This window comes from Bradyrhizobium sp. HKCCYLRH1034, from assembly GCF_051168375.1.
Lineage (GTDB): Bacteria > Pseudomonadota > Alphaproteobacteria > Rhizobiales > Xanthobacteraceae > Bradyrhizobium.
Genome location: NZ_JBNPUW010000007.1, coordinates 285686 through 400605 on the forward strand (window position 1 = coordinate 285686; position 114920 = coordinate 400605).

At 65.5% G+C, this 114920-nt stretch carries 99 protein-coding genes (2 of these 99 running past the window's edge); 25 read left to right on the forward strand and 74 right to left on the reverse strand.

The annotated features are described in order from the left end of the window. The 16 genes from ACQR0W_RS19045 to pdhA form a co-directional block, all read right to left on the reverse strand. Positions 1-411, reverse strand: the 5' portion of a protein-coding gene (locus tag ACQR0W_RS19045; RefSeq protein ID WP_315711676.1) for an ATP-binding cassette domain-containing protein. Its footprint begins 318 nt before the window's first position; the window shows 411 of its 729 coding nt (coding positions 1-411); its start codon is at positions 409-411; its stop codon lies beyond the left edge, outside the window. 1 nt (position 412) lies between these two features. Beyond that, positions 413-1468, reverse strand: coding sequence for a branched-chain amino acid ABC transporter permease (locus tag ACQR0W_RS19050; RefSeq protein WP_316170156.1), 1056 nt, complete (start codon positions 1466-1468; stop codon positions 413-415). After that, positions 1468-2334 carry a branched-chain amino acid ABC transporter permease gene (locus ACQR0W_RS19055; protein WP_315711674.1) on the reverse strand — a complete coding sequence of 289 codons (867 nt, stop codon included), beginning with the start codon at positions 2332-2334 and terminating at the stop codon, positions 1468-1470. The genes ACQR0W_RS19050 and ACQR0W_RS19055 overlap by 1 nt, the downstream gene beginning before the upstream one ends. A gap of 66 nt (positions 2335-2400) precedes the next feature. Beyond that, on the reverse strand, positions 2401-3639 hold the full coding sequence (locus ACQR0W_RS19060; protein ID WP_434840723.1) for an urea ABC transporter substrate-binding protein: 1239 nt from the start codon (positions 3637-3639) through the stop codon (positions 2401-2403). A 97-nt stretch (positions 3640-3736) separates the two neighbouring features. Beyond that, positions 3737-4789 carry a substrate-binding domain-containing protein gene (locus tag ACQR0W_RS19065; RefSeq protein WP_316172811.1) on the reverse strand — a complete coding sequence of 351 codons (1053 nt, stop codon included), beginning with the start codon at positions 4787-4789 and terminating at the stop codon, positions 3737-3739. A gap of 199 nt (positions 4790-4988) precedes the next feature. Beyond that, complete coding sequence (locus ACQR0W_RS19070; RefSeq protein ID WP_316175310.1) at positions 4989-5465, reverse strand: GNAT family N-acetyltransferase; 477 nt, start codon at positions 5463-5465, stop codon at positions 4989-4991. 47 nt (positions 5466-5512) lie between these two features. Continuing rightward, entirely contained in the window at positions 5513-6229 is a 717-nt protein-coding gene (locus tag ACQR0W_RS19075) for a tetratricopeptide repeat protein (RefSeq protein WP_409977886.1), read from the reverse strand. A gap of 103 nt (positions 6230-6332) precedes the next feature. After that, positions 6333-8057 carry a dihydroxy-acid dehydratase gene (ilvD, locus tag ACQR0W_RS19080; RefSeq protein WP_316203334.1) on the reverse strand — a complete coding sequence of 575 codons (1725 nt, stop codon included), beginning with the start codon at positions 8055-8057 and terminating at the stop codon, positions 6333-6335. Positions 8058-8293: 236 nt separating this feature from the next. Further along, a complete protein-coding gene (locus tag ACQR0W_RS19085; protein WP_315711666.1) occupies positions 8294-9265 on the reverse strand; it encodes a tripartite tricarboxylate transporter substrate binding protein BugD in 972 nt (323 codons plus the stop codon). A gap of 90 nt (positions 9266-9355) precedes the next feature. After that, positions 9356-10597: a threonine synthase gene (locus ACQR0W_RS19090; RefSeq protein WP_434840754.1), complete on the reverse strand. Its 1242-nt coding sequence runs from the start codon at positions 10595-10597 to the stop codon at positions 9356-9358. 127 nt (positions 10598-10724) lie between these two features. Continuing rightward, on the reverse strand, positions 10725-12146 hold the full coding sequence (gene lpdA, locus ACQR0W_RS19095; RefSeq protein ID WP_434840722.1) for a dihydrolipoyl dehydrogenase: 1422 nt from the start codon (positions 12144-12146) through the stop codon (positions 10725-10727). A 32-nt stretch (positions 12147-12178) separates the two neighbouring features. Next, entirely contained in the window at positions 12179-12415 is a 237-nt protein-coding gene (locus ACQR0W_RS19100) for a hypothetical protein (RefSeq protein WP_315827498.1), read from the reverse strand. Between the two features lie 39 nt (positions 12416-12454). Then, a complete protein-coding gene (locus ACQR0W_RS19105) occupies positions 12455-13810 on the reverse strand; it encodes a pyruvate dehydrogenase complex dihydrolipoamide acetyltransferase (protein WP_316170151.1) in 1356 nt (451 codons plus the stop codon). Between the two features lie 2 nt (positions 13811-13812). Next, the gene (locus ACQR0W_RS19110) at positions 13813-14118 is read right to left on the reverse strand and encodes a DUF5076 domain-containing protein (protein ID WP_015666657.1); all 306 of its coding nucleotides are present in this window, start codon (positions 14116-14118) and stop codon (positions 13813-13815) included. An 18-nt stretch (positions 14119-14136) separates the two neighbouring features. After that, on the reverse strand, positions 14137-15531 hold the full coding sequence (locus ACQR0W_RS19115; protein ID WP_315827496.1) for a pyruvate dehydrogenase complex E1 component subunit beta: 1395 nt from the start codon (positions 15529-15531) through the stop codon (positions 14137-14139). A 30-nt stretch (positions 15532-15561) separates the two neighbouring features. Then, entirely contained in the window at positions 15562-16584 is a 1023-nt protein-coding gene (gene pdhA / locus ACQR0W_RS19120; RefSeq protein ID WP_315711659.1) for a pyruvate dehydrogenase (acetyl-transferring) E1 component subunit alpha, read from the reverse strand. 480 nt (positions 16585-17064) lie between these two features. On the opposite strand from pdhA, the gene ACQR0W_RS19125 reads away from it, so the two are divergent. Further along, positions 17065-18744, forward strand: coding sequence for a methyl-accepting chemotaxis protein (locus tag ACQR0W_RS19125; RefSeq protein ID WP_315711658.1), 1680 nt, complete (start codon positions 17065-17067; stop codon positions 18742-18744). Positions 18745-18878: 134 nt separating this feature from the next. Here the strand turns inward: ACQR0W_RS19125 and ACQR0W_RS19130 are convergent, their stop codons facing one another. The 8 genes from ACQR0W_RS19130 to eno form a co-directional block, all read right to left on the reverse strand. Then, positions 18879-19196 carry an FtsB family cell division protein gene (locus tag ACQR0W_RS19130; protein ID WP_315711657.1) on the reverse strand — a complete coding sequence of 106 codons (318 nt, stop codon included), beginning with the start codon at positions 19194-19196 and terminating at the stop codon, positions 18879-18881. 80 nt (positions 19197-19276) lie between these two features. Beyond that, positions 19277-19987, reverse strand: coding sequence for a GNAT family N-acetyltransferase (locus tag ACQR0W_RS19135; protein WP_316187138.1), 711 nt, complete (start codon positions 19985-19987; stop codon positions 19277-19279). A 26-nt stretch (positions 19988-20013) separates the two neighbouring features. Next, a complete protein-coding gene (locus ACQR0W_RS19140) occupies positions 20014-20805 on the reverse strand; it encodes an aldolase (RefSeq protein WP_316187139.1) in 792 nt (263 codons plus the stop codon). A gap of 140 nt (positions 20806-20945) precedes the next feature. Then, positions 20946-21503, reverse strand: a complete 558-nt coding sequence (locus tag ACQR0W_RS19145; protein WP_316165286.1) for an NADPH-dependent FMN reductase — start codon at positions 21501-21503, stop codon at positions 20946-20948. Between the two features lie 147 nt (positions 21504-21650). Beyond that, positions 21651-22820: a serine hydrolase domain-containing protein gene (locus tag ACQR0W_RS19150; protein WP_315750946.1), complete on the reverse strand. Its 1170-nt coding sequence runs from the start codon at positions 22818-22820 to the stop codon at positions 21651-21653. A 247-nt stretch (positions 22821-23067) separates the two neighbouring features. Beyond that, positions 23068-24063: an MBL fold metallo-hydrolase gene (locus ACQR0W_RS19155; RefSeq protein WP_315750944.1), complete on the reverse strand. Its 996-nt coding sequence runs from the start codon at positions 24061-24063 to the stop codon at positions 23068-23070. 119 nt (positions 24064-24182) lie between these two features. Continuing rightward, positions 24183-25325: a zinc-binding dehydrogenase gene (locus tag ACQR0W_RS19160; protein WP_316187140.1), complete on the reverse strand. Its 1143-nt coding sequence runs from the start codon at positions 25323-25325 to the stop codon at positions 24183-24185. A 39-nt stretch (positions 25326-25364) separates the two neighbouring features. Further along, positions 25365-26648, reverse strand: a complete 1284-nt coding sequence (gene eno, locus ACQR0W_RS19165) for a phosphopyruvate hydratase (protein WP_315738192.1) — start codon at positions 26646-26648, stop codon at positions 25365-25367. A 167-nt stretch (positions 26649-26815) separates the two neighbouring features. Between eno and queF the strand changes: the two genes are divergently transcribed. Continuing rightward, the gene (queF, locus tag ACQR0W_RS19170) at positions 26816-27292 is read left to right on the forward strand and encodes a preQ(1) synthase (protein ID WP_316187141.1); all 477 of its coding nucleotides are present in this window, start codon (positions 26816-26818) and stop codon (positions 27290-27292) included. A gap of 90 nt (positions 27293-27382) precedes the next feature. Here queF and ACQR0W_RS19175 read toward each other — a convergent pair whose 3' ends face one another. The 6 genes from ACQR0W_RS19175 to secG all read right to left on the reverse strand — a co-directional run bounded on the left by ACQR0W_RS19175 (position 27383) and on the right by secG (position 37508). Then, positions 27383-31186 carry a hypothetical protein gene (locus ACQR0W_RS19175; protein WP_316187142.1) on the reverse strand — a complete coding sequence of 1268 codons (3804 nt, stop codon included), beginning with the start codon at positions 31184-31186 and terminating at the stop codon, positions 27383-27385. A gap of 1422 nt (positions 31187-32608) precedes the next feature. Further along, the gene (locus ACQR0W_RS19180; protein ID WP_316187143.1) at positions 32609-33820 is read right to left on the reverse strand and encodes an MFS transporter; all 1212 of its coding nucleotides are present in this window, start codon (positions 33818-33820) and stop codon (positions 32609-32611) included. Beyond that, a complete protein-coding gene (gene kdsA, locus ACQR0W_RS19185; protein ID WP_316187144.1) occupies positions 33820-34683 on the reverse strand; it encodes a 3-deoxy-8-phosphooctulonate synthase in 864 nt (287 codons plus the stop codon). Before kdsA ends, ACQR0W_RS19180 begins: the two co-directional genes overlap by 1 nt. A 117-nt stretch (positions 34684-34800) precedes the next feature. After that, positions 34801-35127: an NIPSNAP family protein gene (locus tag ACQR0W_RS19190; RefSeq protein WP_316187145.1), complete on the reverse strand. Its 327-nt coding sequence runs from the start codon at positions 35125-35127 to the stop codon at positions 34801-34803. A 198-nt stretch (positions 35128-35325) separates the two neighbouring features. Then, on the reverse strand, positions 35326-36957 hold the full coding sequence (locus tag ACQR0W_RS19195) for a CTP synthase (RefSeq protein WP_315711639.1): 1632 nt from the start codon (positions 36955-36957) through the stop codon (positions 35326-35328). A 167-nt stretch (positions 36958-37124) separates the two neighbouring features. After that, positions 37125-37508 (reverse strand): preprotein translocase subunit SecG, encoded by a 384-nt coding sequence (gene secG, locus ACQR0W_RS19200; RefSeq protein WP_315711638.1) that lies wholly within the window; start codon positions 37506-37508, stop codon positions 37125-37127. A gap of 210 nt (positions 37509-37718) precedes the next feature. Between secG and ACQR0W_RS19205 the strand changes: the two genes are divergently transcribed. Together ACQR0W_RS19205 and ACQR0W_RS19210 are read left to right on the forward strand one after the other, a co-directional pair. Continuing rightward, positions 37719-38285, forward strand: a complete 567-nt coding sequence (locus ACQR0W_RS19205) for a helix-turn-helix domain-containing protein (protein WP_315711636.1) — start codon at positions 37719-37721, stop codon at positions 38283-38285. Positions 38286-38287: 2 nt separating this feature from the next. Next, positions 38288-38815 (forward strand): GNAT family N-acetyltransferase, encoded by a 528-nt coding sequence (locus ACQR0W_RS19210; RefSeq protein WP_315711635.1) that lies wholly within the window; start codon positions 38288-38290, stop codon positions 38813-38815. A 27-nt stretch (positions 38816-38842) separates the two neighbouring features. Here the strand turns inward: ACQR0W_RS19210 and tpiA are convergent, their stop codons facing one another. Next, entirely contained in the window at positions 38843-39598 is a 756-nt protein-coding gene (gene tpiA / locus ACQR0W_RS19215; protein ID WP_315750930.1) for a triose-phosphate isomerase, read from the reverse strand. Between the two features lie 222 nt (positions 39599-39820). Here tpiA and ACQR0W_RS19220 point away from each other — a divergent pair, with 222 nt between their 5' ends. The 5 genes from ACQR0W_RS19220 to ACQR0W_RS19240 all read left to right on the forward strand — a co-directional run bounded on the left by ACQR0W_RS19220 (position 39821) and on the right by ACQR0W_RS19240 (position 46962). After that, the gene (locus tag ACQR0W_RS19220; RefSeq protein WP_316170138.1) at positions 39821-41728 is read left to right on the forward strand and encodes a peptidylprolyl isomerase; all 1908 of its coding nucleotides are present in this window, start codon (positions 39821-39823) and stop codon (positions 41726-41728) included. Positions 41729-41750: 22 nt separating this feature from the next. Next, positions 41751-42764, forward strand: coding sequence for an anthranilate phosphoribosyltransferase (gene trpD / locus ACQR0W_RS19225; protein ID WP_315711632.1), 1014 nt, complete (start codon positions 41751-41753; stop codon positions 42762-42764). A 16-nt stretch (positions 42765-42780) separates the two neighbouring features. Continuing rightward, positions 42781-43599 carry an indole-3-glycerol phosphate synthase TrpC gene (gene trpC, locus ACQR0W_RS19230; protein ID WP_315827486.1) on the forward strand — a complete coding sequence of 273 codons (819 nt, stop codon included), beginning with the start codon at positions 42781-42783 and terminating at the stop codon, positions 43597-43599. Between the two features lie 2 nt (positions 43600-43601). After that, positions 43602-44096 carry a cyclic pyranopterin monophosphate synthase MoaC gene (moaC, locus tag ACQR0W_RS19235; RefSeq protein WP_316165272.1) on the forward strand — a complete coding sequence of 165 codons (495 nt, stop codon included), beginning with the start codon at positions 43602-43604 and terminating at the stop codon, positions 44094-44096. Positions 44097-44247: 151 nt separating this feature from the next. After that, entirely contained in the window at positions 44248-46962 is a 2715-nt protein-coding gene (locus ACQR0W_RS19240; protein WP_315750924.1) for a bifunctional diguanylate cyclase/phosphodiesterase, read from the forward strand. A gap of 234 nt (positions 46963-47196) precedes the next feature. On the opposite strand, the gene ACQR0W_RS19245 is transcribed toward ACQR0W_RS19240, so the two are convergent. Then, the gene (locus ACQR0W_RS19245; RefSeq protein WP_315750922.1) at positions 47197-48531 is read right to left on the reverse strand and encodes a S41 family peptidase; all 1335 of its coding nucleotides are present in this window, start codon (positions 48529-48531) and stop codon (positions 47197-47199) included. Positions 48532-48951: 420 nt separating this feature from the next. Between ACQR0W_RS19245 and ACQR0W_RS19250 the strand changes: the two genes are divergently transcribed. The 3 genes from ACQR0W_RS19250 (at position 48952) to ACQR0W_RS19260 (ending at position 51590) form a co-directional block, all read left to right on the forward strand. Next, positions 48952-50088: an alpha-hydroxy acid oxidase gene (locus ACQR0W_RS19250; protein ID WP_315750921.1), complete on the forward strand. Its 1137-nt coding sequence runs from the start codon at positions 48952-48954 to the stop codon at positions 50086-50088. A 45-nt stretch (positions 50089-50133) separates the two neighbouring features. Then, the gene (locus tag ACQR0W_RS19255) at positions 50134-50763 is read left to right on the forward strand and encodes an HAD family hydrolase (RefSeq protein WP_315750920.1); all 630 of its coding nucleotides are present in this window, start codon (positions 50134-50136) and stop codon (positions 50761-50763) included. Between the two features lie 458 nt (positions 50764-51221). Continuing rightward, positions 51222-51590 (forward strand): hypothetical protein, encoded by a 369-nt coding sequence (locus ACQR0W_RS19260; RefSeq protein ID WP_434840721.1) that lies wholly within the window; start codon positions 51222-51224, stop codon positions 51588-51590. 26 nt (positions 51591-51616) lie between these two features. Here the strand turns inward: ACQR0W_RS19260 and ACQR0W_RS19265 are convergent, their stop codons facing one another. Further along, entirely contained in the window at positions 51617-51880 is a 264-nt protein-coding gene (locus ACQR0W_RS19265; protein ID WP_316170133.1) for an alpha/beta hydrolase, read from the reverse strand. On the opposite strand from ACQR0W_RS19265, the gene ACQR0W_RS19270 reads away from it, so the two are divergent. From ACQR0W_RS19270 to ACQR0W_RS19285, 4 genes are all read left to right on the forward strand, one after another. Next, complete coding sequence (locus ACQR0W_RS19270) at positions 51879-52580, forward strand: alpha/beta fold hydrolase (RefSeq protein ID WP_434840720.1); 702 nt, start codon at positions 51879-51881, stop codon at positions 52578-52580. The two genes, ACQR0W_RS19265 and ACQR0W_RS19270, sit on opposite strands and share 2 nt — an antisense overlap. Positions 52581-52711: 131 nt before the next feature. Further along, positions 52712-53923, forward strand: coding sequence for a molybdopterin molybdotransferase MoeA (locus ACQR0W_RS19275; protein ID WP_315750916.1), 1212 nt, complete (start codon positions 52712-52714; stop codon positions 53921-53923). 205 nt (positions 53924-54128) lie between these two features. Then, positions 54129-54827: a transcriptional repressor LexA gene (lexA, locus tag ACQR0W_RS19280; protein WP_172109545.1), complete on the forward strand. Its 699-nt coding sequence runs from the start codon at positions 54129-54131 to the stop codon at positions 54825-54827. A gap of 274 nt (positions 54828-55101) precedes the next feature. Next, positions 55102-55542, forward strand: coding sequence for a hypothetical protein (locus ACQR0W_RS19285; RefSeq protein WP_315711618.1), 441 nt, complete (start codon positions 55102-55104; stop codon positions 55540-55542). A gap of 393 nt (positions 55543-55935) precedes the next feature. On the opposite strand, the gene ACQR0W_RS19290 is transcribed toward ACQR0W_RS19285, so the two are convergent. Then, the gene (locus ACQR0W_RS19290) at positions 55936-58227 is read right to left on the reverse strand and encodes a ComEC/Rec2 family competence protein (protein WP_434840719.1); all 2292 of its coding nucleotides are present in this window, start codon (positions 58225-58227) and stop codon (positions 55936-55938) included. Between the two features lie 142 nt (positions 58228-58369). On the opposite strand from ACQR0W_RS19290, the gene ACQR0W_RS19295 reads away from it, so the two are divergent. Beyond that, a complete protein-coding gene (locus tag ACQR0W_RS19295; protein ID WP_315711615.1) occupies positions 58370-58582 on the forward strand; it encodes a hypothetical protein in 213 nt (70 codons plus the stop codon). 30 nt (positions 58583-58612) lie between these two features. Here ACQR0W_RS19295 and ACQR0W_RS19300 read toward each other — a convergent pair whose 3' ends face one another. Beyond that, positions 58613-60301, reverse strand: coding sequence for a glutamine--tRNA ligase/YqeY domain fusion protein (locus ACQR0W_RS19300; RefSeq protein WP_315750914.1), 1689 nt, complete (start codon positions 60299-60301; stop codon positions 58613-58615). Positions 60302-60437: 136 nt separating this feature from the next. On the opposite strand from ACQR0W_RS19300, the gene gltX reads away from it, so the two are divergent. Continuing rightward, positions 60438-61862, forward strand: a complete 1425-nt coding sequence (gltX, locus tag ACQR0W_RS19305; protein ID WP_315750913.1) for a glutamate--tRNA ligase — start codon at positions 60438-60440, stop codon at positions 61860-61862. Positions 61863-62165: 303 nt separating this feature from the next. After that, on the forward strand, positions 62166-63470 hold the full coding sequence (gene gltA / locus ACQR0W_RS19310; protein WP_315711611.1) for a citrate synthase: 1305 nt from the start codon (positions 62166-62168) through the stop codon (positions 63468-63470). 102 nt (positions 63471-63572) lie between these two features. Here the strand turns inward: gltA and ACQR0W_RS19315 are convergent, their stop codons facing one another. Further along, positions 63573-63938 (reverse strand): response regulator, encoded by a 366-nt coding sequence (locus tag ACQR0W_RS19315; RefSeq protein WP_316170129.1) that lies wholly within the window; start codon positions 63936-63938, stop codon positions 63573-63575. A gap of 136 nt (positions 63939-64074) precedes the next feature. Here ACQR0W_RS19315 and ACQR0W_RS19320 point away from each other — a divergent pair, with 136 nt between their 5' ends. Beyond that, positions 64075-65313, forward strand: a complete 1239-nt coding sequence (locus ACQR0W_RS19320) for a GAF domain-containing sensor histidine kinase (protein ID WP_316170128.1) — start codon at positions 64075-64077, stop codon at positions 65311-65313. On the opposite strand, the gene lpxB is transcribed toward ACQR0W_RS19320, so the two are convergent. The 20 genes from lpxB to ACQR0W_RS19420 all read right to left on the reverse strand — a co-directional run bounded on the left by lpxB (position 65314) and on the right by ACQR0W_RS19420 (position 90616). Beyond that, complete coding sequence (gene lpxB, locus ACQR0W_RS19325; protein WP_316170127.1) at positions 65314-66471, reverse strand: lipid-A-disaccharide synthase; 1158 nt, start codon at positions 66469-66471, stop codon at positions 65314-65316. Positions 66472-66497: 26 nt separating this feature from the next. Next, complete coding sequence (locus ACQR0W_RS19330; RefSeq protein WP_315750910.1) at positions 66498-67355, reverse strand: LpxI family protein; 858 nt, start codon at positions 67353-67355, stop codon at positions 66498-66500. A gap of 4 nt (positions 67356-67359) precedes the next feature. Next, a complete protein-coding gene (lpxA, locus tag ACQR0W_RS19335) occupies positions 67360-68169 on the reverse strand; it encodes an acyl-ACP--UDP-N-acetylglucosamine O-acyltransferase (RefSeq protein ID WP_315711606.1) in 810 nt (269 codons plus the stop codon). Between the two features lie 29 nt (positions 68170-68198). Further along, positions 68199-68657: a 3-hydroxyacyl-ACP dehydratase FabZ gene (fabZ, locus tag ACQR0W_RS19340; protein ID WP_284418776.1), complete on the reverse strand. Its 459-nt coding sequence runs from the start codon at positions 68655-68657 to the stop codon at positions 68199-68201. Continuing rightward, positions 68657-69724 (reverse strand): UDP-3-O-(3-hydroxymyristoyl)glucosamine N-acyltransferase, encoded by a 1068-nt coding sequence (gene lpxD, locus ACQR0W_RS19345; RefSeq protein ID WP_315711605.1) that lies wholly within the window; start codon positions 69722-69724, stop codon positions 68657-68659. The genes fabZ and lpxD overlap by 1 nt, the downstream gene beginning before the upstream one ends. A 117-nt stretch (positions 69725-69841) precedes the next feature. Continuing rightward, positions 69842-72382, reverse strand: coding sequence for an outer membrane protein assembly factor BamA (bamA, locus tag ACQR0W_RS19350; RefSeq protein WP_315711604.1), 2541 nt, complete (start codon positions 72380-72382; stop codon positions 69842-69844). A gap of 174 nt (positions 72383-72556) precedes the next feature. Next, on the reverse strand, positions 72557-73708 hold the full coding sequence (rseP, locus tag ACQR0W_RS19355; protein ID WP_315750909.1) for an RIP metalloprotease RseP: 1152 nt from the start codon (positions 73706-73708) through the stop codon (positions 72557-72559). Between the two features lie 39 nt (positions 73709-73747). Next, positions 73748-74971 (reverse strand): 1-deoxy-D-xylulose-5-phosphate reductoisomerase, encoded by a 1224-nt coding sequence (gene dxr, locus ACQR0W_RS19360; protein ID WP_315711602.1) that lies wholly within the window; start codon positions 74969-74971, stop codon positions 73748-73750. Positions 74972-75012: 41 nt separating this feature from the next. Further along, positions 75013-75900 (reverse strand): phosphatidate cytidylyltransferase, encoded by an 888-nt coding sequence (locus ACQR0W_RS19365; RefSeq protein ID WP_316170126.1) that lies wholly within the window; start codon positions 75898-75900, stop codon positions 75013-75015. After that, a complete protein-coding gene (locus ACQR0W_RS19370) occupies positions 75897-76655 on the reverse strand; it encodes an isoprenyl transferase (RefSeq protein ID WP_315827149.1) in 759 nt (252 codons plus the stop codon). The genes ACQR0W_RS19365 and ACQR0W_RS19370 overlap by 4 nt, the downstream gene beginning before the upstream one ends. Positions 76656-76667: 12 nt before the next feature. Next, positions 76668-77231 (reverse strand): ribosome recycling factor, encoded by a 564-nt coding sequence (gene frr, locus ACQR0W_RS19375; protein WP_315711599.1) that lies wholly within the window; start codon positions 77229-77231, stop codon positions 76668-76670. A gap of 162 nt (positions 77232-77393) precedes the next feature. Then, on the reverse strand, positions 77394-78110 hold the full coding sequence (gene pyrH, locus ACQR0W_RS19380) for a UMP kinase (protein ID WP_316170125.1): 717 nt from the start codon (positions 78108-78110) through the stop codon (positions 77394-77396). Positions 78111-78184: 74 nt separating this feature from the next. Beyond that, positions 78185-79108, reverse strand: coding sequence for a translation elongation factor Ts (gene tsf, locus ACQR0W_RS19385; protein WP_315711597.1), 924 nt, complete (start codon positions 79106-79108; stop codon positions 78185-78187). Between the two features lie 129 nt (positions 79109-79237). After that, positions 79238-80227, reverse strand: coding sequence for a 30S ribosomal protein S2 (locus ACQR0W_RS19390; protein ID WP_315711596.1), 990 nt, complete (start codon positions 80225-80227; stop codon positions 79238-79240). 154 nt (positions 80228-80381) lie between these two features. Further along, positions 80382-80903: a hypothetical protein gene (locus ACQR0W_RS19395; protein ID WP_315711595.1), complete on the reverse strand. Its 522-nt coding sequence runs from the start codon at positions 80901-80903 to the stop codon at positions 80382-80384. 90 nt (positions 80904-80993) lie between these two features. Then, entirely contained in the window at positions 80994-81956 is a 963-nt protein-coding gene (locus ACQR0W_RS19400; RefSeq protein ID WP_315827150.1) for an FHA domain-containing protein, read from the reverse strand. After that, the gene (locus ACQR0W_RS19405) at positions 81953-83245 is read right to left on the reverse strand and encodes a S1C family serine protease (protein WP_315827151.1); all 1293 of its coding nucleotides are present in this window, start codon (positions 83243-83245) and stop codon (positions 81953-81955) included. The genes ACQR0W_RS19400 and ACQR0W_RS19405 overlap by 4 nt, the downstream gene beginning before the upstream one ends. 182 nt (positions 83246-83427) lie before the next feature. Beyond that, a complete protein-coding gene (locus ACQR0W_RS19410; RefSeq protein WP_316187147.1) occupies positions 83428-85737 on the reverse strand; it encodes a caspase family protein in 2310 nt (769 codons plus the stop codon). 170 nt (positions 85738-85907) lie between these two features. Next, positions 85908-89438 (reverse strand): DNA polymerase III subunit alpha, encoded by a 3531-nt coding sequence (dnaE, locus tag ACQR0W_RS19415; RefSeq protein WP_316170123.1) that lies wholly within the window; start codon positions 89436-89438, stop codon positions 85908-85910. 464 nt (positions 89439-89902) lie between these two features. Continuing rightward, on the reverse strand, positions 89903-90616 hold the full coding sequence (locus ACQR0W_RS19420; RefSeq protein ID WP_315750905.1) for an outer membrane protein: 714 nt from the start codon (positions 90614-90616) through the stop codon (positions 89903-89905). A gap of 269 nt (positions 90617-90885) precedes the next feature. Here ACQR0W_RS19420 and ACQR0W_RS19425 point away from each other — a divergent pair, with 269 nt between their 5' ends. After that, positions 90886-91221 (forward strand): DUF3551 domain-containing protein, encoded by a 336-nt coding sequence (locus ACQR0W_RS19425; RefSeq protein WP_315711587.1) that lies wholly within the window; start codon positions 90886-90888, stop codon positions 91219-91221. 106 nt (positions 91222-91327) lie between these two features. On the opposite strand, the gene ACQR0W_RS19430 is transcribed toward ACQR0W_RS19425, so the two are convergent. Both ACQR0W_RS19430 and ACQR0W_RS19435 read right to left on the reverse strand, forming a co-directional pair. Beyond that, positions 91328-92101 (reverse strand): outer membrane protein, encoded by a 774-nt coding sequence (locus ACQR0W_RS19430; protein WP_315711586.1) that lies wholly within the window; start codon positions 92099-92101, stop codon positions 91328-91330. Positions 92102-92546: 445 nt separating this feature from the next. Next, positions 92547-93317, reverse strand: coding sequence for a helix-turn-helix transcriptional regulator (locus ACQR0W_RS19435; RefSeq protein WP_315827155.1), 771 nt, complete (start codon positions 93315-93317; stop codon positions 92547-92549). Between the two features lie 140 nt (positions 93318-93457). Between ACQR0W_RS19435 and ACQR0W_RS19440 the strand changes: the two genes are divergently transcribed. Further along, on the forward strand, positions 93458-94537 hold the full coding sequence (locus ACQR0W_RS19440) for an alcohol dehydrogenase catalytic domain-containing protein (RefSeq protein ID WP_315827156.1): 1080 nt from the start codon (positions 93458-93460) through the stop codon (positions 94535-94537). Positions 94538-94549: 12 nt separating this feature from the next. On the opposite strand, the gene ACQR0W_RS19445 is transcribed toward ACQR0W_RS19440, so the two are convergent. From ACQR0W_RS19445 to ACQR0W_RS19490, 10 genes are all read right to left on the reverse strand, one after another. Next, complete coding sequence (locus ACQR0W_RS19445; protein ID WP_231324716.1) at positions 94550-95251, reverse strand: ABC transporter ATP-binding protein; 702 nt, start codon at positions 95249-95251, stop codon at positions 94550-94552. A gap of 7 nt (positions 95252-95258) precedes the next feature. Further along, on the reverse strand, positions 95259-96542 hold the full coding sequence (locus ACQR0W_RS19450) for a lipoprotein-releasing ABC transporter permease subunit (RefSeq protein WP_315711581.1): 1284 nt from the start codon (positions 96540-96542) through the stop codon (positions 95259-95261). Positions 96543-96637: 95 nt separating this feature from the next. Continuing rightward, entirely contained in the window at positions 96638-97972 is a 1335-nt protein-coding gene (gene proS, locus ACQR0W_RS19455) for a proline--tRNA ligase (RefSeq protein ID WP_316170122.1), read from the reverse strand. Positions 97973-98179: 207 nt separating this feature from the next. Then, positions 98180-98677 (reverse strand): TlpA family protein disulfide reductase, encoded by a 498-nt coding sequence (locus ACQR0W_RS19460; protein ID WP_316170121.1) that lies wholly within the window; start codon positions 98675-98677, stop codon positions 98180-98182. Continuing rightward, positions 98674-99900 carry a sialidase family protein gene (locus ACQR0W_RS19465; RefSeq protein ID WP_316170120.1) on the reverse strand — a complete coding sequence of 409 codons (1227 nt, stop codon included), beginning with the start codon at positions 99898-99900 and terminating at the stop codon, positions 98674-98676. Before ACQR0W_RS19465 ends, ACQR0W_RS19460 begins: the two co-directional genes overlap by 4 nt. Positions 99901-99908: 8 nt before the next feature. Beyond that, positions 99909-102296 carry a TonB-dependent receptor family protein gene (locus ACQR0W_RS19470; protein WP_316170119.1) on the reverse strand — a complete coding sequence of 796 codons (2388 nt, stop codon included), beginning with the start codon at positions 102294-102296 and terminating at the stop codon, positions 99909-99911. 91 nt (positions 102297-102387) lie between these two features. After that, a complete protein-coding gene (locus tag ACQR0W_RS19475; RefSeq protein ID WP_315729327.1) occupies positions 102388-102828 on the reverse strand; it encodes a DUF2946 family protein in 441 nt (146 codons plus the stop codon). A 65-nt stretch (positions 102829-102893) separates the two neighbouring features. Beyond that, a complete protein-coding gene (locus ACQR0W_RS19480) occupies positions 102894-103412 on the reverse strand; it encodes a copper chaperone PCu(A)C (RefSeq protein ID WP_316170117.1) in 519 nt (172 codons plus the stop codon). A 135-nt stretch (positions 103413-103547) separates the two neighbouring features. Beyond that, positions 103548-103913 (reverse strand): DUF2946 family protein, encoded by a 366-nt coding sequence (locus ACQR0W_RS19485; protein ID WP_315711572.1) that lies wholly within the window; start codon positions 103911-103913, stop codon positions 103548-103550. Between the two features lie 544 nt (positions 103914-104457). Next, positions 104458-105303 (reverse strand): metallophosphoesterase family protein, encoded by an 846-nt coding sequence (locus tag ACQR0W_RS19490; RefSeq protein ID WP_315750897.1) that lies wholly within the window; start codon positions 105301-105303, stop codon positions 104458-104460. 197 nt (positions 105304-105500) lie between these two features. Here ACQR0W_RS19490 and ACQR0W_RS19495 point away from each other — a divergent pair, with 197 nt between their 5' ends. Genes ACQR0W_RS19495 through ACQR0W_RS19505 form a run of 3 tightly spaced genes read left to right on the forward strand, consistent with a single transcriptional unit; the run spans position 105501 to position 109087 of the window. Beyond that, on the forward strand, positions 105501-106523 hold the full coding sequence (locus ACQR0W_RS19495) for a sugar ABC transporter substrate-binding protein (protein ID WP_315711569.1): 1023 nt from the start codon (positions 105501-105503) through the stop codon (positions 106521-106523). 10 nt (positions 106524-106533) lie between these two features. Next, positions 106534-108039: a sugar ABC transporter ATP-binding protein gene (locus ACQR0W_RS19500; protein ID WP_315750895.1), complete on the forward strand. Its 1506-nt coding sequence runs from the start codon at positions 106534-106536 to the stop codon at positions 108037-108039. A gap of 10 nt (positions 108040-108049) precedes the next feature. Beyond that, positions 108050-109087, forward strand: a complete 1038-nt coding sequence (locus tag ACQR0W_RS19505) for an ABC transporter permease (protein ID WP_315711566.1) — start codon at positions 108050-108052, stop codon at positions 109085-109087. Between the two features lie 166 nt (positions 109088-109253). Here ACQR0W_RS19505 and mtnK read toward each other — a convergent pair whose 3' ends face one another. The 6 genes from mtnK to nuoN all read right to left on the reverse strand — a co-directional run. Next, positions 109254-110555, reverse strand: coding sequence for an S-methyl-5-thioribose kinase (gene mtnK, locus ACQR0W_RS19510; RefSeq protein ID WP_410051242.1), 1302 nt, complete (start codon positions 110553-110555; stop codon positions 109254-109256). A gap of 101 nt (positions 110556-110656) precedes the next feature. Then, on the reverse strand, positions 110657-110932 hold the full coding sequence (locus ACQR0W_RS19515; protein ID WP_315711565.1) for a DUF1467 family protein: 276 nt from the start codon (positions 110930-110932) through the stop codon (positions 110657-110659). A gap of 15 nt (positions 110933-110947) precedes the next feature. Next, positions 110948-111352: a methylmalonyl-CoA epimerase gene (gene mce, locus ACQR0W_RS19520; protein ID WP_316170116.1), complete on the reverse strand. Its 405-nt coding sequence runs from the start codon at positions 111350-111352 to the stop codon at positions 110948-110950. A gap of 47 nt (positions 111353-111399) precedes the next feature. Continuing rightward, positions 111400-113070: a ribonuclease J gene (locus tag ACQR0W_RS19525; RefSeq protein WP_316170115.1), complete on the reverse strand. Its 1671-nt coding sequence runs from the start codon at positions 113068-113070 to the stop codon at positions 111400-111402. Continuing rightward, positions 113071-113874 carry a biotin--[acetyl-CoA-carboxylase] ligase gene (locus tag ACQR0W_RS19530; protein WP_315711562.1) on the reverse strand — a complete coding sequence of 268 codons (804 nt, stop codon included), beginning with the start codon at positions 113872-113874 and terminating at the stop codon, positions 113071-113073. Further along, positions 113875-114920: the 3' portion of an NADH-quinone oxidoreductase subunit NuoN gene (nuoN, locus tag ACQR0W_RS19535; protein ID WP_316170114.1), read on the reverse strand. Its footprint extends 382 nt past the window's final position; the window shows 1046 of its 1428 coding nt (coding positions 383-1428); its start codon lies off the right edge, out of view — the gene reads right to left on this strand; its stop codon occupies positions 113875-113877. It lies immediately after the preceding gene.

Here is a 114920-nt window from a genome sequence, read left to right on the forward strand (position 1 = left end):
GACGATGCTGTCGGCGTAGTCGGTCAGCCGGATCATCTCGAGCACGGCATTGACCGCCGGACCCTGCTGGCGCGGGGTCGCCTTGCGGCGCACCGCCATCCAGATGTTCTCGCGCACCGAGAGGCCGTTGAATACGTTCGGGACCTGGGTCTTGATGCCGATGCCCATGCGCGCGATCTCGTGCGACAGCTTGCCGGCGATCGGCATGCCGCGGAACGCGATGCTGCCCGACGTTGGCACCAGTTGTCCGGTCAGCGTCTTGAAGAACGTGCTCTTGCCGGCGCCGTTCGGGCCGATCAGGCAGCGCAGCTCCATCTCCTGCAGGGTGAAGGTGATGTCGTCATTGGCGACGACGCCGCCGAAGCGCATCGTCAGGTGCTCGGCCTTGAGCAGAGGAACCAGGTCTGCCATGTCATTCGGCTCCTGCAGGATGCGGCGCCGCAGCGGATTGCACCGGTGGACCATTGGCTTTCGGCTTGGAGTCCGGCATCAGCCGCATCACGAGATCGCGGGCGGTCGGCACCATGCCCTTCGGCAGCAGCAGCACGAAGATCACCAGCACGCCGCCGAGCACGAGGTTGGAGTTCAACAGCTGCTGCGAGCCGATATAGGCGACGATGTATTCGATGACGACGCAGCCGATGATCGGCCCCAACAAGGTGCCGAGCCCGCCGACCGTGATCCAGATGATGATCTCCGCCGACAGCGACAGGCTGAAGATGGTCGGACTGACGAAGGCGCCCCAGTTGACGTAGAGCGCGCCGGCAAGCCCAGCGATCGCACCGCCGAGAATGAAGGTCAGGCACTTCACCAGCCGCGGGTCGTAGCCGAGCAGCGAGGCCCGCACCTCGTTCTCGCGCACCGCGACGATGATGCGCCCGGCCGGCAACGCCAGCAGCAGACGCAGCAGCAGGAACACGCCGAGCAGCACATAGGCCGTGGTCCACCACGACTGCTCGGGCGACAGCACGGTCGAGGGATCGAACGGCATGTTGAAGGTCGGCACCGCCGGCATGCCGTTGAAGCCGCCGAGCAGCGCCTTGCCGATCTTGTACGCATCGCCCGAGGTCGAGTTGACCGAGTTGAACAGGATCAGGGTCACCGTGAGCGTGATGACGCCGAGATAGACGTCGGAGATGCGGCCGAAGAAGATGAAGTAGCCGAGGATCGCCGCGAACGTCGCCGGGACCGCGATGGCCACCAGGATCGCAGGCGTCGAGTCCTGGAAATTGATGGCCGCGATCGCATAGGCATAGCCGCCGAGCCCGAAGAACGCGGTCTGCCCGAACGACAGGATGCCGCCGAAGCCCCAGATGAAGGCGAGGCTGAGCGCCAGCACCGCCATTGCAGCGAACAGCGTCAGCTGCATCAGCGCGAACAGCTCGATCACGCTCGGCACGATCGCAATCGCTACGATGGCAAGGACGATCGCGCCCACCTGGCCGGAAAGACGGAGGTGCTTGTCCATCACAGGTTTCCCTTGAAGAAGCGCCCGGAGATGCCCTGCGGCAGCAAGCGGATCAGCACGATCGCGGTGGTGAAGACGATCACCTCGCCATAGACCGGCGTGGTGAAATAGGCGCCGATCTGGTTGACCGAGCCGAACAGGCTCGCGGCCGAGAGCGTGCCGGAGAGGATCGCGGCGCCGCCGCCGACCACGGTCATGAACGCCTTGGCGACATAGGCGCCGCCCATCACGGGGGTGATGCCGGAGACCGGCGCCAGCAGGCCGCCGGCGAGGCCGGTCACCGCCGCACCGAGCGCGAACGTGCTCATGTAGACCCGAGCCGGGTTGACGCCGAGCGTCGCCGCCATCGCCGGATTCTGCATCGTGGCGCGCGCGACCAGGCCGAAGCGGGTGTAGCGCATCACGCCATAGATGATCGCCATCATGACCGCCGCCATCAATGCGAGGAACAACGTGTAATAGCTCGACTGATACGAGCCGATCGAGAAGCCGCCGAGCGGCGTCGGCACGCCCTGCTGGGTGTTGCCATAGATCGTCGTGATGATCCCGATGATCAGGAGGCTGAGGCCCCAGGTCGCAAGCATCGAATCGACGAGACGGCCATAGAGGAAGCGGATCAGGCAGCGCTCGATGACAAGGCCCACGATGCCGACGAACAAGGGCGCAATGATCAACATCGCGATCCAGATGTTCACACCGGCATTGGCGGAAATGACGGTCGCATAGGCGCCGAGCATGATGAACTCGCCATGGGCGAGATTGATGATCTTCATCATGCCGAAGATGATCGCCAGTCCCAGGCACAGCAGGAACAGCGACGAGATTCCATTGAGGACGTCGAGCGCGAGGATGACGTAGATCGCCATGCGGGGTCTTTCCAGGCAGTCCAGGAGACAACGGGTCCCGCCGATGCGGCGGGACCCGAAAGCGCGTCAGAGATTGATGATGTACTGCTTGGTATCGTTCGGGTTCTTGACGAGGTCGCAGACACTCGCGGTGTCCGCCGGCTTGGCATCGGTGTAGGTTTCCAGCACCGACCATTTGCGATCCTTGACTTCGGCCAGGAACGCGTTGCGGACGGTGTGATGGGTCGGCTTGTCCAGCGAGACCTTGCCGCTGGGGCCGTCGAAGACGAGGCCGCTTTCGAGCGCCTCGATCACCTTCATGCGGTCGATGCTGCCGGCCTTCTTGACGCCCTCGGCCCACAGCATCACGCCTTCATAGGTGCACGAGGCGAGCTCGCTGATGTAAGGCGAATCCGGATGCGCCTTCTTGATCTTCTCGACGAAGCTCTTCGAGGCCGGCGTGGTCAGCTCCTCGAAATAGCCGTAGGCGCCAATGACCCCATCGCTTTCCGCCGCGTCCAGCGTCGAGGGCTCGTTGACGAGGCCAAAGGTGGTCGAGGCGATCGGGATCTTCGATTTCATGCCGGCGGCGGTCCACTGCCGGTAGAACGCGGTGTGGTTGCCGCCGACCAGCGCCGACAGGATGAGGTCGGGCTTGGCCGCCTGGATCTTCGAGATGGTCGAGCCGAAATTGGTCACGTCGAGCGGGAAGAAGTCGGTCGAGAGAATCTCGCCGCCATTGTCCTTGCAGTACTTGGTCATCCACTTCGCGGTGATCTGACCGTAATTGTAGTCGGCCGCGATGATGTAGGCCTTCTTGCCCGCCTTCTTCATCGCGCTCGGCACCAGCTTCTCGACCGTCTGCGCCGGCGTGGTGCCGGTGCAGAAGGTGTTGCGGTCGCAGACGCCGCCTTCGTACAGCGTGTTGTAGAAGTACAGCACCTTGAAGCGGTCGAAGGTCGGCCGGATCGCCTCGCGCGAGGCCGAGGTGATGCCGCCGTGCACGACGTCGACCTTGTCCTTCACCGCCAGCTGCTGGGCATATTGCGAGTACAGCTGGATGTTGGACTGGGTGTCGTAGTGGATGACCTTCAAGGGACGTCCGAGCAGGCCGCCGGCGGCATTGATCTCATCGACGGCGAGCTGCAGCGCGTAGACCATCGGCGTGCCGGAGGTGCCGATCGGGCCCGACTGGTCGTGCAGGCTGCCGACCGTGATCGGGTTCTCGGCCGCGAGCGCGCCTGAACGGAACACCGCAGGTGTCGCGATCAAGGTCGACGTCGCGATGGCCGAGCGTTGCAGAAAACGACGGCGGGAAAAAGTCATCAGGGGTCCCCATCGGTTGGTGATGCTGTTGCACAAGTCGCGCAAAGTTTAAAATTACAATATTTGAAAATGCAAGTTCTTTTTGGCGCGGCAGCGCTCAGTGTGACGATGCGACAACCGAGAAATCGTAGCCGTCCAGCTCGGCGAGGTGGATCGGGTGCCGGCCGCCAACCACCGGCTGCGCCTCCGTGCCGCGCGCCGTGCGCCGCTGCAGCGTGCGCCCGAAGAAGCGCCTGAGAACGCGCGCATCGAAGCTCTCTGCGCGCTCGATCAGCGCGGCGAGCGCGTGAATGCCCTCGTAGCAGGACTCGCCATAGCCGTTCGCGGGCGGCGGGTTGTCGCCGAACGCCGTGTAGTAACGCTCCAGGAAGGCGCCGTTGTTGCGCGAGCGCAGCGATGCAAAGTAGCTGGAGGCGACGAAGACGTTCTCGGTCTCGCTGCTGTCGAGTCCATAGACGATGGTCTCGTCGAAGGCCGAGGAGAAGCGCAGAACGTGGCGGCTGAGCCCGGCGGCGCAGAAGGCGCGGCTGAAGGCGATGCAGTCGAAGCCGAGAAAGACCGGGAGAACGACGTCGCTGCGCGTGGTCTTGATACGATCGAGCATCTCGTCGAAATCATGCACGCCGACCGGCACGTAGTGCTCTCCGGTGACGACGCCGCCGTATCGCGCGATCAGGCGCTTGGCGATGTCGAGCGAGGAACGCGGCCAGATGTAGTCGTTGCCGCACAGGAAGAAGCGCCGGGCGTGCTTGCACTCCGAGAGCCATTGGATCGCGGGTGCCAGCAATTCGCCGGCGGTCTCGCCCGTGGTCATCACATCGCTGTTCGCCGGCAGGCCCTCGAACTGGGGCGTGTAGACGAACGGCACGCGGCCGCGCGCGGCCTGCGCGACAGGATCGCGCGCGTAGCTCGGCAGCATGCCGACGAGGCCGTCGACGGCGAACTCGTCGACCGCTTCGACCGCGGCCCGACCCGCGCTGGCGGCGGTTGCGCCGGCGTCGATGACGATCAGCTCGACCTGTCGGCGGCGGATGCCGGCGGCCTGGTTCAGCTCGGTCACGGCCAGCCGCCCACAGGCTTCCGCGGAGGGGGCCCACAACCCCGCCGAGCCGCGCTGAGGAATGATCAGGCCGATCCGAACGCTGTGCAAACGTGCCGCCTCTGCTGTTGCAGAGGATTTGCACTCACGAATCGTGCCAAGCGCGTTTTGGCGTCATCGCGGTCGTTCGTGTACCAAAGTTCGCCGATTTTGGTTCTGGAACCTGACGCTGGTCAGAACATCGGCGCGCCGACGCCTATTCGTTAGGCATCCGCTGCCATGGCCTCGATGTGTCGTCGCGACCCGCGACTCACCGCGCGGGACCGAGGGTTTTGCGCATCGGATAGGAGGCCGCGGTGCCGAACTTGCCGGCGGGCACGCCGACATCGGCGTAGCCGCGGGCGAGATAGAATCGATGCGCGGTCTCGGTGCTCAACAAGGCGATCTCCCTTGCACCAAGCGCGAGCGCCCGCCGCTCCAGCTCGGCCACCAGCGCCGAGCTGATGCCGCGAAACCGGGCTTGCGGCGACACGTAGTTGACCGTGATCTCGCCGGGATGGGCGAGCCCGCCGACCGCGAGAATCGCACCATCCTCGACCGCGACCAGCAGTGAGCGCCCCTGCCCGTCCGCCCACTGCGCCACGTTCTGGGGTGTCTTGTTGGCCAGCCAGCGCGCCAGGATCTGCGGGTCGCCGCGGTGGTCGTCCCTGCACAATTCGGAAATCGAGGCCCGCAACACGGCGCAGGCCGCCTCGGCATCGTCAGCCGTCGCATCGCGGATGATCATCGCAGCCCCTCTCTGGAACGGAGGGAACGCGATGCATTCCGCTCCTGCTACTCGCGCTTGCCCTGCACCCAGCTCTCGAGCATCTGCAGCGCCGAGGCGCGGTCATCGTCCGAGGCCTTGGCGAAGGCGCGGTTGTAGCTCTCCTTGATCCAGGCTTCGTCCGGACCGGCGCTGTCGCGCGCCAGCGTGAGCCACATCAGTCCGCGCGCCGGCTGGCGCGGCAACCGGTCGCCGTTGAACAGCATCTGACCAAGCAGCGCCTGGGCCTGGTGCTGGCCCTTCTGCGCGGCGAGGCCGAGCCAGCGCGCACCATAACGGAAGTCGTCGCGCGAGGCATCCGCGGTCTTCAGGTACATCCGCGCCAGGTCGTACTGGGCGTCCGCATTGCCGAAGTAGGACGCCGCATAGGAGAACATCTCCCGCGCGCGATCCGGATCGGCCTTGACCTTCGTGTTGGGGATGCCGCTCAGGTAATAGCGGCCGAGCGCGACGAAGGCATTGGCGACGATCTGCGCCTGCGGCGCCGACGGGCTGTCCTCCGCATGCGCATTGGCGATGCGGCTGAAATAGTCGAAGGCGCGCATGTCGTCGCGCGCAACGCCATCGCCCGCCGCATACATGCGGCCGAGCTTGAACTGCGCAATCGGGTGACCTTCCTCCGCCGCGTATTGCAGCGCCGTCAGGGACTGCGTGGGTGAGGTCGAGGACGTCGTCGCGGGCAGCGCCTTGCGCAGCGCGCCGGCGCCAGCCTGCTGTCCAGCCACGGGGATCGCCGGCTCCTGGTTGACCGGAGCGCCATCGAACGCGAACGATGGCGTCGGCAACGCGAGCGGGGCAACCCCCAGCATCAATGCGAAAAGGATCCGATCAGATGTCCGCATAGCAATACTTCTCTTGCGCACCACCTGGATGGGTCACGGCGCCCGCCACGGCCGGCCCCACCTGCTGGGCATATTTCCAAAGTGCACCTGACGTGTGATGCGTCTCACGCGGCGTCCACCTGGTCTTGCGTGTCGCCAGCTCGGCATCGCTCAACTTCACGTTAAGGATGCCCGCCTCGGCGTCGATCTCGATGATGTCGCCATCCTCGACCAGCGCGATCGGTCCGCCGACCGCCGCCTCCGGTCCGATATGGCCGATGCAGAAGCCCCGGGTCGCGCCCGAGAACCGGCCGTCGGTGATCAGCGCAATCTTGCCGCCCATGCCCTGCCCGGTCAGCGCCGCCGTGGTCTGCAGCATTTCCCGCATGCCCGGACCGCCGCGCGGCCCCTCGTAGCGAATGACGATCACGTCGCCTTCGCGATAGGTGCGCTTCTGGACGGCGTCAAAGGCGTCCTCTTCCCGATCGAAGCAGCGGGCCGGCCCAGAGAATTTCAAGTTCGACATGCCCGCGACTTTCACGATCGCGCCCTCTGGCGCGAGATTGCCTTTCAGACCGACGACACCCCCGGTTGCAGTGATCGGCTTGTCAGCCGGCATCACCACGTCCTGGTGCGGATTCCACTTCACGCCTTTGAGGTTTTCGGCGATCGTCCGGCCGGTGACTGTGAGGCAGTCGCCGTTCAAATAGCCATGGTCGAGCAACGTCTTCATCAAGAGCGGAATGCCACCAGCCTCGAACATGTCTTTGGCGACATAGCGGCCACCCGGCTTCAAATCCGCGATATAAGGTGTCTTTTTGAAGATTTCGGCGACGTCGAATAAGTCGAACTTGATGCCGGCCTCGTGTGCAATCGCAGGTAGATGCAGCGCAGCATTGGTCGACCCGCCGGACGCCGCCACAACCGCAGCGGCATTCTCCAGGGATTTTCGCGTGACGATGTCGCGCGGGCGGATATTGGCGGCGATCAGCTCCATGACCTGTTCGCCGGCGGTCATGCAGAAGGCATCGCGGATTTCGTAAGGCGCCGGGGCCCCGGCCGAATAAGGCAGCGCCAGCCCGATCGCCTCGGACACCGTCGCCATCGTGTTGGCCGTGAACTGGGCGCCGCAGGCGCCAGCCGACGGACAGGCGACGCGCTCGAGCTCGTCGAGGTCGTCGTCCGACATGGCGCCCACCGAATGCTTGCCGACAGCCTCGAACATGTCCTGCACGGTGACCTGCTGGCCGCGGAAATTGCCGGGCAGGATCGAGCCGCCATAGATGAAGATCGAGGGCACGTTGAGCCGGACCATCGCCATCATCATGCCCGGCAGCGATTTGTCGCAGCCGGCGAGGCCGACGAGCGCATCGTAGGAATGGCCGCGAATCGTCAGCTCCACGGAATCGGCGATCGCCTCGCGCGACGGCAGCGACGAGCGCATGCCGTCATGGCCCATCGCGATGCCGTCGGTCACGGTGATGGTGCAGAATTCGCGCGGCGTGCCGCCGGCGTGCGCCACGCCCTTCTTCACCGCCTGAGCCTGCCGCATCAGCGCGATGTTGCAGGGCGCAGCCTCGTTCCAGCACGAGGCGACGCCGACGAAGGGCTGATGGATCTGCGCCGTGGTGAGGCCCATGGCGTAGAGGTAGGACCGATGCGGCGCACGCTCGGGCCCTTCCGTCACATGACGGCTGGGCAGCCTGCGCTTGATGTCGGTCTTCGCGTCCATCGCTGTTTTGGCCTCCCGGTGCTGCGGAGAACGCTCAAAATCCGGCAAGTGGATTTTCGGCAGCCTCACACGCACTGGTTATGTTCTGATCAAAGTATTTCACGACCAGGTGTGGCTAAAAAGCGGCGCGTTTGCGGAGCGCCGGAGATTGTTACCAAAACTTCGTAAACTGTGGCGACGTCGCAACATTCGTGGCCGATGCGCAACCATGTGCGGTTGGGCGTGGCAGGGCGAGCCTACTCCGGCACCACTCCAGCGGCGCGGATCATCGGCCACCATTTGCGGATCTCGGCGCGCTGCAGGGTTCCAAGCGCGGCGGGGCTGCGCTGATCGGCCGCCGGCATCTGCAACCCCAGGTTTTTCAACTGATTTTTCACATCCGGCTCGTCCAGCGCGGCCACCGCCGCCGCATTGAGGGTGTCGACGATCTCCTTGCTGGCGCCCTTCGGCAGCCAGAGGCCCGACCACAGGGTCATGTGGAAGCCCGGCAGGCCGGCCTCGTCGGTGGTCGGAATCTCCGGCGCGGACTCGAGCCGCTTGGCGTCGGTGACGGCGTAGGCGCGGATCGTCCCGGCACGAACCTGGTTGATGGCGTTGGAGGTCTGGTCGACGATCAGATCGATCTGGCCGGCGACCAGATCGTTCATCGCCGGTCCCGTGCCGCGATACGGCACATATTGCAGCTTGAGGCCGGTGACCTGCTCGAAATAGAGCCCCGCGATATGGCTGCCGGAGCCATTGCCCGCGGTGCCGGCCGACACGGGATTCGGCTGCGACTTCACCCAGGCGAGAAACTCCGGCAGCGACTTCGCCGGGATATTGTTCCTGCTGACGATGATCATCGGATTGCTCGGCAGCAGCACCACCGGCTCGAGATCGGCTTCGAGGTCATAGCCGAGCCGGTAGACGGCGCCGTTGGCGACATGGGTGCCGAGATGGCCGAAGCTCACGGTGTAGCCGTCGGGCTTCGAGCGGACGGCACGGCCCACGCCGATCGAACCGCCCGCCCCTGTTACGTTCTCGATCAGAACGGGCTGGCCGAGCGTCTGTCTCATGTGCTCGGCGAGGATGCGCATCATCGCATCCGATGGGCCGCCGGCAGCGAATGGCACGATCACGGTGATCGCGCGCGAGGGATAATTGTCGGCGCGCGCCGGCTGCATCAGCGCAAGACACACCAACAGCACGGCGCAAAGAGCTCGTCGCATCACGTCCTCCCTTGTGTCGCACGCACCGGCGGCAGACGCGAATGCGTCTGCGCCGGAGCATGTGCCCGAGGCCGCGGTGCTGGTTGTTAGTTAGAACTGCCCGAAGTCGATCGGCTGGTGACGATCGAGCGTGCGGGTGACCGGCGGCAGCGGATATTTAAGTCCTGTCGCGCAATTGAACAGCATGACGCGATCGTTTTTCGTTACGCGCCCGTCGGCCAGGCTCTGCTTGTAGGCGGCATAGGTCGCCGCGCCTTCCGGGCACAACAGCAGCCCCTCCTCGCGCGCGACTTCGCTGAGCGCAGATGAAATCTTCTCATCATCGACCGCAATGGCGAAACCTTTGCTCTCGCGCACCGCGCGCAGGATGAGAAAATCACCCACCGCCTGAGGCACGCGGATGCCGGACGCGATGGTGTGGGCGTCTTCCCACCGGGTCGCATGCTCGACGCCCTGCTCGAAGGCCCGCACCATCGGCGCGCAGCCCGAGGCCTGCACCGCGACCATGCGCGGACGCTTTGCGCCGATGAAGCCGATCTTCTCCAGTTCGTCGAACGCCTTCCACATGCCGATCAGGCCAGTGCCGCCGCCGGTCGGATAGAAGATCACGTCGGGCACGTCCCAGCCGAGCTGCTCGGCAAGCTCCAGGCCCATCGTCTTCTTGCCCTCGATGCGATACGGCTCCTTCAGGGTCGAGGTATCGAACCAGCCGACCTTGGCCTTGCCCTCGCCGACGATCTTGCCGCAATCGTCGATCAGTCCGTTGACGCGGTAGACGGTCGCGCCCTGCAGCTCGATCTCGCTGACATTCACCTCCGGCGTATCGGCCGGACAGAAGATCGTGGTCTTGATGCCGCAGGAGGTCGCATAGGCCGCGAGCGCAGCACCGGCATTGCCGTTGGTCGGCATCGCCATGTGCTTGATGCCGAGCGCCTTGCCCATCGACACCGCCATCACGAGGCCGCGCGCCTTGAACGAGCCGGTCGGCAGCCGGCCCTCATCCTTGACGATGATCTCGCCGCCGCCGAGCTTCTTCGACAGCTTGGGCAGGCTGATCAGCGGTGTCATGACTTCGCCGAGGCTGACGATGTCCTGGCATTTGCGCACCGGCAGCAGTTCGCGATAGCGCCATATGTCGGCCGGACGCTGCGCCAGCGCGTCCTTCGTGAGCGCCCGCTTCACGCCTGCGAGATCGTAGCGCACCAAGAGCGGCTTGCCGGCCTTGGAGAGGTTGTGGACCTGATCCGCCGGATAGTGATCGCCTTCCATCGCGCATTCGAGATGGGTGACGAAGGTCGGACGTTCGATGGTGAGATTGTCGCTGGATTTCACGGCAGTGACTTTCTGGCTGCTGTCGTCATTGCCGGGCTTGACCCGGCAATCCATCCCCTTCGCAAGAGTCTTCCCGAAGCGTGATGGATGCGCGGGTCAAGCCCGCGCATGACGAGCGGGGACGGAGCTACATGTTCAGCACGCGGCCGTAGGCGTCGAGCACGGCTTCCTTCATCATCTCCGACAGGGTCGGATGCGGGAATACCGTGTGCATCAGCTCTTCCTCTGTCGTCTCGAGGTTCATCGCCACGACATAGCCCTGGATCAGCTCGGTGACCTCGGCGCCGACCATGTGGGCCCCGATCAGTTGTCCGGTCTTCTTGTCGAAGATCACCTTGACCAGGCCCTGGTCCTCGCCGAGCGCAATTGCCTTGCCGTTGCCGACGAAGGGGAAGCGGCCGACTCTGACGTCGCGGCCCTGCTCCTTGGCCTTGGCCTCGGTGAGGCCGACCGAGGCGACTTGCGGATGGCAATAGGTGCAGCCCGGAATGAGGTTCTTGTCCATCGGGTGCGGATGCAGGCCCTTGATGGCCTCGACGCAGACCACGCCCTCATGCTCGGCCTTGTGCGCGAGCATCGGGGGACCCGCGACGTCGCCGATCGCGTAGACGCCGGGGACGTTGGTCTTGCCGTAGCCGTCGATGACGATGCAGCCGCGATCGGTCTTCACCCCGAGCTTCTCGAGGCCAAGATTCTCGATGTTGCCGACAACGCCGACCGCCGAGATCACGCGATCGAACTCGACCGACTCGGTCTTGCCCTTGCCGTCGTCGATCGTCGCCACCACGCTGTCGCTCTTCTTGTCGAGCTTGGTGACCTTGGCGCCGGTCATGATCTTGAGGCCCTGCTTCTCCAGCTGCTTGCGCGCGAGGCCGGCGATCTCGGCGTCCTCGACGGGCAGGATCTGCGGCAGCACCTCGACCACGGTGACGTCAGAGCCCATCGTGCGGAAGAACGAGGCGAATTCGATGCCGATCGCGCCAGAGCCGACCACCAACAGCGACTTCGGCATCTTGTCAGGCACCATCGCCTCGAAATAGGTCCAGACCAGCTTCTTGTCCGGCTCGAGGCCCGGCAGCACGCGCGGCCGCGCGCCGGTGGCAACGATGATGTGCTTCGCCTGATAGGTCCCCTCGCCCAGCGCGCCCTTGGGCGCCTCGACGTCGGATTTGGTCACCGTGATCTTGCCGGGCGCGTCGATCGCAGCCTTGCCCCAGATCACCTGGACCTTGTTCTTCTTCATCAGGAAGCCGACGCCGTCATTGAGGCGCTTCGAGACGCCGCGCGAGCGCTGCACAACCGCCTTCGGATCGTAGGAGATGTTCTCCGCCGACAGGCCATAGTCCTTGGCGTGCTGCATGTAATGATAGATCTCGGCCGAGCGCAGCAGCGCCTTGGTCGGGATGCAGCCCCAGTTCAGGCAGATGCCGCCGAGATAGGATTTCTCGATGATCGCGGTCTTGAAGCCGAGCTGGGCGGCGCGGATCGCGGCGACGTAGCCGCCCGGGCCGGACCCGATGATGATGATGTCGAAGGATGTGTCGGCCATGACGGCTCCCATTCAACTTAAGCAGTCGGAAATCAGACGGTGGGGCTGCGGACGGAGCGTCGCCAGATCATGGCTCGCATGACGGCTTCCAGGAGCATCAGCAGGGTGCAGATAGCGAATCCGGCGAGCGCGATCGGCGCCCAGATGCCGCGCGACAGCGCCTCGCCGGAGAAGAAGGCAGAATAGATGACGTCGATCCCGAGCGGATTGGCAAACAGCGCGGCGCTCACCAGCGCCGTGATCCAGGGCCACCGCGTTCTGATGCGCATGCGTCGGCCCCGTTTGCCATCCCGCTCCGGAAAGCAAGATCACACCATCATCATCACGGGATTCTCGATCAGTTGCTTGAAGGCGCCGATCAGCTCGGCGCCGAGCGCGCCGTCGATCGCGCGGTGATCGCACGACAGCGTCACGCTCATCATGCTCGCGATCTCGATCTTGCCGTTGCGCACGACGGGGCGTTCTTCCGAGGTGCCAACCGCGAGGATCGTGGCATGCGGCGGATTGATCACGGCGGTGAAGTGGTTGATGCCGTACATGCCGAGGTTGGAGACGGCCGTGGTGCCGCCCTGATATTCCTCCGGCTTCAGCTTGCGCGAGCGGGCGCGCGCGGCAAAGTCCTTCATCTCGCTGGAGATCGCCGACAGCGTCTTGGTCTCGGCCTTGCGGATGATCGGCGTGATCAGTCCGCCGGGCATTGCGACGGCGACACCGACATCGGAATGCTTGTGCTTGACCATGCCGCCTTCGGTCCAGCTGACGTTGCAGTTCGGGATCTTCTGCAGCGCCACCGCCATCGCCTTGATGACGAAATCGTTCACCGAGAGCTTGTAGAGCGGCTTCTTCTCCTTGTCCTTTGGAGCTGCCGCATTGATCTCCTCGCGCGCGGCGAGCAGCTTGCCGATGTCGCAGTCGATCGTGAGATAGAAGTGCGGGACGTTCTGCACCGACGCCGTGAGGCGCTGCGCGATGGTGCGGCGCATGCCGTCGTGCGGGATGACCTCGTAGGAGCCGGGCTCGAACAGCGCCAGGATCTGCTTGTCCGACATCGACGGCGCCAGCGCGGGCGCGCCTGTCGCGGCAGGTGCCGCCGACGGCGCGGCCTTCAGGCCCTTGCCGGACTTGGCGTCCTCGACGTCGCGCGCAACGACGCGGCCGTGCGGGCCGGTGCCGGTGATGCGGCCGAGATCGATGCCGGCATCCTTGGCGAGACGTCGCGCCAATGGCGACGAGAAGATGCGCGCATGACCGTTGACCTGAGGGGCCGCCGCAGGCGCGGCTGGAGCAGGAGCCGTAGCCGGCTTCGGCGCGGGCGCTGCGGCCGGTGCAGCCGTCGCAGCGGGAGCCGCCGAGGCGATGGGCTTGGCCTCGGGCTTGGGAGCTGCCGCAGCCGGTGCGCTGCCGGCGGCCTTGACGTCCTCGCCCTCGCCGGCGAGCACCGCGATCACGTCGTTCACGGGCACGTCCTGCGTGCCTTCCGGCACCAGGATCTTGGCGAGGGTGCCTTCGTCGACCGCCTCGACTTCCATCGTGGCCTTGTCGGTCTCGATCTCGGCGATGACCTCGCCTGACTTGACCTGGTCGCCTTCCTTCTTGAGCCAACGGGCGAGGTTGCCCTTCTCCATCGTCGGCGACAGCGCGGGCATGAGAATGTTGATCGGCATGATCAGTGACCTTGTTTCGACCTGGGGCTGGTGGTGCCCGTATCGGTCGGCCGAGCCAGCTCGGCTTCGAACATCTCGACGATGCGCTGCAGCGCCTCGTCTTCGGAATAATCGCTCTCGCGCGCATAGGCGCGCGCAGCATGACGGGCGACGTCGACCAGGAGCAGCCCCCACACGTCGGGCTCCTCGAACGCGCGCTGGAAGGCGATCGAGAGCCCGCCATCGAGCACGAAGGCGCGCAACACTTCGGTGGCGTCCTCGCGGCCGATTACATCGGGCGGCAGCGGCTGCTCCTTGGGTCCGGCCATATGGGCGTCCTCGACGGCTTACCGGTAGCAGACGGATTTGGCGGCCTGAACGACCTCCGCGGCCGAGGGCAGCGCGAGCTTCTCGAGATTCGCCGCATACGGCATCGGCACGTCCTTGCCGGACACGCGCGCGACTGGGGCATCGAGATAGTCGAAGGCGTGCTCCATGATGCGCGCGGCGATCTCGGCGCCGACGCCGCTCTGCTGCCAGCCCTCCTCCACCGTCACCGCGCGGCCGGTCTTCTTGACCGAGGCGACGATGGTCTCGGTGTCCATCGGACGCAGCGTGCGCAGGTCGATCACCTCGGCCTCGATGCCCTCCTTGGCAAGCTCATCGGCGGCCTTCAGCGCGTAGGTCATGCCGTTCGACCACGAGATGATGGTGACGTCCTTGCCGCTGCGGGCGATGCGCGCCTTGCCGATCGGGATCACATAGTCGTCGAGCTTCGGCACTTCGCCGGAGTGGCCGTAGAGCACCTCGTTCTCGAGAAAGATCACCGGGTTCGGATCGCGGATCGCGGCCTTCAGCAGGCCCTTGGCGTCCGCCGCGGAGTACGGCGCGATCACCTTGAGGCCGGGAACGTGAGAGTACCAGGACGCGTAGTCCTGGCTATGCTGCGCGGCAACGCGGGCGGCGGCGCCGTTCGGACCACGGAACACGATCGAGCAGCCCATCTGGCCACCGGACATATAGAGTGTCTTCGCCGCGGAGTTGATGATCTGGTCCATCGCCTGCATGGCGAAGTTGAAGGTCATGAACTCGACGATCGGCTTCAGGCCGGCCATCGCCGCACCGACGCCGATGCCGGCGAAGCCGTGCTCGGTGATCGGCGTGTCCATCACGCGGCGGGCGCCGAACTCCTGCAGCAGGCCCTGGGTGACCTTGTAGGCGCCCTGATATTCGGCGACCTCCTCGCCCATGATGAAGACGTCGCCGTCTCGGCGCATCTCCTCGGCCATGGCGTCGCGCAGCGCCTCGCGGATGGTTTGCGTCACCATCTCGGTGCCCGCTGGCACCTCGGGATCGGGCTCGGCCACGCTCTGCGGCGCAGCCACGCCGGTCGGCGCAGGCGATGCCGACACCGAAGCAGCCGGCTCGGCCGGCGGCGCCGACTGCGCGGCTTTCATCTCGGCAGCGGGTGCCGCCTTGCCGAGATCGGCCACGCTCTCGCCATCCGCGAGGATGGTCGCAATCGGCGTATTGACCGCGACGTCGGCGGTGCCTTCGGGGATCAGGATCTTGCCGAGCGTGCCCTCGTCGGTCGCCTCGACCTCCATCGTGGCCTTGTCGGTCTCGATCTCGGCGATCACGTCACCCGACTTGATCGCCTCACCTTCCTTCTTCAGCCATTTGGCGAGATTGCCCTTTTCCATCGTGGGCGACAGCGCAGGCATCAAAACTTGAATAGGCATATCAGCTCCAGAGAAACAGCTTGCGCGCGCTCAGCGGTAAACGTCGGTGTAGAGCTCGGCGACATCGGGCTCGGGATCGGCCTGCGCGAAATCGGCGGCCTCGTTGACGATCTTGCGCACGTCGGCATCGATCGTCTTGAGATCCTGCTCGCTGACCTTGGCCGCCAGCAGGCGGTTGCGCACCTGCTCGATCGGATCCTGGTCGTGACGGACCTTCTCCACCTCCTCGCGGGTGCGATACTTCGCCGGGTCCGACATCGAGTGGCCGCGATAGCGGTAGGTCTGCATTTCCAGAATGTACGGGCCCTTGCCCTCGCGGCACCAGGCAACGGCCTTCTCGCCCGCAGCCTTCACGGCGCGGACGTCCATGCCGTCGACCTGCTCGCCCGGGATGTTGAAGGAGATGCCGCGCTTGGAGAAGTCGGTCTGCGCCGAGGCGCGCGACACCGCCGTGCCCATCGCATAGCGGTTGTTCTCGATGACGTAGATCACCGGCAGCTTCCAGAGCTCCGCCATGTTGAAGCTCTCATAGACCTGCCCCTGGTTGGCCGCGCCATCGCCGAAATAGGCGACGCTGACCGAGTCGTTGCCGCGGTAGCGGTTGGCGAGCGCAAGGCCGGTGCCGAGCGAGACCTGGGCGCCGACGATGCCGTGGCCGCCGAAGAAGTTCTTCTCCATGCTGAACATGTGCATGGAGCCGCCCTTGCCCTTGGAGTATCCACCGCGGCGCCCGGTGAGCTCGGCCATCACGCCCTTGGCGTCCATGCCGGTGGCCAGCATGTGGCCATGATCACGATAGCCGGTGATGACCTGATCGCCCGGCTTCAGCGCCATCTGCATGCCGACCACGACGGCTTCCTGGCCGATGTAAAGATGGCAGAAGCCGCCGATCGCACCCATGCCATAAAGCTGACCGGCCTTTTCCTCAAAGCGGCGGATCAGCAGCATGTCGCGAAGCGCAGCCAATTCCTGTTCTCTGGTGAATTCCGGCGGCGGGCCGTTGTCTCTGTCCTGCCCTTGTTCCTTTGCGGCGGTCTTCTTCGGTGCGGCCATGGCAATTCCGGATGAGAGAAAAAGTAGCTCTCTCTAGCTCAACTCCAGGAGACGTAAAAGGACCGCGTGGCGCGTCCGAAGGCTTTGGCGTGCCGCGCTGCAATGCACACGAAATATTGCAAATACAATTCCACCATTTTTGGAATCCGACCGCAGGCCGCTACAAAAAAGAGCAGCCATCTCAGCGGATGGGACGCGTGAGGCCAAGCCGGCGACGCCCTCGACGACACCCTCATCGTTGGGATCTCGACGACGCCGACAGCGACCAAAAAACCCGACATATCGAACATCGGCATAACGGATATTCCGACCGAGCAGCGGCAGGGGGTCTCCGTGTTCCTACGGGCCTTCGAATCAATCAATTCTAAACCCTCCGCAGCGCACAATTTTTCCGAATTCATCAACGAAATCAAACAACTCAACGAAAATCCCTGGCTGCCTGGACTGTCCGGCTGCCTGGGCCCTCTGACAGGAACGAACATGGTTCTCACCATCCCTCGCCGCTTTGCGGTTCTGGTCGCGTTATCCATCGGCGTCTGTATCGTCGCCGTGGTCAGCCAGCTGCTGGCCACCCGAACAGCCCTGGTCGAAGAGCGTAAGGCCGCAGTCGTCGGACAGGTGCAATCTGCCGTGTCGATCGTGAAGGGCTTTGCCGATGCGGCGGCGAAGGGGGCCCTGACCGCGGACGAGGCGCAGAACCGCGCCAAGGCCGTGCTCCGCGGCATTCGGTTCGGCAAGAACGACTACATCTTCGTCTACCAGCCGGACGGCGTGAACCTCGTGCTTGGCCCGAAGCCGGATTGGGAGGGCAAGGGTCTGCTCAACGAAAAGGACGCCAATGGTCTGCCCTTCGTACGCGAGTTGATCGCGGCTTCGACCCAGCCTGGTGGCGGCTTCGTCAGCTATATGTTCGCGCGCGCCGGCAGCAGCGTCCCGGTGGCGAAGCTCGGCTACACCATGAAGGCCGATCCGTGGAACTGGGTTGTGGGCACAGGCGTGTATGTCGACGATCTCGACGAGGCGTTCTACGCCTCCGTCAAGGTGACGCTGATCTGGGCCGTCGGACTGATCGCCCTGCTGTGCGTTGCGACCCTGATGATCGCGCGCGGCCTGGTCCGGCCGCTGCAAGCGATCACCCGGACGATGACCGAGCTTGCGAACGGGAATCTCGCTGTGCAGATCCCGAACTCGGAACGGCGCGACGAGGTCGGCGAGATGGCCCGTGCCGTCGAGGTGTTCAAGGTCAATGCCGTCGCCCGCCAGCGGCTCGAGGCCGAGCAGAACGAGCTGGAGGCACGCCAGGCCGAGCAGCGCAAGATCGATACGATGCGCCTTGCGAACGATTTCGAGACAGCGGTCGGCCAGATCATCGAGACGGTGTCGTCGGCAGCGACCGATCTGGAGTCATCGGCCCAGTCGCTCAGCGCAACGGCCGAGCGCTCGAAGGGTCTTGCCACCGTCGTAGCCGGCGCCTCAGGCGCCGCCTCCAACAACGTCCAGTCGGTCGCCGCCGCCACCGAGGAAATGTCCTCCTCCGTGAACGAGATCAGCCGGCAGGTGCAGCAGTCTTCGGCGATCGCCAGTGAAGCCGTTGAGCAGGCCCGCAAGACCAATGAACGCGTGGGCGAATTGTCGCAAGCGGCGGCTCGCATCGGCGACGTGGTGGAGCTCATCAACACCATCGCCGGCCAGACCAACCTGCTGGCCTTGAACGCCACCATCGAGGCGGCGCGGGCGGGTGAAGCCGGCCGCGGCTTCGCCGTTGTCGCCTCGGAGGTCAAGGCGCTCGCCGAGCAGACTGCCAAGGCGACGGGAGAGATCAGCCAGCAGATTGGCGCCATCCAGACCGCCACTCAGCATTCGGTGACCGCCATCAAGGAAATCGGCGACACGATCGGCCGGATGTCGGAAATCGCCGCCACCATCGCAGCCGCTGTCGAAGAACAGGGCGCCGCAACCCAGGAAATCTCGCGCAACATCCAGCAAGCCGCCAGCGGTACGAAAGAGGTCTCCGCGAATGTTGCCGACGTCCAGCGCGAAGCAACCGAGACGGGGACGGCTTCGTCCCAGGTGCTCAACGCTGTGCAGTCACTGTCCCAGGACAGCAACCGCCTGAAGGCCGAGGTCCACAAGTTCCTCGCCACCGTGCGGGCCGCATAAGGGGCAGCCCATCAGCGATCGTCGAAGGCCCGCGCGCAGCGCGGGTCTTCCTCGTCATGGGCTTGTGGTGCCTGCGTTCGTTACGCAGACGCGAGGCGAGTCTCACAACGGATGCATCGCGGAGACCGGCTCGCTCAGTTCGGCCGATTGATCCGGATCAGATCACGCGGGTTAGCGTAGCCGAGCTGGAAGCGGGCGCGCTCATCGAGCATGTCGGGATCGACCCGGTCGGAGCGCAGCAGCGACACGCGCTTCTCACCCTCCGCCCGCTCCTGCTTCAGCCGGGCGAGCTCGGAGGTGAGCGCAATGATCTCCTGGTCGAGCTCCTGACGCGCGGTCAGGCCGTAGCGGCCGGTATAGGCGTTGATGCCGAAATAGCCGATGATGGCGGCCGCCATCGTGTAGAGGGCGAGCCCGGTCAGGAACGATTTGAGCCGCGCGCGGGAGACCATGGGCCGGAAGATGGGGCGCCTTGGTTAAGGATCTGCTAATCTACGCCGCGGCGGCTTCGTTCCGAAGGTCCCATCACGCGTCACTGGCTGACGGATTGCCGAAGCACCGTGAAACACAAGGTGGCTCGCGACACGAAGCCGAGACGCTCATACAGCGCGATCGCGGCATGATTGTCGTCTATGACGTGGAGAAACGGCGTCTCGCCCCTGCCCCTGATGGCCGTCATCAGGACCGTGACGAGCCTCTGGGCATAGCCAAGGCCGCGATAGTCCGGATGGACACAGACCGCGCTGATTTCCGTGAACCCGTCGAGGCGCATGCGCTCCCCGGCCATGGCGGCCAGGCGCTCCCCGTCACGAATACCGATGTAGCGGCCCAGCTCGCGGGTCCTGGCCAGGAACGGACCGGGCTTGGTCAGCGCAGTCAGTTCCAGCATCGCCGGGATGTCGCGCTGGTCCAGCACCTCGACCGCGGCATCCCCCACGGGATCGACCGCCGCCACGGCAACCATCTGGCGGACGCTGGCTCTGAGCCGGGCGTCAAGGCCACGCACATCGCCCGGGGGTACGGGGGTCACGATCGCAACGACATCCTCGTTGGCAAGGTCGGCGAGTTCAGACCACGCAGCATCGCTGTCGTCCGACATGGCGGCAAATGGCGCAATCGCCGCCGGATAGCGACGAGCATGCGCGGCGCCCTCCGCAAGCGCTCGGTGCCCGGTGGTCAGGGCTGACCAGACGGGGCGATCCAGCGCTGCGTGCTGCTCGGCAGAAAGCTCCAATTTGGACATCGAACCAGCCTCCAGACGATCCGTCCTCAGCTCCGGTAGACCGGCTCTTCGAGGTCGAGCATGCGCTTGACGGCCTCGAGGTGCAACCGAGCCGATTCCGCATCTCCTTCGCGCATCTGGCGATAGGCGGCCTCGGCGATCTCGGGCGCGACCGGCACCACCTTGCGGCCGGTCGACAGCGCCAGGCACTGCACCTGGCAGGCACGCTCGAGGTAGTAGAGATCGTCCCAGGCTTCGGCGATGGTCGGCGCCAGAACCATGACGCCATGATGCTTCATGAAGACGATGTCGGCATCACCGACAGCCCCGGCGATGCGATCCCCCTCCCGCGCGTCGAGCGCCAGCCCGTTGTAATTCTCGTCGACCGCGGTTCGCCCATAGAATTTCAGCGCCGTCTGCCCGGCGAAGATCAGCGGGTCGCCTTCGGTCATCGACAGCGCGGTGGCGTAGGGCATGTGGGTGTGGAACGCGACCTTGGCGCGCGGCAGCGCCTTGTGGATGCGGGCGTGGATGTAGAAGGCGGTCGCCTCCGGGCGGCCGTCGCCGGCAACGACGTTGCCGTCGAAGTCGCACACCAGGAGCTTCGAGGCCGTCAGTTCGCGGAACGCATAGCCGTAGGGATTGACGATGAAGAGGTCGTCATAGCCGGGGACCAGCGCCGAGAAGTGGTTGCAGATGCCCTCTTCGAACCCGTGCCGCGCCGCCATCCGGAAACAGGCCGCGAGGTCGATCCGCGCCTGCCAGACGGCCTCCGAGTCCAGATCCGGCTGGTTCGGGCCGGGCCTCGACGACGACGCGGGTGTGAACGAATGGGCCATCATCTGTCCTTGGCAACGCGCATCCTTGCGCAAGTCCGGCATCGCCTTGAAACGGATCGGGCAAGGCGCGTCAACGCCCGCATCATACCCGTCATGCAGTTGCCGACCGCCGCAGGTGGACGCGGCGGCGGCGAACGCGATCAGCCGTTCTGCTTGGCCACGAATGCGGCGAATGCATCCAGATATTGCTGCAACACCGTCTTGAGCGAATCCTTGACCAGCTCGCCCTGGGCGTCGAAGGCGTCGCCGACGCCATTCAGGTAGATTTCCGGCTGCCCCATGACCGGGCCCGAGATGCCAGGCATGATGTTCTGCAGATGCTTGGCCGCCGCCACGCCACCGAGCGGGCCAGGCGAATTGGAGATGAGGCCGACCGGCTTGCCCAGGAACGAACTCTGCCCATAGGGACGCGAGGCGACGTCGATCGCATTCTTGAGCACGCCGGGAATCGAGCGGTTGTATTCCGGCGTCAGGATCAGCACGCCGTTCGAGGCCTTCAGCTTCTCCCGCAGGGCGAGCCAGTCGGCCGGCGGATTGGCTTCGAGATCCTGGTTGAAGAACGACAGGCCGTTGAGCGTGGTCACGTCGATCTTCAGGCTGGCCGGCGCCAGCTTGGCGAGCGCATTGGCGATCTTCAGGGTGAAGCTCTCCTTGCGGAGACTGCCGACGAGGGCGACGATCGAATAAGGTGCGGGCATGGGGAATCCTTTGAGGAGCGGGGTGTGGAGCGCACTTAAGGCGCGCGAGCAGGAACATGCAAGTGCATGGACCATCCTCACGCGAAACACTGCGTTTCATCGCAAGCAACGCCCGAGTGTTCCCGACCCTTGCCCGCGTCGTGGAGCTCAGCCGGTCCCCTTGAGACAGCGCGTGAATTCCGCCACCGCCTGATGTGTGAGCCAGATCGCCTGCCCGTCGACCGGCTGCGCCCATGACGAGACCTTGGCGATCACGATGCCGTTGGCGGCATCGACGAACAGGTTCTGGCCGTGAATGCCCATCGCGAACATCAGCTGCGGCGCGTCGTTTGTGACGTACCAGCCGCTGCGATAGTGCATGTTGCGGCTGATCGCGGCAAAACTGTCGCGCCATTGGCCGTCGCGCCAGGCCTGCACATCGCCATTGTGCCTGATGTCGTCGATCCAACCTTCGGGAATGATCGTGTGAGAGCCCCGCCGCCCGCCTGACAGCACGAGCTGGCCGAGCCGGGCGACGTCGCGCAAGGTGGCGCAGAAGCCGCCGGTGCAGCGCGGCGCGCCGTTGCGGTCGAGGGTGATGAAGGCCTCGCCGCTCGCCCCCATCGGCTTCCACAGCAGGCTGCCGGCGAGGCTCGCGAAGCTGCGGCCGGTGGCGCGCTCGATCGCCCATCCCAGCAGATCGGTGTTGGACGAGACGTAGCTGAAGGCGCCGCCATGCGGCGCCGCCTGAGCGCGCATCGTCGCAAAGAAATCGTGCAGGTTCGGCGTCGTGCCCGGCGCGACCGGCTCCCAGCCCGCGGCGTCGGCATAGGCCTGCAGGCCGGCACCATCGAACACGACGCCCGCACGCATGTCGAGCAGCTGCCGGATCGTAGCGCCGCGATAGGCCGTGGCGGCCACTTCCGGCACATAGCGCGTGACCTCGGCGTCGACATCGAGCTCGCCGCGGCCGGTCAGGATGCCGGCCATGAGGCCGGTGATCGACTTGGTCGCCGACATCAGGATGTGCGGCGTGTCGCGGTCGGTGCCGCCGTCATACATTTCGAAGACGATGCGGCCGTCCTGCAGAATCAGGAGCCCGTCGGTCGCCGTCGCCTTCAGGAAACCGTCGAGATCGAGCGTGCCGCCCTTGGGCAGCCGCACGCTGAAATCGTCGAACGACACGAGGCTCGACGGCAGCGTCCAGGCGCTGCCCGGCGCGCTCTCGATGTCGGCGACCGGCAGGATCGCGCGGATGTTGTGAAAGGCCCAGCGGCTGAACGGCGCAGTGCGCCAGTTGGAGAGATCGGCGTTGGAGGGAGAGGGATCGGTCGACATACGAATCCTGCGGGATTTCCGAGGTGCTCGACATAGGGGTTCGCAACAGGCCCGGAAAGCCCGGCATTTCGCATATGCAAAAACGCTCAGGCCGCCCGAAGGCGGCCCCCTCTCTCCTCCGTCATTGCGAGCGAAGCGAAGCAATCCAGGGCTCGGTTGGGACTCTGGATTGCTTCGTCGCGGAGCCTGTCCTCGGGCTCGCCGGAGGCGAGACCCGGGGGCTCCTCGCAATGACGCTAACCGATATTCAGATCACCGGATTCCACGGCGCCGGAATCAGCCGGTACTTGGCGCCGTCCTTCTCGACATAGCCCACTGAAGGGAACGAGAAGTGGAAGCCGATCACCTTGGCCTTCTCGGCGGCGGCCATGTCGTAGAACCTGTGCCGCGTGGCCTGCGCCATCTCGGCATCGGTGTCGAACATCACGTGCCAGTCGGGGTTGCGCAGGAACAGCTCGGGAACGTTGGTGACGTCGGCCTGGATCAGGACCCTGGCGTTGCCGGACGCGACCGCGAACGAGGTGTGTCCCGGCGTGTGACCGGGCGTGCCGAGCGCGGTGATGCCGGGCGCGACCTCCTTGTCCCACTCGTACTGAGTGATATTGCTCTCGAGCCCGCCGAACACCTTCTTGAAGTTGGCGAAGTTGCCCTTCATCAAGTCGGTCTGCGCCTTGGCGGCGTTCTCGTCGCTATTCCAGAACGCCCACTCCTTAGCCGGCACCTTCAGCTCGGCGTTCGGGAACGCCAGCGAGCCGTCCGCGAGCTTGAGGCCGTTGATGTGGTCCCCATGCATGTGGGAGAGCACGACGACGTCGATGCTCTTCGGATCGACGCCGGCGGCAGCGAGGTTCTGCAGCGTGCGGCCAACCGCGCCCTTGCTGGCCTCGAAGGCGCCAGCGCCGTTGCCGGTGTCGATCAGGACCAGCTTGGAGCCGGTGTTGATCAGCTGCGGATTGAAGGGGATCGTGATCATGCCCTTCGGCATGTAGGCGCTTTCGGCAGCCGCGAGCGCGTCGTCCTTCGCCGTGTTGACGACGAACGTGTCGGGCATCGGGAAGGTGCGCGCGCCGTCATTGACGGAGGTGCATTCATAGTCGCCGACCTTGTAGCGATAGAAGCCGGGCGCCTGCGCGCCGGCGGGTGCAACCGCTGCGCGTGCCCGTCCGGCCAGCGGCGGCAAAGCGGTTGCAGCCCCGGCGAGGGCCGCACCGGCCAGAAATCGACGGCGATCCAATCGGGTCATGACAAATCTCTCCTCAGTGCTCCATGCGGCTGACACCGCCCCCAGACAAACGGGGCGGATTGTCTCCGCATGCGGGCCAAACGCAAGCCCGTCAGCAACGTCCGAGGAGCGACGTTAGGTCACTTCTCTTTGTTGGGGTCGATGAGGAATTTTTCGCCGGTGGCCCGTTTGGCGTACACGGCAAGGTTGGCCGGATCGAGCGCCTCGGACAAGGAAACGACCTTGGTGTAGTGGCTCGCAAAGGTCGTCTTCAGCTCGTCGACGACGCGCTGGCGCAGCCGCTCGGTATCCGCCTTGCCGATCTTCATCAGGAAGGGAAACAGCAGCCAGCCGCCGACGCTCCAGGTCATGCCGAAGCCGCGCGTGATCTCGGTCGGGCGCGTGTCCAGGCTGCCGTAGATGTAGACCTGCTTGTGCACGTTCGAGCCGTAGCGGCTGTAGGGATGCTTGCCGGACTTGTTGATCGCAGCTTCCATCGCGTTGAGGATCTGGCCGGCGAGCTTGCCGCCGCCGATCGCATCGAAGGCGATGGTCGCGCCGGTCTCGACCAGCGCCGCGATCAGGTCGTCCATGAAAGTCGGCGCCGTCGAATCCACGATGTATTTCGCGCCGATGCCGCGCAGGATCTCCGCCTGTGCTGCACTGCGCACGATGTTGACGAGCGGGATGCCGTCCTTGAGGCAGATCTTGTTGAGCATCTGCCCGAGGTTGGACGCGGCCGCGGTATGCACCAGCGCGGTATGGCCCTCGCGCCGCATCGTCTCGGTCATGCCGAGCGAGGTCAGCGGATTGACGAAGCAGGATGCGCCCTCGGCCGGCGTGGTGCCGGCCGGCAGCGGCAGGCATTCGGAGAGCTTCAGGCAGCGATACTGGCTGTACATCGCGCCGCCGATGGCCGCGACCGTGCGGCCCATCAGCGCCTTGGCGGCATCCGACGACCCGGTCTTGACCACGACGCCGGCACCCTCGTTGCCGACGGCCAAGGACTCGTCGAGCCGGCCGGCCATCGCCCGCATCCCCGCCTCCGGCACCTTGGCGGTGATCACGGGCCGGTCCTTGGTGCCGGACGCCTGCAGGGTCGACAGATCGGCCGCGCCGACGAGGAGGCCGAGATCGGACGGATTGATCGGCGCCGCCTCGATCCGCACCACCACCTCGTCCGGCCCCGGCTCGGGGGTCGGCACGTCGACCAGCGAGAGCTCGAGCTCGCCGCTGCGCCTGATCAACGTCCGCAGTTGCAGGCCCTGTGTCTCGACACCCATGCGTGCCTCCCTTTTTTCTTTGGTTAGCCTGGTCCAGACTCAGGCCAGCGCCTTCAGCGCCGCCCTGCCCGCATATTTGGCCTGCGCGTCCAGCTCCTGCTCGATGCGCAGCAGCTGGTTGTACTTGGCGGTGCGGTCGGCGCGCGCCAGCGAGCCGGTCTTGATCTGCCCGCAATTGGTGGCGACCGCGAGATCGGCGATCGTGGAATCCTCGGTCTCGCCGGAGCGGTGCGACATGACAGCGGTGTAGCCGGCCTTGTAGGCCATCTCGACCGCGGCCAAGGTCTCGGTCAGCGTGCCGATCTGGTTGACCTTGATCAGGATCGAGTTGGCGCGGCCGTTGCGGATGCCGTCGGCGAGACGGTTGACGTTGGTGACGAACAGGTCGTCGCCGACGAGCTGGCACTTGTGGCCGATCAGGTCGGTCAGCTCCTTCCAGCCGTCCATGTCGTCCTCGGACATGCCGTCCTCGATCGAGGCGATCGGGTAGCGGGCGACCAGATCCGCAAGATACTTGGCCTGCTCGGAGCGCGAGCGCGACTTGTTCTCGCCCTCGTAGACGTACTTGCCGTCCTTGAAGAACTCGGTCGCCGCGCAGTCGAGCGCCAGCATGACGTCCTCGCCGGCGGTGTAGCCGGCCTTGCCGATCGCGCTCATGACGAAGTCGAGGGCTGCGTCCGCCGACGGCAGGTTCGGCGCGAAGCCGCCCTCGTCGCCGACATTGGTGTTGTGGCCGGCCTTCTTCAGCTCGGCCTTGAGCGTGTGGAAGATCTCCGAGCCGCAGCGCAGCGCCTCCGCGAAGCTCGGCGCGCCCACCGGCATGATCATGAACTCCTGGAAATCGATCGGATTGTCGGCGTGGACGCCGCCATTGACGATGTTCATCATCGGCACCGGCAGGGTGCGCGCCGAGGTGCCGCCGACATAGCGATACAGCGGCATGTCGTAGGAGATCGCCGCCGCCTTGGCGCAGGCGAGCGAGACGCCGAGAATGGCGTTGGCACCGATCCGGCTCTTGTTCTCGGTGCCGTCGAGCTCGATCAGGATCTGGTCGATCTGGACCTGGTCCTGCACCGACATGTCGCTGAGCGCCTCATAGACCTCGTCGTTGATGGCTTCGACGGCCTTCAGCACGCCCTTGCCGAGATAGCGGTGCTTGTCGCCGTCGCGCAGCTCGACCGCCTCATGGGCGCCGGTGGAGGCGCCGGACGGCACGGCGGCGCGGCCGACCGAGCCGTCCTCCAGCACGACGTCGACCTCGACCGTGGGATTGCCGCGGCTGTCCAGGATTTCGCGGCCGATGATGTCGACGATGGCGGTCATGGGGTCCTCTTACGGGCTTCTGGTGGGCGTTGCTGCGCCGCTTCTACCGCAAGGTCACGGGGGCGAAAAGGCCAAGAGCGGCAGAACTGGCGTCGAAATCACGAACCGGATGACGCATGGCCGGAGATTGGCTAAAGCGGCGCCAATTGCGACGGATGACACAAAACATGGCGAAGAAATCCACCCCAGCCCTGACATCGGCCGGCCTTCAGCTCGGCCGCGAAGTGGCGGCCCCGGACAGTCCGGAGGCGGCCCGGCTCGACCGCGTCCCCAACCCGCAGAAGGACACCGATTACCTGGCCCGTTTCACGGTGCCGGAGTTCACCTCGCTCTGCCCGGTAACCGGCCAGCCGGACTTCGCCCACCTCGTGATCGATTACGCCCCCGGCCCCTGGCTGGTGGAATCCAAATCGCTCAAGCTGTACCTCGCGAGCTTCCGCAACCACGGCGCCTTCCACGAGGACTGCACCGTCGCCATCGGCAAGCGCCTCGCCGCCGAGATCAAGCCCAAATGGCTGCGCATCGGCGGCTACTGGTACCCCCGCGGCGGCATCCCGATCGACGTGTTCTGGCAGATCGGCAAGCTGCCGAAGGGCCTGTGGGTGCCGGACCAAGGCGTCGCGCCGTATCGCGGGCGGGGGTGATCGGCACGTTGATCTGAGGCCGGAAAACTGGACCATTTTTGGCTAGAGACATGGGGTATGCGCGGCAATATCCATCTATCTAAGGCGCGTTTAGTCCTCGAACCGGCGATTGCGAGACCTGCTCTCTGCTGCCTCGTGCCGGCGCTCGGCAGCGATCCTCTCCTGCAGTACAGCTTTGGCGGCGCCGAGCGCATCGATAAGCACGGGTGTCTGATCAATAGGAAGCTGCTCAAGGAGCCTGAGCCGTCCTTCTAGCTTGGTCGCAAGCGAACCGCTCCAGCTCGTGGGATGAAGGCGCCGCACAATCTCCTTAAGCACAGCCTGGGGATCAGGCGCCTTGGCAAGGAGCTTTGCCGCCAAGGGAAGCCATTCATGCGGCTCTTTGTTTGCAGAGCACTTATACAAGCTAGCAGATGCGCTCATAATCGGATAGCGGATAGCTGGGGCCGCATCGCACCAGGCAAGGATAACATCGTCGGAGACAACTCCCATCGGGTTCTTGTCGAACCGGCGAAAGTCGGCAAAGGCCTGCACCGCCGTATCCCTGGCCTTGGCGTCGCCGGAAAACGCTTCGTCCAGCACGACGGTCGGATGAACCTGAAGGAGTCCCGTCATCAGATCGTCTTGGTCATGCGCGTGTATGTCATAACGGCGGACGGCAACCATCATCTTTTGGACCAAGCGCCGCACGACGGGAATTCCCTCGTCGCCGACCAGCGACACCTGAGCGATCCGCCCAAGTTCTCGATCCTCTCGATCGGTACGCCGGTCTTTCTTATGAAACTCGAACACATCCAATAGTACCCGGCCGACCTCGGCCACTTCGGGCGCAGGCAAACGCTTGTCTGCCGCATCAGCAAATAAACGCATCGAGAGAATTTCCAGCGAAACCATCAGTCCGCCGGTCTTGCTTGCAATAGCACGCAACAGATCGCGGAATTGAGGCCCCGGAATTCCATCGCTCACGCGGCCATAGGCCAGTACGTAAAACTGGGTGATATCGGCTTTGCCAAGTTCAAGCGCGTCGTGCAGTCGCTTGAGCCCGCGGTCGTCGATGGGAACACTTGCCTGCAACTGAGGAAAGTATGGTCCGAGCGATGGGTGCTGCAGCGCTTCGTCCAACATCTTATCGGTCAGCTTGGAGTCCCGTTTTTGCAAGCCGGCCAAGAAACCGCCAATTACTCCCGTCGCGGGCTTCTCTGTGGTCCCAAATTCGGTGACAAACGCCTGCCAAATCTCATACGGCTTTTCGGTGCTGCCCGCGAGGCCTTCGCCGAAGAGCGGAACGCGCGAGCCACCCTTCACTAAGCCCGGCAGCAGGGTCTTGAACGCCTCGTCGTCTTTCGCGACATCCCTGCCCAGATTTTCAACCGTTCGGTTCATGCGCGCGTTGGCACCTGCGTAGTCATCGTTCTCGACCTCATCGAGATCATCAAGATCGACGCTTCCGCCGCCGGCTCCGAGAACCACCCCCTTCACCTGATTGACTAAGTCCTTTGGCCGAAGCGCTTCTTCCAAAGCGGATAGTCGCTCGCAGATCTCAGGCGGCATGTGCTCGCCGTCATAAATTCGAGTCTGGCGTACGGCTACCCAACCTTCGCGCCAAAATCCTTTCTTGGCGATCTCTTTCATGAGATTCTCAAGAGCATCGATTTGCCCGGCGTTTGACCAGAGCCCTCGGAACTCACGGGCGATCGAGGTCCGAACACCGGCTGCGGCAGGATCATCGGACCAAGCCACGGGCGAGACGAGCTGCAGGACCGCGCCGAACCAATCCTGCACATCCTTCCCGGTCGGTGGGAAATAGCCATAGTCACGGGAACGCGCACCAAAGTCAAAATTGTGGGACGACGAGAAGTGATCAGTCTTCAGGACGGCATCGAGCGACTGAAATCCAAGCGCGCGCAGAGCAGGATCATCTGACCGGAGCAAGCCTTCCAGCACCTTAAGGCGCATGGTAATCGGCGCATGAGTTCCGGAAAGGACAATATGAAAGAGCGTCGGCACGATACCTGCTGCGCCGTTGTCATCCTCGGATTCCACCGCTTGCGCAAACTTGATCAGGAGCGCGATGGCCCGCTCGAATTGCGCTGGTTCGTAAGCCAGTGACCGCAGAAGCCGCACGACATGCGCGCTCTTGGCTAGTGTCGCGCGGTCCGCGTCCTTCAACGCACGTTCGATAGCGGCCAAGGTTTCGTCCGGCATGACCGGAGCGACGTTCGCCAGCATCGTGCGCTCGTCTCCGCCCAGATTAGGTATGTCCGCGAGCATGCCGCCGGGCGCGAACCATCCTTCCACGATAGCTCGGGCCTCCTTGCTGCCATCGAGGTAACCCAGCCGCCGCGAGAAGGAACGCCGCAGGCGCACGGGAGCGCTCGTTACGAGCACATTCAGAATCGTTGCGGCAGGAATGTTCTGCAACGCGAGGGTCGCAAGGCGGTTGGCGATGGCATGCGGCAACACGGCGCGCCATTCCGCGCGTTCCTGCAGCAAGTCGCGCCGCTTCAGTTCTGCAATGGCCGCATAGACCTCCGATATGGGCTTACCGATAAGCCCAGAGAGAATGGGTAGCTCTGCGCCGTTACCCTCTGTTTTGACCCCCTCGAAGGAATACACCAGCGAACAAGCCTGTGCGATCAGGAGCAAATCAGGGTCATGCTCATGACGTTGTTGGAATAGCCGTTTGAACAAATCGGAATCGCTAAGGCCGCTGACGGATTCGTTCTTTCCAACTGTCGCGGCGAGCGCGAGCGCGACACGCGCATTGCCGCCTGAGAATTCCGCGATCGTGCCGGCATCAGTCTGCGAGATTTCTGGGTAGCGGCGAGCCACCAACTTTTCGATTAGGGGCAGTGACGACGACTCCAGCGCGAATACATCGGTGCCCTCCGGCTGGTCATCGCGGATATCGTATTCAACCGTAATAACGCTGATCGTTGAGTTCGCCGTGCGCGCTAGCTTCGCCAACTCGCCGTGGAGCTCGGAAGGGCAATTGTCGATGACAAGGATTCCCCGCCTGCCTGCGGCGATGAGGTCGGATGCAAGGCCAATCGGCGGCGGGCTTGGGTCCTCCGCAACGTTCGTGTAGTACGCAAGCGATGGATCGAGGCTGTCCTGTCCAATCTTGCCGTCGAATAGCGCCTCGCAAAGCCGCGTCTTTCCGACCCCTGATAATCCAACCAGCCGCGCCACCTGCCGCGGTTGGCCGAGAATCTTACGTATGCGGTTGATGCCATCGATCGCGCTGAGCCCGTCTGCCTCGTCCTTGTCTCCGGTCTTGATCCGCGCTTCGCCATCGAACAGGTAGTCATCGTCGACACCGCCTGGAGCGCGGGACCAGGAGGCGAAGGATTGCCAGCCCGGAATCGATTTGCCGATCAAAGACCGGACCCATGGGATAAGACCCGGATGATCGCGGAGCCAGGTCGCCACACGGTTGCGGTCATAGAAATCGAGTGCGATTTTCGATGCGTCAGCGATGCCCTCTACCGCATCCGCCATCGCTTTCTTGCGGTTCTTCAGTGCGGAGTGAGCCGTGGACCCTGTTGCACTTACAATGATGTAAGCGCCCGATGCCTTAGCGAGATCGAGAAGGATAGGGCGCACCACGCCACCAGGCTTCATCTCATCGAGAATTTCCTGTCGGGGCATATCGGGCTTTTTGACTTGAAACCCCGTCTCGGGACGCGGGATGAAGCCACCGATCCTGGCGCCTGAGGGCAGCCCCACGTGCACGTCAAGGCCACCATCTTTAGCCGTCTGGCTGCCGCCCCAGGTTACGTGCGAAACCGAGTGATCCTGCCGGCGGAGCTCGGCCTCGGAGAGCCTCCCAATCAGCGCGCGCAGATCCGTGTCATTCAGATGGGAAATATCGTCCCCGGTGATCTCGAACATGGTTCGAGGCTAGGTAAGACGTTCAGTATCGTCAATCAAAGATAGAAGTCAGAAGCCGGATATCCCCCAGGGACATCTGGTGGTGCATCGTAATCCTCATTCCGCGGCCGCGAAATCGGGGTCTCGCCCGCGTGTGCCGAAGTGAACGTAGGAGTCGATATAAGCTAGCCGATAGGCGTTCGCCGTACCGCGGTCATTGATCCGGCTCTCGGTACGCTCGACATGGATGAGGCGCTGATGGCGGGCTTGATCCGATGATCGATTGCGGCGTATTGCTCGATCTTGTCATCGCTTAGGTGTGCCATGTTGGTCTCGCTCGATCGGCGGCGCGCGAAGAGATAGATTACGGTGACCGTTTAATTAGTTCGTGATCCGCCCGGACACACTGAGCGCACTGTCACCTTGATCCCCTGTCACAGAAATTTCCGTGTCTCACTTGAGGGGTGCAGTCCAGCACAGTCACCGTAATCTCCCAGCGTCGATCCATGACCCCTGAGTCGCCCGACGGGTGCGCTCCCACTCGGCTTTCCCATCCTTCGCGACCAACAAACCGCTGCTCCCGAGAGCCGTTTTTTAGCGCGCTTTCAAGCCGATCCTTCTGTCCATACCTCCCGCTAAAAATATTCCACTTTCGCTTTATCGGAATTTGTGATTGACTATCGTCGTCCCGTCTCGATCAGAGGGGCGCTTCGCGGTCGTCACGGACGTTGAGGCGGGATGCGGTGGGCGTGTCGGGTCGCAGCGTGATCAGTCATGCGGACGAACGAGCCTGATGCGCCGGCGAAATCGTATGGTCCTGGCCTCCCGACGCTGAGGCTACGCTGGTGGTGATGATCCGCCGGTCACGGGGGCAAGACAGCCCGGTCCCCGGGGAGAGTACGTATAAGCCGCCCAACCATCGCGCGGGGAATGCCGGGATGTCTCGGCTGAACCTGTGGTTCCTGCCGCCAGCATTTTTTTCTGCTGGCGGGCCATGGGGGCGGCCAGCTCCCGGCATTCCCCGCGCCCTCTTCTCAGAAAGAGGGCATGTCCCAAGGCAAAGCTCGGACGCAGACGCGCCGCGAGATGGCGGCGGTGCGTCCCGCGGCCAACGAAAGCGCCGATATGTCTCAGCCGCGCATCTTCAGCATCGAGAGCGAGAAACGCCCTCGCCGCACTTTCCCAGGACCATCGCAGCTAACGATGGGCATTTTGCCCTCGCCCGTCTCCACGTCGTCATGGCCGGCCTTGTCCCGCCTGCGCGGCCGAAGCCGCTTCGGCGCGGCGAAGGCCCGGGCATCCACGTCCTTCTCAGCGCGCCGAACGACGTGGATGGCCGGGACAAGCCCGGCCATGACAGAGCAACAAATTAGCAGGCGTTGCTGCCGCGACGGGACCATGTCTTCAGATGCAATGGGCCCGCGCCCGTGTCCGACATGGCCGTCAGCTGACCGCCGCATCTGCCGGCGGCCGCTGCCGCAGCAGCGCGGCGCAGGCGAAGCCGAGCGCGACCATCATGATGGCGGCGATCAGCAAGGTCGGCTGCTTGCCACCGTGGACCAGGCCGAAGCCGTAGGCGATCGGGCCGACCGTCTGGCCCATGAAGAAGAAGAACGAGTGCAGCGACATCGCGGTCGCGCGCGCCCCGATCGACAGCTCGCTGGCGAACACCTGCAGGCAGCCATGGATCATGTAGAAGCCCCAGCCCATCAGCATCATGCAGCCGAACTGCAGCTTCCAGCCCGGGCCGAAGGCGAGCGCGGCGAGCTGCAACCCGACCAGGGCAGCGCCCGTGATCATCATGCCCTTGACGCCGAGCCGCGGCAGGAAGTTCGACACCGTGAACGTGTAGAACAGGCCGCCGACCGCGAAGCCCGCGATGACGATGCCCGCGATCGACAGCGAGGTCTCGCCGAGATCGAACAGGAACGAGGCGATGAACGGAAACAGCCCGAACACGCAGCAGCCTTCGACGAACACGGCCGAGAAGCAGAAGCGCGAATTGGGATTGGTGAAGATGGTGCGGTAGCCCTTCCTCAGCGCGGCGAGATCGGTGGTCGGCGCATGTGTGACCTTGGCGCCGCGAAAGCCTGCCGCCACCGCGAAGGAGGCGATCAGCCCGAGCGCGCCGAGGATCGCAAGCACGCCACGCCAGCCGATGAAATCGCCGATGATGCCGGATGCCGTCGCGCCGAGCAGGTTGCCCGCCATCGAGCCCGCGAGCGTGCGGCCGATCGCGACCTGCCGCTTGTCGGGCGCGACGAGATCGCTGGTCAGCCCAAGCGCCACCGGAAACACGCCGCCCGAGGCGATGCCCGCGAGGATGCGCGTCGCGAACAGCAGCGGAAACGAGGTGGCGAGCGCGCCGAGCAGGCTCGCGACGCCGAGCAGCGCCAGGCACAACGTCATCAGCCGCGCCTTGCCGAACAGATCGGCGGCAGCGCCGATCGCCGGCTGGATCAATGCGTAGATCAGCGCATAGCCGGCGGCGATGCTCGCCGCCGTGGTGATGCTGATCGAAAAGTCTTCGGCGACATGCGGCAGCACCGGATCGAGCGCCCGCGTCGACAGCGCCGCCGAGAAGCCCGCGAGGGCGATGATGTTCACCGCCGGCGGAAACTTCTGCCCCGCGGGCTTGGCGGCGGTCTGGTGCATCAGCGCCCGGCGTCCGCCGCCGGCGCCTTGGCGAGTGCATCGAACGCCATCAGCGTTCGTAGCAGACCCTCGAACTGTGCGAGCGGAACCATGTTCGGCCCGTCGGAGGGCGCATGATCGGGATCCGGATGCGTCTCGATGAAGACGCCGGCGACGCCGACGGCGACGGCCGCGCGTGCGAGCACCGGCACGAATTCGCGCTCGCCGCCCGAGGACGTGCCCTTGCCGCCCGGCTGCTGCACGGAGTGGGTCGCATCGAAGATGACCGGCGCGCCGGTCGTGCGCGCCATGATCGGCAGCGACCGCATGTCGGAGACCAGCGTGTTGTAGCCGAACGAGACGCCGCGCTCGGTGACCAGCACGTTGCGATTGCCGGAGCCCGTGATCTTGGCGACCACGTTGGCCATGTCCCAGGGCGCCAGGAACTGGCCCTTCTTGACGTTGACGACCTTGCCCGTCGCCGCGGCCGCCAGCAGCAGGTCGGTCTGCCGGCACAGGAACGCGGGGATCTGCAGCACGTCGACGGCCTGCGCCACCTCGGCGCACTGGCTGGCGTCATGCACGTCGGTCAGCACGGGCAGGCCGAGAGAGGAGCGGATCTCGGCGAAGATCGGCAGCGACTGCGCCAGGCCAAGCCCACGCGCAGCGGAGGCGCTGGTGCGGTTGGCCTTGTCGAACGAGGTCTTGTAGACGAGCCCGATGTTCAGCCGCGTCGCGATCTCCTTCAGCGCCGAGGCGACCTCGAGCGCATGCGCGCGGCTCTCGAGCTGGCATGGGCCGGCGATCACGGCGAGCGGCAGGTGGTTGCCAAACTTGACGGAGCCGAGGCTGACGACCGGCGCGGCAGAGATCGGAGCGTTCACGACATCATCCTCATGTGGGCGCGCGACCATGGCCCAGCGCTGGCGTCCCGATCAACCCGGCGTGTGCCGGCGAATAGCAGGGTTGCGGGATCGGTCATCCCCGCCCCTCCCCAGCCTCTATTTCAGCGCCGAAAACGCCGTCGGCACCAGGAACTGGCTGGTGATGTTGGCGACGATCTGGCCGTCCTCCTCGCTCTTGGCGCGCGCCGCGATCCAATCGGGATCGGTCATGAACTTGGTCCACTTGGTCTCGCGCTCGGCGAGCGATTCCCAGGCCAGGAAATAGGTCAGGTCCTGGTTGGATTCGCCGATCAGAGTCGTGAAGAAACCGACCGGGCGGATGCCGTGCTTCTCCCACAGCTTCAGCGTCGTGTTTTCGAAGCGCTTCAGCAGCGCCGGCAGCCGGCCCGGAATGCAGCGATAGATGCGGCTCTCGTAGATCATCTGATCCTCCCTGATCTTTTCTGGCTTCGCGCGATCGGGGAGCGTTGTCGCAACAATCGTCGCGGCCGTCAAAGGTCGCGTTGCGCGCCTCGGCCGTCGTTGCGAGGAGCGTCAGCGACGAAGCAACCCAGAGTCACGCCCGCGACTCTGGATTGCTTCGCTCCGCTCGCAATGACGGGACTTGGCACCACGAGCCCGTTACACCAGTCGCGACTGCACCACTGCGGCCTGAATGAACGACGCGAACAGCGGATGCGGCTCGAACGGGCGCGACTTCAGCTCGGGGTGGAACTGGACGCCGATGAACCACGGGTGGTCCTCGTACTCCACGATCTCCGGCAGCACGCCGTCGGGCGACAGGCCGGAGAACTTCAACCCGTGCTGCTCGAGCCGATCCTTGTAGGCGGTGTTGACCTCGTAGCGGTGGCGATGCCGCTCGGAGATCTCGGTGGCGCCGCCATACACCTCGGAGACGCGGCTGCCGCGCTTGAGCGCCGCAGGATAGGCGCCGAGCCGCATCGTGCCGCCGAGATCGCCGCTCTTGGAGCGCTTCTCCAGCTCATTGCCACGCAGCCATTCCGTCATCAGGCCGACCAGCGGCTCCGGCGTCGGACCGAACTCGGTCGAATTGGCCTCGGCGATCCCGACGAGATTGCGCGCCGCCTCGATGACCGCCATCTGCATGCCGAAGCAGATGCCGAAATACGGCACGTCGCGCTCCCGCGCGAATTGCGCCGCACGGATCTTGCCCTCGGCGCCGCGCTGGCCGAAGCCGCCGGGCACCAGGATGCCATTGACGTGCTCGAGGAATGGCGCGGGGTCTTCGTTCTCGAACACCTCGCTCTCGATCCAGTCGAGCTTGACGCGGACCTTGTTGGCGATGCCGCCATGCGACAGCGCCTCGATCAGCGACTTGTAGGCGTCCTTCATGCCGGTGTACTTGCCGACGATCGCGATCGTGACGTCGCCTTCCGGGTTGCGGACGCGCTCGTTGATCGTGTGCCAGCTCGAAAGCGCCGGCGGCACCCGCGGCTCGATGCCGAACGCGGCCAGCACCTCGTCGTCGAGGCCGGCGGCATGATAGGCCTCCGGCACGGCATAGATGTTGTCGACGTCACGCGCCTCGATGACGGCGCTTTCGCGCACGTTGCAGAACAGGCCGAGCTTGCGCCGTTCCTCCTTCGGGATCGGGCGGTCGGTGCGGCACAGCAGGATGTCAGGCTGGATGCCGATCGAGCGCAGCTCCTTGACCGAATGCTGCGTCGGCTTGGTCTTCAACTCGCCGGCGCTCGGGATGTAGGGCAGCAGCGTGAGGTGGATGTAGATCGCGTGATGGCGCGGCAGCTCATTGCCGAGCTGCCGGATCGCCTCGAAGAACGGCAGGCCCTCGATGTCGCCGACGGTGCCGCCGATCTCGACCAGCACGAAATCGTACTCGTCATTCCCGGACAGGACGAAATCCTTGATCGCGTTCGTCACGTGCGGGACGACCTGGATGGTCGCACCGAGATAGTCGCCGCGCCGCTCCTTGGTCAGGATGTCCTGGTAGATCCGGCCCGTGGTGATGTTGTCGGCCTTGGTCGCCGGTCGGCCGGTGAAGCGTTCGTAATGTCCGAGATCGAGATCGGTCTCGGCGCCATCATCGGTCACGAACACTTCGCCGTGCTGATACGGCGACATCGTGCCTGGATCGAGGTTGAGATAGGGGTCGAGCTTGCGAAGCCGGACCTTGTAGCCGCGGGCCTGCAGCAGCGCGCCTAACGCGGCTGAAGCCAGACCCTTTCCGAGCGAGGAAACCACGCCGCCGGTGATGAAGATGTACCGCGCCATGGGACCCTACCTTTAATGCCGCGCGCTCGATTCGCCAAAACGAATCGCTTGCAGCCCGCAACGCTGTCGCGGGCCTGTGGGTTACTTCAAAATCTGAATGGTCTCAGGTACTTGAGACCGCTTCATGACGCAGGACGCCAATTGCGTTCCTGCATGGCTTATCCGCGTTATTGCGATTGCGGTGCCTGCGGCGCAGCCGGAGCCGCGGGAGCCTGCTGCTCGTCGGCCTTCTTGAGCTGGTCGAGCACGCCGCCCCCGGTCGGCGCCACCGGGGTCGCACCGCCTGACTGGGTCTGCCCAGGCAAGGTGCCGAGAATCGAGGTCGGCTTGCGATCCAGACCCGCGAGCCAAGTCAGCGCCAGGCTGGTGAGGAAGAAGAGGAGTGCCAGGATCGCGGTCGTGCGCGTTAACAGGTTGGCCGTGCCGCGGCTCGACATGAAACCGGCGCCGCCGCCCATGCCAAGGCCACCGCCCTCGGATTTCTGCAACAGCACCGTACCGATCAGGACGGCGACAATCATGAGGTGGATGACGATCAAGACAGTCTGCATGGTGACCTTCCGTCACAAGCCCTCGCAGGCCCCGGCCGGAGGCCGGGATCGCGAGAGCTTCGCGGGCTATTCGGAAATTTGCGCGGTGTTACACGATCATGTCGGGCAACGCCACCCCGCAGATAATCGCAGCCGCGCTTCTCACAAGCGCTGCCGCGCCGCCCGTCGTCGAGGCTTGCCCGACCATCCATTTTCTACTATTAGAGACATATGGATCAAATAATAGACGACTTCAGCCAGCGGCTGGCGCGCCGCCTGCTGCTGGAACGGGACAGCCGCGGCTGGTCGCTGGCCGACCTTGCCGAGCGCTCGGGAGTGTCAAAGGCCACCATCAGTAAGATCGAGCGCGCCGAGGTCAGCCCGACGGCGGTCATCCTGGTCAAGCTGGCAAGCGCGTTCGATCTCACGCTGGCCGGCTTGATGCTCCGAGCCGAGGCCCAGTCGGAGCGCCTGTCCAAGGCGGCCGAGCAGCCGGTCTGGCGCGATCCGGACACGGGCTATGTCCGGCGCCAGGTCTTTCTCAGGCCGGATCATCCGATCGAGTTGGTGACCGTCGAGATGCCGGCGCACCGCAGCGTGACCTTGCCGGCCTCCTCCTACATCCACATCCGCCAGCTTCTCTGGGTGCAGAGCGGGCAATTGACCATCACGGAAGGCGCGGAACGCCACGTCCTCGGCCCCGGCGACTGCCTCGGCTTCGGCCCACCGATCGACACCACCTTTGCCAACGAGTCGGACGCACCCTGCGTCTATGTCGTGGCGCTTGCCCGGAGTTGAGAATGTCCGCGATTCGAATTGCATCCCTATCGGACACACCGGTCGTGCGAAGCGCGCTTCGCGCCATGCTGATCGAAACGGTCGCCGATGGTGGTTCGGTCAGTTTCATGCACCCGCTTCGCGAGGAGGATGCCGACGCCTTCTGGCGGGAATCGCTTTCGGCCGCGGCGCGCGGCGAACGAGCCGTTCTTGGCGCCTTCGACGGCGAGGATGTGATTGCGACCGTCACGTTGCAGCTGAAGCTGCCGCCGAACCAGCCGCACCGCGCCGAGATCGCAAAGATGATGACGCGCATCAGCCACCGCAAACGCGGAATCGCGACCGCGCTGCTGCGCGCGGCCGAAAACCTCGCCCGCGCGCACGGTCGGACGATGCTGGTCCTCGATACCGCCGAGGATGGGGGCGCCTCACGGCTTTATGAAAGCGTCGGCTTCCAGCTGAGCGGAACCATTCCGGACTATGCCTTGAAGCCGCATGGCGGCCTTACCGGCACGAAGATCTATTGGAAGCGAATCGAACAGGCGGACTGAGGCGTGCGCTTTCGCTCACGTTGCTTCTCAACAGCCCTTCGCAATGGCGAGAAAGTCTGAGGCTTTCAGGCTGGCGCCGCCGACCAACGCGCCGTTGACATTCGCGACCGCCATCAGCTCGGCCGCATTGGAGGGCTTCACCGAGCCGCCATAGAGGATGCGCGTCCGCGCTCCCTCCTGCTTGAAGCGATCGATCAGCAGCTCTCTGATAAAGGCATGAATCTGCTCGACATCCTTGGCAGTCGGGGTCAGGCCGGTGCCGATCGCCCAAACCGGCTCATAGGCCACGACCAGGTTGCCGGCCCGTGATTCCTGCGGCAGGCTGAGGTTGAGCTGGCCGCGCAGGATGTCGAGCGTCTGCCCTGCATCGCGCTGCTGCTGGGTTTCGCCGACGCAAACGATCGCGACCAGCCCGGCGCGCCACACCGCCTCGGTCTTCTGGTGCACCACAACATCGCTTTCGCCATGATCGGCACGCCGCTCGGAATGGCCGACGATGATGGCGGTGGCGCCAGCATCGGCCAGCATCTCCGCCGAAATGTCCCCGGTATGGGCTCCCGACGCCTTGGGGTGGCAATCCTGAGCGCCAACCGCGATCGCGTGGGAGCCGCGCGCCCTTTCGGCGAAGCCTGCCACCAGGGTGGCGGGAGGACAGACCAGCAGGTCGGCCTTTCCGGTGACCTCGGCGGCTCCGGCCAGCATGGCGTCGAACTCGGCGGTCGAGGCCTTCAGGCCGTTCATTTTCCAATTGCCGGCGATCAGCGGCCGGATGCGGTCGGTCATGGCGGGATTCCAGCAAATGTTGTGACGGACATCGGCTAGCAGAGCCCTTCGACGAGCACCAGAGCGGGAGCCGTCTTCCCACCGCTTCAATCGGCCTCAGGGCCGAGGTTGCGACCGGGCGGCCGCCTCTTTATAAGCCGTTTCAACTCGGTGACGGCCTTTTGCGGAATCTGCTTTAAGGCGCGGCCTCTTCATCCTTTTTCCTGCAGACAGACTGGACCCATGCTTCGAGGATTACGCAAGGCCTCATCAAACTGGCTCGGCAAGACCATCATGGCGGTGGTCATGGGCGTTTTGATCGTCAGTTTCGGCATCTGGGGCATCGCCGACATCTTCCGCGGCTTCGGGCAGTCGACGGCTGCAACCGTGGGACGCACGGAGATCTCGGTCAACGAGTTCCGGCAGATCTATACCGACCGGCTGCAGCAGATCGGCCGCCAGCTCGGTCGTCCGCTGACCACCGAGCAGGCCCGCATGTTCGGGCTCGACCGCTCCGTGCTGCAGCAGACGATTGCGGAAGCCGCCCTCGATGAGCAGGCTCGCCGTCTCGGTCTCGCCCAGTCCGATGCGGAGACCATGCGGGTGATCCTCAGCGATCCCAACTTCAAGGGCCCGAACGGGGCGTTCGACCCGCAGCGCTTCCAGGCCATCATCCGCAATTTCGGCTTCACCGAGCAGCGCTACCTGGCTGACCAGCGCCGACAGTCGCTGCGGCGGCAGATCACCGGCACGATCGCGGCCGGGCTGGAGCCGTCCAACACGATGCTCGAGGCGCTCGGCCGCTTCCAGAACGAGCAGCGCTCGATCGATTACATCAAGCTCGACGCGGCGCAGGCCGGCACCATCGATGCGCCCTCGCCCGAGGTTCTCGCGTCCTATTTCGAAGAGCACAAAGCCCAGTTCAAGGCGCCGGAATATCGCAAGATCTCCTTCGTCGTGGTGACGCCCGAAGAGATCGGCAAGTCGACCGACGTTTCTGACGAGGACGCCAGGAAGCTGTTCGACCAGCGCAAGGCGCTGATGGGCACGCCGGAGAAGCGCCAGGTCCAGCAGATGACCTTCCCCACCATGGAGGAGGCACAGGCGGCGCGCGCCCGGATCGCCGCGGGTGAAGTCACGTTCGACGAGCTCGCCAAGGAGCGCAACCTCAACCCGGCCGATCTCGATCTCGGTCTGGTGACGAAATCGGCGATTCTCGACCCTGTCGTTGCCGATACCGCCTTCTCGCTGCCGACCGGCGAGGTCAGCCAGCCGGTCAAGGGCGCATTCAACGTGGCGCTGGTCAAGGTCAGCGCGATTCAGCCGGGCCAGCAGCCCGAATATGAGAGCGTCGCTGCCGACATCAAGAAGGAGATCGCAGCCGACCGCGCCAAGTCGCAAGTCGCCAATCTTCGTGACAAGATGGAAGACGAGCGCGGCGGTGGCGCCAGCGTCGCCGAGGCAGCCAAGAAGCTCGGTCTCAATGCCATCACGCTCGAAGCCGTCGACAGGTCCGGCAAGCAACCCAACGGCCAGCCCGTTTCGAACATCCCGCTTGGCCTCGATGTCGTTGCGCAGGCCTTCACCAGCGATGTCGGTGTCGACAACGAGCCGATCTCGTTCCGCGGCGGTTATGTCTGGTTCGAGGTTCTCGGCATCACCCCGCCGCGCGATCGCCCCCTCGACGAGGTCAAGGATCAGGTCGCCGCGCGCTGGCGCGATGACGAGGTCGCCACCAAGCTGCGCGCAAAGGCCACCGAGCTGGTCAAGAAGCTCAGCGAGGGCGGCAAGCTCGCCGACGAGGCGGCATCGCTCGGCGTGAAGGTCGAGACGGCCAGTGCGTTCAAGCGCGACGCCTCGGTGCCCGGCGTCCCCACCGGCGCGATCACCGCCGCATTCCGCACGGCGAAGGACGGCGTCGGCCAAACCGAGGCTGATGGCGGCCGGCGGTGGATTGTGTTCCGTGTCACCGACATCATCGAGCCTAAGGTCGACCTCGCGTCCGAAGATACCAAGAAGCTGAAGGACCAGTTGCAGCGCGCGCTCGCCGACGAGCAAGGCACGGCCTATGTCATGAAGCTCGAGAAGGACATCGGGACGACGATCAACGAGGCTGCGGTGGCCCAGGTGGTCGGCGGCAACAATCAGTGACGGTTTGCTAGGGGCACGCGTGATGGACGATCTCAAGTCGATCATTGGCAAGGTGGCGACCGGCGCGCCGCTGTCCCGCGAGGAGGCGGCGTCCGCCTTCGACAGCATGATGTCGGGCGAGGCGACGCCGTCGCAGATGGGCGCGCTGCTGATGGCGCTGCGCGTGCGCGGCGAGACGGTCGAGGAGATCACCGGCGCCGTCAGCGTGATGCGGGCGAAGATGCTGCGCGTCGATGCGCCGGCGAGCGCGGTCGACATCGTCGGCACCGGCGGTGACGGCTCCGGCTCGGTCAACGTCTCGACCTGCGCCTCCTTCATCGTGGCCGGCGCCGGCGTGCCGGTCGCCAAACACGGCAACCGCGCACTGTCGTCCCGCTCCGGCGCCGCCGACGTGCTCGCCGCGCTCGGCGTCAAGATCGACCTGAAGCCGGACCAGGTCGGGCGCTGCGTGCGCGAGGCCGGCATCGGCTTCATGTTCGCGCCCGCGCATCATCCGGCGATGAAGAACGTCGGGCCGACCCGGGTCGAGCTCGCCACCCGCACGATCTTCAATCTGCTCGGTCCCCTGTCCAATCCGGCCGGCGTCAGGCGCCAGATGGTCGGCGTGTTCTCGCGGCAATGGGTCGAGCCGTTGGCCCACGTGTTGAAGAATCTCGGCTCGGAGGCCGCCTGGGTCGTGCACGGCTCCGACGGGCTCGACGAGATCACCTTGACCGGCCCGACCTTTGTCGCCGCGCTGGAGAACGGTCATATCCGCACCTTCGAGGTCACGCCCGAAGAGGCCGGGCTTGGCCTGTGCGGCAGCGACGGTCTGAAGGGCGGCGACGCCGAAGCCAACGCGGTGGCCCTGCAGAGCGTGCTGGACGGCCTGCCGAGCCCCTATCGCGACGTGGCGCTGCTGAACGCCGCGGCGGCGCTGGTCGTTTCCGGACGCGCCAAGACGCTGAAGGAAGGCGTCGCAATCGGCCGGGATTCGCTCGACAGCGGCGCCGCGGCGGCGCGGCTGAAGCAGCTGATCGAGGTCTCCAACAGCTGATCCACCGGAGCGTGCCATGTCGGACATCCTGACCAAGATCGAAGCGTATAAGCGCGAGGAGATCGCGGCCGCCAAGCGGGCATGCCCGTTGCCGGAGCTCGAGGCCCGCGCGCGTGACGCTTCGCCGCCGCGCGGCTTCGTTGCCTCGATCCGAGCCAAGCATGCGAACGGCGACTACGCGCTGATCGCCGAGGTGAAGAAGGCCTCGCCGTCCAAGGGACTGATCCGCGCCGATTTCGATCCGCCGGTGCTTGCCAAGGCCTACGAGGCCGGCGGCGCGGCCTGCCTGTCGGTGCTGACAGATACGCCGTCGTTCCAGGGCCATCTCGACTTCATGGTCGCCGCGCGGGCCGCGACCGCCCTGCCCGTGCTGCGCAAGGACTTCATGTTCGACACCTACCAGGTGATCGAGGCGCGTGCTCACGGCGCCGACTGCATCCTCATCATCATGGCCGCGCTGGACGATGCCGCCGCTGCGGACATCGAGGCTGCCGCGCTCGCCCACGGCATGGATGTGCTGATCGAAATCCATGATCGCGCCGAGCTCGATCGCGCGCTGAAGCTGCGCTCGCCGATGATCGGCATCAACAACCGCAACCTGCGAACCTTCGAGACCACGCTGGCGACCTCCGAAGCGCTGGCGCCGCTGGTCCCGGTCGAGCGTCTTCTGGTCGGCGAAAGCGGCATCTTCACGTCGGCCGATCTCGCGCGCCTGGCGCGCGTCGGCATCCAGACCTTCCTGGTCGGCGAGAGCCTGATGCGGCAGGCGGACGTCACGGCGGCGACGCGCGCGCTGCTTGCGCGCAATGCCGCCTCCGCCAGCGCGGCTGAGTGACCATGGCCGACAAGTCGCCCGACGCTCCCGCCCTGACCCACATCGACGCCCGCGGTGAAGCCCGCATGGTCGACGTGTCGGACAAGGCCGCGACCGAGCGAACCGCGACCGCCGAGGGCCGCGTCGTCATGAGCCCGGCGACGCTCGAGCTCATCCTGTCCGGCAACGCCAAAAAAGGTGACGTGCTCGGAACTGCCCGCATCGCAGGCATCATGGCCGCCAAGCGGACCTCCGAGCTGATTCCTCTGTGCCACCCGCTGGCGCTGTCCAAAGTCACCGTCGACATCACGCCCGATGCCGCACTACCCGGCTGCCTCGTCAGCGCCACCGTCAAGGTGACCGGGCCGACCGGCGTGGAGATGGAAGCCCTGACGGCCGTGTCCGTCGCCTGCCTGACCATTTACGACATGATCAAGGCGGCCGAGCGCGGCGTACGCATCGAAGGTATCCGCTTGACCGAAAAGATCGGCGGCAAGTCCGGGCACTATCGCGCCTGAAGAGATTACCAAGCCAAATACAACTTCGAATTAATTGTTCGCTAACTCAACTTCCTAACCTCACTTCCATTGCGGACCGATAGCAATGGTTGTGGGAGGGACATCGTAGCGGTCCATCCCGAAGCGCCGATCGCAAGCGTATTCAGGACCGATGACGACCGATACCACCAGTCCAGGGAATGCCCTCAGAGCTTCGACCGACCGCGGTGGACCGATCCGCTGGCTGGTCGGCGGAGGCCTCGTGCTGATTGCAGCCATCGCGATCGGTACGACCATCATGGCCGACAGTTTCCGGGAACGCGCGCTGAACAGCGCGACGCGTGAGCTGGAGAACACCGTCCTCCTGCTGGCGCGCCATTTCGATCAGCAGATGGAGGATCTCGGCGCGATCCAGCGCGATCTCGCCAACTACGTCCGACAGAACCACATCGACAGCGGCGCCCGCTTCAAGGAGCAGATGGGAAGCGCCGCCGTCAATGCCATGCTGAAGGACAAGCTGAGCGCGGTGACCTATGTCGGCGGTTTGAACATCTTCGACTCCGACGGCAACCTGATCAACTCCGGAGCGGCCTGGCCGGTGCCGCCCGTCAACATTGCCGATCGCACCTTCTTCAAGCGGCTGAAATCCGATCCGACCGCGCCGCAACTGCTGATCGAACCGGTGGTGGGCCGGATCACCGGCACATATGTCGCAGTCATTGCCCTGAAACTGACCAGTCCCAACGGCGAGTTCCTGGGCATCATCAGCCGCAGTCTCGAACCCATCAATGTCGAGCGGTTCTTCGCCTCGGTCGCGCTCGGTCCCGACGCGGCGATCTCGATGATGCATCGCGACGGAACCCTTCTGGCCCGCCATCCACGCCATGAGGGCATGCAGAACCAGAACTACAAGAACGCGCCGATCTTCCGCCAGATCCTGGCCGGCGATGGCAACACCACGGGCATTTTCAGCAGCCCCGTCGACGGCGAGCACCGCATCGGCGCATCGCACCGGCTGACGAGCTATCCCTTGATCGTGACTGCGACGACGACGGTCTCGGCGGCGCTCGCCGACTGGCGCGAGCAGATGCGCTTCCTGATCGCCGTCGGCGTGACGTCGGTGCTGCTGATCGCCGGCATGCTTTACGTCGTGGTGCGCCGGCTGATCAGCGACCACGACGCCTCCAGCCGCCGCTTGACGCTGGAGAAGGAACGGCTCGACAAGGCCGTCAACAACATGACCCAGGGCCTCTTGCTGTTCGATGCATCGGAGCGCCTGGTCATCAGCAACCAGCGCTACGTCGACATGTACGGCCTGTCTGCTGACGTCGTGAAACCAGGCTGCACGTTTCGCGCGCTGATCGCGCACCGCAAGGCCACCGGCTCGCTGGCGGGCGACGACGTCGAATATGCCGATGCGGTGCTGCGCGACATCGGCCGCAAGACCTCGCAGATCATCGAGACCACGGACGGTCGCTGGATCCAGATCGTCAACGAGCCGATCGCGGGCGGCGGCTGGCTCGCCACCCACGAGGACATTACCGAGCGCAAACGGTCCGAGGAGCAGATCACGCATCTGGCGCACTACGACGCCCTGACGGATCTGCCGAACCGCACCCTGTTTCACGAGCGCCTCAAGGAGGAGCTGACCGGCGTCCCCCACGGCCGGCGCCTCGCGCTGCACTACATCGACATCGACGAGTTCAAGGGCGTCAACGATTCGCTCGGCCACCTCATCGGCGACGAGCTGTTGAAATCCGTCGCGGCGAGCCTGAGCGCCTGTGTCGGCACCGCGGGGTTCGTCGCCCGCCTTGGTGGCGACGAGTTCGCCGTGGTTCAGACGGCGATCCGCAACCGGGAGGATGTCGAACAGCTGATCGAGGATATTCTCGGCGCGATCCGCGCTCCGCGTGACTGCCTCGGCCATCAGCTCACCGCCGACGCCTCGATCGGCGTGGCGTTGATCCCCGAGCACGGCACCGATCTCGACCAGATCATGAAGAACGCCGATCTGGCGATGTACGCCGCCAAGGCCGCGGGACGCCGCACCTGGCGCTTCTTCGAGCCCGAGATGGACGCCCAGATCAAGGCGCGCCACCAGCTCGAGGTCGACCTGCGCCAGGCCATGGCCGACGATCGACTCGAGGTCTACTACCAGCCTTGTCTGAGCCTGCAGGACGACCGCATCGTCGGTTGCGAGGCGCTGGTGCGCTGGAGGCATCCGACCCGCGGCGCCGTCTCGCCGGCCGAGTTCATTCCGATCGCCGAGGACACCGGCCTCATCAACCTGCTCGGCGAACGCGTCCTCCAGGTCGCCTGCACCGAGGCGGTGAGCTGGCCGGACGACATCCGGCTCGCCGTCAACGTCTCGCCGGTGCAGTTCAAGAGCGGCACCCTGGCGCTCAAGGTCGCCAATGCACTTGCGACCTCCGGCCTGCCGCCGCATCGGCTGGAACTCGAGATCACCGAAGCGGTGCTGATCCGCGACGACGACGCGCTCGACACCCTGCACCAGTTGCGCGCGCTCGGCGTCCGCATCGCGCTCGACGATTTCGGCACCGGCTATTCGAGCCTCAGCTATCTCCAGCGCATTCCGTTCGACAAGATCAAGATCGACCGCTGTTTCGTCAAGGACATCACCGATAGCGAGGGTTCCGCGGCGATCGTCCAGGCCGTGGTCAACATCGCCGCCATCCGCAAGATGTCGACGACCGCCGAGGGCGTCGAGACCGAGGCGCAGCGGCAGGTGCTGAAGCGGCTCGGCTGCTCGGAGATGCAGGGCTATCTGTTCAGCCCTCCGAAGCCCGCAGCCGACGTGCGGCAATTGTTCGCTGCGCAGCGCGCCAATCCCTCATCCGGCCGCCGTTCGCGCTCGGACGCCGCCTGAGCCGGTTCCGAACCGATAAATACCGTTGCAATTTGAGGCTTTTCCGCAAGCCAGATTCAAACCCTGCCGACCGGTCGTGCCTTGAAGTCCACGGCTCCGCCATGATCTACGGGACACAGACGGACATACTCCGTGTTCGCCTGTACACACTGGTCGAAAACCACGGCGGGACGGCCTCAGGGCCGCCCCGTCGGGTGTGAGCATCGCAAGCCGCGCACCCGCCCGCTTCGCAGATCAGTTCGGCACCGCCGCCTTGGCGCGGACGTCAGCGTTCACCGTGACGCCCCGCAGCACGTTGAATGCGGCGTGCAGCGCCTTGTCGTCCTTCTCGTCCGGCGGAACGTAGGACTGCGAGCCGGTCTGCTCGGTGCCGTCGGGCGCCGAGAGATGGCCGCGCATGCCGGCCTCACCCTTGAGATCGCCGCGATCCTTCAGCTCGTCCGGCACGTCCTGCTTGACCTCGATGTCCGGCGCGATGCCCTGCGCCTGGATCGAGCGTCCCGACGGCGTGTAGTAGCGCGCCGTGGTCAGCGCCAGCGCGCCGTTGCCGGCGCCGAGCGGAATGATGGTCTGCACCGAGCCCTTGCCGAACGAGCGCGTGCCGACCAGGGTCGCACGCTTGTGATCGTGCAGCGCGCCGGCCACGATCTCCGACGCCGAGGCCGAGCCGCCATTGATCAGCACCACCAGCGGCTTGCCCTTGGTGAGGTCGCCGCCGCGCGCGGTGAAGCGCTGCGTCTCCTCCGGATTGCGGCCGCGGGTGGAGACCACCTCGCCCCGCGGCAGGAATGTGCTGGAGACCGACACGGCCTGATCGAGCAGCCCGCCCGGATTGTTGCGCAGGTCGACCACGTAGCCGGCGAGCTTCTCCTGCGGGATCTCCTTGGAGATGCTGGCGACCGCCTTGCGCAGACTCTCGGTGGTCTGCTCGTTGAAGGATGTGATGCGGATATAACCGATGTCGCCGCCTTCGGTGTGATAGCGCACCGGGCGCACCTTGATGATCTCGCGCGTCAGCGTAACGTCGAGCGGTGCGTCCTTGCCCTTGCGCATGATGGTGAGCTTGGTCTTGGTGTTGACGCCGCCCTTCATCTTGGCGACGGCCTGCTCGAGCGTCAGTCCCTGCACCGCCTCGCCGTCGATCTTGGCAATGAGATCGCCCGAGAGAACGCCGGCCTTGGACGCGGGCGTGTCATCGATCGGCGCGACGACCTTGACCAAGCCCTCCTCCATGGTGACCTCGAGACCGAGTCCGCCGAACTCGCCGGACGTGGTCTCCTGCATGTCGCGCCAGGACTTGTCGTTCATGTAGCGCGAATGCGGATCGAGCGACGACACCATGCCGTTGATGGCGCCTTCGATCAGCGCGGGATCGCTCGGCTTCTCGACATAGTCGGCGCGAACACGCTCGAACACCGCGCCGAACAGATTGAGCTGCGAATAGGTGTCGGCCATGCCGGCCGCGGCCTTGGCCTTCGCAACGAGTTGCGCGCCGTCGGGACCCGTCACCATCAGGGTCAGACCGACGCCGGTCATCGTGCCCGCCAAGAACAGCCAGTTTTTTCGCATTGTTTGCTTCCCGAGCGTTTGTTGGATGGCCGGCCGATCAAATGGTCCGCACGCATCGCCGGCGCGATTTGTGTTGCGAACACACACCACATTTCCGGTTTCTTCAAGGCCGATATTGCGCCGCCGTACCGGGGCCCGACCGCCGGCGCTCGCATCCGAAATGGACGTTCACAGGCTGAAATCAAGCTCAAGGCTGCGCCGGCGCCGGGCCCGGCTGAACATACCCCGGCTTTCACGGACACCCATGATCACAATTCGACGAGCCGTGTACCACGCCGCGATTTGATGGCCTGGGCCTGCGGGGCGCCGCTCCCCGCGCGCGCCCGGGAAGCTCGAGTTCGGAATGGCTTGCTCCCGGCCCGCTCGATGGGCAATGCTCCGCAGCAAAACCGCAAGCATGACAGTCGCTGGGAGGCAAACATGAACCAACGGACCCCGATCGAAGCCGGGTGGCGGAACGTCGAACTCGGCTCGAGCGACGAGAAGTTCCAGAACCTGCACGAGCTCATCCGCAAGGCGCGCGCCCAGCTCAACCAGAACGCCTGGGACTACATCATCGGCGGGGCCGAAACCGAGACCACGCTGCGTCGGAACCGGATGGCGCTCGACGAGATCGCGTTCCGTCCGCGCGTGCTGCGCGACGTGTCCAGGGTCGATGCCTCGGTCGAAACTTTCGGACGCAAGCTGCGCCTGCCGGTGGTCATGGCCCCGGTCGGTGCGCTCGAAATCTTCGATCCGGCAGGGGCGGCCAGCGTGGCCCGTGGGGCGGGCCGATTCGGAGCCGCGCACATGCTGAGCTCGGTGTCGGAACCCGGGCTGGAGAAGACCGCCGAGGCCGCGCCCGACGCGCTGCGAATCTTCCAGCTCTATGTCCGCGGCGACGACGCCTTCGTCGAGGACTATGTGAGCCGGGCGGTCGCCAACAGCTACACCGCGTTCTGCCTGACCGTCGACACCGCCCATTACAGCCGGCGTGAGCGCGACATCGCCAAGCGATACGTCCGCGAAAGCCGGCTGCGCGCAACCGGCGGCGACCACCAGAAGGCGCTGAGCTGGCACACCGTCAAGCTGATCAAGGACAAGTTCAAGCTGCCGCTGATCATCAAGGGCATCGCGACCGCCGAGGACGCGCAGATTGCGGTCGATCACGGCGTCGACTGGATCTACGTCTCCAACCATGGCGGCCGCCAGCTCGACCATGGCCGCGGAGCCATGCATGTGCTGCCGGAGATCGTCGCCGCCGTGAAGAGCCGCGCAAAGATCATGGTCGACGGCGGCTTCTGCCGCGGCACCGACATCGTCAAGGCGATCGCCTCCGGCGCCGACCTCGTCGGCATCGGCCGGCTGCAATGCTGGGCGCTCGCCGCGGCCGGCGAGGACGGCATCCTGCGCATGCTCGAGCTGCTGGAGGACGAGGTCATCCGCGCGCTCGGCCTGCTCGGCGTCACCTCGTTCGCGGAGCTGAACGCGTCCTATCTGCATCCGGCGGCCGCCACCAACCTGCCGAGCGTGGTCAGCGCGTTTCCGCTGGTCGACATCGAGCCCTACCGGTATTGAGGAGGCGCCGCTTCCGTCCCACGCAAGGCATCGTCGACCCGCCCCATGCCCGCCTCCGCTCTCCGCCCCGGCGCCGCCGACGCGCTGCTGTTCGACCTCGGCCGCGTCGTCATCGACATCGATTTCGTCCAGGTTGTCTCGCGCTGGGCAGCGCATGCCGGCTGTCCGCCGGAGCGCATCGCCGCGCGCTTCGTGCGCGACGAGATCTATCACGGGCACGAGCGCGGCACCGTCTCCGATGCCGCGTTCTTCGCCAACCTGCGCCGGCAGCTCGGCATCGACATCACCGACGCGCAGTTTCTCGAGGGCTGGAACGCGATCTTCGTCGGCCCGATGCCGGGCATCGCCCCGCTGCTCGCACGCGCGGCTTCGAGACTGCCGCTCTATGCCTTCTCCAACACCAACCAGCCGCACATCGATCACTTCTCGCCGCGCTATGCCGACCTGCTTGGTCACTTTCGCGAGATCTTCCTGTCGTCGTCGATCGGCCTGCGAAAGCCGGATGCCGAGGCGTATGATCACGTGGTGCGGGCGATCGGCGCGCCGGCCGAGCGGATCGTTTTCTTCGACGATCTCGCTGAAAACATCGACGGCGCGCGAACGAGCGGGCTGCAGGCGGTGCTGGTGCGCTCGACGGCCGACATCGCCGCGGCGCTGGAGGCGCTCGGGATCTGATCGCGTCGCGCAAGGGTGCGTCATGGCCGGCGGCGTGACGTTCTGAAAGGCTGCGCTCGCAATGACGGTGCCCACTCGTGCAAAATTGTTCTCGCGACACGATGTGCCCGAGCTTTGCTGCTCTCATTTCACCCTCCTCCAATCGGAGGGCGCAGGGAATGCCGGGCTGCAGGCCGCAACCCATGGCCCGCCTGCAGAAAAAAAGCAGGCGGCAGTCACCACAGGTCCAGCCGACATCCGGCATTCCCTGCGCGATGGTCTTCACGCTTATACGCGATCTCCCCGGTGCCCGGCTTGTTGGCCACCGTCGCCGACGGGATCATCAGCACCCTTCGGCTTGGCATCAGCTTCGGGATGCCAGGACCACGCGACTTCACGTCCGCGCCATGCCGTTCGTCCGCGCGCCATCAGGGCACGCTGCGACACGTCGCGGCCACCGCATCCCGCGCTCCACGTCCGTGACGATCGCGAAGCGCCCCTCCTGTCGAGCACGGGACCAAATCAGCATAGCAGCTTTTTCCGAAAAAGCGAATCCTAAATGCGACCGCCGGCAACGGCGCCATCCGGCCCGTCTCCCGCCACATCCGCTGGCCGCAGACGAGCCGGCGCCTAAGCGCATCGGCATCGGCGGCGAGATCGTCAAGATCGCGCCGTGCTCGATGACCATCGTCGGCACGCTCGCCGAGTGGTCGCAATGGACCGGCGTGACCTTCGATCGCTCGGGTGAGATCGAGGTCCCCGGTGCTCTCGTGCCCGTGCTCGCGTCGGTCGAGCACGACCATGCCGCCTATGTCGAGCCGAATGTCTGGATTCGGCATCCGCTCTGACGCGGTGCAGGTCGTCCGCGCGACGATCAACGCGCCGGCACGACGCGCTCGTTGAGAAATCCGATCACCACGTCGAACGCCTGCCGTCGATTCCGCTCCATCAGGATCATGTGCGTGCCCTGCCCGATCTCGACCAGGCGCTTGTATGGCGCGCTCACGAGGCGAACGAACAGGTCGTGCGCCATCCCGAAGCGGACATCCACATCCCATTCCGCCGCGAGCACGAGCACCGGGCAGTCGATCGTGCTGGGATCGTAGATCGGCTGGTCCACGGTCCAATGCTCGTCCATGTGGCGCGCGCAGATCGAGGGCGTCGCGGCAGCGCATATGACGATCGCCTATGACCGGCGCGGATTTGGTGAGACGGTCGCCTATGAGGAAGCTCATTCTCCGGTCGAGGACCTGCTCGCCGTCGTCGACGCGCTCGCGCCGGCGCGGCCGGCGACGCTGATTGCCTGCTCGCAAGGAGGCCGCATCGCGCTCGACTTCGCGCTTCGCCATCCGTCACGTATGGCATCGCTGGTGCTGATCGCACCTTCGATCAGCGGCGCGCCGGAGCCGGTCTATCCACCGGAGATCAAGGCGCTAACGGCGTCGTTGGCCGCTGCCGAGGCCGCACAGGATTGGGATCGGGTCAGCGCTATCAAGGCGCATCTGTGGGTCGACGGTCCCTTGCAGCGCGAGGGACGCATCTCCGGCGAGCCGCGCGAGACGTTCCTGAAGAAGAACGCCGCCGCACTCCGCGCGCCGCCAACCGGCGCGACTCTCGATGTGGCACCAGCCTTCCCACGCCTCGCGGAGATCGTCGCGCCATCGCTCGTCATCCGGGGGACTTGGACTTTCCTCACATCCAGCAGCGAAGCAGGCTGCTCGCCGCAACAATGCCGAACGGGGTCAGGACATGAGCTGGCCGGAACGGCGCACCTGCCGAGCCTGGAACGTCCGCAGGAGGTCATGCGGTTGATTGCGGACTTTCTCGCGCGATCGTGAGGCAGCGGCCCGGAAACGGCCCACAGCAGACGGTCAGAACGCAGGGAGCGGCCTAGGCCCTTGGCCGCGCCGTGCGCGTTCGGTTAGAAGGCGATTCATTCGATCTGCCGTCTCCGTCCGAAGGAAATCCCATGGCCCTGATGCCGGTGTCTGATGCGTTGTCCGCCGTGCTCGCCGGCGCCGAACCGCTGGCCGAGGAGCAGGTCGGGCTGGACGAAGCGTTTCACCGCATCCTGGCGCGGGACATCGCGGCGCTGCGGACGCAGCCGCCCGAGGCGATGTCGGCGATGGACGGCTATGCCGTGCGCGCGGCGGACGCCGCCCAGGCCAAGGCGCGGCTGAAGATCATCGGCGAGGTTGCGGCGGGGCGGCCGTTCGATCGCGTGGTTGGACCCGGCGAGGCGGCGCGGATCTTCACCGGTGGCGTTGTTCCGGAGGGCGCGGACGCGGTGGTGATCCAGGAGGACACGATCGCCGAAGATGGCCACGTCGTGATCACCGAGGCCGCGATCAAGGGCCGGCATATCCGGCCGGCGGGCGTCGACTTTCACCAGGGCATGGTGCTGCTGAAGTCCGGGCGCCGGCTCAGCGACCGCGACCTGTCGCTGGCGGCCAGCATGAATCATCCGGCGCTGCCGGTGCGGCGCCGGCCGAAGGTGGCGCTGCTCGCCACCGGCGACGAGCTGGTGATGCCGGGCTCGACGCCCGGCCCGGGCCAGATCGTCTATTCCAACGGCTACGCCTTGCGGGCGCTGGTGCGCAACGAGGGCGGGACCCCGATCGATCTCGGCATCGCCGCGGATACGATGGAGGCGACGATCGCCGGCATCCGCCGGGCCCGAGAGGCCAAGGCCGACATCTTGATCACGACCGGCGGCGCCTCGGTCGGCGATCACGACCTGGTCAAGCAGGCGCTCGAAGCCGAGGGCGTCGAGATGGCGTTCTGGAAGATCGCGATGCGGCCGGGCAAGCCGATGATGCACGGACGGCTCGGCGACATCAGGGTGATCGGACTGCCCGGCAATCCGGTGTCGTCCTATGTCTGCGCCCTCCTGTTCCTGGTGCCGCTGATTCGGCGGCTGCTCGGCCGCGACGAGGCCGTGATGCCGCGCGAGGCCGCCCTGCTCGGCCGCGAGCTCGGGCCGAACGATTCGCGCGAGGACTATCTGCGGGCGCAGCTCGAAGAGCGCGCCGACGGCACGCTGGTTGCGACCCCGGTGAGCCAGCAGGATTCGTCGCTGCTTGGGAATCTCGCACTCTCGCAGGCGGTGGTGATCCGGCCGGCGTTTGCGCCGAAGGCGCCTGCCGGCAGCCCGTGCGAGATCCTGCGCCTGCCGAATTGAGCCGCTTCCCCGGTAAAGCCCGGTCTGTTCATCATATTTTTAGGATTGCGGAACACACATCGAACATATAGTGTCCGTTCATGATTTGTTTTTAGTATGTTGCGGGCGACGCGATGACGGTCCGACTCCAGGGCGCTCTCAGCCGGTTTGTGCGCGAGGCGCAGCTCTTGGACTCGGACGACAACAAACCGGGGACCAGGTCGAGATGCTGACGCGCAAACAGTACGAACTTCTGCGGTTCATCAACGAGCGGCTCAAGGAAGCCGGCGTGCCGCCGTCCTTCGACGAGATGAAGGATGCGCTCGATCTGCGCTCGAAGTCCGGCATTCATCGCCTGATCACGGCGCTCGAGGAGCGCGGCTTCATCCGCCGGCTGCCCAACCGCGCCCGCGCGATCGAGGTGATCAAGCTGCCCGAGCTGTCACAGGCCGCCAACAACCGCCGCGGCTTCACCCCATCGGTGATCGAGGGCAATCTCGGCAAGGTGCGCACCAGCACTCCCGCGCTGGACGATGGCGAGCGCCCCGTCGCAGTGCCGGTGATGGGCCGCATCGCCGCCGGTACCCCGATCGAGGCGCTGCAGACCCGCAGCCACACCATCAGCGTGCCTGCCGACATGCTCGGTAACGGCGATCACTACGCGCTCGAGGTACGCGGCGACTCCATGGTCGATGCCGGCATCCTCGACGGCGACATGGCGCTGATACAGCGCAACGAGACCGCCGACACCGGCGACATCGTGGTGGCGCTGATCGACGATGAGGAAGCGACGCTGAAGCGCTTCCGCCGCCGCGGCGCATCGATCGCGCTGGAGCCGGCCAACACCGCCTACGAGGTACGCATCCTGCCGCCGAACCGGGTGAAGATCCAAGGCAAGCTGGTCGGGCTGTACCGCAAGTACTGATCGCGAATGGGATCGGTCGATGGGCGGCGGGCGCACGCGCTTTCGCCGCCGATCGGAGGCTGCCCAGCAAAATACGTCACGCGCGAATGCACCTCATGATGTGCAGCGCGGCATGCTCAAACGCTTGTGATCGGCCGCGGGCACACGCGATGCAGATCAGCGCAGAATTGCCGCGAAGCGCGCGCTAACATCACCATCGATGTCCACTCTGATAGAGGCCTGCGCCTGTCCGGGGGGAGCGTGGGTCGGCTATCTCTCAACGAGGAGCGATCCGATGTGTGACTACAGCCTCCATGCGGTTGCGTCCCGTCCCGCCAAGGTCGGCGAGACGTTGATCTCGATGACCTTCCGTGGCACCGCCACCCGCGGCTTCGCGCTGGAGAGCGAGCCGACCGTCGCAGTTTGCATGCTGCCCGGCACCGAGTTGGCCTTCGCCGAGGACGTCCGCTACGACAGCCGCTGGCTCTGGACCCGGACGATCCGCGAGCGCGTCGCAAAGTTCAACAGCATCGAGACTCACATTCCCGATCGCCATCACGACGCGATCGAATTCGCCGATGGCCGCCACGTGCTGGTGACCCAGCTCTGCGAGGGCCAGCGCGTCACCGTGCTGCAATTGCCGGTCAGCAAGCAGCCGGCGGAGCGACGCCCGGACATCGCCGAGGACGTGCCGCCTTCGCAGGCCACACCGATTCGCCGCATCAGCATCACCTGAGGGGTCTCCGCATCGGCATTTCTCTCGGTCGTGAGCGAGCTTTCGACCGTGGGAGATTTGGGTTCTGCAAGCGCAAAGTCCTCTCAGGCGAACCTCACGCCCCGGCATCGCATCGAATAGGAACGACATCCCTCGGCCGGCATGATGTGCCGGGGGAGCCTGCCGCCGTGGTCAACAAGATCGATTGGAACAAGGCCGCCGGGATCACCGAGCCCGGCTGCAATATGCTTGTGTTCGGATGGCTGACAGTCACGGCTGACGACATCGCCATCTGGCAACGCTATCCGCGCGCTGCGTTCACGCTGGCCGAAAGCCCCTCGCTGTTCGATGGACTTGGCAACATGGACCTGGCGACACCGAGTATCATCTCGGCACGTTCGAGCTGCCCGGCACTCAGTCTTCCTCGCCCTGCTCCGTCTCCGGCGGCGTCGCGTCCTGAGGCCGCACGGCCGGCGCGCGCGGCGTCAGCGTCGTGTCGAACTCGCCGGCCTCGGCGGGCGCCGGCCACCATGGGCGGTCGGTGCCGCCGGCGCGCGCCGGCGTGACGGCGAAGCTCCTGCCCCGCTGCACCAGCATCAAGGCGCCCTGCTGCCGCAGCCGCCCGCGATCGATGACGGCCGCCGCGCAGGATGACGGCGCGGCGCGCGCGGTGACGATGAGCGCGACGCGGGCGCAATCATCGGCGAGCGCCTCGGCGCGCAGGGTCAGGGCGGCGAATCGGCCGTCGGCCATTGCGACCACGCAGCCCGCCTCGTCGCAGGAGACGCCATCGGTGAGCGATGAATCCGCCGGCAGCCGGGCATCGGCGTCGGCCGCGAGCCACTCCTTGGTGGCGAACACGTCCTTGCCGATGCGCATCGCATGCAGACGCCCGTCACGGCCGCGCACCGCCACCGCGCGCCCATCGCCGGCGATCAGCACGTCGGGCAGCGGCGTCGCGGCGGCCCACACGGTGGCCACCACGAGCCCCACGGCGCCCGACCAGCGCAGCGGTGTGCGCAGCAGGCCGATCAGGATGACACCGAGGCTGGCCAGGATCAGTGGACCGATGCCGAAGGCCGGGATGCGCCCGACCGCGCCGGGCAGCGCCGCCACCCAGCGCGTCACCGCGATCATCCAGTCGATGCCGAGGCCCATCAGCGTCCACCAGGGACCGTCGAGCCCGAACGGCGCCGCCACGAGGCCCATCAGGCCGGCCGGCATCACCAGCGCCGAGACGACCGGCATCGCTGCGAGATTGGCGAGCACGCCATAGGGCGTGACGCGATGGAAATGGAAGGCGGCATAGGGCGTGGTGGCGAGCCCCGCGATCAGCGAGGCCAGCAACAGCATCGCAAGCTCGCGGCCGCCCCACAGCGCGATGCGCTGGGTGGCCGAGCTGTCCGGCGTCGCGAACAGTCTGGGCAGGCCGAACTGCACCAGCGCGACCAGGCCGAGCGTTGCCGCGAACGACATCTGGAAGCTCGGATGCACGAGCGCTTCCGGGGCCGCCACCAGCACGATCATCGCCGCGACCGCGAGCGTGCGGAAGGTGACGGCGCGGCGGTCGACCATGACCGCGATCAGCACGACGGCCGTCATGAAGAACGACCTTTGGGTCGCGACCTCCGCGCCTGAGAGCAACAGATAGAACGCCGCCGCGACCAGCGCCGCGGCCGCCGCCCATTTCTTGATCGGATGGCTGATGGTGAGGCCGGGGATCAGCGCCAGCAGCGCGCGCACGGCGAAGAATACGACGCCGGCGACGACCGCCATGTGATAGCCGGAGATCGACAGCACATGGCCGAGACCGGAGACGAACATCGCGTCGTTGACATCGGGCGTGATGGCGTCGCGCCGGCCGGTCAGCAGCGCGGTGGCGATGGCGCGCTCGTCGCCCGACAGGCGGCCGCGGATGCGTGCGTCGATCGCATCGCGCAGACCCTGCATGGCCGCCGCATAGCCCAGGCCGAAGCCGGCGGCCTGCGGCGGCGTCGCCGTCGTGATCGCGCCCATCACGAAGCCGGAGGCGCCGATGCCCTGGAAGAACATGTCGCGCGCGAAGTCGTAGGATCCCGGCCGCACCGGGGCCATCGGCGGCAGCAGCCGCGCCTTGAGCTGCACGAAGCTGCCGACCTCGGGCGCCGCGCCCTTGCGCACCGCGAGCCTGACACGCGCGATGGTGACGGCGTTGCGCGGGCTCTCCATCGACGTCACCCGCAGCACGATGCGGTCGCTGCGCTCGCGGATGTCGCGCGCCTCGACGAAGCCGGACAGCGCCACCGAATACAACGGCCGCGCCAGCACCGGATGCGCGACGCGCGCGGTCTTGACGGTCGCCGCGGCGAAGCCGCACGCCGCCGCCGCGATCATCACGGCAACCGGAAACAGCCGATGCCGCCGCATCATGATGGCGACGATGCCGAGCAGCGCCGCGGTGGTGGCGGCAATCCAGAGCACGGGCTCGTGATCGGCGGCGAAGTACAGCGCGATGCCGGCCCCGAACGCCACCGGCACCCAGGGTAGCAGCCGGCCCGCCCCGGCCTCCTCGGCCGCCCAGCTCTTCAGGCGGGCGGCGAACACCGACGACGCACCGGCCCCGATCGCGGGCCAGCCGCCGGCCAGCGCGCCGCGCGGCGGCCAGACATCGGCCATCACGCCCGCGATCCCGCGACGCCCTCCCGGCGGCCTGACCGGCTCCGCCATTGCCCCCACACCACCCGTTACCCGACGGGCGGAAAGGCTACCGGAAGCTGCGCGAGCGCGCCTAGCAGAACGGAACGGGAATCCTGGAAATCTGCACGGCCGCTGCGGGGGAACTTTTTGCGCCGCACGTGCTTTTCAGGGGATGGACGCCCACGACCCTGAAGACCCCTTCGCCGACCTCGCGCTCGAGAAGGCGATCCACCTGCGCTGGACTCTCCGGGACATCAAGGCCCACCGGCTGACGCTGTCCCCTGTCGCCGACGAAGATCTTTCGCTGCTCACCGAGCGCGGCCTCGTCGAACTCACCGACGGCGTGCCGACGCTGACCGAGGCCGGGCAGGACGCGATCAGCTGAGCCACACGCGTCCCGCGGTCTCCGCTTGCCTCACCCCTTCGCGACTTCCTTGGCGAAGGTGTCGCGCAGGCCGATGGTGCGGTTGAACACGAGCTTGTCGGGTGTCGAATCCGGATCGCGCACGAAGTAGCCCTGGCGCTCGAACTGCATCGGCGCGTCGGAATTGCTCTCGGCGATCGCCGGCTCGATGCGCGCGTCGGTCAGGACCTCGAGCGAGTTGGGATTGAGATCGGCGGTGAAGTCGGCCGCATTGGGGCTCGGATTGGCGAACAGCTGGTTGTAGAGGCGGATCTCGGCGGTCAGCGACTGTGCAGCGGGCAGCCAGTGCATCGTCGCCTTGACCTTGCGGCCATCAGGCGCGTTGCCGCCCTTGGTCGCCGGATCATAGGTACAGCGCAGCTCGACGATCTCGCCGGCGTCGTTCTTGATGACGTCGCGGCACTTGATGAAATAGGCGTAGCGCAGCCGCACCTCGTTGCCCGGCGACAGGCGGAAGAACTTCTTCGGCGGATTCTCCATGAAGTCGTCCTGCTCGATATAGAGCTCGCGGCCGAACGCGATCCTGCGCGTGCCGGCTGCGGGATCGTCGGGATGGTTGATCGCCTCGAGCTCCTCGACCTGGCCTTCCGGATAGTTCTCGATCACCACCTTCAGCGGCCGCAGCACCGCCATCCGGCGCAGCGCCGTGCGGTTCAGCTCCTCACGAATGCAGAATTCGAGCATGCCGACGTCGACGATGCTGTTCGCCTTGGCGATGCCGATGCGCTTGATGAACTCGCGCACCGCCGCCGGCGGCACGCCGCGCCGCTTCAGGCCGGCGATGGTCGGCATGCGGGGATCGTTCCAGCCGGAGACATGGCCGTCCTGCACCAGCCGCGTCAGCACGCGCTTGGATAGCAGAGTATAGGTGAGATTGAGGCGCGCGAACTCGTACTGGTGCGGATGCGACGGCACCGGCAGCTTGTCCAGGAACCAGTCGTAGAGGGGCCGGTGATCCTCGAACTCGAGCGTGCAGATCGAGTGCGTCACGCCCTCGATCGCGTCGGACTGCCCGTGCGCGTAGTCATAGCTCGGATAGATCTTCCAGGCGTCGCCGGTGCGCGGGTGGTGGGCGTGCAGGATCCGGTACAGCACGGGGTCGCGCAGGTTGATGTTGCCGGCGGCCATGTCGATCTTGGCGCGCAGCACGCGCGCGCCGTTCGGGAATTCGCCGGCCTTCATGCGCCGGAACAGGTCGAGATTCTCCTCGACCGAACGGTCGCGGAACGGGCTGTTCCTGCCGGGCTCGGTCAGCGTGCCGCGCGACAGCCGAATGTCTTCCTGAGACTGGTCGTCGACATAGGCCAAGCCGGCCTTGATCAGGCCCTCGGCCCAGTCGTAGAGGCGTTCGAAGTAATCCGAGGCGAAGAACAGGTTGTCGCCCCAGTCATAGCCGAGCCAGCGCACGTCAGCCTGGATGGAATCGATATATTCCTGCTCTTCCTTGGTCGGATTGGTGTCGTCGAAGCGCAGATTGCAGCGGCCGCCGAACTCCTGGGCAATGCCGAAGTTGAGGCCGATCGACTTGGCATGGCCGATATGCAGGTAGCCGTTCGGCTCCGGCGGGAACCGGGTGACGACCGTCTTGTGCCTGCCGCTGTCGAGATCGGCCTGGACGATGTCGCGGATGAAGTCGCGCCCTGCCTCTGCCGTCGCCGCCGTGTCTGTCGTCGTGGTCATCAAGAATATCCTGCTCCGGAATTTGGCAGCCTATCTGCCAAATCCGCTTCCCCCAAGGAAGGCTTTAGTTATGCGATAGGCCTGCTATACACCCCCCGCCCTCTTGAGCCCCTGCCTGGATTTCGTGCTGCCGCCCATGACCACCCCGATCGTCACGCGCTTTGCCCCCTCCCCGACCGGCTTTCTCCACATCGGAGGCGCCCGGACGGCCCTGTTCAACTGGCTGTATGCGCGCGGCCGCGGCGGCAAGATGCTGCTCAGGATCGAGGACACCGACCGCGAGCGCTCGACCAGTGCGGCGATCGACGCCATCCTCGACGGCCTGAAATGGCTCGAGCTCGATTGGGACGGCGAGGTCATCTACCAATATAGCCGCGCCGCGCGCCATCGCGAGGTCGCCGAGCAACTGCTCGCCAGCGGCATGGCGTATCGCTGCTATGCCACCGCCGAGGAGCTGGCCGCGATGCGCGAGAAGGCACGCGCGGAAGGCCGCACCCGGCTCTACGACGGCATGTGGCGCGACCGCGATCCCAAGGAGGCGCCCGAAGGCGTCAAGCCGACGATCCGGCTGCGCGCGCCGCTGACCGGCGAGACCGTGATCGAGGATCAGGTTCAGGGCCGCGTGGTCTGGCAGAACGAGAACCTCGACGACCTCGTGCTGCTGCGAGGCGATGGCAATCCGACCTACATGCTGGCGGTCGTCGTCGACGACCACGACATGGGCGTCACCCACGTCATCCGCGGCGACGACCATCTGATCAACGCCGCGCGCCAGAAGCAGATCTACGATGCGCTCGGCTGGACGGTGCCGTCGATGTCGCACATCCCGCTGATTCACGGGCCCGACGGCTCGAAGCTGTCGAAGCGCCACGGTGCGCTCGGCGTCGACGCCTACCGTGCGATGGGATATCTGCCGTCGGCACTGCGCAATTACCTGGTGCGGCTCGGCTGGAGCCATGGCGACCAGGAGATCTTCTCCACCGAGGAGATGATCAAGGCGTTCGACCTGCCGGCGATCGGCCGCTCGGCGGCGCGGTTCGACTTCGCCAAGCTGGAAAATCTCAACGGCCACTACATCCGCCACAGCGACGATGCGGCGCTGGTGCGCCAGTTCGAGGACGTGCTGAATTACGTGCCGAACGGCGCGGCTCTCAAGGCCAAGCTCAACGACGCCACGCGCGCGCAGCTCACTTTGGCGATGCCGAGCCTGAAGGAGCGCGCCAAGACGCTCTTGGAGCTGATCGACGGCGCCGCCTTCATCTTTGCCGACCGGCCACTTCCGGTCGACGCCAAGGCCGCCGCCCTGCTGACGCCGGACAGCCGCGCCTTGATCGGCCGGCTGCGTGACGCGCTGGCCGCTGTCGAGTCCTGGAGCGGACCGGCCACGGAAGCCGCGCTGCGTGCGTTTGCTGAAGCCAACAATCTCAAGCTGGGCGCGGTGGCGCAGCCGCTGCGCGCGGCGCTCACCGGCCGAACCACCTCACCCGGTATTTTCGACGTTCTGGCGATCCTGGGGCGTGATGAATCCTTGGGCCGTCTGGAGGACCAGACCACCTCATAAGGTCTCATGGCCCCCCATCTTGCAGCGCACAGGGCAATACGATACGCATTTGCGCGGCACCCACTGGTTTTCCCGGCTCGAACATCCTTCACACGTTGCGGCGGGCTCGTTGACGGATGTTAGGGCCGAAGGACACTAGTAAGTATAAGATTCCAGTACGGTTTCGGATTTGACCTTCGCTTAAGCTGTTGGCAGCGACAGTGACGCGAATGTCAAAGCCACCGCACTAGATAAAGTCCACCTGCCCTGCCATCTCTCAAAAAGAACAAGGGCCAAGCCTAACGATCTCATCGGGGACAAACGATGGACGCAAAATCCGCAAGCAAGACCGCGACCCTCACCGTCGGCAACAAGAATTTCGATCTTCCGATCCTGAGCGGCACCGTGGGTCCCGACGTCATCGACATCGGCAAGCTCTACGCCCAGACCGGGATGTTCACCTATGATCCCGGCTTCACCTCGACCGGCAGCTGCCAGTCCAAGATCACCTATATCGACGGCGACGCCGGCGTCCTGGAATACCGCGGATATCCGATCGAGCAGCTCGCCGAGAAGGGCGACTTCCTGGAGACCTGCTATCTGCTGCTGTACGGGGAGCTCCCCACCAAGGCCCAGAAGCAGGATTTCGACTATCGCGTGACCCACCACACGATGGTGCACGAGCAGATGTCGCGCTTCTTCCACGGCTTCCGCCGCGACGCGCATCCGATGGCGGTCATGGTCGCTTCGGTCGGCGCGCTCGCCGCGTTCTACCACGACTCCACCGACATCAACGATCCGAAGCAGCGCATGATCGCGTCGATGCGGATGATCGCGAAGATTCCGACCCTGGCGGCGATGGCCTACAAATACACCATCGGCCAGCCTTTCGTTTATCCGAAGAACTCGCTCTCGTTCGCCGAGAACTTCCTGCACATGTGCTTCGCGGTGCCGTGCGAGGAGTACAAGCCGAACCCGGTTCTCGCCGACGCGCTCGACAAGATCTTCATCCTGCACGCCGATCACGAGCAGAACGCCTCGACCTCGACGGTGCGCATCGCCGGCTCCTCGGGCGCCAACCCGTTCGCGTGCATCGCCGCCGGCATCGCCTGCCTGTGGGGTCCGGCGCATGGCGGCGCCAACGAGGCGGCGCTGAACATGCTGGCCGAGATCGGCACCGTCGACAAGATTCCGGACTTCATTGCCAAGGTGAAGGACAAGAACAGCGACGTGCGCCTGATGGGCTTCGGCCATCGCGTCTACAAGAACTACGACCCGCGCGCCAAGATCATGCAGAAGATGTGTCACGCGGTGCTCAAGGAGACGGGCCACGCCGACGATCAGATGCTCAAGGTCGCGATGGAGCTCGAGAAGATCGCGCTCAGCGATCAGTACTTCATCGAGCGCAAGCTCTATCCGAACGTCGACTTCTACTCGGGCATCACCCTGAAGGCGATGGGCTTCCCGGTGTCGATGTTCACCGTGCTGTTCGCCGTCGCCCGCACCGTCGGCTGGATCAGCCAGTGGAGCGAGATGATCGAGGATCCGCAACAGAAGATCGGCCGTCCGCGCCAGCTCTACACCGGCGTCGCGACGCGCGACTATGTCGAGATGGACAAGCGCGGCTGAGCGCAGCGCAACTCCGCTTTCGAACGGCGCCGTCGATCCCGACGGCGCCGTTTCGTTTGTGAGGTCGCGCCTTTCTGACTCGCGGCATCGGCCGGGAGTGCATCAGGCCAGCGCCTCGAGATGAGACCTGAGCTGCTCGGCCCCGTATGGCTTGGCAAGGAAGCGCGCGCCGGACGGCAGTTCCGAAGGGGTCACCTGACCTGACGTCACCAGGAGCGCGACCGGAGGCCAGCGGTCCCTGACGACGGCGACCAGCCGCAGGCCATCTATCGACCCCGGCATTTGGACGTCCGTGAAGACCACCGATATGCGGTCACATCGTTCGAGAAGCGAAATGGCCTGATCGGCGTCAGCTGCCTCGATGACTTCGAAACCGAGGTCTCTGATCATGTCGACAGCGTTGGCGCGGATCAGCCCCTCGTCCTCAACGACCAGAACTGTTTTTCTTGTGAGCCGAACGCGGGACACTCTGTCTCCTGTCCAATCTCATTCAATCGCACGACGATCATTTTGTTCCGGCGAACGTTCCGGGGCTGAATGCGTTGAACGGTGCAAATCGAAGACACGACTTGTATCCTGGATCGGGGACCAGCTCGAGCATACGATGACGACCAATCCCAACCCGGACGTCGACGCTGTCCAGCAGCTCGACGCCGTTCCCAAAATTCTGGACTCGGTGAGCAGGATCACCGGGATGGGATTCGTTGCGGTCGCGCGCGTGACCTCGGATCGATGGGTCTGTTGTGCGGTTCGCGACGACATCAATTTCGGCCTGAAAGAGGGCGGCGAGCTGCGCGTCAAGACGACGATCTGCAGCGAGGTCCGGGAGCGAGGCAGAGCTGTCGTCATCTGTGACGTCGAGACGGATCGCATGTTTCGCGATCACCCGACGCCAAAGCTCTACGGCTTTCGCAGCTATATCTCCGCTCCGATCACCCTGTCCGACGGGACCATCTGGGGCACCCTGTGTGCGATCGATCCAGCGCCGCGCGAGCTGGACCGGCCCGAGATCGTCAGCACCTTTCAGCTGTTCGGGGAGTTGATCGCGGCCCAGCTGGAGCTTCATCAGCGCTTCGCGCTCAGTCAGGCCAGCCTCGGCCTCAGCGAGAAGCGCAGGTTTTCGACCGAGGAACGGCTGAAGACCACCCAGGCTGACCTGCTCGACGAGCGCCGGACCGCCGAGCTGAGAGAGCAATTCATCGGCGTTCTCGGCCATGACCTCCGCAATCCGCTGGCCTCGATCGACGCCGGAATGCGCGTGCTGCTCCGCAGTCAGGACAGCGCCAGAGCGCCTGAGATCATTTCCATGATTCAGAAATCAGTCATGCGCATGGCCGGACTGGTCGACAACATCATGGATTTCGCCCGGGGGCGCCTCGGCGGCGGCCTGACGATCAAGCCCGACGCGCGGCAACCGCTGGCGCCGGTGATCGAGCAGGTCATCTCCGAGATCCGGCTGGCCTGGCCCGATCACGAGATCGAGACCCGGATCAACATCGCGGAGCCGGTCAAATGCGACCGCAGCAAGATCGGGCAATTGTTCTCGAACCTGCTCGGCAACGCCATCTCCTACGGCGACAAGGACAAGCCGATCCAGGTCTCCGCAACAACGAGCGAAGGCTCTTTCGTGCTCGCCGTCACCAATCACGGACCGCCGATCTCGGACAAGGCGATGCAGAATCTGTTCAAGCCCTACATGCGTGGCGAGCGTCCGAGCCAGCATGGTCTCGGGCTCGGACTCTACATCGCCTCCGAGATTGCGCGAGCGCATGGCGGCACGCTCCAGGCCACGTCGACCGGCGACAGAGCGACCTTCGAATTCAAGATGCCGCTTCAGGCCTGATCAGCGCCGTCCGCTGCGCATCGTTGCCAGCACGATGTCGGCCGCGCGCACGCTCGGCGAGGCCGCGCCCGTGGACATGATCGCGTCGAGGCGATCGAACGCTTCGACCTGGCGCGCACGTATCGGACCGTCGCCCAGGAGATCGGCGAGAACGGGCGCGAGATTGTCGGCGGTGCAGGCTTCCTGAAGGAATTCCGGAATGACGTTCTCGCCGATCACGAGATTGGCGAGAATGACCGATTGCACGTTGACGACTCGCCGGAGAATGAACGCCTCGATCTCGCCGACGCGATACGCCGTCACCATCGGCACGCCGGACAGCGCGAGCTCCAGGGTCACCGTGCCGGACTTGGCGAGCGCGGCGCGCGCGCGCCTGAAGGCTGCCCGCTTCTCGGCCTCGCCCGTGATGATCTCCGGAACGAGCGGCCAGTTTGCGACTCCAGCCCGCACCGCGGCTTCGAGATGCGGCGTGGTGGGCAGCACGGCTTCGAAGGCCAGGTTTTGGGCGCGCAGCCGCGCCAATGTCTCGCCGAACACGGCGATGTGGCGAGCGACCTCGCTGCGCCGGCTGCCAGGAAGCACCAGCAGAACGGGAGGGTCGGCATCTCGGCGCGCCTGCTCTGCCGCATTGGGGCGCAGGTTGGCGAGCTGTTCGATCAGGGGATGGCCGACATAGGTGCAGGGCGGACCATTGAGCCTTCGGAACGCCTCCGGCTCGAACGGCAGCAAGCCCAGCACGTGATCGACGTAGCCGCGCATCGCGCGCGCCCGGCCCGGGCGCCACGCCCATACGGTCGGTGCCACGTAGTTCACGATCGGAATCTCGGGATCGCGCGCGTGAACCCGCTTCGCCACGCGCTGGGTGAAATCGGGACTGTCGATGATGACGAGCACGTCGGGCTGGTCCGCAACGATCGCATCGACGGTGCCGCGGATCAGGCGGAGGATCTTGGGCAGCTGCTTCAGCACCGCCGCGAAGCCGACGATCGAGAGCTCCTCGATCGGAAACAGCGAGGCGAGCCCCTCGCGTGTCATGCCGCGGCCGCCGACGCCGGAGAATTCGACGCCGTCGCCGAGCCGCTGGCGCAGCACCTTCATCAGGCTGGCGCCGAGGCGATCACCGGACTCTTCGGTCGCGACCAGGCAGATCCTGCGCATGGCCGGGCCTGCCGGAGGCCGGGGCGTCACGCCGTGACACCCGTGATGAACACGCCTGCCCGATCGGCGGCAGCCACTGTCTCCTGGGGATCGGCGAGCAGAGTATAGGCGGCAGCGACGGCGACTCCGGCGAGACCCGCGGCCGAAAGTCCCTCGATGGTTCGCGGACCGATGGTCGGCAGGTCGTAGCGGAGGTCCTGGCCGGCCTTGGGCGCCTTCACCAGCACGCCGCGCCCGGCAGCAGCACGAATGCGGCGATCGGCGCGCAGCCGCGCCACGCGGGCCAGCAGCCCGTCGGTGCCCTCGATGTCCTCGAGCGCAACGACGTGGCCGTCGATCACGACCACGGCCTGCCCGACATCGAACGGCGCCATGGCGCGGAGCACGGACATTCCTTTGGCGATGTCGCCAGTCACCAGATCGTTGGGCCCGCTCCGCGTCAGCCGCCCTTCGGGCACGAGCAGATTGGGGGCGACGTCCTTGACGCCGATCATGTGAAAGCCGTGACGCTCGAAGATGCGGCCGACGCCGGACAGCAGATGATCGTCACCGCCGCGAAAGGCCGACCAGATGTAGGGCAGCTCGCGCAGCGTGCCCCAGTCGAAGCGGATCTCCGACACGGCCGGACGAACGAGATTGCCGATGAACATGAGATCGCGAACGCCCTCGGCCTTCAGGAGCTTCAGGGCATTGCCGAGTTGGCCGAGGCCGATCCAGTGATGACGGAAGCGCGCCAGCGGCTTTGGATCGCAGATGCCCTTCAAGGCGAACAGCACCGGCGTCTGGCCGCGCGCGACGATGGCATCGGCGACCGCGAAAGGCAGCACCCCGCCCGCGGCGATCATGCCGATCGGCGGAGAGGTCACGGCGGCCGGCGTCGCCATGGCGCTACGGCTCGATGGCCGGCCTGCCGATCTCGGGCAGGCACAAGGCGCGATGTCGGCCGCCATCGATGAAGGCGAGGATCTCGGCAATGGCGGGATCCTCGCCGGCCAGCGGCCGCACCGCCGCGAGGCGATCGGCGAACACGCCGGGGCCATGGAAAAGCTTTTGATAGAAGGCACGCACCGTGGCGAGGCGCTCGCGTGTGAACTTGCGGCGCTTCATGCCAATGACGTTGAGACCTTCGAGCGCGGCATACTGGCCGTTGGCGAGGCCATACGGAATGATATCGCCGCGTACGCCGCAGACGCCGCCGACCATCACGCCATGGCCGATGCGGGTGAACTGATGCACCGCGGACAGGCCGCCGATGTAGACGGAATCACCGACCTCGACATGGCCGCCAAGTGTCGCCGAGGTCGCGAAGATCACGTTGTCGCCGACAACGCAATCGTGGGCGACATGGGCATTGTTCATGAAGAACCCGGCATTGCCGACCTTGGTCAGGCCGCCGCCTTTCGTGGTGCCGATGTTCATCGTCACGCCTTCACGGAAGGTGCAGCCGGAGCCGATCTCGAGCCGATGCGGCTCGCCGCGATAGCTGAGATCCTGCGGCGCGCCGCCGAGCACGACGAAGGGCGAGATCACGTTGTCATCGCCGAGCGTGGTGTGGCCCATGATCTGGACGTGGCTGATCAGCTTGCAGTTGGCCCCGATCACGACGTTGGGGCCGACGATGCAGTAAGGACCGATCACGGTCCCCTCACCGATGACGGCGCCATCCTCGACGCGTGCGGTGGGATCAATCTTGCTCATTTCGACGCAATCAACTTTCTACCAGCCCGTCAGTCGGTCAGCATCGCGCCGACATCGGCCTCGGCGACGACGACGCCGTCGACCTTGGCATCGCCGTGGAACCACCACATCGTCTTGCGCCGGCCGATCGAGCGCATGTGATACTCGATGGTCTGGCCGGGCAGCACCGGCTTGCGGAACTTGCACTTGTCGATGGTGAGGAAATACACCGCGCGCGGCTTTTCCGTGCCCTCGACCGACTTGATGCCGATCACGCCGGCGGTCTGGGCCATGCCCTCGATCATCAGCACGCCCGGATAGACCGGCCGCTCCGGAAAGTGCCCCTGGAAGCAGGGCTCGCCGATCGAGACGTTCTTGACGCCGATGCCGCTGTAGTCGGCCCGGATGTTCTTCACGCGGTCGATCAGGAGAAATGGATAACGGTGCGGCAGCGTCTTGAGAATCTCGTTGATGTCGACGTCCGCAAACCTGATGGGTGACTCCTCCATCACTCCCGTCCCTCGTCCCTGTTCGTCGCGGTCGAATCTCGCACCAGCCGTTCCACCGCAACGATCTCGCGGAACCACTGCTTGGTCGGCTTGGCGAAGAAACCGCCCCACCGGCCGTTCGGCGGAATGTCGTCCTTGACGCCGCTCATCGCCGTCACCTGCGCACCATCGCCGATCGTCAGGTGATTGTTGATACCAACCTTCGCCCCGAGCGCGACGTTGTCGCCGATCGTGAGACTTCCTGCCAGCCCGATCTGGGCCGCCAGCAGGCAATGCCGTCCGATTGTGACATTGTGGCCAATCTGCACCTGGTTGTCGATCTTGGTGCCCTCGCCGATCACCGTGTCGCGCAGGCTGCCACGGTCGATCGTCGTGCCGGCGCCGACCTCGACATGGTTCTGGATCAGCACCCGCCCGGTCTGCGGCACCTTGGTGTGCCCATCCGCGCCGAAGAAGATGAAGCCGTAGCCATCCTGGCCGATGCTGCAGCCAGGATGGATCAGGACGTCGTTGCCGATCAGCGCGCACTGGATGACGGTGCGGGCGCCGACATTGCAGTCGCGACCGATCTTGACGTGGGGACCGATCACGGCACCCGCACCAACGATCGTCCCCGAGCCGATCTCGACATGGGCGCCGATCACCGCCAGCGGCTCGACGATGACGCCGTCCTCCAGCCGCGCGGTGGGATCGATGATGGCTTGAGGCGAGATTCCATCGTCGCCGAACCAGGGCTGCGGCCGCAGTGCGTCGGCATGGAACTCGCGCGCGAGCTGCACGAAGGCGCGGAACGGCTGATTGGCGCGAAGCACTGCGACGTGGGACGGCACGCGCGCCTCGAATCGCGGACTGACCAGGCAGGCGCCCGCTTTGGTCCCGGCGAGCTGGCCTGCGTATCTGAGGTTGTCGAAGAACGCCAGATGCATCGGGCCGGCCTCGTCGAGCGACGCCAGTCCCTTGACGACCTGCTCGCCGCGGGATGGGTCGACCAGGGTGGCCTTGGCGGCGGCGGCGATCGCTGCCAGGGTCGTGGGCGGCGGCGATTGGAAGAAGGTCGGCTGGGCCATTCCGTCGTACTCTCAAGACAAAAAGTCAGAGCCCGGCTCCGGTGTCCCGGAACCGAGCTCCCATTTCTTACACCGGCGAGGTTGGTCGATGCCAACCCGGATTCGATCGGCCCAGGCTCAGAACGATGTACCGCCGCCGAACCGGAATTCCTGCGTCCGGTCGAACTGACCCTTGGTGAGCGGGATCGCGTAGTCGAAGCGCAGCGGACCGAACGGCGACGCCCACACCAGACCCACGCCGACCGAGGTCCGGACCTTGTTCTGGTCATCGAACTGCAGACCAAGGCAGGTGCCGGCGTTGTTCGGGTTGCGCGTCGGCTTGATACAGCCGGGGGTATTAACCTCGCCCGTCGCAGCCCAGGACGTCGGACCCTGATAGCCCCACAGGCCGCCAGCGTCGGCGTAAACGGCACCCTTCAGGCCCGTCTCCTTGGGCAGGAACCAGAACGGCATCTGCAGTTCGAGCGAAGCGCCCCAGTACTTGGTGCCGCCCAGCGCGTCCTGCGTGCCGAACGGATTGATATCGCGCGGACCAATGCCGTTCGGAGCGAAGCCGCGAACCAGGTTCGGACCCATCTGGAAGTGATCGAGCATGCGCAGCTGCGTATTGCCGATCTTGTTCAGGATGCCGCCCTGGAGGTGGACGATGCTGACGATGTCCGACACCAGCGGGGTGAAGTACTTCGCATCGAACGCGGTCTTCAGGTACGACACATCGCCGCCGACACCCGCGAAGTCCTGCTTGAAGTCGACCAGCAGGCCGTCGGTCGGGTTCTTGTTGTTGTCGAGCGTGTTGTAGTTCAGCGTGTAGCCGAGTGCCGAGGTCAGCGTCGCGCCGTTCGCCAGCTCCTGGCGGACCGGCAGCGAGGCCTCGCCATTGGCAAAGCAGCCGAGACCGCCGTTCGGATCGGCGAGACCATTCGCATTGATGAACGCCGGCGTCGGATTGAACGGCACGAAGCGGTTGCCGATCAGGGTGCCGGCCGCGACGTTGTTACAGTCCGACAGCGTCGCCGGCAGCGAGATCTCCTGGCGATAGATCGAGTAGCGCAGCTGCAGCGACAGGTCTTCCCGCAACTGGAAGCCGAGGCGCGGGCTGAAGCCGAGCGTCTTGGTGCCGTAGGAGATGAAGTTGTTGGCGAGCTGCTGGCGCTGGTAGAGGTCGAGGCCCAGCGCGACCCGGTAGTCGAGCAGATAGGGCTCGACGAACGACAGCGAGTAGCCGCGGGCGAACTGGCCGTAGGTCACCGACGCCTTGGCGAACAGGCCGCGGCCGAGGAAGTTGCGCTCGGAGATCGAGACCTCGGCGAGCGCACCGTCCGTGGTCGAATAACCGCCGGAGATCGAGAAGTCGCCGGTCGACTTCTCTTCCAGGTTGACGTTCAGAACCACGCGGTCGCTCGAAGAGCCCGGCTCGGTGACGATCTTCACGTCCTTGAAGAAGTCGAGGTTCTTCAGGCGGCGCTCGGCACGGTCCACCAGGGCGCGGTTGTAGGCGTCGCCCTCGGAGATGTCGAACTCGCGGCGAATGACGTAGTCACGGGTGCGGGTGTTGCCGCGGATGTTGATGCGCTCGATATAGGTGCGCGGGCCCTCGTCGATGGCGAACACGACCGACACCGTATGAGCCTCGAAGTTGCGATCGCCGCGCGGACGGACCACCGCGAACGCGTAGCCGCGCCGCGAGGCCTCGATCTGCATCTCCTCGACCGACTTCTCGATGTTCTCGACGTTGTAGAGCGAGCCGACGCTGACGCGCGAATATCCGCGCAGCGTGGTGGCGTCGAGCGTCGCGATCGACGACTGGAAGTCGACCGAACCGACCCGGTACTGCTGGCCTTCCTCGATCTTGAAGGTCACGAGGAAGCCCTTGCGCTCCGGATCGTACTCGCTGAGCGCAGCCACGACCTGCACGTCGGCATAGCCGTTCTTCAGGTAGAAGCGGCGAATCAGGTCGCGGTCGGCCTCGACACGGTCCGGATCGTAGACGTCGCCCGAGCCGAGGAAGCTCAGGAGGTTGGTCTCGCGGGTCTTGATGACGTCCTTGAGGCGATAGGACGAGAAGGCGTTGTTGCCGACGAACTCGATCGACTTCACGCCGGTCTTCGCGCCTTCCTCGATCGTGAAGATCAGGTCGACGCGGTTGTTCGGCTGCTCGATCATTTCCGGCGTGACGCGCACGTCGTAACGGCCCGAGCGGCGATAGATCTCCGCGATGCGCTGGGCGTCGGACTGCACCATCGGGCGCGACAGCGTGCCGCGCGGCTTCGACTGCACTTCCGCCTGGAGCTGCTCGTCCTTGACCTTCTTGTTGCCCTCGAACGCGACGCGGCCGATCACCGGGTTCTCGACGACCGTGACGATCAGGCGCCCGCCCTGGCGGTTGATCTTCACGTCGGAGAACAGGCCGGTCTCGATCAGCGCCTTGAGGCCGTCATCGACCCGGCCGGCGTCGAGCGTCCCGCCGGGGCCCGGCTTGAAGTACGAGCGGATGGTCTCCAGCTCGACGCGGCGGTTACCGACCACTTCGATCGAGTTGACCGTCTGAGCCGCAGCTGGCGACGAAAGAACCACGCTCGCCAGCGGCAAAGCCACCGGGCCGGCGAACATGATAAAGGCGGCCGCCAAGCCCCCCCGCACCCGCAATCCGAACTTCATGCGCTACGCGCCCTTATATTCCGTTGCCGGTTCCGTACCCCTACGAACCCGACAGATTCCCATTTGTCGTTCGCTTGTAGCCAATTTGGACCCGGCGGCAAACGCCGGATCTCTCTGAATTTTCAAATTCGTTTCAAAACGTTGCCCAACGGCCACGTCGTAAAAAAGCCGCGCTCAGGACCCGGCGAGGTGAAGGATATCGTTATAGGTTGCAAAGACCATGAGCATGAGGACCAGCCCGAGGCCGATTCGGAACCCCATCTCCTGCGCCCGCTCTGACAGCGGCCGGCCGCGGACGGCCTCGACCCCATAGAACAACAGGTGTCCGCCATCGAGCAGCGGAACCGGGAACAGGTTCAGGAGCCCGATCGAGACCGACAGCGTCGCGCACAGTTGCACAACGAACTGGAAGCCGAGGCTGGCTGCCTGTCCCGAGAGTTGTGCGATTCGGATCGGACCGCCGACGTCGCCGGCGCTCCCGGCGCCCGCGAACAGCGAGGCGATGAACTTGAAGGTCGTGGAGATGATGAACCAGACCTGCTCGAAACCGATCTTGATCGACTCGAGGAACCCGACGGGGATCGACCGCGATTCGTCCGGCTTGGCGTTGTACTGGATGCCGAGCACGCCGATCCGGTGGCTGTTGCCGAACAGGTCCTTGACCTCCTTGAGCGCCGGCGTCGCCTTCAGGGTGAGTTCCGTGCCGTCCCGCTTGATCAGGAAGGACAATTCGGTGCCGGCGCTGACCGAGACGACGCGCTGCATGTCGGCGAAGGTCTCGATCGCCCGGCCGTCGATGGCGGCGACGACGTCACCGTCCTTGAAGCCGGCCTGGGCCGCGACGCTGTCCGGCTGGACGGCATCGACCCGCGGGGTCGTGTTCGGCTTGCCGAAATACAGCGCCATGCCGGCGAAGATGATGACCGCGAGGATGAAATTGGCGATCGGGCCGGCCGCGACGATCGCAGCGCGCTGACCGACGGTCTTGTGGTGGAAGCTGTCGGCCCGCTCCTCGGCCGTCATCTTGGCGAGCGCCTCGGCCGACGGCGTCGAGGCCTCGGATTCGTCGCCGAAGAACTTCACGTAGCCGCCGAGCGGGATCGCCGAGATCTTCCAGCGGGTGTTGTGGCGGTCGTTGAAACCGATCAGTTCTGGGCCAAATCCGAGCGAAAACGTCAACACCTTCACGCCGGCCCAGCGCGCGATCAGGAAATGGCCGAGTTCGTGGAAGAACACCACGATCGTCAGCACGAACAGGAACGGGACGATGTAGCCGAGAAGGCCGTGGCTCAACGTATTGAAGATATGGTGGAAAAATTCCGACATCGATGACCTTCCCGATGGGCCGGTGGCCCGTCCAACCCTTTAAGATGCTTTTGCGGCGATTTGAGGCAAGAGGCCGGAGGCCCTTTTTCGCGCGTCATGGTCAATGGCGATGGCGTCGTCCGCCGAGGTCAACGGTGCCAGATTACCCGAACGCGTCCAGTCCTCGAGGGTCGCCTCGACCAGCCGGGCGATCGCACCGAACCGGATGTGACCAGCGATGAAGGCCGCGACGGCGACCTCGTTGGCCGCGTTGAACACCGTCGTCGCGCCGCGCCCAGTGCGCAGCGAATCGTACGCCAGCCGCAGACCGGGGAACCGCTCGAAGTCCGGGGCCTCGAAGGTCAGCGTGCCGATCTTGGCGAGATCGAGCCGGGCCGACGGCCCCTTGATGCGCTCCGGCCAGCCCAGGCAGTGGGCGATCGGAATCCTCATGTCCGGCGCGCCGAGCTGCGCCACCACCGAACGGTCGGAGAACTCGACCATGCCGTGGACGATCGACTGCGGGTGGACCAGGACGTCGATCTCGTCGGGCGACAGCGCGAACAGGTAGGACGCCTCGATCACCTCGAGGCCCTTGTTCATCATCGAGGCCGAATCGATCGTGATCTTCTGACCCATGCTCCAGTTCGGATGTTTCAGCGCCTGGGCCAAGGTCGCCTGCTCGATATCGGCCGGCGCCCAGGTGCGGAACGGGCCGCCGGAGGCGGTGATGATCACCCGCACCAGTTCCTCGCGATTGCCCGAGGACAGCGCCTGGAACAGCGCGTTGTGCTCCGAATCGGCCGGCAGGATGCAGGCGCCAGCCCGCGCGGCCCGCTCCATGAAGAAATCGCCGGCACAGACCAGGCATTCCTTGTTGGCGAGCGCCACGGTCGCGCCGCGGTCCACCGCGGCGAGCGCCGGCTTGAGGCCGGCGGCACCGGAGACGGCGGCCATGACCCAGTCGGCGGGACGGGCTGCCGCCTCGATGATGGCGCTCTCCCCTGCCCCGCATTCGATCCCGGTGCCCGCCAGCGCGTCGCGCAGCTCGTCGAGGCCGGCCGGATCGGCCACCGCCACGAAGCGCGGGTTGAACTCCCGGGCCAGCTTCACCAGGCCCTGGACGTTGCTGTTGCCGGTCAGCGCCTCGACGCGGTAGCGCTCCGGCGCGCCGCGCACGAGGTCCATGGTCGAATCGCCGATCGAGCCGGTGGCGCCGAGCACGGTGACGCTGCGCACCTCCGCGAGACCGGCCTTGTTGTTCCGCAATGGCACTGCGCTCATGTTCTCACCAAACAATCTCGACCGGCCAGCCGCGCTGCCGGTCACCAAACCAGAAGACCGCGGCCGACGCCATCGAGGCCGCCGCGCAGCAAACCGAGCAACGCAGCGACGACGATCGCCGCGACATAGCCGTCCAGGCGATCCAACAGGCCGCCATGGCCGGGAATGATGTGACTGGAGTCCTTGACCCCGAACTGCCGCTTCACCGCAGATTCGAGCAGGTCGCCGAGCTGCGAGACCACCGACAGCGCCGCGGCGAGCATGAGCATCGCCATCAGGCCGCCGGCGCCGGCCATCGACCAGGCGGCCGCGGCGACGAGGCTGGCGGCGAAGCCGCCGACGGCGCCGGCCCAGGTCTTGTTCGGGCTGATCCGCGGCGCGAGCTTCGGCCCGCCGATGCTGCGGCCCGCCACGTAGCCGCCGATGTCGCTGGCCCATACGACCAGAAACACCAGCACCAGCGCATGCCATCCCTCGGCCGCATCGAAGCGCACCAGCACCGAGCCGAGCTCGGCGGCCGACGCGTAGGCGAAGCCGGCGGCCACCCAGGCGCGACGTCCCGCAGCGAGCGCCATGACCGCGACCAGGCCGAGCCCAAGCACGACGACGGCGAAGTCGATCAGGCCATAGGCGCAGCAAAGGCCGGCAACGCCGATGGCCAGTGCGCCGGCCGTGCCGACGCTGGCCGTGCGAACCTCGCCCACCACCATCAGCCATTCGAGATACAGGCCGACCGCGACCACCGTGACCAGTGCGGTCCAGAATACGCCGCCGGCATAGGCGGCGCCGAGCGCCAGCGGCACCAGCACCAGCGCCGCCGCCACCCGCATCACCAGATTGCTGGTTGCAGCCTTTTTCGGCGGCGCGGGATCATTGCGCTGCGCGGCGTTGGCGGCGTCTCTCACGGCTGCGGTATCCGGTTTGGTCACGAGGCGGTTTTCGCCACGAGACCGCCGAAGCGGCGTTCACGCCGGCCGAACTCGGCGATCGCGCCCTCCAGCGCGGCCTTGTCGAAGTCGGGCCAATGGATCGGCACGAACACCAGCTCGCTATAGGCCGCCTGCCACATCAGGAAGTTGGACAGCCGCTGCTCGCCGCTGGTGCGGATGATGAGATCGGGATCTGGAATATCGGGCGCATCGAGATGAGCGCCGATCGCATCGGCATCGATCGAAGCCGGATCGCGCCGGCCCTCGGCGACCTCGCGGGCCAGACGCTGCGCCGCGCGCGCGATCTCCTGGCGCGAGCCGTAGTTGAAGGCGACCACGAGCGTGAGCTTGGTGTTGCCCCGGGTCAGTTCCTCGGCCTCGCTGAGGAGCGCGCAGATGTCGGGCTCGAGCCCGTCGCGCTCGCCGATCACCCTGACACGCACGCCGTCGCGATGCAGGGTCGCGAGATCGTTGCGGATGAAGCGGCGGAGCAGCCCAAACAGGTCGCCGATCTCGCTGGCCGGACGCGACCAGTTCTCGGACGAGAACGAGAAGATGGTGAGATAGCGAATGCCGAGCTCATGCGAGGCGCGCACCACGCGGCGCAACGCCTCGACGCCACGGCGATGCCCTTCCGCGCGCGGCAGCCCGCGGGCCGCAGCCCAGCGGCCGTTGCCATCCATGATGATGGCAACATGGGCCGGTCCGTCGGACCGGTCCGGCGCCTCCGTCATCGGGGCCGCGGCATTGGACATCAAGCGCATCCTTCAGACGGTGAGGATTTCCTTTTCCTTCGCCGCCAGCAGCTGGTCGATCTCCGAGATCACGCTGTCGGTCGCCTTCTGCACGTCGGCAGCGAGGCGCTCCTGATCGTCCTCGGACATCTCGTGATTCTTCTCGAGCTTCTTGAGGGTATCGAGACCGTCGCGGCGGACATGGCGGACGGCGACACGGGCAGCTTCCGCATATTTATGCGCGACCTTGACCAGCTCCTTGCGCCGCTCCTGGTTGAGCTCGGGAATGCGCAGCCGGATCACCTGGCCTTCGGTCGCCGGCGACAGGCCGAGGTTGGAATCGACGATCGCCTTCTCGACGGCCTTGACCATGGAGCGGTCCCAGACCTGCACCGAGAGCAGGCGCGGCTCGGGCACGGAGACGGTCGCGAGCTGGTTGAGCGGCATGTGCGAGCCATAGGCCTCGACCTGGACCGGCTCCACCATCGATGCCGAGGCGCGGCCGGTGCGCAGGCCGCCGAGCTCGTGCTTCAGCGCCTGGGTCGCGCCCTGCATGCGGCGCTTCAGTTCGTTGAGGTCGAAATTGCCCGTGCTCATCACGCTTTCCTTTCTGCAATCCGGGGCGTTGCGGCCGGCTCTGCCAGGCCTTGAAATGCCTGCGGCCGGACTCGGGCGACTCCCGGATGAATTCCTGTCTCGCTTACGCTTCTACCGCAGGCTCGGGATCGGTCCAACACCGGCGGCCGACGGTGCCGCGGCTCACCCCGCGACGATGGTGCCGCACCCTTCGCCCTGCAGCATCGCGCCGATCGAGCCCGGTTCGGCAATGGAGAACACAATGATAGGCAGCGACGTTTCCCGGGCAAGGGCGAATGCGGTCGCGTCCATGACCTTGTAGCCGCCTTCGATGGCCTGCGAATGGGTCAGCCGGTCGAAGCGCTTGGCGGCCGGATCCTTCTTGGGATCGGCGCTATAGACGCCATCGACATTGGTGGCCTTGAGCACGGCCTGGGCACCGATCTCGGCCGCCCGCAAGACCGCTGTGGTATCGGTCGTGAAATAGGGATTGCCGGTGCCGCCCCCGAGCACGACGATGCGTCCTTCGGCCAGCGACTTGTGCGCCGCAGCGCGGGTGAACAGCTCGCACACCTCCGGCATGACGAAAGCGGAGAGCGCCTGCGCCGGGGTGCCCTTGCGCTGGATGGCGGCTTCCAGCGCCAGGCAGTTCATGACGGTGGCGAGCATGCCCATGGTGTCGCCGGTCGGACGCGACACGCCCTGCGACGACACCTCGACGCCGCGCACCATGTTGCCGCCGCCGACCACGACGGCGATCTCGACGCCGAGCTTCTGGGCCGCGATGAGGTCATCGGCGATGCGGTCGACGGTCGGCTGGTCGATGCCGAAGGAATGAGGGCCCGCGAGATATTCGCCGGACAGCTTGACCACGACGCGACGATAGACCGGCTCAGCCATGTGCCAATGCTCTCCTATCCCGCGCGTTGAGATCCGGCGCGAACGCCGCGCCGGATCGTAACTGTGCTCAGTCGTTACTTCTTGCCGCTGGCGGCGGCGACTTCGGCAGCGAAGTCGGTCTCTTCCTTCTCGATACCCTCACCGAGGGCATAGCGGACGAAACCGGCAACCTTGATCGGACCGCCGACCTTGCCTTCGGCTTCCTTCAGCGCCTGCGCGACCGACTTGCCGCTGTCATGGATGAAGGCCTGCTCGAGCAGGGTGACTTCCTTGTAGTAGGTCTTCAGACCGGACTCGACGATCTTCTCGATCACGTTTTCCGGCTTGCCCTGCTGACGATACTTGTCGGCGAGCACGTCCTTCTCGCGCTTGACGAGCTCCGGATCGAGACCCGCCGCATCGATCGCCTGCGGATTGGCCGCGGCGACGTGCATCGCGAGCTGACGGCCGAGCACGGCGAGCTCGTCGGTCTTGCCGGGCGACTCCAGCGCCACGATCACGCCGAGCTTGCCGGCACCCTCGATGACGGCGCCATGGACGTAGCTCGACACGACGCCCTGGCTCACTTCGAGCGAAGCCGCACGCCGCAGCGTCTGGTTCTCACCGATGGTGGCGATCGAATCGGCAATCGCGGCCTCGACCGTGATGCTGCCCACCTTGGCGGCCTTGATCTTCTCCACGTCGGCCCCGACGTCGAGCGCGACCTGGGCAATCATCTTGACCAGACCCTGGAAGTGCTCGTTGCGGGCGACGAAGTCGGTCTCGGAATTGACCTCGACGACCACGCCCTTCTTGCCGGAGGTCAGCGCGCCGATCAGGCCCTCGGCCGCAACGCGACCGGCCTTCTTGGCGGCCTTCGACAGGCCCTTCTTGCGCAGCCAATCCTGCGCGGCCTGCATGTCGCCGCCGTTCTCGGTGAGCGCGGCCTTGCAGTCCATCATGCCCGCGCCGGTCGACTCGCGCAGGTCCTTCACCATCGCTGCGGTGATATTAGCCATCGTTGAACGTCCTTTTGCCTGTCCAAAGCGCGACGCAGCGGATGGCTCGTCGCCGCCCGCTGCCAGGAAAAACCTATCTCAGTCGCGACGGCCGGCGTGAGACGCCGGCCAGAATGGTGTTGTGTCGTCTTACGCGTCGGCGAGCGACTTGGCCTGCGCGACCCAGGCATCGGCCCGGCTCGGGAGACCGACTTCTTCGCCGATCTGGTGCGCGGTGTCGTGGTTGAGCTCGGCGAGCTGCCAGTAGTGGAAGATGCCGAGGTCGTTGAGCTTCTTCTCGATCGCACCGGACACGCCGGTGAGCTTCTTGAGATCATCGGCGGTGCCGCGCGGACCAGGCAGACCCTGGAACGTCGAAGTGGACGCAGCCGGAAGATCTTCCTCGAGCGGAGCCGCCGAGGCGCCGACGTCGATCCCGAGCTCGCCCTGCGCGCGCGAGATGCCGTCGATGGCGGCCCGCGCGATCAGGTCGCAGTACAGCGAAATGGCGCGGCCGGCGTCGTCATTGCCGGGCACGACATAGGTGATGCCCTTCGGATCGCAATTGGTGTCGACAATCGCGGCCACCGGGATCTTGAGGCGCTGGGCCTCCTGGATCGCGATGTCTTCCTTGTTGGTGTCGATCACGAAGATCATGTCGGGCAGACCGCCCATGTCCTTGATGCCGCCGAGCGAGCGGTCGAGCTTGTCGCGCTCGCGCTGCAGGGTCAGCCGCTCCTTCTTGGTGTAGGAGTTGGCTTCGCCCGAGGACAGCACCTCGTCGAGATGACGCAGGCGCTTGATCGAGGCCGAGATCGTCTTCCAGTTGGTCAGCGTGCCGCCGAGCCAGCGCGAATTGACGAAATACTGCGCGCAGCGCTTGGCTGCATCGGCCACGTTGTCCTGCGCCTGGCGCTTGGTGCCGACGAACAGGATGCGGCCGCCCTTGGCGACGGTGTCGCTGACGGCCTGCAGCGCCGTGTGCAGCAGCGGCACGGTCTGGGCGAGATCGATGATGTGGATGTTGTTGCGGGCTCCGAAAATGAAATCGGCCATTTTCGGATTCCAGCGGTGAGACTGGTGACCAAAGTGCACGCCAGCTTCGAGCAGCTGACGCATCGTGAATTCAGGCAGCGCCATTGGATATTCTCCGGTTGATTCCTCCGGAAACGCGTGAGCAAAAACGGGCCGTCAAGGCCCGGCTTGCCACCGGACGCCCTCTAGGAGAGCCAAGTTTCCGTGTGAGATGGCGCGCTATATAGCCGGATTTTGGCGCAACGCAAGGAAAATGGGCTTATTCGGCCTGCAGGAGCTCAACCATCGCCGTCCGGGCCTGCCCCTCCTGCAGCGGAACGAAGTCGACCGGACCCTTGTTGTCGGCGCCCGACGAGGCCGCGGCCATGACGCCCATGCCGAGCAGGCCGAACGCCATGCCGCCGCCCTGCATAGCCCTGGACCGATCACTGGGCCTGATCGAGAAGAAATAGGTCCGCCCCGGCTCGGTGTTGAAATCGAGCACCGAGTCGCCTGGGAACAGGGTCTGGGTGGCGACGAGGTGGTGCGGACCGGCCGGACGGTCGACGTAGACATAGGTTCCGGGGATCAGGCGGCTCAGCGCGACGCCATCGACCTTGGCGTCGCACGTGGTCCGGTCCAGCCAGGCATCCTTCAAGCTCATGATGATGATGCGGGACTGCCCGGCACGCGGTGCCCCGATCTTCTGTGACACCACAGCGTATTCGGTGCCTTCCTTGCCTGTCAGGCATCCTGATACCAGAAATGCCGCTCCCAATCCCAGCAGCGCTCGCCTGTTCATTGCCCCCTCCCCGTAGAAACCCGGGGTTCGAGGCTATGACGGGAACCAGGGAACTTTCAATCTCCGGGAGCAAAGACAGTGGAACTGTGATCAGCGCTCCACACCGGCCGGGGCCAGCGCGGCGCGGTCGGCATCGAGCTTCGCCCTCAGCCGCGCGGCGTCTCCGAAGAAGGTCTGATCGTCCTGCACCGGGACCAGGCGCAGGGACGGCGGCATCAGCACGTGGCTGACGTTGGGACGGCCGGAATTCGCCAACGCCTCCGACCGCTGCACGGTCTGGATCGCGATCGCGACCACCAGCAAAAGGCCGACCACCAGGCCCTTGGCGAGCATATGGGTGCGTCCGACCTCACGCAGATGCAGCAAGCAGGTCGCGGCGAGAACGATCCACGAGACGACGTAGCCGTAGATGAAGACAGCGCTCCAGGTCAGGGCGAACGAGGCAATCTGGGCGAACTCGCTGTAGACCCAGAACGCAATCAGACCGGCCTGCGCGATCAGGAGGTGGCGCAGAAAATGCGAGCGGCCGGAAAACAGCCGCGCCAGCAGCGCCCAGACGCCAACCCATGCGACGACCACCCCGATCATCGTGACGGTCGGCACGAGATAATCGGACAGATGCGCCTCGGAGGTCTGCGCAAACCAGGTCATCACCGCGTTGATTGCGAGCAGGACGACACCCAGGGCGATCGCGGCGATGATCGGCAGCGCCCCGCGTTCGGAGCCCGCGAGCCGCTCCGGCTCGACGGCATGGCCGGCGTCGCGGATCCGAAGCAGCGTCTGGCCGATCCGGATCGGCTTGGCGCCGTCGAGGACGAGCTGCGGCTTCCGGCTCTTGCCGCGATCGAGAAAGAGGCCATTGGCGCTGCCGAGATCCTCGGCGACCAGGCGCCCCTCGCCGTCGCGGAAAATTCGCACATGGCGCGCGGCGACATAGGGATCGTCGAGGATGACGTGATTGTCGTAGCCGCGGCCGATGCTGATCTCGGCGGCATCGACGCGGAAGCGGCCGGCGACGTCGCGATGCTTGGAGAGGATCTCGATCCAGATCATCGTGCGACCTGCAGGCGTTCGAGGAAGCTCTTGCCGAGGCGCAAGGCGTCGTCATAGGCGATCGCCTGCAGGTTCAGCCGCGACACCAGCGCCTCGTCGGCATGGTCCTGCGTCACCGCGACCAGCACGACGTCATAGAGGCCGTCGAACTCGCGATAGCCCTGCGCGCACCACAGCACGCGTAGCGGCGGATGAGCGGCCGCCGGCGTCACGCCGACGAAATCGGCATGGCAATGCTGCGGCGTGTACCATTTGCGGAACGAGCCGCCCTGGGTGAGTCGCGGCTGCGCCAGCTGCGTCAGCACGGTCGCGAACTGGAATTGATTGAGGTCGATCGATTTCGCGTAGGAGTGGCTGACCTCCACCACGCCGGTGTTGAGGTCGGAGGCGACATAGACGCTGGCCTCGGCCTTGCAACTGGTCGAATTGATGCTGGCGCGCGGCTTCGGCGACGCGCTGGCATTGGTGCTCGCCCAGCATTCGAACCAGCCCGCGCGCGTCTCCGGCGCCTGATAGGAGCCGAACACCCGATCGCGGAAGCCCTCCTCGCCCAGCGACTTGTAGAGCGCTCCACGCCAGCTCGTAAGCTGCGCGATCACGTCCTTGTGCAGATCGGCCGCCGCCGGCCTGGCATCTTGGCCGCGCGCCAGGAGCGCGGCCGCGAAGCGCGCCGGCACCAGGAAGCTGATGAGCTGGCCGCCGCGGCGCGTGGCGACGTTGATGCCGACCACCTGGCCTTGCGCATTCACCGCCGGCCCACCGCTCATGCCGGGATTGAGCGCGCCGGTGAAATGGATGTGATCGTTGTAGCTGTGCTCGACGAGCCCGTTATACGTGCCCTCGATGATGGTGAAGCCGAGGTCGAGCGGGTTGCCGAGCGAATAGAGCCGCTCGCCTTTCGGCAGGCTGCCGTCGAGCGCGGCCTTGTCGAACGAAAAGAACGGCGCGTTCTGCTTGTCGACGCGAACGAGCGCGAGATCGTTGGGCAGGTCGACAGCGAGCAACGTGACGCCGCCCTGCGTGCCATCGGCTCCCGTATATTCGAGCCGGTATGTCTTCGGCTCGAGTGCTGCATCCGACACAACGTGATAGTTCGTGACCGCGAGCCCGTCGGCGGAGACCAGAAAGCCGGATCCGGTCGAGGTCTGGCGGCCGGCATCGGCCACGAGCGTGCGGATCTGGAGCAGGCGCGGCGGCGCCGAGGCATAGACGGCTTCGGCGCCCGGCAGCGCTTGAGCATCGCTTGGCGATGGCAGGCCGGCGATACCGACGCCGCAAAGCGCGGCCATGATTGAGCTTCGCAAAGACAGCGTGCGCAAGGTCCCGACAAACGCTGATATCACTGATGCCCCCGCAACACGTCGTCGGCCGCCGACGTCCTGCGCCCACGATCGATCAGTCCGGCGGTCCGGCCATATCGAAAACAGGCCGATGTTGCAACCGCGCCGACCTCAGGCCAACGCGCGGCGGCTCAGCAATGCGGGACGTTCGGCGGACATCTCTTGCCCGGCGGCGGGGCCGCCGGACGTGGCGGCGGCGGCGCGGGCCGTGCCATCGGCGGCGGTGGCGGCGCCGGCCGGGCCACGGCGGCCATCGGCGGGGGACTGGGACGCGCCATCTGCGGTGGAGGCGCAGGACGCGCCATCGGTGGCGGAGCGGACGGACGCATGACTTGCGGCGGCGGTGGCGCCGGCCGAGGTGGCGGAGCCGCCCGAACCATCGGTGCAACCGGCGGTCGTGGCGGCGCCGGTGGCGGACTCAGACGCGCCGTCGCCGGTGGTGGCGGCGGGCGGCGCTGGATCTGCGGTGGCGTCGCCTGCTGAATGCGCGGGCTCACCTCAGGCCCGCGCGGAACGGCTGACGGCATGACCGGACGGGACGGCGTCACCGATGGCCTTGCGGACTGCGGCACGACTGCGCCCGGCGGCGTGCGGTTCGCGCGCAGATCCTGGCGCGCGGGCGGTGGCAGCGCGGCAGAGGGCGATGCCGGTGCCGGCTGGCGCAGATTAGGAGCCTGAACCGATGGTGGCACCGGCGGACCCCCGCGACCGGGCACCGGCAGCGGATTGACATTGGCATGCCCCTGCCCGGGTCCCGTCATGGCGGGCGAGGGTCCGCCCGGCGGAGCGTTGGCCTGAATGGCCGGTGCTGCACCGGGCCGGACCGTGGGATTGGTGAGCGGTCCTCCCGGCGGCGGGACCTTGCCCTGCTGGATCAGCGTGGCGCGCTGCGCGACGGCCGGCGGCAGGGCCGGTGCCACCGCCACGGCCGGCGTCGTCACGGCCGCGGGGCCGGCAGTGATCGGCGCGGCCGGCGGCGTCGGACGATTGATCACGGTGTTGATGACGGTCGGGTTGTGGATGTTCTGGTAGATGATGTTGTTCGGCGGCGGCGCAACGAAAGCCGGCGGCCGGACATAGACCGGGATCGGCACGAACACCGGCCGCGGCAGGATGAACAGGCCGACCGGCGCGAACGGCGGCGGCAGCTCCACGAACTCCGGGAGAGGCGGCGGCAGGATGTAGACCGGCGGCGGGGGCGGCGGCACGAAATCGAATTCGGGATCCGAGAACAGCAGCACCGGACGTTCGACATAGATCACCTCGTCGAGCGGCGGCGGCGGCACGTCATATTCGATCATCGCGAAGGTCGGCGGCGGCGCCGGCTGTGCCGACAACATCGCCAGCCGCCGCCGGGCGTCCTCGGCATGCGCGCCATAGGGATAGCGCTTCAGGTAGGACCAATAGGCCTCCGGGCTGTCGGTGCGAAACGTCCGTCGCCAGGTCAGCGCCTCGCGGCGAGCGGCGACGAGGGCGCGCACGCGCCGCGCCAGCGGGTCGCTCGGATAGGCGGCGATGAAATCCTCATAGCCCTGCAGCGTGTCGCGCTCGAGCGCCGCGGCATAGGCCTCCTGCACCGGCAGCTCGCGGATCGGGCGCGAGCGCAGCGCCGCGGTCTGCTCCGGCGAATCCGGCGTGGCCGGCGCGTCCGGCGCCCGCTCGAAGAAGGTGAAGGCGGCCTGGATCTTCTGCGCATCCCACGGCACCTGCGCGCCCTTGGTCTCCTCGTTGACGCGCAGCCGCAGCCGGTCGAACACCTCCGGCAGCGACAGGCCGCCGGAGCGGATCATCTCCGCGAGCGAGCGCGCGTAGACGCCGTAGGCGCCGGTCTCGTTCGGCGCGATCGTGCCCGGCGCCGCATTGAAGGCGATCAGCATGTTGGCATCGGGCTCGACCAGCGCCAGGCCGCCGGCGATCGCCGGACCGCTGGCGATGAAGGGCTGCTGGCGGGCGGCATCGAGCACCACGACGCTGGCCTTCACCGGCGTCGCCGCAAGCTGGCGGATGTAGTCGCTGAGGCGCAGGCCTTCGGTCGGAATGTCGACGTCGCTGCCGATGTTGGCGTCGACGGGAAGAAAATAGTTCTCGCCGGCGAGCTGCATGCCGTAGCCGGCCAGATAGACCATTGCGACGGTGTTGGTGTCGGCTGACTGGGCCTTGTGAATGAAATCGCGAAAGCTCTTGCGCAGCGTGTCGGCATCGAGATCGCGCGCGCCGACCACATCGAAGCCCGCGGCCTGCAGCGTCTGCGCGATCAGGCCGGCGTCGTTGGCCGCCGTCGCCAGCGGGCCCTTGGCATAGGCCCCGTTGCCGATCACCAGAGCGATACGCTTTTCGGCGCCGGGCTGCTGCGCTGCGGCAAGCCGCGGCAAGGCCGCCAAGGCGAGCAGGCAGAGCGAGACACTCAGGACGATCTTCGCGGTGATCTTGGTCAAGCGCATGGTTCAAGCCCCTTCGAGGCACCCGCCGCGGATTCAGCGGGAGAATGGCTGAACCGCGGTTGAACGGAGGCATGTCCGTACAGCCCACGCGCAGCTTTTTTGTTCCTCGTCCCCCCGTTCGACCAGCAAGATCGCCGGACGCAGCCGCTCCAGCGGAACGATCGCCTCGATTACAGCTGCTGCACGTCGACCACGCCGGTCACCGCCTTGATGGCACCTGCGATTTGTGGCGAAACCTTGAAGCGCCCCGGCAGCTTCATCTCGACCTCGGTTTCGAGGTCCAGCATCATGACCAGCGACACCTCGCCTTCGCCTGCTGCGGTGCGGGGCGCCAACGGCGGCGCGGCGCTCTTGGCGATCGCCCCGTTGCCATTGACCGCGGCACCTTCCGGCCCCTGCAGGCGCTTGACGATGGAATCGAGCGGCTTGGTGTCGCGCAGGAAGATGCGCAATCCGCGCTGCGTCTTGGCGGCGGCATCATCGAGCGGCTCGGCATGCAGCACCCGCGCGCGGACATCCTCGCCCTGCAGCTCGGCGCCGAGCTGCAGCAGCACCGCCGCGCCCGGCTCGAGCACGTCGCGATATTGTGCGAGGCCCTCAGAGAACAGCACGGCCTCGAAATGGCCGGTCGGATCCGACAGACCCATGATGCCCATCTTGTTGCCGGTCTTGGTGCGCCGCTCCATGCGCGACACCACGGTGGCGGCAACCTTGCCCGCGGTCGCGCCGGTCTTCACCGCACGCGAAAACTCGGCCCAGCTCTGCACGCGCAGGCGCTTCAGCGCCGCCGCGTAGTCGTCGAGCGGATGGCCCGACAGGAAGAAGCCGATCGCATCATATTCGCGCCGCAGACGCTCGGCCGGCAGCCAGTTCTCGATGTTCGGCAGGATGATCGCGGGCGCATCGGCGGCGTTGCCGAACATGTCGTTCTGGCCGGAGGTGGCGGCCTCGTGCGCGCGCTGGCAGGCGGCGACGATCGCGTCCGCGCCGGCGAACACGCGGGCGCGGTTCTTGTCGAGCACGTCGAACGCACCGGCCGCCGCCAACGTCTCGATGATGCGCTTGTTGATCGCGCGCGGATTGACGCGAGAGGCGAAGTCGGCGAGCGAGGTGAACGGGCCGCCCTTGTTGCGGGCCTCGACGATCATCTCGATCGCCTGCGGGCCGACGCCTTTCAACGCCGCGAGCGCGTAGAAGATGGTGTTGCCGCTGACCTCGAAGGTCGGCCCCGAGCGGTTGATCGACGGCGGCTCGACCTTGATGCCGAGGCGCTGCGCCTCGGCACGAAATTCCGAGAGCTTGTCGGTGTTGTTGAGATCGAGCGTCATCGACGCCGCGATGAACTCCACCGGATAATGCGCCTTCATGTAGGCGGTGTGGTAGGACACCAGCGCATAGGCGGCCGCGTGCGACTTGTTGAAGCCGTAGTCGGCGAATTTGGCGAGCAGGTCGAAGATCGTGTCGGCCTGGTCCTTCGGCACGCCGTTCTTGACGGCGCCTTCGACGAAGCGTACGCGCTGCTTGTCCATCTCGGCGCGGATCTTCTTGCCCATGGCGCGCCGCAGGAGATCGGCTTCGCCGAGCGAATAGCCGGACATCTGCTGCGCGACCTGCATCACCTGCTCCTGGTAGATGATGACGCCGAAGGTCTCCTTCAGGATCGGCTCCAGGATCGGGTGCAGATATTCCGGCTCCTCCTCGCCGTGCTTGCGGGCGCAGTAGGTCGGAATGTTGGCCATCGGACCGGGACGATACAGCGCCACCAGCGCGATGATGTCCTCGAAGCGGTCCGGGCGCATGTCGATCAGCGCCCGCCGCATGCCCTGGCTTTCAACCTGGAACACGCCGACCACGTCGCCCCGCGCCAGCATCTGATAGCTCGGCGCGTCGTCGATCGGCAGGGTCGCGAGATCGACGTGGACGTCGCGCTGCTTCAGCAGCTTCACGGCGACGTCGAGCACGGTCAGCGTCTTCAGGCCGAGGAAGTCGAACTTGACGAGGCCGGCGGGCTCGACCCACTTCATGTTGAACTGGGTGACCGGCATGTCCGATTTTGGATCGCGATACATCGGCACCAGCTCGCTCAGCGGCCGGTCGCCGATGACGATGCCGGCGGCGTGGGTCGAGGCATGCCGCGTCAGGCCTTCGAGGCGCATCGCGATGTCGAAGGCGCGCGCCACCACCGGGTCCTCGTCGCGGAAGGCCTGCAGCTTCGGCTCGCCCTCGATCGCGGCGGCGAGCGTCACCGGCGCGGCCGGATTCTGCGGCACCAGCTTGGTGAGCTTGTCGACCTGCCCGTAGGGCATCTGCAGCACGCGGCCGACGTCGCGCAGCACGCCGCGCGCCTGCAGCGTGCCGAAGGTGATGATCTGCGCCACCTGGTCGCGGCCGTAGCGCTGCTGCACGTAGGAGATCACCTCGCCGCGGCGGTCCTGGCAGAAGTCGATGTCGAAGTCCGGCATCGAGACGCGCTCGGGATTGAGGAAGCGCTCGAACAGCAGCGCGAACCGCATCGGGTCGAGGTCGGTGATGGTCAAGACCCAGGCGACCAGCGAGCCTGCACCGGAGCCGCGCCCCGGTCCCACCGGGATGCCGTGCGCCTTGGCCCATTTGATGAAGTCCGACACGATCAGGAAGTAGCCCGCGTACTTCATGCGCATGATGACGTCGAGCTCAAAGGCGAGCCGCTTCTGATAGTCCTCCTCGGTCATGCCCGGCGCCATGCCGTGCACCTTGAGGCGCCGCTCCAGACCCTCCTCCGCCTGTCGCTTCAGCTCGGCGGCCTCGGCGCTGGCGGCGTCCACGGCATCGCTGCCGGTGCCGGCGCCGACCGTGAAGAACGGCAGGATCGGCTTGCGCGTCCGCGGCCGGTACGAACAGCGCTCGGCGATCTCGATCGTCGAGGCCAAGGCCTCCGGAAGGTCGGCGAACAGCACCGCCATCTCGGCACGGGTCTTGAAGCGGTGATCCGGCGTCAGCTGCACGCGCTCGGTGTCGGCGATCAGATGGCCGCCGGCGATGCACAGCAGCGCATCATGCGCCTCGTAGTCGTCGGCGGTCGCGAAATACGGCTCGTTGGTCGCGACCAGCGGCAGGCCCTTGCCATAGGCGATATCGATCAGGCCGCCTTCGACGCGGCGCTCGCGGTCGACGCCGTGGCGCTGCAGCTCGATGTAGAGGCGGTCGCCGAACAGGCTTGCCAGCCGCTCGCAGCGCTGCGTCGCAAGTGCCGCCATGTCGTGCTGGATCGCGAGCGAGATCGGGCCATCGGGCCCGCCCGTGAGCGCGATCAGACCATCGACACCCTCGTTCAGCCACTCGAACTTGATGTGCGGCGCCTGGTGCGTCGGCGTCTCCAGGAAGGCGCGCGAGTTCAGCCGCATCAGGTGGCGGTAGCCCTCCTCGCGTGCGGCGAGCAGGACGATTCGCGAGGGCTGCGCGACCGCGCCGGCATTGCGGGCATTCGGGTCCATGTCGCCGAAATCGATGGCGAGCTCGCAGCCGGCAATCGGCTGGATGCCATAGCTCGCCATCTTGTCGGAGAATTCGAGCGCACCGAACATGTTGTCGGTGTCGGTCAGCGCCAGCGCCGGCTGACGGTCGGCCTTGGCGAGTTCGCCGAGCTTGCCGATCTTGATCGAGCCCTTCAGCAGCGAATAGGCGGAATGGACGTGGAGATGGACGAATCCGGCGCTGGACATGCTCGCCTTGCAGCTTCCCTGGGGCTTGTTCCGAGATCACGGTGCGGGGCCAAGCCTTGGGCTCGGCTCGAAGTCATGAACCGCCATGACCCTAGACCCCGACCGACTCGCTCCGCATCATATCGGACGACCTCCGGCGAGTCCGGCGCCCTCGCCTGCCTTGTCCCCAGCCGCCGCGCTCGGAAAACTAAAGCTGTGGAATGATTTGCGCCCAGAGCGCGATCATGCCGACGAACAGCGTGATCGACGCCAGCGCGGCGGCTTCTTGAACGAAAACCTTCAGCATCGGGACCTCCCTGAGTCAGAACATATGAAGAACAATGTTCCTTTTCTGTTCTCAGGTCAAGCGCGCTGATCGGCTCATCGCCGCGCCGGCACAGCAAATGGTTAACCCGCCTCCGCAAACAAAAAGCCCCGGCGCGAACGCCGGGGCTTTCCAATCGGCCGATCGAGCGAGGATCGACTCAGTACCGCGTCGCGACCGGGCCGCCGAAGCGGTAGTTCAGGCGGGCGGTGAACAGATCGACGTCCTGCTTGATGCTGTCGGAGCCGAGCGCGCCGAAGCTGACGGTCTGGCGGTCCATGAACAGATGGTCGTACTCGACGCCCAGCGACCAGTTCGGCGCAAAGCCGTATTCGACGCCAGCACCCACCACGCCGCCCCAGCGCGTGTCGTCGTTGGAGGCGAGGAACGCGCCGGTCGCCGCGTTGGTGATCGTGTACTTGTTGCTGGTCACGGCCGCGCCGCCCTTGGCGTAGAGCAGCACGTTGTTGATGGCGTAGCCGACCTGGCCGGTGAACAGGCCGAACGCATCGGTCTTGGTGCGGTTACGCGTTCCGAACAGCGCGCTCTGATTGTCGCCGGTGAGGTCGGCCCAGTTGCCCTGCGCCTCGACGCCGAACACGATCTGGCCCATCTGCCAGCGATAGCCGACCTGGCCACCGACGGTGCCGCCGGATGCATCATGCGAACCCTCGCGGCCGCCGCCGACCAGATCCCAGGTGTTCTCGCTCCAGCCGCCGCCACCGTTCGCGCCGATGTAGAAGCCGCTCCAGTCATAGATCGCAGCCATCACCGGCGGCGGTGCCTTCGTGTAGGGACGCGCAGCGAGATCCGCGGCAAGCGCCGGCGAGGCCAGCACCACGAGCGCCGTCGTCGTCAACAGAAGTTTCTTCATCACAGGTCCAGTCTCGTCTCATTTGGCCCCCAGGCCAGCCGCACCTCTTACCGATCTGCGCCACAATTGCTGTAGCCGCTCGGTCACAGCTCGCTGCTGAAAGGCCACGAGACATGTTAGGAAATTAATCTTTAATCACAGTGTGTTGATGGAACTTTCCAGCTTGCAATCGAGGGCCGACCGACTACACACGCGTGAGGGCCGTCGCGCCGGTGCTTCGCCATGAAGCGCGCGCGTTCTGGTCATCAAGGGATGAAGGGAGATCGTTGATGCGTGAGGTTTTATTTGCGGCCCTGGCTGCAGCCGGCCTCGTGGTCGCAACCCATGCGCCGGCTCACGCCGTCGGTGTCAGGCATGCGTTCTGTCTGCAGGGTGATGAGTTTCCGGGTTTGAGCCACTGCACCTTCGACACTTACGCGCAATGCCAGGCGACGGCGTCGGGACGCCTGCTGAACTGCATCGCGAACCCCTATTTCGCCGGTGTCAGCAATGACCCGCGCGCGACGCCCTATCCGTATCCGCACAGGCAGCGGATTAGGCCGCGTCCGCCGGCGCCGAATCCCTACGCGCCGTTCCCCAACCCGTTCGTGTTCGAAGAGGACTGACCCGTCCCCGCCTTCGACGCAGCGAGCTGCCGTCTCAGGCCATACCATCGAAGGTTCGTCGAAGCCGCGGCTTCGACGAACCGGAGCAATCGAGGGTGACGTTGCGTCAGCGCATCATCCCGAAACCCGGACCGAACTTGTAGTTCAGCTTCACGAGCCCGATGTCGACATCCTGCTTGATGCGATGAGTCATCGCGGGCGCGCCGGCCGCGGCGACGAAGTTCAGGTTCTTGTTGCCCAGGAAGATGTGGTCGTACTCGACGCCGACCGACCAGTTCGGCGCAAAGCCATATTCGAGGCCGGCACCGATCGTACCGCCCCAACGCGTCGTGTTGGCGCGATCGAGCATCACGTTGGTGCCCGTGGTGAAGGTGTCGTAGCGATCGCCGACGACCGCGGCACCGCCCTTGATATAGCCGAGAATGTTGTCGAAGGCATAGCCGACCTGGCCGGTGAACAGGCCGAAGCCGTTGGTGCGTGAACGGTCGCTGACATTGGGAAGAATCAGGTTGCGATTCGTGCCTTTGAAATTCGCCCAGTCGCCCTGCGCCTCGACGCCGAACACCCAGTTGGCCATCTGATAGCGGTAGCCGACCTGGCCGCCGACGGCCGCGCCGCCGCCCCCGGAGCAGCCTTCGCGGTTGGCTGCCGGGTTCACCGCCACACCGGCGTTCGAAACCAGATTCCAGCAATCCCGGCTGGAACCTCCGCCGGCGTTGAAGCCGACATAGAAGCCGCTCCAGTCATACACCGTCGCCACGACGGCGGGCGGCGCCTTGGTGTACGGCCCCTTCTTCATCGGAAGATCAGCTGCGAATGCAGACGTCGCCGCGGCGATTGCGCCGAGCCCCACCGTTGCGCCGAAAAGCGTCTTCATCATCGAACTCCGTAGCTTCTGTCCCAAAGTCCCCAGGCCCCCTGGTTCCGTGCGAAAAACATGCAGCGCGACGAAGCGACTATGCCACCCGCATTCGCTCCGCCGACGTCAACCGATGTGCAGATCAGAACCATTCTTTCCGGCTTTTATGGGATTGGGCGCAAAGGCCTGTTTTTCAAGGCTTTGCCGGCAACATGAACAAACAACTAATAAGATGTAAGGAGGAGTCGTGGCCGGCGTCCATCCATGGCCACAATGCGAGCGACGGCAAAATCGTGATCGGGAAACTCCCGGTCACGGAACGACCCCTGTCACGTCTCAGTCGTGAATTCTTCAGGGCAGCACGACGAGTCTTGCGAATGCGTAGCATCATCATGCGCAAAGCGGACGAATGTGTGGTGCTTCCCGGCCGACGCGGAATGCACGCTCGTCCGGAGCGGCATCGTCATCACGTGTAGTAGATCGCCAACTTCAGCGCGGGATCGTCGTTGGACTGGAAGGTCGCGTATCGCAGCCTCACGCGGCCCTTCTTCGGATGCTCGAGCAGCTTTTCGCCCGCAGCAAGCGCATTGACGTCGTGCGCCGCCCACAAGCCATCGAACTCGCGGCTGCCACGCCGCAGCCGCGCGATCAGATCGACGAAGGCGGGATCGCCCGCCCACAGATCATAGGTCGCGCGAAACTGCGCGACCATGCGTTGCGCCAGCTCCTTCCATTGCGCGCCGAACAGCCGGCGCACGCCGGGCTTGCACAGCATCAGCACCAACGTGTTGCGCTCATCGTCGGCGAGTTGCGAGAAGCCGAAGATCTCGTCCGCCGCCGCATTCCAGGCGAGCACATCCCATCGCCGTCCGGAGATGTAGGCCGGCTGGTTCAGACTCTGCACGAGTTCGCGCAGTCGGGGCGGCACCTGCTCGCGCACGAACGGCTTGCGCGCAGGATCGCGCACCAGCGCCTTGAGATGAGCATGCTCGGTTCGGCTCAGGCGCAGGGCGCGCGCCAGCGCATCGATGGTGGATGAGGACGGCTTCACCGCACGGCCCTGCTCGATTCGGATGTACCAGTCGACGCCGATGCCAGCGAGCTCGGCTACTTCCTCCCGCCGCAGCCCTGCGGTGCGTCGCCGCCGCCCGGCTGCGAGCCCGACCGCCTGCGGCGTCAGCTTCTCGCGCCGCGAGCGCAGGAAGTTTCCGAGTTCGGCATGTCTTGGATCACTCATCTCCGAGATCACTCATGGTTCGCCCCCGATGGCGGTGCGCCCAGCCTGGGCTTCTTCAATCCTAGGATAATACCAGGCCTTCTTGCGCGTAGGATAGACCGGCAGACTGGTGCCTCGCCATCGCGAAAATGGAGAAGATCATGAAGGCCGCAGTGCTCAAACGATTTGGATCGCCGCTCGAGATCGAGCATGTCGAAGACCCCGTGCTCGGCACCGGCGAGGTGATCGTCGACATCGCCGCAGCCGGCGTGCTGTCCTATGCGAATGAAGTGTTCAGCGGAGAACGCAAATATCTGCTGGAACTGCCGGTCATCCCGGGAACGAGCGGCATCGGCAGGGTCAGCGCGCTCGGTCCCGATGCCACGCATCTTGCGATTGGCGACTGGGTGTTCTGCGATCCGACGGTGCGCTCACGTGACAATGCGCTCGCCCCCGACATAACCCTGCAAGGCCTGAGCGCGCGCGGACCGGGCGGGCTCAAGCTACAACGGCATTTCCGGCACGGCTCGTTCGCCGAGCGCATGCGGCTGCCAACGGAGAACGCCAAGCCGATCGGTGTCATCGATGCCCGCGACGCGGCGCGGTGGTGCGCGCTCGGCACCCTGCTCGTGCCCTATGGCGGCTTTCTTGCCGCCAATCTGCAGGCGGGCGAGACCGTGCTGGTCAGCGGCGCCACCGGCAGGTTCGGCAGCGCCGCAGTCGCGGTGGCGCTCGCCATGGGCGCCGCTGCGGTCGTGGCGCCCGGTCGCAACGAGGCCATGCTGGCCGAGCTCAAGCGCCGGTTCGGCGCACGCATCCATCCAGTCAGGCTGTCGGGCCATGAAAGCGAGGACACCGAGCGCATGAAGCGCGCCGCGCCCGGCCCGATCGACTGCGTGCTCGACATCATGCCGCCCTCCGTCACGACCAATGTCGTGCGGACCGCCGTGATGACCGTACGTCCCTATGGGCGCGTGGTGTTGATGGGCGGAGTCGGCATGCTCGGCGGCCCCGGGCTCGAGCTGCCCTACCCCTGGATCATGCGCGACTGCATCACCATCCGCGGCGTTTGGATGTGCCCGCCGACAGCGACAGTGAAGATGGTGGGACTGATCAGGGCCGGACTGCTCGACCTCGCGCAGTTCGAGCCGACCTGTTTCGACCTCGACCATGCCAACGACGCGGTCGCCCATGCCGCCGCCCATCGCGAGCCGTTCAAGATGACGGTGATCAGGCCCTGACTGCGGCCGGACTCAGTCGAGCTCGACGACCTTGCCGCCGACGATGGAGACGCGCCGGTCCATGCGGCCGGCCAGCTCCATGTTGTGGGTCGCGATCAGCATCGCGACCCGCGTGGCCTTCACGAGCTGCATCAGCGCGTGAAAGACGTGATCGGCGGTGCCAGGATCGAGATTGCCGGTCGGCTCGTCCGCCAGCAGCGCACGCGGCGCATTGGCGACCGCACGCGCGATCGCGACGCGTTGCTGCTCGCCGCCGGAGAGCTCGGCCGGGCGGTGCTTGATGCGCTCGCCGAGCCCGAGATAAGCCAGGATCTCGGTCGCCCGCTTCACCGTCTCGGACCGTTTCAAGCCGCGGATCATTTGCGGCAGCATCACGTTCTCCAGCGCCGTGAACTCCGGCAGCAGCCGGTGCGACTGGTAGACGAAACCGATGTCGGTCCTGCGCATCTGGGTGCGCTCGATGTCGGTCAATTGCGACGTCGGCACGCCCCCGACATAGACCTCGCCCTCGTCGGGACTCTCCAGGAGACCCGCGATGTGCAGCAATGTCGACTTGCCCGAGCCCGACGGCGCCACCAGCGCCACCGACTGACCGGCCCACAGCGCCAGCTTGGCGCCGTCCAGAATGGTCAGCTGCTGCTCACCCTGCATGTACCGCCGCTTGATCTCGTGGAGATAAACGACCGGCACATCCTCGGCCCCCTGCTCGTCCATCAGCGCCTCACTCGTAGCGAAGCGCTTCGACCGGGTCTAATCGGGCCGCGCGCCAGGATGGATACAGCGTAGCCAGGAAAGACAGGGTCAAGGCCATGATCAGAACGGCCGCAGTCTCGCCGGCATCGATCTCAGCCGGCAGCTTCGACAGGAAATAGAGTTCATTGGGAAACAGATCGGTGCTCGTCAGCCAGGACAAAAACTTCCTGATCGAATCGATGTTCATCGAGATCAGGAGGCCGACGACGAATCCGGTGAGCGTGCCGACCACCCCGATCGAGGCGCCGGTGATCAGGAATATCCGCATGATCGCCCCCTGCGAAGCCCCCATGGTCCGCAGCACGGCGATGTCCTGGCCCTTGTCCTTGACCAGCATGATCAGTCCCGAAACGATGTTGAGCGCGGCGACCAGCACGATCAAGGTCAGGATCAGGAACATCACGTTACGCTCGACCTGCAGCGCATTGAAGAAGGTCGAGTTACGCTGGCGCCAGTCGACGAGAAAGATCGGGCGGCCGGCTGCCTCGGTGACCGTCTTGCGAAACTCCTCCACCTTGTCGGGATTGCTGGTGAAGATCTCGATCGCGGTGACGTCGTTGTTGCGATTGAAATAGGCCTGCGCCTCGGCCAGCGGCATGAAGACGAAGCTGGCGTCGTATTCCGACATGCCGATCTCGAACACCGCCGCGATCTTGTAGGGCTTGATGCGCGGCGTGGTGCCCATCGGCGTCACGGCGCCCTTCGGGGCGACCAGCGTGATGCTGTCACCGGCATGCAGCGACAATTGGTCCGCGAGCCGGCGGCCGATCGCGACGCCCTGGCCTTCGTCGAAACCTTCCAGCGAACCCTGCTTGATGTTCTTGGCGATCGAGGTCAGGTTCGTGAGGTCCTGCGCGCGAATGCCGCGGATGAACACGCCTGACGCATTGAATGGCGACGAGCCCAGACCCTGTCCGTCGACCACCGGCGCGGCGAGTCGGATGCCCTGCACCTGCGCGATCCGCTCCGAGACGTCCTTCCAGTCGGTCAGCGGCGACTCCAGCGGCTGCACCAGCAGATGCCCGTTCAGACCGAGGATCTTGTCGAGCAGCTCCTTGCGGAAGCCGTTCATCACCGCCATTACGATGATCAGGGTGGCGACGCCCAGCATGATGCCGAGGAAGGAGAACCCCGCGATGACGGAGATGAACCCTTCCCTGCGGCGCGCACGCAAATAGCGCCCCGACAGCATCCACTCGAAGGGAGCGAAGGGGGTGGTGGTCTGCACCGGTTCGGTCATGGCGTCATCCATTGTGCGATCATCCCATGATTCGGGCCGAATGTGGCCGGATTGGCCTGAAGGGGACGGGCTGCCCCGGTGGATAATCCGATGATCGAACGAGCGCCTCAGCCAGCCAATGCCCCGCCACCGAGCCGTGCCACGACGTCCGCCGGGGACATCATCTGGCGGGCGCCGTCGCTGCGGGTCTTCACCTCGACCTTGCCTTCGGCGAGGCTCTTGGGGCCGACCATGATCTGCCAGGGGATGCCGATGAGGTCCGCCGTGGCGAACTTGCCGCCGGCGCGCTGCTCGGTGTCGTCGTAGAGCACGTCGACCCCCTTGGCGAGGAGATCGCGATAGAGCTGCTCGCAGGCGACATCGGTGTCGGAACCGCCCTGCTTCAGGTTGAGGATGACGGCACGGAACGGGGCGACCTCCTCCGGCCATTTGATGCCGGCCTCGTCGTGACAGGCCTCGATGATCGCACCAGCCAGCCGCGACACGCCGACGCCATAGGAGCCGCCATGGATGGTGACCTCCGCCCCATCGGGGCCGGCGACCAGCGCCTTCATCGGCTCGGAATATTTGGTGCCGAAATAGAAGATCTGGCCGACCTCGATTCCGCGGGTATGGACCCGCCGCTCGGCCGGCACCTCGGCCTCGAACCGGGCCGCGTCATGGACGTCCTCGGTCGCCGCGTAGAGCGACGTCCATTGCTTGATGATCGGGGTCAGGTCGCCGTCATAGTCGACGGACGCCGGCGGGATCGGCAGATCGAGCACGTCGCGGTCGCAGTAGACGCCGGATTCACCGGTCTCCGCGAGCACGATGAACTCGTGGCTGAGATCGCCGCCGATCGGACCGGTCTCGGCGCGCATCGGGATGCCCTTCAGGCCCATGCGCGCGAAGGTGCGCAAGTAGGCGACGAACATCTTGTTGTAGGCACGCCGCGCGCCAGCTTCGTCGAGATCGAATGAATAGGCGTCCTTCATCAGGAATTCGCGGCCGCGCATCACGCCGAAGCGCGGACGCTGCTCATCGCGGAATTTCCATTGGATATGATAGAGATTGAGCGGCAGGTTGCGGTAGGACTTCACATAGGCACGGAAGATCTCCGTGATCATTTCCTCGTTGGTCGGCCCGTACAGCAACTCACGCTTGTGGCGGTCGCTGATACGCAGCATCTCCGGGCCATAGGCATCGTAGCGGCCGCTCTCGCGCCAGAGGTCGGCGAGCTGCAATGTCGGCATCAGCAGTTCCAGCGCTCCGGCGCGGTTCTGCTCCTCGCGCACGATCTGCTCGATCTTCTTCAGCACCTTGAAGCCCAGCGGCAGCCAGGCATAGATGCCGGCCGCCTCCTGCCGCAGCATGCCGGCGCGCAGCATCAACCGGTGCGAGACGATCTCGGCTTCCTTCGGATTTTCTTTCAGAATGGGCAGGAAAAACCGCGACAGACGCATGGGCGAGGCCTTCGAGATTCGGTTCGGGCTGGCGCAGTCAAACCGGATCAGGCGGCAAAACACAAGGCTGGGTTTGAAAAAAGGCGGCTAAGCCGCCGGATTCCCAATCAATTTACCGGTTCCGCTGAAGTGGAGGATGAACGGCGCACGTCGCCGTGATGAGGCTAGCGCAGGGCGACCGGGCAAGATCGCCGCGCCCCGGCCGTCTTAGTGCCCCCGCCCCTGCTCCGAGGACCATTTGTCGAGATCGCCGATCTCGGCGCTGCCTTCGATGGTCGAGACCGCGCCCTCGCGGGTCACGAGTATCGTGCGCGGGATATCACCCTGCCAGGACGGATCGATCTCGAACCGGAGACGCTCGACATATCCGTCGTTGAAGATGAAGTTCTCCGCCGTGGTAAGTCCGGCCTTGTCCAGCATGGCCTGGGTCGCAGCGTTCAGGTTCGGCACCAAATCGGCGCTGACGGTGACCACGTCGATCTCGGGATGATCGGACATGAACTTGCCGAGCTGCGGCAGCTCGATCTTGCAGGGGCCGCAGGTGACGCCCCAGAAATGGATCAGCGTCGGACGACCCGCATGGGCCCGCAGCACCTCGCGCCAGGTGCCGCGCTCGAACGGTTTCAGCGATGGTGGAGCTGCGGTGCTCGACGCCGTCAAGGCGACGAGCCCAGAGAACGCAAGGACGGCGAATGCACGTTTCATGACTCATCTCCGATCGGCAGCAACCGATAGCCGTCCGACTTGGTCATCCAGGACAGGAAGATCTGCCTGCCATGGGCGACCAGCAGCGGGTGATCCGACGCATTGTCCGTGCTGGCAAGGGCGCGCGGCTTCGACCACGTCTCGCCATCGTCCCGCGATTGCATTCCCATCACCGTGGTGCGCTCGCCGTCGAACTCCTTCCACACCAGCGTCGTGCTGTCCTGGGTCGCGAGCACATAGGGCCGCGTCGGATTGCGGTCGGCCTGGCCGATCGCCATGGGTTCCGAGAACGTCCGGCCACCGTCGCGCGAATGCGCGTAGAACAGCCCCTTGCGAACCTTGCCGCTGGTAAACCAGGCGACATGATAGGTGCCCGCCGGCGACACGGTCAGGCTCGGCCCCTGATGCGGGCAGGCCTTGATCTGCCAATCATCGGTGCTGACCCGGTGGACCTCGCCGGGGGTGCCGAGGTCGCTGAACGTGATCACGGCATGGTCGCGCACGCTGCCTTCGAAGATGTTGCGGAACATCACCGCCGGACGTCCCGGCCCCGCGAAGGCAACGCCGAGCCGGCAACATTCGCAGGTGTTGTCCTGGGCCAGCGTCGCTTCGGCATAGGTGGCGCCGCCATCGCGCGATGAGGAGAAGAACAAGCCCGCGCCCTCGTAGGCGCGCCCGGCTGCTTTCGCCGGCACGCGGTTGCGCTTGTCGAGCCACGCCACGAAGACGGTGCCATCCTGGTCCAGCGCCAGCGCCTCGAAGCGCTGGCTCTCGTTGTTCGACGTAATGGGACGGGGTGCCGCGAAGCTTTTGCCGCGATCCTCCGACCTGGAGTACAGCACCTGCCCGTTGAACGCCTGGTCGCGGAAGATCGAGAACGCGACCGCTATGACGCCTTTGCCATCGACCACCAGCTTCGGCCGCGCATCGGGCCCCCAGTCGAGATTGAGCTGCTGCTCGGTGACCGGCACGGCGGCGGAATACGTCTGCCCGCCGTCGGTCGAGCTCGCCACCGACACCCGTCCTCCGGCCATCCAGACGAGCCAGAGCTTGCCGTCTTCGGCGAAGAACGGCGTCACCTTGGTGGCGCATCGGAGCTCGGTGCCGTCGCAGGCCGCCTCGGATCCGTGCTGGTGGGCCATCTGGGCTTGGGCGGTGAGCGGAGAGAGCAATGCGATCGCCAGCCCGACGAGCCCACCCCGAAGCTGTGCGATCCTTGTCATTTCGGTCCTCATCGGAATGCCACCTTCATACCCGCCACGAAGGCGCGCGGCGAGCCGGCGTAGATCGTCCCGGTGGTCGCCACGTCCTGCACGCCGGACTTCATCGCATTCTGCACGTTGTTCGCCGACGCGATATAGGTGCGGTCGAATACGTTTCGGACCTCGAAGAAGACGTTCAACGACTTGAAAGCCTCCGAGGCCAGCTCGGTCTTGTAGTGGACGTTCAGGTTGACGAGCTCATAGCCGGGCGCTTTCAACAAATTCGCGTTGTCCATATAGAATGAATCCTTCCATTGGACCTCGACGAAGCCGCCGAGCCCGGCCAACGTTCCGTTGGCGTGATCGTAGCTCAGCCGAGCGGTCAGCTCATTCGGCGAGATGCCGGGAATCTTGTTGCCGGCGCGGTTGAAGCTGAAGAGAGTCGATCCGCCCGCGAGGTTCTCGGTGTACTCGGTGTAGACTTGGTCGAGATAGGTGTAGGCGGCGGTGAACCGCCATCCGGGCAGGAACCGCCAGTCGGCCGCCAATTCGACGCCGCGATGCTCCGAACGCGGCGCGTTGAAGGTGTAGGAGGTGTTCTGCGTCCCGGTGACGGCCTGGGTGACGATCTCGTTGCGGAAGAACTCGTAGAAGCCCGTCGCGCTGAGGGTCAGAGACCGGCTCGGCGTCCAGTCGAAACCCACGTCGTAGCCCAGATTGGTCTGCGACTTCAGTTGCGTGTTGTTGCCGAAATCGCCGGTTGGCAACACGAACAGGTTCGAGACCTGCGGCGTGCCATAGCCGGTGGCAACGCGGGCGCGCAGCAGCCAGTCGCTGTTCACGCGGTAGAGCAGCGCCAGCTCGGGAGCGAGATTGTCGAACTGCCGGTCCGCCGTCGTGATCGTCGTCGTTGTCGTCGCGCCGTAGGTATAGGCGGTGTTCACGCCGCGCAGATGGGTACGCTCCCAGCCGAGACCGGCCACCGCCGTCAGTGCCGCTGTCAGCTTGAGCTCCTCGCGCGCCCGCAGGCCGTAGTTGGTGGTCTCGCTCCAGGTGTTGGCCGAGAGGCCGCCGAGCGCCGCGTTGCCGCCGGGCACGACGAAGCGCGTATCTCCGGATGCGGTCAGCGTGTTGTAGAATGCGCCGAAGAAGGCGGTCGATTCCAGCCCGAAGATCTCTCCCCTTTTGGTGATGTCGCTCATGTAGTTGTAGGACGGATAGTCGCCGATCGCGCTGGTCGATCCTGTCGGCTGGCTGATGTTGCGGTCGTCGAACACGAACTGGTTGCGCCAGCTCGTGTCGTTGTCGAAGTCGTGCTCCCAGCGGCCCCCGACGATGGTGCGGCGGTCGTTGCGGCCGAGCCCGGCTTGCAGCGCGGTCTCCTGGTCCACCCCGCCGAGCGTATTGAGGCCGTTCTTGTTGAGCCCAACAGCCGCGCAGCCGGCTGCCCTGGAGGCCCAGGTGGTGCAGCCCTGCTGATACGGGTTTTGATAGTATTGGCTCAGCGTGTATCGGATTGGCAGCCGCGTGAACAGGTCGTTGTTGATGATCTTGACCGTAAAGCGGTCATCCGGCGTCGCCTTGTAGGTGCCGAGGAAGTTGACGGTCTGGGTGTTGAACCAGCTGTTGCCGAGATAGCCATCGCCGCGGACGTCGCTGGTGAACAACGAGCCCTCGAAATTGCCGACCTTCTTGCCGAACGTCATGTAGTTGCTGAGATAGCCGAAGCTGCCGCCTTCGCTGCCTATCTCCGCACCGTCGATGCTGCTGCCCGGGCGGGTGCGGAAATTGATCGCGCCTCCGGTCGCATAGTTGCCGTAGAGCGCCGAGGACGGCCCGCGGATCACGTCGACCGCACCATAGGCGTGGGGATCGATCAGGTCGCTGCGCGACAGCCCGTCCGGCTGGGTGACTGGAAATCCGTCCTCGAACAGCACGATGTTGCGGATGCCGAACCCGTTGCGGGCATTGGAGCCGCGGATCGAGATGCCAAGGTCGCGCGGTCCGTTGCCCTGCTTGAGCGAGACGCCGGGGCTTTCGCGCAGGATGTCGCCGACGGAAAACGCAGGCCGGTCATCGTAGCGGCTGCGGTCGATCGTGGTCGCGGTCTGGCCGGTCGGCGACTGGCTGAGCTGGTTGCGGGCGGCGCCGGCACCCGAGGCTGGATCGGACACCGCTCCTCCCTGTCCGGAGCTGCTGGCCACGGATGCGGCAGCCGGCTTTGGCGCGCGCGTGCGGACGGACGTTGCCTGCGTGACCGGCTTGCGCACGGCCCGTTGTGGTGCGGCACGCGGCGCGTCGACGGTGACGGACGGCAATTCCTTCTCGGTCTCGGCGCGCGCGATCGTGGACGATTGCAGCAGCAAGAGCTGCAGTGCGAGCACGCTCACACCACCCAGGGCATGACGACGGAACATGTTTGACTTCCCCGATGCCGGCTCTGCACGGCCGGTCTTCCTGATTCAAAACGGATCGGCGCGCGGCTGCGGCCGATGACGATTTCTGTCCTCAGGAGAGGGAGGGAGGTCCTCTTGGTTGCGCCTGTGCCCGGGCAAGCAGATGAACGAGGCGGAGCTCGCGCGCCGTCCAGACGATGGACGCCGTCAGACGCAGCGGAGCCGCATCGAACGGCGCGGGCGGCGCATCGAGCGCCGCGGCGGCGTGCAGCACGCAGCACATGACGCAGTCAAGGCCGCAGGCGGTGCGGTCGGTATCGCCACCAGGGGGCGCCGCATCCGTCTCGGCATGACAGATCGCCATCCCGCCGAACGGATCGGCCGTCGCGATCGTCGCGGCGCTCAGGGCGGACGCCGCCACTGGCGCCAGCACCTGCAACAGCATTGCTAGCAGCGCGACCGGCAGATATCGGCCGAGCTTCTGACGGACATTGGCAGGACGTCGGGCGCGGTCAGCCGCCACCAGCCGGCTCGCGCGCGAACCGGCTGTCATGGCGGCGTTCAACACCCGTTGGTTCATCGAGGCCGGCCCTCCGTCGGAGTCGCGAGGCGCCCGGCCTACATCTTCATGCCGGAATGATCGTGCTGCTTCATCATGCTGCCGCCCTCGCCCCCCGGCCCCTTGGCGCCGACCGCCTGCACCTCGAGCGTCACGGACACCTTGCCGGCCTTCTCGAACTCCAGCGTGACCGGCAGCTTGTCGCCCTGCTTCAGCGGGCTCTTCAGATCCATCAGCATCAGGTGATAGCCGCCCGGCGCCAGCGCGACGGTCTTGCCCGGCTCAATCGTGAGTCCCTTGTCGAGCGGACGCATGGTCATCACGCCGTTGGTGACGGCCATCTCGTGAATCTCGACCCGCCCGGCGACAGCGCCGGTCACCGCGACGAGGCGGTCCGGCGCGCTGCCCTTGTTCTCGATGGTCAGATAGCCGGCGCCCGTCTTGGCGCCACCCGGCGTGGCGCGGCTCCATGGCTGGGTGATGACGAGGTCACCGGCCTTCACGTCCGCGGCGAAGGCGGCAGAAGATCCTCCCAACAGGAGAGCGAATGCAAGCAGAGAGCGTCCGAGGAAGGTCATGTCGTCATCCTTTTCTTGGCGGCGATGCGCCAGCTTGATCGATTGGCGCGTATCCGCACGGCTAGGGCCGAGCAGACAACGCAGGTCGTAATCTTGCGATTTGGAGATGAGGGCCGCACAGCGGCCAGCGCGGCGTCACGCTGCGGGCGGAGCCCTTGCCTGCGCGTTCGAGAAGGCCTTGGTCATCCGGCCGGCCGGATCACCGGCCCGCCACACGACCTCGCCCGAATCCCGTTGCGGCGTGGCGATGACGGACAGCTCCGGCCCATCCAGGGTGACCGGCTGCGCCAGGCAGCACAGCGAACAGCCGTGGAGCGCGGGCTTAGCCGGCGACTCGTCGTCCACCGACTGGGAACCGGGCTGGCTGTGGCAGATTTCGAGGCCGTGCAAGGGATCAGCCACGGCTGACGCGGCCGCCCAGGCAACGCCGATCGGCGCCAGGATCTGCACCATCAGTGCGATCAGCATGATCGGGAGAAACGCCTGCAGCCGCTGCCGCATGAAAGCCTGCCAAATGAACTGAATTGTTGTGCCCGAGCGAACGCCCGGAGTCGAGGTCGCGCAGGGCACAGTCAGCACATTTCGCCAGCGGTCGTTGATTAAGAACAATCCGCTACGCCCGGATGGGCCTTCGCGGGACGCCAGCCTCCAAGGTAATTCAGCACCTACCGCGAGAAGACTCGAAAATAAAGCTCGTCAATTGCAAGCACTTACCGATCATTTCAGGAAGTGCGCGAAATTTGAACAATCGTTGCCGAAAAGGATGACAAACGCCAAAAGATCGTCTACGAATTCGGGCCTCAGGCTATCGCTTGCGGAAGTCTGGTGGTCCAAGTCTCGGGAGGAGCCCTGGCGCGCAACAAGCAGCGTCACCCCGCTTAACAAGATCAAATCTGAACTTGCGGGATATCTAAAGGGTCGACACAATTTCCGAGCAGGGCCCGCTGCCCTGCTCTATTTTTTTGGCAGTCATCGCAGCGCGCCACAATATTCTCCGTTGACGGTATCGCGGGCCGCATGAACGCTGTCTGAACACGCAATCACCTCAGGCCATCGCAGCAGTCGCAAAGCACGACAACGGAGCGCACCACCGCGCCTTGGCCCTCGGCCATGGCAGTGTCACCGACAGCGGTTCGCGGCCAGTCACCGTCCAGCGCAACGAACCATCGCCGATCGTCAGGATGCCCGCCGCTTCGGCTGGATCGCCCGAGATGAACGTCTCCGTCAGCGACTGCAAGGTCAGATGCGGTGTGCCATCGACCGTTGTCAGCGTATTCCAATGAACGTGGCCGGCGAGTCCGACGATCGGGCACGGCGCATCCGCGATCGCCGCGCGGATCGCGTCGGTCTCGGCATAGGCCGCGTGTCCCGGATTGGCTTCGAAGTAGTAGTTGCCGGTCTGAGCATGTCCTGACAACGGCACGTGGCTGACGAGCAAGGTCGGCCGGTCATCCTGAGCGAGCAGCTGGACCAGCGCGTCGAGATCGCTCGCGGACAGGCGAAAGCCGCGCGTCGGCGTCAGACTCACGTCGGGCTGCCAGAACACACATCTGACATCACCGACGATCACCGCGCGCGATCCGCTCGGACGATCGAGGATCGCTTCATTGTCGGCGAGGCTGAGCAATGCGACATCATGATTGCCACTGACGTGATGATGCGTCGGTGCGAGCTTCGCGAAGCACATCGCGACATCGCTTTGCAGCAGCCGATCGCGCTCGGGATCTTCGTCAGAAATCCGGTCGCCGAGATCGATGACCGCATCGATGTCTTCGGCATTCACTTCCGTGACGAAGCGCTCGAGCAATTGCAGCGCCACCGATCCCCGCTTCGTGGGCGTATCCCGGCCGTGATGGATATCGGCGATCACGGCGATGCGCGTCGTTGCCAAAGGCTCTCTCCCAAAGCTGCGCTGCCGCGTACCACGGGCGCATCACGGTTTTCTGACATCGCGCGTGCAGCGCGAAGGTCACTCGGTGCAACGCACAACATCCGGCTGTGGCGTGATCAATGGGGTTGTGAAACACTGCTGCTCTCGGCGGCGCGATCAATGACGCCGCCGGACAACGATGGGACAGGGAGCACGGGATGTCCGGCACTAAGAAAACGTCCACGACGAGGCGCGATCTTCTCCAGGCGGCGACGGCCGCGGGCTCTGCGGCGGCCCTTCTCGCCGGCTTTGGCATCAATCCGGCGATGGCTGCCGAGATGGGCCGCTCCGAAAAGCCGCTCAAGGCAGCCTTCTCCAATGCCGGCTTGCAGGCGACCTGGTGCGCCCAGGGCAAGCAGGCCGCGGAATGGTGGGGCAAGCTGCTCAATGTCGAGGTGACCTGGTTCGACGGCCAGCTCGATGCGGTGAAGCAGCGCGCCGCGATCGACAACATGGCGTCGCAGAAGTGGGACTTCGTCGCGATCCAGGCGTTCGGCATCGGAACCCTGACTCAGCCGGTGCAGAAGATGATCGATGCCGGCATTCCCGTGATCGACATGGACACGCTGATCGCGCCGCTCGATCAGATCAACGTCCACTCCTTCCTCGCACCCGACAACGAGTTCATGGGCGCATCGGTCACGCAGGCTCTGGCGACTGCGATGGGCGGCAAGGGCAAGATCATCATGACGCAGGGCGCGCTCGGCCACACCGGCGCGCAGGGCCGCGCCAAGGGCTTCAACTCGGTGATCAAGCAGTTCCCGAACATCGAGGTGCTGGACACGCAGCCGGCCGATTGGGACGTGTCCAAGGCGGCACGGCTGTGGGAGACCTATCTCACGAAATATCCGCAGATCGACGCGGCGTTCTTCCACAATGACGACATGGCCCTCGCCGCCTACAACATCATGAAGGCGCGCAACCGCACCAACATCCTGATCGGCGGTGTCGACGCCATGCCGCCGGCGATCCAGGCGGTCAGCGAGGGCCGCATGTTCGCGACCGTGCGCAATCCGTCCTGCCGCATCCATGGCGGCGCGATCGTCGCAGGCGTCGCCGCGGTCACCGCCGGCGAAAAGAGCGGCCAGGGCATTCCGAAGCACGTCATCACCGACGGACCCGTCGTGACCAAGGCCAATGCCGCCGGCATGCAATGGATGGAGGATCACTTCCTGATCTGAAGTCCCTCCCATGTCGAACAGCCGCCCGCCTCTTCTGGAATTGCAGGACATCACCAAGTCGTTCGGCGGCGTCACCGCGTTGCGCGGCGTCGACTTTACTCTTCGCCCCGGCGAGATCCATGGTCTCGTCGGGGAGAACGGCGCCGGCAAGAGCACGCTGATGAAGATCATCGCCGGCGTGCACACCGGTTTCTCCGGCCGTTTCCTGCTCGACGGCCGCGAGGTTCATTTCAACTCCGTGCGGGACGCTCGCGCGGCCGGCATCGCGATGGTGCACCAGGAACTCAGCGTCGCGCCGGACCTCACCGTGGCCGAGAACGTGTTTCTCGGCAACCAGCCGACCAATGCGCTGGGCATCGTGCAGTGGCGTCGCATGGCACGCGAGGCCACCGAGCAGCTCAAGCGACTCGGCATCGACGCCGATCCGATGAGCCGGCTGGGAGATCTGCCGATCGGCGTTCAGCAGCTGATCGAGATCGCGCGGGTGCTGTTCTCCGGCGCGCGCATCATCATCCTGGACGAGCCGACCTCGGCGCTGTCGCCGCCCGAGGTCGAGCGGCTGTTCGCGGCGTTGCGCAGGCTGCGCGAGCAGGGCACCGGGATCGTCTTCATCTCACACTTCATCGAGGACATCCTGCTGATCTCCGACGAGGTCACGGTGTTCCGCAACGGCCGCAAGATCATGGAAACGCGTGCCGCCGACACCAGCAAGGCCGCGCTGATCGAGGCCATGATCGGCAAGGGACGCGATGCGCTGGAGGACAGCTACACCCACGACATCACCCTGCCCGCGCCGACGGCCGACAAGCCCGTGGTCGTCGAAGCCGACGGCCTGTCGCTGGCGCGCAATCTGAAGCGCGTCTCGTTCGCCGTGCGCGCCGGCGAGGTGCTCGGCATCTACGGCTTCATGGGCTGCGGCCAGCTCGAGCTGGCGCGCATCCTGTTCGGCAAGCTTGCGCCCGACGCCGGCGAGCTGCGCGTATCGGGCCAGCGCAACCGCTTCAAGAGCACGGCGGATGCGCGCCGCGCCGGCATCGCCTTCGTGCCGGAGAGCCGGCGCGACATGCTGTTTCTGCAGGAGCCCGTTTACAAGAACATCTCGATCAGCATCCTCGACCGCATCAACGCCGTGCTGCTGAAGCCGGCACATGAGCGTGCGCTGGCGAAGCGCCAGGTCGAGCAGCTGCAGATCCGGCCCGCGGATGTCGAGATCGACCTCGGCCTGCTCTCGGGCGGCAACCAGCAGAAGGTCGCGCTGGCCAAATGGCTGAGCCATCCGCCGCGGCTGCTGGTGCTGTGCGAGCCGACCCGCGGCATGGATGTCGGCGCCAAGAGCGACGTGATCGGAATCGTGCGGCAGCTGCGCGACCAGGGCATCGCCGTGATCGTGCTCTCGACCGAGCCAGAGACCGTGCTGTCGATGGCCGACCGTGTCATCGTGCTCAAGCGCGGCGAGGTCGTGCGCGAATTTGCCGGCGAAACCATCAGCAAAGACCGTCTGCTCGAGGCGGCGTAGGGAGATTGTCATGGCGCATGGCGAGACCGTTCCGATGCCGGAGGCGCCGTCGCGGCGCGCAGGCGGGGTCGCATCGCTGCTGCGCTCGCAGATGCGCAACATCGCGCCGTTCCTGACCTTGATCTTCCTCACGGCGTTCTTCGCGATCGCGAGTCCGTCCTTCGCCACGCTCGACAACGTTGGCAACATCCTGACCCAGGTGTCGGTCACCGGCATCATCGCGGTCGGCCTCACCTTCGTGATCCTGTGCGCCGAGATCGACCTGTCGATCGCCGCCATCGCCAACGTGACCGGCATCGCCGTTGCCTACTTCACGATGCAGGAGTCCTACGTCAACATCGCCAACGTGCCGATGCCCGGTTTTGTCGCCATCCTGCTCGCGCTGGCGCTGTGCGCATTGCTCGGCCTGGTCAACGCCTTCGGCCTGACCGTGATCGGCATTCCCTCCTTCATCATGACGCTCGCGATGATGCAGATCGCCGCCGGCATCTCGGCGATGCTGGTGCGCGGCCAGATCGCCTACAAGGTTCCCCCCATCATCACGACGCTCGGCTCCAGTTCCGTGGCGGGGGTGCCCTGGATCGTGATCGTGGCCGCCCTGATGCTGTTGCTCGGTCACCTCGTGCTGACCTACACGCGGTTCGGCCGCTACGTCTACATGGTCGGCGGCAACCGCGAGGCGGCGGAGTATTCGGGGCTGAACGTCAAGCTGATCCTCGGCAGCGTGATGGTGATCTCGGCCGTCTGCTCGGGGATCGGCGGCATGCTCGGCGTGGCGCATTTCGGCAGCGCGCAGCAGAATGAGTTCGACACCTACCTGCTGGATTCGATCGCCGCCGTCGTGGTCGGCGGCACCAGCCTGTTCGGCGGCCGCGGGGGCATCGGCAACACCATCGTCGGCCTGTTCGTGCTCGGCGTGCTCAACAACGGCCTCGACCACGTCAACATCGACAGTTTCCTGAAGATCCTGATCCGCGGCCTGATCCTGCTCGCCGCCCTGGTGATCAACGTCTATGCCCAACGGCTGCGGGCGAAGGCGGCGGATTGAGCGGGCTGCGACGCGCGCTGCCGTAGCCCGGAAGCGACATCCGCGATCACACGAGCCGTATCGGAAAACCCGGATGTCGCTTCGCTCATCCGGGCTACGAGCTCTTCCGCGACGTTGCGAGCGCAACTCGCTCCTCATAACGACGCAAAAAAACGAGGCGACGAAATTAAAGCCCCGGCTGCCAGTGGCGCAACTCGCGGGCAGCCCGCGTCACCGCCCCGATCGTCGTGAACGTCGTCGTCTCCACCATCAGCGACCGTGCCAACCGCAGTGCCCGCACCTCGCAGGTCGCGCGCCGCTTGGCGTCCTCGATCAGTTCGAAATCGATGTTGTGAGCGAGGCCGAGGATGCGACGAATGATCTTGGCTGCGGTGAAACCGATGGCGTCCTGGAACAATCTCGCCACGTAGGCCTGACGCTCGGTCTCCAGGCGTGCGGCGCCCGCTTCACCCGGAAACAGTGACCGCGGATACGCATCGCCGGTCGCCTCGCTGCGCCACAGCGCCAGGAACTTGTCCGCGAAACCGGACCAGACCTCATCGACTGCCGCCAGCACCCATCCCTCGAAGTGCTCCCGCTCGCCCGCCCGCTGCTCGTGTCCTTCGGACGCAAAATAGGCCATCAGCAGATTGGCGAGGACCGCACCGACGTCGAATCCCATCGGACCGTAGAAGGCGAATTCGGGGTCGATCACCTTGGTCTCGGTGTCCGTCACCATGATCGACCCGGTGTGCAGGTCGCCATGGATCAGCGCCTCGGCACACGACAGGAATTTCAGCTTGAGCCTGGAGATCGCGACGTGCAGATCGAGATCGCCGCGAATGTCGGCCGCGGTCGCGTCGAGCCACGGTGACGTCCAGCGATTCTGTTCGGCGATGCGATAGGGATCGGTGAAGATCAAATCCTCGGTGATCTTGCACAGCGCATGATTGCCGGCAAAGCTTGCGATCGCCTCCTTCTTCTCGGCGGCAGACAGTGCGAGGTCGGACGAGAAGAACAGCGTCCGCGCCATGAAGGTCGTGATGTGATCGACGAAGGCCGGATAGGTTGTGCCCGCGACCAGCCCCTTGCGCATGATGATGTGCGGCTCCAGCAACTCCATCGCCGTCAGCGCCAGCGCCGGATCATGATGAACGATGGCCGGCACGAGGCCGGGGGCAAGGCGGTTCTGATGCGTCAGCGCCAGATGCTCATAGTGGGCGCGTGACAGCGGCAGCGGCCAGCTCTCGCCGACCAGCCGCACGTAAGGCAGCGCCTGCTTCACCGCGAGACCGCCGGACGATCCCTTGACGATGAAGACCAGATTGAGGTTGCCATCGCCGACCTCGGTGATTGACCAGCGCTCGGCCGGTCCGCCGAGTTGCCCTGCAACTGAAGGGATCCCCGCGAGATAGTTTCGAAGATCAACCTCGTTCAGAATGCGATAGCCCGATTGCGTCCCGTTCCGGGCCTCGGCCGATGTCATCACGCGCAACCTCCCTGTCGGTCTTGTTTTGACCTCCTATAGCAAAAAAGCCGACGCACGTCCGCGCATCGGCTTCGAGAGAACGTTGTGCGATGCGAGCGGGGCTAGAACGGAATCCCCATCAGCCGCGACAGCCGCTCAACGCTGAGATAGCCGGCCTGATAGGCCACGAGTGACAGGGCGAAGATCGCGGCCGACAGCAGCGTCGTCCAGATCAGGCGCCGCCCCATTCGGCTGATCGTCGGCGCACCGGGGTCGGTGCCTAGCGGGCCTCCGCCGGACTCGTGCTGGCTGCGGATGCCGAACGGCAGGGTCACGAACAGCGTGACCCACCACATCACGAAGTAGATCGCGAGCCAGGTGGAGATCGTATAGGCCATGGTCGCCCCGCTGCCTCAGGCCTGCTCGATCTCGACGAGCGCGCCGGAAAAATCCTTCGGATGCAGGAACAGAACCGGCTTGCCATGCGCGCCGACCTTCGGCTGGCCGTCGCCGAGCACGCGGGCACCCTCCTTGATCAGGGTGTCGCGCGAGGCGATGATGTCGGCCACCTCGTAGCAGACGTGATGGATGCCGCCGTCCGCGTTGCGCTCGAGGAATTTGGCGATCGGTGACGCCTCGCCCAGCGGCTGGATGAACTCGATCTTGGTGTTGGGCAGAGTGACGAACACCGTGATCACGCCATGCTCCGGCAGCGGTACCGCCGCCGAAATCTCAGCACCGAATGCCGCGCCATAAATCCTGGCGGCCTTTTCGGCGTCCTTGACCGCGATGGCGACGTGGTTGAGCCGGCCCAGCATGACATCCTCCACTTCTTCTTTTTGAACGGCCGTTCAGCGGGCCCGCGTCAGACTTCCAACACATGGACGAGACAGATCGGCTTCTTGCCCCACTGCTCATTGACCGCCGAACGCACGGCCCGCCGGACGGATTCTGCCGCTGCGTCAGAATCGCGCCGACGCGCCCGCGGAAGACCTTCGAAGGTGGAAACGACAGCATCGAAGACGATGTCGTCCATCTCCTCGCCCGCCGCATTCTTCTCGGGGATGCCGACCATGTCGACCTCGGGATCGTCGGCCAGCTCGCCCTTCTCGGTGATGGCAAGCGCCACGAAGATGCAGCCGGCAAAGGCCATCTTGCGACGCTCGACCACAGCGCGCGACTTCGAATCCTCGACGATGCTGCCGTCCTTGTAGAGCCGCCCCGCCGGCAGTTGGTCGATGATTCCGGGATCACCGGGGCCGAGCTTGACGAGGTCGCCATTGCGGCAGGTGATGACCTTGGGCACGCCGCAGGCGCGCGCCAGCCTCGCGTGCTCGTGCAGATGCAGCGCCTCGCCATGCACGGGGATCAGGAGCTGCGGCCGCGTCCACGCGATCATGTCGCGCAGCTCGTCGCGGCGCGGGTGGCCGGAGACATGGACGAGATGGTTGCGGTCGGTGATGATCTCGATGCCCTGCTGCACCAGCCCGTTGATGACGGCGCCGACCGCCTTCTCGTTGCCGGGGATGGTGCGCGACGAGAAGATGACGGTGTCGCCCTTGTTCAAGGTGACCAGCGGATGATCGTCATTGGCGATGCGCGAGAGCGCCGCGCGCGGCTCGCCCTGGCTGCCGGTGCAGAGCGCGAGCACCTTGTCGGCCGGGAAATGGCCGTAGAGATCCATGCCGCGGAAGTTCTGCACGCCGTCGAGATAACCGGTCTCACGCGCGACCTGGACCACGCGTTCCATGGCACGGCCGACGATGACGACCTCGCGCTCGGCCTCGCGCGCCGCTTCGGCAACGGCGCGGATACGCGCGACGTTGGAGGCGAAGGTGGTCACGGCCACGCGGCCCTTTGCTTCCTTCACCAAAGCCGCGATCGTCTTGGCAACCTCGGCCTCGGACGGCGAGCGTCCCTCGCGCACGGCATTGGTGGAGTCGCCGATCAGTGCGAGCAATCCGGCATCACCGAGCTCGCGCAGCCGCCTCTCGTCGGTCGGCGCGCCCAGCACCGGCGTCGGATCGATCTTCCAGTCGCCGGTATGCAGGACAGTGCCGACCTCGGTGTGGATCGCCAGCGCGTGCGATTCAGGGATCGAATGCGCGACCGGAATGAACTCGACGTTGAACGGACCGATATCGACGCGGCCGCCGGAGGGGATCACCTTGACCGGGATCTTGGCTGGGAGGCGCTCGGCCTCGCACTTGGCCTCGAACAGTGCGGCGCTGAACTTGGTCGCGTAGATCGGGCATTTCAGCCGCGGCCACAGGTCTATGATCGCGCCGAAATGATCCTCATGCGCGTGGGTCAGCACGAGGCCGACGAGATTGTTGCGCTCCTTCTCCAGGAAAGCGACGTCGGGCATGATCAGGTCGATGCCCGGCAGATGCTCCTCGTCGCCGAAGGAGACGCCAAGATCGATCGCGAGCCACGAGCGCTGGTGGCGATTGCCGAGCCCGTAGATCGACAGGTTCATGCCGATCTCGCCGACACCTCCGAGCGGCGCAAATGTCAGTTCGTCGGGACGTGCCATCTAGACCGCTCCTTTGGATGCGACCGAGCCGAAATGAACATCACCGGCCGTGATCGGCTCCAATCGTCCCTCCGCGGTCCGCACCAGCATACAACCCTGTTCGTCGATCGTGTCGAAAATCCCCTCGATGATAGCATGTCCGGACCTGATGGCGACCGGCTGGCCGAGGCCTGCGGCGCGCTCGAGCCAGAGTTTCCGGATGTCACCGAAGCCCCGTCCCTCGTTCCAGATGCCGAAATATTCGACCCAGGCATCCGACAGCGCCGAGAACAGGTCCTCGGCGGTCACCTGGATGCCGAGGTCCGCCAACGACACCGCCGGTGTCGGGGTATCCAGCGGCGCCGCCACCACGTTGGTTCCAATACCGGCAACCACCGCAAGCCCTTGAGCCACCTGCTCCGCCTCGAGCAGCATGCCGACGATCTTGCGGCCGTCAGCCAGCACGTCGTTGGGCCATTTCAGCGCGAATGACGCGCGTGCTCCGGACCGCAGCGCGGCCTCGATGCTCACCTGGCGCAACGCGCTCTCGATGGAGAGGCCGGCGGCGAAGCCGAGTGTGGCTGCGATCGCAGGAGCCACGTTCAGCACTTCCAGCACGCTCGAGGCCAGATTGCCGCGCGGGGCGATCCACGGGCGCTGGCGCCGGCCGCGCCCGGCCGTCTGCTCAGACGTGACAAACCAGCACGGCGCCTTGCCGCCCTCTCGGGCCGACTTCAGCGCCTCGACATTGGTTGAGCCGGTCTGGTCGAACGTGACGAGTCGGTAGCCAGCCTTGTCAGCCTGGGACCCTAGCGCAAACGTCATCTAGAACAGCGACTTCGCCGCGGCCGCGGCCGCGCTGACCAGCGGGCCGGGATAGGCGAAGAACAGGATGTTGAAGACGCCGGAGATCGCGAGCACCGTGCGCAGCTCGATACGGACCGGATCGAGCGTCGGCAGCGGCTCGTCGAAATACATCGTCTTGACGATCAGGAGATAATAGTAGGCGCCGACCACGCTGGTGAGCACGCCGATCACCGACAGCGTGAACAGTCCGGCCTTGATGGCGGCGACGAAGACGTACCATTTGGCGAAGAAGCCGGCGAGCGGCGGCACGCCGGCCAGCGAGAACAGCAGCATCGCGAAGAAGAAGGCAAGCAGCGGATTGGTGCGCGACAGCCCCGAGAAGTCGCTGACCTTCTCGAACGACTGGCCGTTGCGCTTGATCGCCATGATCACGGCGAACGAGCCGAGCGTCATCGCGACATAGATCGCGATGTAGGTCAGCACGCCCTGCGCGCCCTCGACCGTACCGGCGGCGAGACCGACCAGCGCGAAGCCCATGTGGCCGATCGACGAATAGGCCATCAGGCGCTTGATGTTGGTCTGGCCGATCGCGGCGAACGAGCCGAGCGCCATCGAGGCGATCGAGACGAACACGATGATCTGCTGCCACTGGAAGGTGATGCCGGGAAACGCCGTCAGCGCGACGCGCGCGAACACGGCCATCGCCGCGACCTTGGGCGCGGAGGCGAAGAACGCCGTCACCGGCGTCGGCGCGCCTTCATAGACGTCCGGCGTCCACATGTGGAACGGCACCGCCGAGACCTTGAAGCACATGCCGGCGAACAGGAAGACGAGGCCGAAGATGATGCCGACGCTGCCGGTCTTGGTCACCGCCGCGATTCCGGCAAAACTCACCGTGCCGGTGAAGCCATAGATCAGCGAGGCGCCGTAGAGCAGCATGCCGGAGGACAGCGCGCCGAGCACGAAATACTTCAGGCCGGCTTCGGTCGACTTGACGTTGTCACGATGGCTGGCCGCGACGACGTAGAGCGCGAGCGACATCAGCTCGAGACCGAGGTAGAGCG

Excerpts from the sequence above, each read along its gene's own strand:
- ACQR0W_RS19465 (WP_316170120.1), bottom strand. The coding sequence starts at position 99,900 with ATGACAAGGATCGCACAGCTTCGGGGTGGGCTCGTCGGGCTGGCGATC.
- ACQR0W_RS19285 (WP_315711618.1), top strand. The coding sequence starts at position 55,102 with ATGTGTGACTACAGCCTCCATGCGGTTGCGTCCCGTCCCGCCAAGGTC.
- ACQR0W_RS19135 (WP_316187138.1), bottom strand. The coding sequence starts at position 19,987 with ATGTCCAAATTGGAGCTTTCTGCCGAGCAGCACGCAGCGCTGGATCGC.
- ACQR0W_RS19245 (WP_315750922.1), bottom strand. The coding sequence starts at position 48,531 with ATGCGAAAAAACTGGCTGTTCTTGGCGGGCACGATGACCGGCGTCGGT.
- ACQR0W_RS19460 (WP_316170121.1), bottom strand. The coding sequence starts at position 98,677 with ATGAAACGTGCATTCGCCGTCCTTGCGTTCTCTGGGCTCGTCGCCTTG.
- ilvD (WP_316203334.1), bottom strand. The coding sequence starts at position 8,057 with ATGGACGCGAAGACCGACATCAAGCGCAGGCTGCCCAGCCGTCATGTG.
- ACQR0W_RS19430 (WP_315711586.1), bottom strand. The coding sequence starts at position 92,101 with ATGATGAAGACGCTTTTCGGCGCAACGGTGGGGCTCGGCGCAATCGCC.
- ACQR0W_RS19210 (WP_315711635.1), top strand. The coding sequence starts at position 38,288 with ATGTCCGCGATTCGAATTGCATCCCTATCGGACACACCGGTCGTGCGA.
- ACQR0W_RS19085 (WP_315711666.1), bottom strand. The coding sequence starts at position 9,265 with ATGCGACGAGCTCTTTGCGCCGTGCTGTTGGTGTGTCTTGCGCTGATG.
- moaC (WP_316165272.1), top strand. The coding sequence starts at position 43,602 with ATGGCCGACAAGTCGCCCGACGCTCCCGCCCTGACCCACATCGACGCC.
- gltA (WP_315711611.1), top strand. The coding sequence starts at position 62,166 with ATGGACGCAAAATCCGCAAGCAAGACCGCGACCCTCACCGTCGGCAAC.
- ACQR0W_RS19410 (WP_316187147.1), bottom strand. The coding sequence starts at position 85,737 with ATGCGCTTGACCAAGATCACCGCGAAGATCGTCCTGAGTGTCTCGCTC.
- ACQR0W_RS19155 (WP_315750944.1), bottom strand. The coding sequence starts at position 24,063 with ATGACCCGATTGGATCGCCGTCGATTTCTGGCCGGTGCGGCCCTCGCC.
- ACQR0W_RS19275 (WP_315750916.1), top strand. The coding sequence starts at position 52,712 with ATGGCCCTGATGCCGGTGTCTGATGCGTTGTCCGCCGTGCTCGCCGGC.
- ACQR0W_RS19110 (WP_015666657.1), bottom strand. The coding sequence starts at position 14,118 with ATGGCCGGACCCAAGGAGCAGCCGCTGCCGCCCGATGTAATCGGCCGC.
- lpdA (WP_434840722.1), bottom strand. The coding sequence starts at position 12,146 with ATGGCCGACACATCCTTCGACATCATCATCATCGGGTCCGGCCCGGGC.
- ACQR0W_RS19470 (WP_316170119.1), bottom strand. The coding sequence starts at position 102,296 with ATGTTCCGTCGTCATGCCCTGGGTGGTGTGAGCGTGCTCGCACTGCAG.
- ACQR0W_RS19485 (WP_315711572.1), bottom strand. The coding sequence starts at position 103,913 with ATGCGGCAGCGGCTGCAGGCGTTTCTCCCGATCATGCTGATCGCACTG.
- ACQR0W_RS19205 (WP_315711636.1), top strand. The coding sequence starts at position 37,719 with ATGGATCAAATAATAGACGACTTCAGCCAGCGGCTGGCGCGCCGCCTG.
- ACQR0W_RS19480 (WP_316170117.1), bottom strand. The coding sequence starts at position 103,412 with ATGACCTTCCTCGGACGCTCTCTGCTTGCATTCGCTCTCCTGTTGGGA.
- lpxD (WP_315711605.1), bottom strand. The coding sequence starts at position 69,724 with ATGGCCCAGCCGACCTTCTTCCAATCGCCGCCGCCCACGACCCTGGCA.
- dnaE (WP_316170123.1), bottom strand. The coding sequence starts at position 89,438 with ATGTCCAGCGCCGGATTCGTCCATCTCCACGTCCATTCCGCCTATTCG.
- ACQR0W_RS19125 (WP_315711658.1), top strand. The coding sequence starts at position 17,065 with ATGGTTCTCACCATCCCTCGCCGCTTTGCGGTTCTGGTCGCGTTATCC.
- gltX (WP_315750913.1), top strand. The coding sequence starts at position 60,438 with ATGACCACCCCGATCGTCACGCGCTTTGCCCCCTCCCCGACCGGCTTT.
- ACQR0W_RS19100 (WP_315827498.1), bottom strand. The coding sequence starts at position 12,415 with ATGCGCATCAGAACGCGGTGGCCCTGGATCACGGCGCTGGTGAGCGCC.
- ACQR0W_RS19105 (WP_316170151.1), bottom strand. The coding sequence starts at position 13,810 with ATGCCGATCAACATTCTCATGCCCGCGCTGTCGCCGACGATGGAGAAG.
- ACQR0W_RS19160 (WP_316187140.1), bottom strand. The coding sequence starts at position 25,325 with ATGGGTGTCGAGACACAGGGCCTGCAACTGCGGACGTTGATCAGGCGC.
- tpiA (WP_315750930.1), bottom strand. The coding sequence starts at position 39,598 with ATGACCGACCGCATCCGGCCGCTGATCGCCGGCAATTGGAAAATGAAC.
- ACQR0W_RS19445 (WP_231324716.1), bottom strand. The coding sequence starts at position 95,251 with ATGGACGAGCAGGGGGCCGAGGATGTGCCGGTCGTTTATCTCCACGAG.
- eno (WP_315738192.1), bottom strand. The coding sequence starts at position 26,648 with ATGACCGCCATCGTCGACATCATCGGCCGCGAAATCCTGGACAGCCGC.
- fabZ (WP_284418776.1), bottom strand. The coding sequence starts at position 68,657 with ATGGAGGAGTCACCCATCAGGTTTGCGGACGTCGACATCAACGAGATT.
- ACQR0W_RS19390 (WP_315711596.1), bottom strand. The coding sequence starts at position 80,227 with ATGGCGCTGCCTGAATTCACGATGCGTCAGCTGCTCGAAGCTGGCGTG.
- ACQR0W_RS19300 (WP_315750914.1), bottom strand. The coding sequence starts at position 60,301 with ATGACCACGACGACAGACACGGCGGCGACGGCAGAGGCAGGGCGCGAC.
- ACQR0W_RS19140 (WP_316187139.1), bottom strand. The coding sequence starts at position 20,805 with ATGGCCCATTCGTTCACACCCGCGTCGTCGTCGAGGCCCGGCCCGAAC.
- ACQR0W_RS19370 (WP_315827149.1), bottom strand. The coding sequence starts at position 76,655 with ATGTCCAATGCCGCGGCCCCGATGACGGAGGCGCCGGACCGGTCCGAC.
- ACQR0W_RS19250 (WP_315750921.1), top strand. The coding sequence starts at position 48,952 with ATGAACCAACGGACCCCGATCGAAGCCGGGTGGCGGAACGTCGAACTC.
- ACQR0W_RS19400 (WP_315827150.1), bottom strand. The coding sequence starts at position 81,956 with ATGATCTGGATCGAGATCCTCTCCAAGCATCGCGACGTCGCCGGCCGC.
- ACQR0W_RS19220 (WP_316170138.1), top strand. The coding sequence starts at position 39,821 with ATGCTTCGAGGATTACGCAAGGCCTCATCAAACTGGCTCGGCAAGACC.
- ACQR0W_RS19320 (WP_316170128.1), top strand. The coding sequence starts at position 64,075 with ATGACGACCAATCCCAACCCGGACGTCGACGCTGTCCAGCAGCTCGAC.
- ACQR0W_RS19150 (WP_315750946.1), bottom strand. The coding sequence starts at position 22,820 with ATGTCGACCGATCCCTCTCCCTCCAACGCCGATCTCTCCAACTGGCGC.
- pdhA (WP_315711659.1), bottom strand. The coding sequence starts at position 16,584 with ATGGCCGCACCGAAGAAGACCGCCGCAAAGGAACAAGGGCAGGACAGA.
- ACQR0W_RS19050 (WP_316170156.1), bottom strand. The coding sequence starts at position 1,468 with ATGGACAAGCACCTCCGTCTTTCCGGCCAGGTGGGCGCGATCGTCCTT.
- ACQR0W_RS19190 (WP_316187145.1), bottom strand. The coding sequence starts at position 35,127 with ATGATCTACGAGAGCCGCATCTATCGCTGCATTCCGGGCCGGCTGCCG.
- ACQR0W_RS19450 (WP_315711581.1), bottom strand. The coding sequence starts at position 96,542 with ATGGATGACGCCATGACCGAACCGGTGCAGACCACCACCCCCTTCGCT.
- ACQR0W_RS19330 (WP_315750910.1), bottom strand. The coding sequence starts at position 67,355 with ATGGCGACGCCGGCCGCCGTGACCTCTCCGCCGATCGGCATGATCGCC.
- ACQR0W_RS19240 (WP_315750924.1), top strand. The coding sequence starts at position 44,248 with ATGACGACCGATACCACCAGTCCAGGGAATGCCCTCAGAGCTTCGACC.
- ACQR0W_RS19195 (WP_315711639.1), bottom strand. The coding sequence starts at position 36,957 with ATGGCGCGGTACATCTTCATCACCGGCGGCGTGGTTTCCTCGCTCGGA.
- bamA (WP_315711604.1), bottom strand. The coding sequence starts at position 72,382 with ATGAAGTTCGGATTGCGGGTGCGGGGGGGCTTGGCGGCCGCCTTTATC.
- ACQR0W_RS19255 (WP_315750920.1), top strand. The coding sequence starts at position 50,134 with ATGCCCGCCTCCGCTCTCCGCCCCGGCGCCGCCGACGCGCTGCTGTTC.
- ACQR0W_RS19425 (WP_315711587.1), top strand. The coding sequence starts at position 90,886 with ATGCGTGAGGTTTTATTTGCGGCCCTGGCTGCAGCCGGCCTCGTGGTC.
- ACQR0W_RS19060 (WP_434840723.1), bottom strand. The coding sequence starts at position 3,639 with ATGACTTTTTCCCGCCGTCGTTTTCTGCAACGCTCGGCCATCGCGACG.
- ACQR0W_RS19395 (WP_315711595.1), bottom strand. The coding sequence starts at position 80,903 with ATGAACAGGCGAGCGCTGCTGGGATTGGGAGCGGCATTTCTGGTATCA.
- ACQR0W_RS19515 (WP_315711565.1), bottom strand. The coding sequence starts at position 110,932 with ATGGCCTATACGATCTCCACCTGGCTCGCGATCTACTTCGTGATGTGG.
- ACQR0W_RS19270 (WP_434840720.1), top strand. The coding sequence starts at position 51,879 with ATGTGGCGCGCGCAGATCGAGGGCGTCGCGGCAGCGCATATGACGATC.
- ACQR0W_RS19475 (WP_315729327.1), bottom strand. The coding sequence starts at position 102,828 with ATGACAGCCGGTTCGCGCGCGAGCCGGCTGGTGGCGGCTGACCGCGCC.
- dxr (WP_315711602.1), bottom strand. The coding sequence starts at position 74,971 with ATGAGCGCAGTGCCATTGCGGAACAACAAGGCCGGTCTCGCGGAGGTG.
- ACQR0W_RS19405 (WP_315827151.1), bottom strand. The coding sequence starts at position 83,245 with ATGGCCGCGCTTTGCGGCGTCGGTATCGCCGGCCTGCCATCGCCAAGC.
- ACQR0W_RS19530 (WP_315711562.1), bottom strand. The coding sequence starts at position 113,874 with ATGACGTTTGCGCTAGGGTCCCAGGCTGACAAGGCTGGCTACCGACTC.
- ACQR0W_RS19495 (WP_315711569.1), top strand. The coding sequence starts at position 105,501 with ATGTCCGGCACTAAGAAAACGTCCACGACGAGGCGCGATCTTCTCCAG.
- trpD (WP_315711632.1), top strand. The coding sequence starts at position 41,751 with ATGGACGATCTCAAGTCGATCATTGGCAAGGTGGCGACCGGCGCGCCG.
- ACQR0W_RS19420 (WP_315750905.1), bottom strand. The coding sequence starts at position 90,616 with ATGAAGAAACTTCTGTTGACGACGACGGCGCTCGTGGTGCTGGCCTCG.
- ACQR0W_RS19130 (WP_315711657.1), bottom strand. The coding sequence starts at position 19,196 with ATGGTCTCCCGCGCGCGGCTCAAATCGTTCCTGACCGGGCTCGCCCTC.
- frr (WP_315711599.1), bottom strand. The coding sequence starts at position 77,231 with ATGAGCACGGGCAATTTCGACCTCAACGAACTGAAGCGCCGCATGCAG.
- ACQR0W_RS19295 (WP_315711615.1), top strand. The coding sequence starts at position 58,370 with ATGGACGCCCACGACCCTGAAGACCCCTTCGCCGACCTCGCGCTCGAG.
- proS (WP_316170122.1), bottom strand. The coding sequence starts at position 97,972 with ATGCGTCTGTCGCGGTTTTTCCTGCCCATTCTGAAAGAAAATCCGAAG.
- ACQR0W_RS19440 (WP_315827156.1), top strand. The coding sequence starts at position 93,458 with ATGAAGGCCGCAGTGCTCAAACGATTTGGATCGCCGCTCGAGATCGAG.
- tsf (WP_315711597.1), bottom strand. The coding sequence starts at position 79,108 with ATGGCTAATATCACCGCAGCGATGGTGAAGGACCTGCGCGAGTCGACC.
- ACQR0W_RS19175 (WP_316187142.1), bottom strand. The coding sequence starts at position 31,186 with ATGTTCGAGATCACCGGGGACGATATTTCCCATCTGAATGACACGGAT.
- ACQR0W_RS19180 (WP_316187143.1), bottom strand. The coding sequence starts at position 33,820 with ATGCACCAGACCGCCGCCAAGCCCGCGGGGCAGAAGTTTCCGCCGGCG.
- ACQR0W_RS19290 (WP_434840719.1), bottom strand. The coding sequence starts at position 58,227 with ATGGCGGAGCCGGTCAGGCCGCCGGGAGGGCGTCGCGGGATCGCGGGC.
- ACQR0W_RS19265 (WP_316170133.1), bottom strand. The coding sequence starts at position 51,880 with ATGGACGAGCATTGGACCGTGGACCAGCCGATCTACGATCCCAGCACG.
- ACQR0W_RS19070 (WP_316175310.1), bottom strand. The coding sequence starts at position 5,465 with ATGATCATCCGCGATGCGACGGCTGACGATGCCGAGGCGGCCTGCGCC.
- trpC (WP_315827486.1), top strand. The coding sequence starts at position 42,781 with ATGTCGGACATCCTGACCAAGATCGAAGCGTATAAGCGCGAGGAGATC.
- mce (WP_316170116.1), bottom strand. The coding sequence starts at position 111,352 with ATGCTGGGCCGGCTCAACCACGTCGCCATCGCGGTCAAGGACGCCGAA.
- ACQR0W_RS19525 (WP_316170115.1), bottom strand. The coding sequence starts at position 113,070 with ATGGCACGTCCCGACGAACTGACATTTGCGCCGCTCGGAGGTGTCGGC.
- secG (WP_315711638.1), bottom strand. The coding sequence starts at position 37,508 with ATGCAGACTGTCTTGATCGTCATCCACCTCATGATTGTCGCCGTCCTG.
- pyrH (WP_316170125.1), bottom strand. The coding sequence starts at position 78,110 with ATGGCTGAGCCGGTCTATCGTCGCGTCGTGGTCAAGCTGTCCGGCGAA.
- ACQR0W_RS19505 (WP_315711566.1), top strand. The coding sequence starts at position 108,050 with ATGGCGCATGGCGAGACCGTTCCGATGCCGGAGGCGCCGTCGCGGCGC.
- queF (WP_316187141.1), top strand. The coding sequence starts at position 26,816 with ATGGCGAAGAAATCCACCCCAGCCCTGACATCGGCCGGCCTTCAGCTC.
- rseP (WP_315750909.1), bottom strand. The coding sequence starts at position 73,708 with ATGTCGGAATTTTTCCACCATATCTTCAATACGTTGAGCCACGGCCTT.
- lexA (WP_172109545.1), top strand. The coding sequence starts at position 54,129 with ATGCTGACGCGCAAACAGTACGAACTTCTGCGGTTCATCAACGAGCGG.
- ACQR0W_RS19500 (WP_315750895.1), top strand. The coding sequence starts at position 106,534 with ATGTCGAACAGCCGCCCGCCTCTTCTGGAATTGCAGGACATCACCAAG.
- lpxA (WP_315711606.1), bottom strand. The coding sequence starts at position 68,169 with ATGAGCAAGATTGATCCCACCGCACGCGTCGAGGATGGCGCCGTCATC.
- lpxB (WP_316170127.1), bottom strand. The coding sequence starts at position 66,471 with ATGCGCAGGATCTGCCTGGTCGCGACCGAAGAGTCCGGTGATCGCCTC.
- ACQR0W_RS19145 (WP_316165286.1), bottom strand. The coding sequence starts at position 21,503 with ATGCCCGCACCTTATTCGATCGTCGCCCTCGTCGGCAGTCTCCGCAAG.
- ACQR0W_RS19055 (WP_315711674.1), bottom strand. The coding sequence starts at position 2,334 with ATGGCGATCTACGTCATCCTCGCGCTCGACGTCCTCAATGGAATCTCG.
- ACQR0W_RS19435 (WP_315827155.1), bottom strand. The coding sequence starts at position 93,317 with ATGAGTGATCCAAGACATGCCGAACTCGGAAACTTCCTGCGCTCGCGG.
- ACQR0W_RS19115 (WP_315827496.1), bottom strand. The coding sequence starts at position 15,531 with ATGCCTATTCAAGTTTTGATGCCTGCGCTGTCGCCCACGATGGAAAAG.